The following is a 115343-nucleotide window of genomic DNA, read 5'->3' as shown; positions in this document are numbered from 1 at the left end:
CGTCGAGGCGCTCGCCCTCAGCCTGCGACGGGGTCGTGTATTCGTCGTACTGGCTCATGACCGCCTCCCCGGTCGATACCGTACGTATGCGTACATAAGGAGCCTATCTCTTGCCCAGCCCTTCGGCCTGGACGCAGCCCGGCCACCGGATCCCGTCGCTACCATCGGCGGCGTGAGCGAAGACGCACCGCTGCTCGATGATCTGATGCCCTGGTCCGTGGGCGGCCTGCGCCTGGGCCGGGACTGGGTGGCCGCACCCGATCCGGCAGCCCTGCGCGCCCGCTGGGCCGCCCTGACCGGCTCCGAAGGCGCCGAGCGGGAGCGGTTGTTCCGCCCGAGCCGCAGCCGCAGGCCCGACGCCGGCGCGGCCGCCCTGCCGGGGCAGCGCTCGGCGTCCACGGCCCGTTTCGCCGACGCCCCGGGCCCCTGCCCCGACCCCGTACGGGTCCTCCGCGAGCCCTTCGACGAGCAGTGGCTGCTGCCCGACCAGCGGCTCATCGACACGGCCCGCCCCGAGCTCTGGCGGGTGCGGGACGAGCACCAGCTGTTCCTCGCCCTGACCCCGGATCCGCTGGTCACCGCGCACCTCCCGGTCGGCCGCCTCGGCCGGATCCGCCCCCTGCACCGGCGCCCCGGCGGCGCCGAGCCGAACCTCGCCCCCGGCCTGCTGCCCCTGCTCGGCGCGCACCACGGCGGCCGCGTCGCCCCCGAGGACGTCCTGGGCTGGATCCTCGCGGCGGGCCGCCCGGGCCCGCGCGGGTACGAGGTCCCGCTCGCCGCCGATCCCGAGCACTGGCGGGCCGGGCTGGAGCTGGGGCACCGGCTGCTGGACGTACAGCTGCGCGGCGCGCGCGGCGGCGAACCGCCCCGGCTGCCCGGCGGGCGCCGCCCGTACGTCCGCTCGGCGGTCGCGGGCTGGCCGCGCGAGCTCGCGTACGACGCCGAGAGCGAGACGCTGGGTCTCGGGAACGGGACGGTCTCCCCCGTGCCGGCCGGGGCCTGGGAGTGCGGGGCGCAGGGCGTGCAGGTGCTCCCGGCCTGGTTCGCCGCCCGCACCGCACACCGGGGCCCGGACGCCGACGGCCTGGCCGCGCTGGGGCCGGCCGAGTGGCCGCAGAGCTGGACCTCGGAGCTGCTGGCGCTGGTGACCACGCTGGCGTTGTTGGCCGAACTGGCCCCCGAGCGGGCCGCGTTCGAACCGGGGCCGGGGCTGTCGGTGGAGGCGCTGCGCACGGCCGGGGTGCTGCCGCCGCCGGCCTGGGCCCGGCGCCCGGCTTCGGTGCTGGACCACCAGGAGGAGGGCCCGGGCGGGCAGTTCGCCCTCCTCTGAGCCGGGTCGGTCGAACCTCGGGCCTACGCTCCCCAGGCCCCCAGCAGCCGGGACACCGTGCGGTCAAAGACCTCGGCCATGTCGAGCCCGGCTCCCGGGACCGGGCCGGCGCCGCCGAGGGCCGCCGCCAGCCTCGGGTACTCCCCGGTGGCCAGCCGGGAGCCGAGCCAGGCCGTGCGTACGCGCTGCTCCTCCGCCTCGCCCCAGGGCAACGACCGGGCCCGTTCGGCCAGGGCCAGCTCACTGGCCACGTAGGTCGCGACGGTCCCGTTGACGGCCGCGACGAGCTCCAGCTTCTCGCCGTCCGATACGTCGAGCGGGGCCAGGCAGTCCAGGCTGTACTCCAGGTAGCGCAGGGCATTCGGGCCGAAGCCGTAGACGGGACTCAGCAGGCGCGGCAGCCAGGGATGGCGGTGCATCAGCGCGCGCGTCCCGCGGGCCAGCGCGAGCAGGTCGGCCCGCCAGTCGCCGGTCGGCGCGGGAAACTCGTACTCCCCGCTGACCGCGTCGACCATCAGCTCGTACAGGTCCTCCTTGCGCGGCACGTAGTTGTAGAGGGACATCGTCCCCGCGCCGATCCCGGCCGCCACGCGCCGCATGGAGACGGCCTCGATCCCCTCCTCGTCGGCGATCCGCACCGCCTCGGACGCGATGGACTCGCGGCTGTGCGCGGGCCTGGGGCCGCGGCCGGCCCGCTGGGGGCGGGACCAGATCACTTCGGGTTCAGCGGGTCGCCCGCCGGCTGTCATGGCTCAGATCACCTCGTCGTCTCCCCACCATCTTAGTTACGTACGGCGTACGTAGTGAGGTACGGTGGCACACATGACGACTACGTACGCTGTACTTAGTGAGGGTCTGGAGAAGAGCTACGGGGAGGTCCACGCCCTGCGCGGCCTCGACCTCGCCGTCCCCGAGGGCACGGTCTGCGGCCTCCTCGGCCCTAACGGCGCGGGCAAGACCACCGCCGTCCGGATCCTCACCACGCTCACCGCACCCACCGGCGGCCGCGCCCTCGTCGCCGGTCACGACGTCACCCGGGATCCCGCGGCCGTCCGCCGCGCCATCGGCGTCACCGGCCAGTACGCCTCCGTCGACGGGGACCTGACCGGCCGTGAGAACCTCCGCCTCTTCGCCCGACTGGCCGGACTGCGCGGCCGCGCGGGCCGGGCCCGCGCGGACGAGCTGCTGGAGCGCTTCGGACTCGGCGAGGCCGCCGACCGGATGGCGTCCACCTGGTCCGGCGGCATGAAGCGGCGCCTGGACCTGGCCGCCGGCCTGGTCACCCGCCCCCGGGTGCTGTTCCTCGACGAACCCACCACCGGCCTGGACCCGGCGGCCCGCGAGCAGATCTGGACGGCGGTGCGGGAACTCGTCGAAGAGGGCTCCGGGGGCACCACGGTGCTGCTCACCACCCAGTACCTGGAGGAAGCCGACCGACTGGCGGGCGAGATCGTGGTCGTCGACCGCGGCCGGGTCGCCGCCACCGGCACCCCGGCCCGGCTGAAGGCCCGGATCGGCGCCCGCGCCGAGGTCACGGTCGCGGAGCGCGGGGCGCTCACCCGCGCCGCCGCCGTGCTCGACCAGCTCACCGGCGGTCGGCCCGCCCTCGACGAGGAGCGGCTGACCGTCGGGGTCACCGTCCTCGACGGCGCCCTCACCCTGCCGCGGATCATCCGCGAACTCGACACCGCCGGGGTCCCGGTCACGGACGCGGCCCTGCGCCCGCCCACCCTGGACGAGGTGTTCCTGCGCCTCACCCGGGCCCGCCCCCTCGACGCCGAGGAAGAGGCCGACACCAGCGCGGGCACCCCGGCCGGCACCAGCGCGGGCACCCCGGCCGAGGCCTCCGCCGCCACCGACGCCCCCGCCGCCCCCGCGGCCGATCAGGAGTACGCCGCATGAGCACCCTGCTGTCCGACGGCGGAGCCGTCCTCACCCGCCAGCTCCAAAAGGCCCGGCACGCCCCGGCGCTGCTGGTCCTCACCCAGACCATGCCGATCACCATGCTGCTGTTCTTCGGCTACGTCTTCGGCAGCGCGCTCGCCATGCCGGGCGCGGAGTACCGGGAGTTCCTGGTCCCCGGACTGCTGGCCGCCACCGCCGCGAACGGCCTGATGACCGGCATGTTCACGGCCGCGCAGGACGCCCACCGCGGGGTGATGGACCGGTTCCGGACCCTGCCGATGAGCCGCACCGCCGTACCGCTCGGGCAGACGGCCGCCGACCTGCTGACCACCGGCGCATCGATGGTGCCGCTGATGCTGGTGGGGCTGGCCATGGGCTGGCGCATCGAGAACGGCCTGCCCGGCGCTCTGGGGTCCCTGGGCGTGCTGCTGCTGTTCCGCTTCGCCACGGCATGGGTGGGCACGTACCTCGGCCTGCTGAGCAGCAGCGAGGAGGCGGCCGGCCAGCTCGGCAGCGCCACCTTCGTCCTGCCGATGCTCTCCAGTGCGTACCTGCCGACCGCGGGGTTGCCCGGGTGGCTACGGACGATCGCCGAGTGGAACCCGATCAGCGCGGTCGCCACCGCCGTGCGGGCGCTGTGCGGGAACGCCGGGGGCGAGGCCGCGGCGGGAGCCGCCTGGCCCGCGGCCCATCCCGTGGCCGGGGCGCTGCTGTGGTCGGGGCTGCTGCTCGCGCTGTTCGTGCCGCTGGCGACCCGCAGGTTCGCACGCGGCCGGTGACCACCCGCACGGGCGGCCGCCCCGTGTGATCAATGACGCGCATCGCCGCCGGTGTGGTGACAGCGGCCGTCCGACCCGGTAGGCAGGGCCCATGGCTACCGAACCGCTCCCCCTGGACGGCATCACCGTCGTCGCCGTCGAACAGGCCGTCTCGGCCCCGTTCGCCACCCGTCAGCTCGCCGACCTGGGCGCCAGGGTGATCAAGGTCGAACGCCCCGACGGCGGCGACTTCGCCCGTGCCTACGACACGGCCGCCCACGGCCTCGCCTCGCACTTCGTGTGGGCCAACCGGGGCAAGGAGTCGATCGCGCTCGATCTGAAGGACCCGCGCGGCCGGGAGGTCCTGCACGGGCTGCTGGCCGGGGCCGACGTCTTCGTGCAGAACCTCGCGCAGGGAGCCGCGGCCCGCCTCGGGCTCGACTCGGCCGCGCTGTGCGCGCGTTACCCCCGGTTGGTCGCCGTGGACGTCTCCGGCTACGGCCCCGAGGGCCCGTACGCCCACAAGCGCGCCTACGACATGCTCGTCCAGTGCGAGGCGGGCCTGGTGTCGGTGACCGGCACCCCGGAGCGGCCCGTCAAGGCGGGCATTCCGGCGGCGGACATCGCGGCGGCCATGTACGCCTTTTCAGGGGTCCTGGCCGCCCTGCTGCGCCGCGGGGTCACCGGGCGCGGGGGCAGGGTGGAGGTGTCGATGCTGGACGCGCTCGCCGAGTGGATGGGCCACCCCCTGCACCACACGATGCACGGCGGGGAGCAGCCCGTGCGCACCGGCCTCGCGCACGCGGTGATCGCGCCCTACGACGCCTACGCGACGGCCGACGGGGACCGGGTGCTGCTGTCGGTGCAGAACGACCGCGAGTGGCGCCGGCTGGCCGAACAGGTACTGGAACGGCCCGAGTTGGCAGAGGATCCGACGTACGCGACGAACGCGGCGCGCACCGCGAACCGGGAGAAGACCGACGCGGTGGTGGCGCAGGCGCTGGGCCGGCTCGGCGCGGACGGGGCGATCGGGCGGCTGGAGGCGGCGGGCATCGCGTGCGCGCGACTGAACTCGGTGGCCCAGCTGGCCGGGCATCCGCAACTCGCGGCCCGGGACCGCTGGCGGGAGGTGGGTTCACCGGTCGGTCCGCTGCGGGCCTTGCTGCCGCCGATCGGACTGCCGGGCGGCGCGGCACCGCACATGGGTGCGGTGCCCGCGCTGGGCGAGCACACCGAGTCCCTGCTGCACGCCCTGGGGATGGCGGACGCACAGATCTCGGAACTGCGCCGGGACGGTGTGATCGGGTAGGGCCGGGGAGCCGGTGGCCCGGGGGCCGACGGCTGCGGTAACGGGGAAGGTTACGAGCGGCGGCTGCCGAAGAGCGTGCGACGCAGACGGCGCAGCGGCGCGAAGAGCGAGACGCGCGCACTCCGGCTCCGCAGACGGTGCGTGTGGTCGCGGGAGGTGAGCTCGCGCATCAGCAGCGTCGCCTCGGCGGTCTCCCGGTGCGGGACGGCGGGACCGCCCAGCACGGCGAGGTGGCGGTCGAGGCGCGAGCTGGTCGCACTGCTGCCACAGGTGATGGCAGGCACGCGTGGCGGCCTGCTGCGCATTGCTATCTGTTCCATGATCTCTCCCCACCCGTACGAGGGCACCCGGCCCGGGCAGGTTAACCCTATCGCCCCCGTGTCGCCCCCGGGTATCCCGGTGGTGTGAATTACCCCTGCGGCGACGGGGAGTTGACGATTACTCAACGGAGTCGCCGATTACTCTCCGCACAGACGTCACGCTGCGAAAGGCCTCTGCACGAGTCCCGTCACGACAGGGGCCACACGGCTCGCACTGCGCTAACTTGGAGTGATCGCCCGATGACACGCGGGCGCACGGGAGCACACTCGGGGGCGCGCGTGAGTGACCAATCGAACTCCGATCGTGTCATCTCGGGCCGCTACCGGCTGCTCGAACCGATCGGCCGGGGCGGGATGGGAGTCGTGTGGCGGGCCCGGGACGAGGTGCTCGCCCGCGAGGTCGCCGTCAAGGAGGTACGGGCGCCGGCCGGGCTGGAACCCACCGAACTGGAGCGGCTGTACCGGCGGCTGGAGCGGGAGGCCTGGGCCGCGGCCCGGGTCTCGCACCGCGGGGTCGTCACCGTGTACGACGTGGCGTCCGAGGGCGGGCGCCCCTGGATCGTGATGGAGCTGGTGCGCGGGCTCTCGCTGGCGGACGTGTTGGAGGCCGAGGGGCCGATGACCCCTCAGCGGGCCGCACACATCGGGGAACAGGTGCTCGCCGCGCTGCGCTCCGCGCACGACTCGGGGGTGCTGCACCGCGACGTGAAGCCGGGCAACGTCCTGATCGCCAACGACGGCCGGGTGGTGCTGGGCGACTTCGGGATCGCGACCCTGGAGGGCTCCTCGGCGATCACCATGACGGGCGAGGTGGTCGGCTCGCCCGAATTCCTCGCGCCGGAGCGGGCGTTGGGGCGGGATCCGGGGCCCGCGTCGGACCTGTGGGCGCTCGGGGTCATGCTCTATGTCGCCGTCGAGGGGATCTCGCCCTTCCGGCGGGCCACCGCGCTGGACACGCTGCGGGCCGTGGTGGACGCGGAGTTGCCGCCGCCCCGCCGGGCCGGGGCGCTGGAGCCCGTACTGGAGGGGCTGCTGCGCAAGGACCCGGCCGAGCGGCTGCCCGCGGCGGAGGCGGCCCGGATGCTGCGCGTGGTGGGCGCGGGCGGGACCGTACGGGCCCCCGGCGGACCGGTGTCGGGGCCGGACGCGGCGACGACCACGGCGGCGCACCACGGGCAGGGGGCGGGCGAACCGCACGGGGCACCGCACGCAGCGCCGTACGGGTCACCGAACGGGACACCGCACGCAGCGCCGTACGGAACGCCGTCGCCCCTGCCCGCGTCCGGGCCGGGCGCGCGCGAGGGCCGCGCCGGGCTGGTGCTGACGGTCGGGATCGTGCTGATGCTGTTGGCCCTGGTCGCGGTGGGGTGGCTGCTGCTCAAGGACCGCGAGGACACGGGCGGGACGCGCAGCGGGAGCGGCGGGGCGCCGACCGGCTCGTCGACCACCGCCCGGAGCGTCACCAGGACCCCTTCGACGGCTCCGTCGTCCTCGGCGTCGGTGTCCCCCGGGGCCACGCCGGGGCAACTCGTCTCGGTGTACGTGGACACGGTGCGCTCCTCGTACACGGGCAGCTGCCCGCCGCCCGCCGCGCACGCGCCCGCCTTCACGGCCACCGTCGAGGTGGAGCGCACCCCGGTCGTGCTGGAGTACCGCTGGGTCACGCGGAGCGGGCGGACGTCCGGCCCCGACTGGCGCTCCGTCACGTACGAGGAGGGCGGGCCGAAGAGCCGGCGGCTGGAGCACACGGAGCTCACGCACGAACCGGACGGGGTCTTCGCGGACGCGGTCCGGCTGGAGGTGCGGGGAGCGGCCGAGGTGGCCACCCAGTGGGTGGCCACCTCGGTGACGTGCCGGGAGGAGACCCCGACGAGCGGGGCCCCCTCCCCCGGAGCGAGTCCGTCACCGGCCTCGCCGTCGGCGAGCGCTCCGGCGACTTCGCCCACTCCTGCGGCTCCCGGGACCGGCGAACCGGACCGGGCCGATCAGGCGGCGTTCGTGAGGACCGGCAGGTAGCCGCCGGACTGTCCGGCCGCGGTCGGGTGGTACGACTCGCCGATGTTCAGCCAGTTGACGCTGTGCAGCCACGCGCTGCCGGAGCAGATCTCGTGACCCGTGAAGGTGCCGGCGACCGAGGCGAAGGTGAAGCCGTGGTTGGCGGCGCGTTTGGCGATGGCGGCGTTCAGGTAGTCGGCGGCGCCGTTGATGGCGGCCCGCTCGCCCTCGGTCAGGCCGGTGGTGCAGGTGCCGTTCAGCTTGTAGAAGCGGGGGTAGCCGAGGACGACGACGTGCGCGCCGGGCGAGCGGCTGTCGATGGCGTTGTAGACCTGGTCGAGCTGGCCGGGGAGGGTGGAGTCCACGTAGGCCTTGGCCTGGTTCACGCGGCTGATGCAGGTGGATTCGGACTGGAGGACGCAGGTCGTCATGACGTCGGAGAATCCGGCGTCGTTGCCCCCGATGGTGATGCTGACCAGGTCGGTGCCGGAGTTGAGCGGGGCGAGCTGGCTCGAGAGGACGTCACCCGTACGAGCGCCCGAGCAGGCGGTGAAGGAGAAGGTCCGGGGGGAATGGGCGGCGGCCCACAGGGCCGGGTAGGCGCGGGTGGTGCGCTTGCAGTTGCCGCTCGCGCCGTCGTAGTTGCCGGCGCCGACGCCGGAGGAGTACGAGTCGCCGAGGGCGACGTAGCCGAAGTCGGCCCGGGCGGTGGCGGCCGCCTGGCCCGCGCCGAACAGGGTGGCGCCCGCGGCGAGTAAGAGGGAGGAGGTCAGGGCAGCGAAGCGCGACAGGTTCATGCTCATGTGTGCGGCTCCTTGTGGGGGTTGCTCCTGAGTCCGTGGTACAAGCAGCCGAGGTTGGCTGGAAGTGTCCATGCCAAGAATGTTCGGAGCAGAGTTGGGGCCGGAACCTTCACTCCGAATGCGTTTGAAGAGGGAACTTGGGCACCCGATCCGGCGAAACACGGGTGCACGGGGCCACCGCGTGCCGGATCATGGGCGCCATGTCAGCCAACCCGCAGGACGCGCTGCCGATCCGGCTCAACGTCGACGACAGCGACTCACCGTCGGACGTCGTCGACGCGCTCTTCCTCGGCCGGTTCGCGTCCGGCGAGCAGCCGTACTCGCACAGCGTGTCGATCGAGCGGGTCAAGGCGGAGGCCACCCTCCTGCCCCCGGAGGCCACGGTGTTGCGCTCGGCGCGCGACAGCGACCGCAGCGCCACCCTCGCCGAGGGCGAGGGCTGGACCGTGCTCGTCTCGCGCTGGAGCCGGGGCGCGGACGTCACCGTGACGGCGGTCAGCGACGAACTCGCCGCCGGCGTGCTCGGCAAGGCCACGGAAGGCGTGCAGGACGAGCCCGAACCACAGCCCGAGAACGTCACGATGGGCTTCTGGTACGTCTCCCCGCGCCGCGGCCCGTACCGGACGACCCGCCAGATCGCGGCCGGGACCTGGGCGGAGGTGCGGCCCAACTACACCGCGCCGGTGGCCGGGGCGATGGACCGGCTGATGAAGGTGACCCCGGACGACATCGCGGGCCGGCTGCTGTTGCTGCACGGGCCGCCCGGCACGGGCAAGACCTCCGCGCTGCGCACGCTGGCCCGGTCCTGGCGCGACTGGTGCCAGGTGGACTGCGTCCTGGACCCGGAGCGACTGTTCAACGACGTGGGCTACCTGATGGACATCGCGATCGGCGAGGACGAGGGCACGGCGAAGGGCCGCTGGCGGCTGCTGTTGCTGGAGGACTGCGACGAGCTGATCCGGGGCGAGGCCCGCCACACGGCCGGGCAGGCGCTGTCCCGGCTGCTGAACCTGACGGACGGACTGCTGGGACAGGGCCGCAACGTCCTGGTGGGGGTCACCACCAACGAGGACCTGGAGCGGCTGCACCCGGCGGTGGTCCGCCCGGGGCGCTGCCTGGCCCGCATCGAGGTCGGCCGGCTGACCCACCGTGAGGCGGTGGACTGGCTGGGCACGGACGAGGGCGTCTCCCGCGAGGGCGCCAGCCTGGCGGAGCTGTTCGCCCTGCGCCGCGGCACGGGCCCGGCGGCGATCCTGCCGCCCCAGCCGCACGGCTCGGAGGCGGGGCTGTACCTGTAGCTGCGCTGCTGATGCGGTCTGCGTCACCTGCGGCCGAGCCTCTCGGGGCTCCGCCCCGAACCCCGCGCCCCAAACGCCGGCGGGGCTGAATTCAGCCCCGCCGGCGGACGGGCCCGTGCGGCAGGCCGGGCAGGTTTTTGCCGCGGCCGGGCCGCGGGCCGGCTACTTCGCGGCGTACCTGGCCCGGAGGGCGTCCGTGGCCGCGGCCAGGGCGTCGGTCTGGGTCAGGCCGAGCCGGTGGACGCGGTCCGCGTACGCCTGGGCCGCCGCGGCCGCCTCGCGGGACACCGCGTCCCCGGCAGCCGCGATGAAGGTCCCGTTCCGGCCCCGCGTCTCGATCACCGCATCCGCCTCCAGCGCCCGGTACGCCTTCGCGACCGTGTTGGCGGCCAGCCCCAGCTCCTCCGCGAGGCCCCGTACCGTCGGCAGTTTGAAGCCCGCCGGGAGCTTCCCCGACCGGGCCCGGTCGGCGATCTGCGCGCGCAGCTGTTCGTACGGGGCGGCCGACCCGGCCGAGCCGTCGATGGTGATCTTCAGGTTTGTCGAGGTCACGCGGGTGATTGTCCCCCATCGGCGGTTAATTGGGAGGCGCCCGCCGCGAAGGCGCACGTAGCGTCTGCCCCATGACCGTATCGATCCGCGATCTCCGCCCCGGCGATACCTCGGACGCGGGGTCCGTCGCGCGCGTACGCCGCGCCGTCCTGCCATTCATGATCGTCACTGCCGAGAGCGTGGCCTCCGAGCTCTCCTCGGCCCACCCGGCGAAGCACCACCGGATCCTCGTCGCCGAGACCGCGGACGGCCGGGTCATCGCCACCGCCCAGGTCGGCATCGCGCACGACAGCCCCGAGCCGGGCCAGTCGTACGTCAACGCCTACGTCGATCCCGCCCACCGCGGTCTCGGCGCCGGTGCCCTCCTGCTGCGCACCGCCGAGGAGCACCTCGCCGCGCGGGGGGCGGTGGACGTGTACGCCTGGGTGCTCGACGAGCCCGCCCCGCGCGCCTTCGCCGAGCGGCGCGGGTACCTCCCCAGCCGGTCGGCGCACTTCCTGCGCCTGGACCTGGCGGCGGCCACGCTGCCCGAGCTCCCGCGGGACCTTCCGGCCGGGGTCGAGCTGCGCCCCGGCTCCGCCTTCGCGGCCGACCCGCGGCCGCTGTTCGAGGCCGACGCCGAGACCACCTCCGACGAACCGAGCGATGTCGCGGCGGAGTTCAACGACTACGAGGACTGGCTCGCGCACACCTGGAACAGCCCGACCCTCGACAAGGAGTTGACCACCGTCGCCCTGGTCGACGGCGTCGTGGCCTCCTTCGCCGCGGCGCAGACCGACGGCGCCACCCGCTACGCCTCGGCGATGACCGGCACCCTGCGCGCCTTCCGCGGCCGGGGGCTGGCCAAGCTCGCCAAGACGGCCTCCCTGCACCGGGCCCGCGCGGCCGGGTACACCGAGGCCTTCACCGGCAACGACGCGGGCAACGACCCGATGCTCGCCATCAACGAGTGGTTCGGCTACGAAATCTGCGCGACCGAGACGCGCTACACGAAGAAGCTGGAGACCCCGTGACCGCACAGCTGACCGTCGTCCTGACCAAGGCCGGACGGACCAAGATCCGCTACCCGGCGGCGCAGGTCGCCGACGACGGCGACCGGATCTCCGTGCGCGCCCCCTGGGCGGCGGACGGCGTACGGGACTTCGGCTTCGTGCGCTTCGAGCCGGGCGACGTGTTCGTCGAGCACTTCTGGCGGACCCGCTGGTACGCGGTCAAGGAGGTGTGGACCGCGGGCGGTGTCCTCAAGGGCTGGTACTGCGACGTCACGCGCCCGGCTCTGGTGCAGAGCGGGGAGATCCTCGTGGAGGACCTGGACCTCGACCTGTGGGTCTCGGCGGACGGGAACTCCGTGCTGCGGCTGGACGAGGACGAGTTCGCCGGGAGCGGGCTCGCCGAGAGCGACCCGGAGGCCGCGGCCCAGGCCGTACGGGCCCTCGACGCGCTGGACGACCAGGCCCGGTCCGCGGCCGGCCTTTCCGCGCTCCTCCCGTAGTCCGGTGAGGCGGGAGGCGGGGCGCGCGGCGGCCCTCCCGTGGGGAGCCGGGAGGGCGCCGGGCCCGGGATGGTCCGGGGCCACACCATACGCACGGGCCCCAGCGACCCGATAGGCATATGACAGGGGAGATTCCGGATCCCCGATCCCCTACCCCCCGGCTGCGAGGAGCTGAGCGTGTCCGTCCACACCACCACCCCGCCCGTCGGGGCGATCCCCGTGCCCGAGAGGGTCTGGTACGCCTCCTACGGGTCCAACATGCACATGGACCGCCTCGCCACGTACATCGCCGGCGGGACCCCGCCGGGCGCGGCACGCACGTACCCGGGCTGCCGGGACCACAGGGCGCCCGAACGCTCGATCGCGGTCGAGCTGGAAGGCCGCCTGTACTTCGCCACGGAGTCTCCGGTGTGGACGGGGGGCCGGGCGTTCTACGACCCCACGGCCCCCGGGCGCACGCGCGGACGGGCGCACCTGGTGACGGTGGGCCAGATGTCCGACATCGCCGCCCAGGAGATGTACGCGGAGCCGGGGGCGGACCTGGACCTGACGGCGGCCCTACGGAACGGCCGTGACGAGCTGGGCCCGGGGCGGTACGAGACCCTGATCTGCCCGGGCACGATCGAGGGAATCCCCCTGCTGACCTTCACCGCGCCGTGGAGCCTCCACGACGTCGAGGTGCTCAACCCGTCGGGCGCCTACCTGCGCTACCTGGCCTCCGGCCTCCTGGAGTCCGGCCCTTGGGAGGAGCAGGACATCGCCGGCTACCTCGCGTCCTGCCCCGGCGCCGCCGGCCACTGGACGCCCGCACAGGTGAGAGACCTCCTTTCCTGAGGGGGTGCTTGTCCCTGGCTTAAGGGGGCCGTAACAAGCCTCCCTGGCTCGCCAGAGTGTTGCAGCAGGTCACGGGCGCAGAGGCGCACCCGGCTCGGCCACAGGGAGCCAAACCGGGAGCCACCCGAAAGCGATCATGCGGATTCCGGGCGGTCAGGCACCTCCGTCTGCTCCCCCGAGAAGATCTCGTCCATCGCCTCAGCGCCTTCGGCGATGACCGGCCGCAGCTGCTTCCGGTAGACGCGCTCGGTCGTGTTGCTGCCGCTGTGTCCGACGACGCGCGCGATCACCTCGATGGGAATTCCGTGATCGGAGAGCAACGACACGAAGGTCGTGCGGAGCTCCCTCGTTGTCCACTCATGCGGCCGTTGGATGCCCGCCTCACCCAGTAGGCGCCGGAAGTTCCGCCTCACATCCAGAGCGGTCCGCAACTCGCCGCCCTCCCTGGGGAAGACGAGATCCTCGGTGGACCACACCCGGCCGGCGGCCTTCGCCTCGGCCTGCTGTCGCCTGCGGTGAGCCTCCATCACCTCAGCCACCTGCTTGGGCATGGCCAAAGAACGTCGGCTCTTCGGAGTCTTCGTATCTCCGTGGCTGCGCACGGAACGCCACACGTCGACGTGTGCCTTGCGCCCAACCGCGGGTTCCGTGTGCACATGCTTCCAGGGGAGCGGGCGTGTCTCCTCCGGCCGGGTCCCAACGAGCAACGACAGCACCACGTAGGCATGGATCCAGGTGCCCACCCCAGCCCGCAGGATGGCCTCTCCCTGTTCGAGGGACAACGACTTGCTGGGTCTTCCCGGCTTCCCTTCGGGGGCTTCGACCAGCGCGGCCACGTTCCGCACGGCCTTCCCCCTTCGCTGGGCATGGGTGATCGACCTGCTCAGAATCGAGAGCAGCAGGCGTAGCGACGTGGTGGCCAGTAGGGCCGCCCTGCCATCGAGCCACTCATCAACGTCGTCGGCTTCGAGCTGGCGCAGCTTCGCGGCGCCCAGCTCCGTGTAGATGTGTGTGGTCGCAAGACTGCGATAGGTACCGACGCTCGTGACCGCCTTCCCCTTCAGCCCCTGAGCGAGCCAGTCCTCCACGGCCTGCTTCACCGTGTACTGAGCGGGCGCCTTCGCCTGCTTCTCAAGCTCCTTCCTGAGTTCGCGGAGCTTGCGCCGAACCTCGGTCTTCGTAGTCCCCGAGACCTTCGCCCGATTCCGCTTCCCGGCCGCCGTATAGCCGAGGGAGATCGCTCCGATGTAGCGGCTCTTGGACGCATCCCAGTAGATCGAGTCCTCGCCGTTCGCTGCCTTACGGGCGGGTCCCCGCTCGCTCTCCATCTGGCACCTTTCACACATGAGGGCGGGGCCACACCTATGTGGGTGCGGCCCCGCTGTTGGGTCGAGTACTGCTACGCGGCGGCCTTGGCCTCGCGCTTGAGGAGTTCGACGTACTCGTCGATGTATTCGGTCGGCACGAGTCGGCGGCGACCGACCCGCACAGTCCGGAGCCTGCCGAGGCGGATCTCCTCGTAGGCAGTGGAACGCTTGACGCCGAGGGCGTGGGCCGCGTCCTCTACCCGGTGAAGGCGCTGCGGCAGCTCGCCGCCGGTGACCGGACCGGCCATGTGACGATCTCTCCTTGGCTCGCGGGTGGTTGTGGCTGTCGCGCTGTCCGAGGGGCAGATTTCTGCGTCACCGCGTCGCCTGTGTCATTTACAGGTCTGACCTGCGGTTTTCGGTGACGCGTAGGGTGGTCGTGCGTCACCGGTCTGTGTCACCCGCGTCCCCGGGTGACGGAAGTCGGTGACGCGGGTGACGTGGGGTGACGTAGCCGTGGGCCGTCTGCGTCACCGGTGCAGTCGCAGGTCACGGGCTGTTTGGAGCCTGGTGGTGACGTGGGTGACGCAGCGTCTCTTCTCTTAAGAAAAAGAGAGGGTGGTTTCTGTTGTGGTGGGCGCGTCTTCGAGCGTGAAGAGCGGGGCCGCTGCGCGGCACGTCCTTTGCAGCGGCGGCAAGCCGCCGGAACAGCAAGAGGAGCACGCACCGCCCGGCGGCGGGTGCTCTTCTTGCTTGTGCCCGGACCGGCCGCGGTGGCGCCGGTCAGAATGCGGCCTGCTGCTCGCCGGGCGTGGGGGTGTCGGGTCGGGTCATTTCGATGTAGCGGGCTGTTTTGGTGCGGCCCCAGTCGACGAGGACGCCGCGTGCGGCGAGGGTGGGCTGGAGACGCTTGAGGCGGTCGGAGAAGACCTTCCCGGTGGTGGGCCACCCCTTGGGCAGGGGACGGAAGTCGTCGCCGGTGTAGAGCTGGGTGAGGGTGTGCAGCCACTCGGTGGAGGTCATCCGGACCTCCACGCCCGCTTCGAGGCTGGCGGCGTGCTTGAGGACGGTCTGGGCGAGAAGGTCGCCTTCGATGACGTCGTCGTTGAGGTCGTCAAGGCTGGCCCGGTAGGCATCCAGCGCGCCGAGCCCGTCCGCCGCGTCGAACTGGGCGCAGAGGTGGGCGAAGTCCGCCATCCGCAGGTCGGTTGGAATGTCGGCCTCGGTGGCCCGCACCTTGACGGTGAGGTCGAGGAGTGAGCCGAGGATGACGGGCAGTACCTGCGCGTACTCCGCCCACAGTTCAGCCTCGGTCCGGCGTACTCGGGGCCGCACCAGGCGAAGGGGTAGAAGCCGTTCGGCGAGGTCGGGGCGGATGACGCCGACGTCGATGCCGGTCAGGAGGAGGGGGCGGCGGTAGCGGGAGCGGACGACGTCGCCGTCGGTGAACAGGGCGCGTTTGATGCTTTCGGCGCCGGTGACGATGCAGCACATGAGGTCGGACAGGTCCGGCGGGAGGTGGGAGAGGTTGTCGAGCGCGGTGACCCATCCGGCGGCGACGGCCGTGATCAGGTTCTCCTCGTCCTTCGGGGCCCGCCGCAGGTCACCGGTCATGCCCTCGATGATCCGCACGAGCATCCGGCCGGCAGTGGATTTGCCTGCGCCCTGGGGGCCGGTGAGGAAGGGGGCGGGGACGGGTACGGACGGTTCCAGGCAGCCGATCAGCCACGCGATGGCGAGGCATTCGCTTTCGGCGTTGGCGAAGTTGCAGAGCCTCAGGAGAGCGTCGATTCCTTTGCCGTCGGTGTCTTTCTCGGGGAGGGGGAGTTCGCCGGTGAGTTGGGTGCGGCGCCAGCAGACTTCGCGGGGGTCGGGGGTGAGGATGTCCCAGCCGGTGGGGTGGATGCGGATTGACTGGCCGTCGTTGCGGCCCAGGTCGAGCCAGGTCGCTCCGTCGAATCCGGGGGCGACGCGGATGTGGGTGGCCTGTACGTCCTGGCTGAGCGCGAGTGCTTCGATCAAGTCCAACGCCTCCTTGAGCGCGCTGCCGTTGAAGGAGCCGCGGCCGTCGTTGTAGAGGCCGACCATGAGTTCCTGCCGGTGGCTGCCGGTGGTGCCCTGGGAGCGGATCGGGCGGGCGACGGGGTGGCCGTTCTTCTGCGCGTAGACGGTGCCTTCGGTGGTGCGGAAGTACCGGAATTGCTGCTGGGCGTAGTCGGTGATGATCTGCCGGGCCGGGTTCTTCTCGTCCTCGGGCATCGCTACATCCCCAGCTTGGCCCGGGCGTTGGTCCAGGCGATCTCGCAGTGCCGCAGGGACTCGCCCTTGGTCTGAGCGGCGGTGAACAGCCGGCCGATGTGGTTCTCGGTGAGGCAGCCGCACCAGCCGTGCGCGGACAGCACCGCGAGGAACGTCCGGTACACAGTCCTGTGGATGGCCTCGGACGCCTCTTTGATGCGCTGCTCGGCCATGGCGATACCGCGCTCCAGGTACACGGGCGAGCGGTGGCGACACACCGCGTCGCCGGGCCGCGCGGGCAGTACGACGGTGAACGGTGCCGGCGCGGCCGCGGGGGCTTCCTTCACGGCGAATGCGCGCACGGCATCGGGCAGCAGGGCCATGCGTCCGGTGCCGGGCCCGAGCCAGCGGGCGTAGGACCATGCGGACTTGATGTCCACGCCGGGCCGTACGCCGTTGTGGGAGGTCATGGTGCCGAGGTAGATCCAGTGCTCGCCACGGGTTGTGGTCACGGTCTTGGTGGCGGGGAGGTTCTCGCGGGCCCACGCGACCGCGTCCGTATCGTCGAGATCCACGACGGTGAGCGCGCCGCCGCCGGGGTGGTAGGCGACTCCCGCAGCCTGCCTCCACGCCCTGGCCCACGCGGGCGAGGTGAGGATGTCCGGGTCGGTCGTGGCGGCCGCCCAGCCGTGGCAGGGGGCAGGGCACTCGCACAGGCCGGCGGCCAGCATGTGCGGCCTGTCGCCGCACGCCGAGTCCTTGCAGGTACGGCAGTTCCCGAAGGGCTTCTTGCCCGCCCGCAGCGGCATTGCAGGCAGGCCCAGTTCGACGAGCTGGAGCGCGGTGCCGAGATGGGCGGATAAGGCCGCTTGTGCGGACTCTCTCGGAATGTCGGTGGGGTGGGTCATGCTGAGTTCCTCCAGTGGTAGCTGGATGAGGGCGGCCCCAGACTTTGGCGAGACGGGGCCGCCTTCGTAGCGTCAGTCGCAGGTGCAGTCGGACTTCTCGCTGCTGCCGTCTGCGCCGCAGTCACAGCAGTGCGCGTAGGGGTAGGGCTCGGAGCCGTCCCAGGGGTTGCACAGGTCGCAGTCGCCGCCGTCGTACTCGGGGTCGTCCTCGAACGGCTCGGAGGCGTAGTCGTCGTGCATGTGGTGCTCCTTGCTCAGCGGTTGTTGAGGGTTCCGGTGGCGCGGCCGAAGAGGCCGGTGGCGGTGACGTGCTGGGTGATGTGCTGGACCGGCGCCGCACCCCGGCCGCGCGTGCTGCGGCCGGTGCGGAGGATCAGGGGGAGGGCGGCGCCGGCGGCAATGAGGGCGACGAGGGCCCAGAGGGCTTCGGCCATGGCGATCAGTCCCGGGGCGGCGTAGGAGATTCCGATTCCGGCCGCCCCGATGCCTCCGCCGACGGTCGGGGCGAGGAGCGCGGTGGTCTTGGCCCATCCGGGAACGGTGGCCGGGGGCGCCGGTGCGGGCGCGAGGTCGGTGGGGGTGGGGTGGGTGTAGGCGAGGGTGCGCGTTCCGTCGGGGAGGGTGACCCAGGCGATGCCCGTGCCGGTGGGCAGGACCGATATCGGGGCTGCGGTGGGATGGGCCAGTGCGGGGGGCCGGGTGATCGGGGTGGGGTGGTGGAGGGCCGGTTCGTGGGGCATGAGCATGCCTCCGTGAGGTGGGTCGGGCCCGCGTCATGTGGGTGGCGCGGGCCCGCCGGGTGTGGTGTCAGGGACAGGTGTCAGGTGGTGTCAGGCGGCCGGTGTCACGGGTTCTGACAGTGGGTTTGCCTAGGGGTTTGGGTGTCACGGGCCCTGACGGTGTCAGGTGTCAGGCGGCCATGAGGGAGGGGACGATCCGCCACCGGCCGGTCACCGAGGTCGGCTCCAGGCGGCCGTCGAGGGCGGCTTCCTTGAGACGCTCGGACACCCACGGGCGGGAAAGGTTGTGGCGGTCGCACCAGTCCATGAAGTCCTTCGGGCCGACGACCATCTGTCCTGCCGTCTCGAAGTCGTCCAGCGCCCGGGCGAAGAGTTCGCGGGCCTCGGCCGGCGACGGCTTGTAGCCCGGGGACTCCCACAGCGGGATCTCGTCCCCCTCCTTGACGTCGGGGAGTTCGGCCTCGGGATCGATGCCCGCGTCCTCCGGGTCGGTCAGCAGGCCGTGGGATTCCGCTTCCATGCCGGGCTCCTCGTCGCCAGTGTCCGGTCGCGGTGCCGGGTGGCTGTCGGTGGTGGGGCGGCCGGTGTAGTTCTGTCCGGCGACCGCGCGGGCGGCGCCGGCGGTGACGGGGTCGCCGATGGCGGCGTGGCGCTGGGCCCAGGCGGCGAGGGCTTCCATCGTGGCGATGGCCGCCGGGGTCTGCGGGACCGCAAAGGTGCGGCCCGGGGAGGGGTAGCGGTCCTCGGGGATACCCGGGGAGACGAGGTAGCAGTAGCCGGGGCGGCGGTTACCCCACGCGCCGGGGTGAGCGCCCGACTCGATGACCGAGTCGGGGAGGGAGAAGCCCTCGTCGCGGGGGTCGCAGCCGAGCGAGACCACCGACGGCAAAGACGCCCGGGTGCTGGTGGACATCTGGTCGTAGGAGGGCCGCTGGAGCGAGACGATCAGGGATACGCCGGCGGAGCGTGCTTCCTGGGCGATCCCAGTGAAGGCGTCATCACCCATCAGCCGCAGGGTGTTGGCCGCTTCCTCCATCCACGTGACCAGGAACGGCATGCCGGGGCACCCACACGCCTGCCCGTCGGGCCGGCAGGTGTGATCGGAGCTGGTCTGCCGGTCGGCTGCCGCAGGCAGCCACTGGCGGTAGCCATGGGCTCCGAGCCAGCGGGTGCGGGCGGAGATGACGGCCTTGATGGCCTCCACCATCACCTCGGTGTCCGGTCCGCCCTCGGCAGCCCAGTCCATGCCGGGCAGGAGCGGGCGGAAGTCCTGGAACATCTTCGGGTCGCTGAGCCACAACAGCACGTCACGGCGGGAAAGGATCTCCGTCATGAGGTTCAGGGCGGCATCGCCCTTGCCCGATCCCGACATCCCGGCGATGAGCAGATGCGTGCTGTTGCGTCCCTGCTCCGGGTCGCCGGGCAGCCACAGCATCAGCGGGGCACCGTCGTCGTAGCGGCCGATGACCAGCGGCTCCGCAATCGAGGCACCCAGGTTGGACGGTCCCTCCCACTCGGCGACCTCGGCCAGCATGTCCTCAGGCACGATGACCAGCTCCCCGCGGCGCGCGGAACCAGGGTCGCCCAGGTAGCGGACCGCGGACGTGGGCAGGTCCAGTGCGGACGCGAGCCGAGGCAGGACCTTTGAGACGTCCTCGTTGGTCTGCTCACCGGCCTCCAGGAGCATCTTCGCGGTGACCCGGTTCGGCTCCACCGACGTCGCCCCGATCTGCGCCCGCGCCAACCCCACCTTCTCCAACAGGCCCTTGTCGGTGCTCCCGGCCGGGGTCCCCTCGACGTTGCGGCGTAGAACCATGCGGATGTTCCACGACAGGGCCAGCGCCGGGCCGCCCATCAGGTACAGGTCCGGGAGCGGACCGGCGGCCGGCCCTGCGAGGCAGGCCCCGGTGAGCCAGGCCGACCCGGCCGCGACCGTGATCGCGGAGTGCAGGCGACGCTGCTGCCCGGTCGCCTTCCCCGCCCACCAGGTGACCCCAGTCAGGGCGACGGAAGCCAGGGTCAGGCCAACCCCGGCCGCCGCGCTGCCCTGCCACTGAAGACTTCCCAATGCTCCGGCGAGGCCGAGTCCGCCGGCGGCGAGCCAGGGCGGCAGGTGGGGCTTGGCCCGGTGCAGGACATACGCGGTGACACCGGCACCGTCGGCGGAACCGCGGAGCTGGTCTTCGTACTGCTGCTCAACGCTGTGCTTGTGCTCGCCCATCAGAGGGTTCTCCCTTCTCGTTAGAGCTGGCCCCAGTCCATGCGCGGCTGCGACGGGCGGGCACGGTGGCGGACGCGGTTGATCTCTTCCTCGTACTCCTGCTGGAACAAGGCGTAGGTCGCGGCAGCGTTCTTCGCCGCATCCCGCAAGGCGTCGGCGGCGCGTCGCATCTTCCGAGCGACCTTCGCCGCCCGGATCCGCGAGCCGCCGATCCGGCCGTTCGGGTCGGGGACCTGCACCAACGTGGCCTTGAGGATCTCGGCGCCCATAGCGACCTCGATGGAGAGGGCGACACCGGCGGCGCGGACGCTGTTGCAGTACTGGCGGACCTGCGCCGGAGAGGTGAACTCCGGCGCCGGCAACAGCTGCCGCCCGCCCCCGCCCCCGCCGGAACCGTTGGTGGCGACAAAGCCCCCGCCCCCACCACCGTTACCGCGGCCACCACTGTTGACGGTGATGTTGAAACCCGGGGAGAACGTCTTGCTGTTCACCTTGGTCTGGGAGCCGTTCGCGCCCGCTCGGGGTCCGGTCCGGGGTCGCGGGATGCCGGCGGCGGCCCGGTTCGTGCCCTGGCGATTGGTGGCCATCAACGAGTCTCCTCAGCGGTGGTGGTCAAGCGGCGGGCGATGAGCCAAACAACCTGGGCGGTAAGCGTCAGGAGGGCCCAGACCAGGGCCACGGCCGGGCGGACCGGACCGAACCAGATCGCCACCGGCACCCAGCCCACCCCCGCCGTCACCGCGGCAGCGAGCAGGGCCCGCCACGTCCTGACGGTGCGGGAGGTGGCAGGGCGACGGCGGGCAGTCCACGCCCACACACCGACCGGGGTGAGGGCGAGCGGAGCCAGGACCCACGCGGTGCGGGGCTCGATCAGGTGCGCCAGCCCCGTCACGGCCAGCAGAACTAGGGAGAGGCCGGTGGGGGCCCAGGTGCGGCGGTGCTTCCACAGCCAGCGGCCGGACGCGGCGGCGGCGCGGGCGGTGAGGGACGGCTCCAGCTCGGAGCTCAGGACGACGATGACCGGCTGACCCCTGCGCTGACGCGGGATCCGTAGGGTCGGGGCGGCCGACGGCCGCATGCGGCGAGACACAGCAGAACTCCTTCAGGCAGCAGAGAGGGTTCGGGTGGCGCGCTGTTCAGGGAAGTCGTGGCAGGCCACGCACATGCCGAGCGAGGTCGGGATCACGTACGGGAGGTGATCGAGGCAGACCGGGCACCGGCGGCGGGCGGCATCTGCCTTGGCCAGGGCCGTCCACCGGTTGGGGGTCATCGGCCGGACCGGTTTGGCGAGGTCGGTCCGGTAGAGGTAGGCGATCAGCGGGCCGCGTCGGCGGCGGGGGCGCTCCAGCTGGGCGGCGACGTCCTGGCCGCCGGGCCTAAGGCCGGCGGCGCGGAGCTGCCGGCGGGTGGCCAGACCCTCAGGGGCCAGGCGCCACCGATAGACGGGCAGGGTGCTCATGCGCCGGCCCCGACGGTGAGTGCGTCGCTGGCTTGGCGGTCGTCGTTGAGGCGTTGATAGAGCTTGTGGACGTAGGAGGTGGAACGGGTGGAAAGCCGGGCCGCCTCGGGGAGGTTCTTGCCCTGCACCCAGCACGCACGGATCACGTTCGCGGCCTCTTCGGCCGACAACCGTGCAGGCTCCAGCTCCGCCCGGGGAACCCGGGTGGACGTGAGAGGGAAGGCCGGGTGGAACATTTGCCGGTCACCACAGATGACCAGCGACACCCGGGACTGGGGCGCCAGGACGGGCTCCGTCTGGGCGTTCACCGGGGCTGTGCCGGTGGCCGGGGTGGAGCAGGTCGGGACGGGGGTGGTGTCCACCCCGTCCACCACCGTGTCCACCAGGGCCCGTAGTTCGGTGACTTTCACGAGGATCTGGTGCCGGTAGTGGCTGATGGCCTCGGCGAGGACGATCAGGAGGACCGGGGGGATCGAGTGGAGGACAAGCCCGGCCGGGTCCACCTCACGGGGGATCCCGAAGGAAGAACCGACGGGCCACAACGATGTCCAGCAGTTCATCACCCAGGTGCCGAGCCCCGCGAACCAGCGGAGCACGGACGCCCACCCCGACGGGTAAAGGCCGTACTCAGAGAGGCGGCCGTCGAAAATCAAGACCGTGCCGAGCGCGACGGCGACCATGGGGTCGAGGAGCCAGGCGATCCACGGGGAGACGTGGTGGTCGATGGCGAACATCGTCACGTTCGACGCGGTGAAGACCAGCGCCACCACAGCGACAGCCACCAGGACCCGTGTCAGTTTCGACAGCATCTCCTGAAGTGCTGCGATCTGCTCCAGCGGCGGCCGCGCCGTCACCGGTCATCCCCCGAACGGACACGGCGGACATCGAGCATGCCGAGAAAGCGAACCGGGCCGGTCTCGTCGTCGCCCAGCTCAAGCCACTCCCACCTCGCGCCGTCCACCACCTCGTAGCCGAGGACAGCCAGGGCCGCCGTGCGCTCGCCGAGAGTGGGGACCGACGAGACACGGTCGAAGCTGAACTCCGGCCAGTCTCCCGGCAAGGGGCTGTCGGTGACGATGTAGATCTCCCACTCGCCGCGGCAGGTCTTGGAGATGCGGGCGCTGTGGGTCATGCGGCACCGCCCGGCATCGACGCGGCGGCCTGGTTGGTGAGCGACGTACGGGCCGCAAGGACCCGGTTGCAGGCCCTGCGGATCCGACGGGCGTCGAACTCGGACGCCGGCCGGTCCAGCAACGAGATCAGCGCGTCGAGGAGGTCGACCTCCGCCAGGATCAGCGGCATCTCCCGCTCGATCGCATCCAGCTCCGCGTCCGACGGCTCCAAACCGTCAGACCACGGGGTATCAGCGTCGTGAAGTGCGACGATGTGCTTCATGAGTCGTGTTCTCCCTAGCAGGTGGACGGCTCGAAGCGGCCCCGGTGTTCCAGCACCGGGGCCGCACGTCTTGCAGCGGCTGCTCAAATCCACGAACAGCCACGGCCGCCGACGCCCGGCGCGCAGGGTCGGGCGTCGACGGCCGTGGTCGTTGGTGTGGGTCGGACTTGGCTTCGCACGGCGCCGCTCGATCCGGGGGCGGTCCGATTCCCCGGAGGTCGTGGCAGCCAAATGTCTGGCCGTGCGGATCTTTAGAGCCGATGGCGTGCCACCCCTTCGGGGCGTAGGGACCGGTTGTGACGCGGGCCCGTTCTCAGTCGGCTGGTCTCCACTCGCATCGGCCGGTGCGGTCACGGCCGTCTTGCTGCGGTGGATCACGCTGTGGAGTTATGTGCGGTGCATTTGTGCAGCTCAGAGCAGCCCAAAGAAGGCCCCTCATGAGTGGTTCGTTCGTGACTGCGCCACCGTTGCCGGGGCGCCCCGTCCTGCGACAAGCCTGTCCGTGCGGTGCTCCGGAATCGAATGACGGCTTGTCATATAAGGGCTGCCGCCTGCTCGCTGCCCTACGGAACAACATAGTGCACCTAGTGCACCATGTCGGCAAGTGGCTCGCCCCTCCCCGCAGGGAATGGATGCGAAGAGACTGGTGTACTAGGTACAACACCCCCGACTGAAGGAAGACCCCGATGACCGAGTTCCGAGGGCAGCCGGCATACCTTCAGCTGGCTGATGACCTGCGGGAACGTATTCGCAGCGGCAAGATCCCTGACGGCGTCGCGCTGCCGTCGACGCAGGAGCTGATCGACAGTTCTGGGGCCTCAAGCACTGTGGTGAAGAACGCGGTGTCCCTGCTGCGCGCGGAGGGATACGTGGTCGGCCACCAGGGCAAGGGGGTCTTCGCGCAATTCCCGCCCCGCCTCGCAGACCACTCGCGCGGGGTGGCGGACTGGGCTCTGCCGCTACTGAAGGCAGGCACGGAGCTCGAAGCAGCCCTACGCGATGTGCTGAGCCAGACCGAAACCGCTTCGGCGCACAGCGAAGCGGCCCTTGCGCGCTGGCGGGAGGCGTTCGCCGACCTGCCGGAAAGCGTCAAGGACCGCTTGGCCAAGTCTTAGCGACTGCTGCCGGAGACGACCGACCAGGCATCGGTGACCTGCCGCTCCAGGCTGGAGCACTCCGGCTTCCATCCCAGATCAGTCGTTATCCTGGAGATGTCCGCCACCAGCCGCGGCGGCTCGGGCTGCGGCGGGCGGTGCACAACAAAAACTTCCCGACCCGATACCCGTTCGACCGTAGCCACGATTTCGCGCATGCTCGCCGGGGTCGCACCCACGTTGTAGGCCCGGAAGGGAGCAGAGGCGGGTGCCTCCAGGGCCATCACGTACGCGCGCGCCAGGTCGTCGACGTGCACGAAGTCCCGGACAGCCTCACCGTCGCCGTTCATTTCAAGGTGCGGATGGCGGCCGGCTGCCACCGCCACGGCCTTCGGGATGATGCGGCTCTCATCCGCATCCCCCACTCCGTTAACCGAGCCCGAGATGTTGAAGCACCGCAGACTCACAGCCTCGATTTCGCCCCTCTCTGCCCGCGCCTGAAGCGCCCTGTCGGCGGCCAGCTTCGACGTGCCGTAGGGATTGCCCGGAGCGGGCACGATGTCCTCACCGATAGGCTGCCGCTCGGGTGCCCCGTAGATCGCTGCTGTGGAGCCGAGGACGACTGTCGGGACCTTCGAGCCAGCGCGGGCAGAGGCAAGCGCGTCGAGCAGCGTCACCGTGCCGCCGGCGTTGACCGCCTGGTACTCCTCCGAACGCTCGAAAGACTCGCGAACGCGGGTGAGAGCCGCGAGGTGGCACACGCCCTGGACGCCATCGAGAGCCGCAGTCAGAGCGTTCGGATCGCGGATATCACCACGGAAGACCTCGGATATCGGCAGCTCTGGCAGGGGGACATCGGCCGGCCGATGCGTGAGGACTACGGTGTCGTGGCCTGCTTCGACGAGCCGTCGTACAACCGCGTTGCCCACGAATCCGTAGGCGCCGGTCACAAGTACGCGCACTGATCTGCCTCTCAGCCCAGGATGAGTCCGCGGTGCTGCCACGCCAGGTCGAGGCACGCGGCAGCAGCGGACGCCAAAGGTTCATTGTCCAGCAAGCGCCGGACGTTGGACTCGGTGAACTCAATTCCGGCGCTACTGCTGCCAGGACTACCTGCTACGACGGCGCCTTCCGAGTTCCTGGACACCATGCCGGAGAAGACGGTGTCGTACACGTCGGCGTCGATGACCACGACGCTGAGGATCTCGCCCGCCAATGTGAGCGGGTCCAGACCGATCCCGAAGCAGTACGGGCGCACCTTCCCCTCGCGGCGGGCTTGATTCAGCGTTCGGAACGGCTCAGTCCCGTCGTAGTCGATCGGCTCGCCACTACTCCCGTCCGCCTCGGGGTCCCCGAGGAACTCCTCGGCGTACTCGCGCAGTACGTTGCGCCAGAGGTTGAAGTCATTCGACTGGTCCCAGGGCATGACCGAGGACGGTTGGAACACGCCGGCCGGCATGACGTGGTACGTCCCGCCGGCAAGGGCAACGTTGCTTGCGGACCGGTGGTGAAGCGGGAACGACGCGCCATCGGGACCGAGACGAATGGTCAGGGTGTCGATGGATGGCAGCAACGGCCGGTGCGCGAGGTCGAACGGGTCCCCGACCAGTGATCGGAACGGAAGTTCCGCCCAACTCGGGTCACCGATCCATGCGGGGTCACTGCCAGTCTTCAACCACGCACTCGCCAGCTCGTGAGCCACCCCCTCACAGACGTCGGCCATGTCGAAGTACGTCGTGTACCCGAACGACAGCTTGGGGCGGCCTTCCGTCTGCGCGACATCGAGCAGGCGGAAGCTCGGCCGGTTCACGAAGAGGGAAGGTCGGTCGATCATCCGGATGGCTTGCGTATAGCGATCGAACTTGGCACCGTGCGGCGCGAGCGGCCGAACCCCCTCCGCCTCCTTCTCCCGGCCGCTGACTTCCGGCGGGTTGGTCTGCGTCAGCCAAGCTAGCTCGATGTCCTCGAAGTCAACAGGCTCGGGCCACATCCATGACGCACGGGTGAGCACTGGACTGTTCCCCGCTCGGGACGCGTCCGGGTACAGGCGGGCTGCGGCCTTCGTGAGGTCGGCCCGGTGGCGATTGAGCTCGCGGCGCGTCATGCGCCAGCGCCGCTGGTCGTCCACGGCTGCAAGTGGACTCCGCTCGCCCATTTCGCCAGCAGAGGATCCGACGGTCACGACGGCCTCGGCCGGCGGCAACAAGCCGAGCTCTTCTTCGGGCAAGGCCAAAGCGTGGGCAAGCCTGCGAAGTTCGACCATGTCCCGAATGTTGCGCTTGCCGCGTTCGAGTAAGGATACGTACGACTGGTCGTAGCCAAGCAGGTCGGCGAGATCCTGTTGCTTGAGCTTGTGGAGGGCCCGGTACGCCTTGAGTACGTCGGCCAGGTTCGATCCGTCAGGAGGGGCACTCCGCTCGGTGTGACCAGCGAGCCAGTGGGGCTCGGCGTCGGCCGATACGGCGCGCAAGGGGATGCCCAAGGCTGCGGGACCGGCAGTGCGGCGGCAGGGGCTGCACACAGTGTCGGTGTTGCCTCGACTCAACTTCGTCCCGCACCTGGCGCACAGGGACGGCGTGTGCGGTGCAACGGTCATCAGCTTCTGATCCCTTCAGGGGGACGGGAGTGACTCTAACGGCGCTACTGAGAAACTTGGTTGGGCAGCCTGCTGCCAGACCAGACCCTCCAGACTATGGACTCACGATGAGAAGCTCGGGCGGTTCGAGACCGCCCGAGCCCGCCGGCGAAAGATCCCCCACCTCATCAAGGCGCGCCCCAGAAGCCTGGCCTCTTCGCTCCTGCGGGGTCGACGGCAGACGGGATGACAGCGAGGAGCGCGGTGCTCGCCGTTCCCTATCTGACAGGGATCATCTTTTGGGCTGAAATCGGTACACACCTACCCGGCTTCGATTAAAGTCATCGCCATGCCCAGCAACGATCGCGCGATACCAGAAAGATACACATGGCTGCCCCACAAGGCCGTACGCGCGTGTGAGCGCTTATCTAAGCGGCACGCCAAGTCATTCGAGGTGGCACGCCACTTCATAATTGACGTGGCGGCATTTCTTGCCACCATGGCATACCCGGCGCGCGGTGTGCGTCGAAGCCGACAAGACATTCTCGACGGCTTGACTCTCGTCACCGAGCTGAAGGTGCTTGCAGAAGCATCAGAGGAGCGTCTGCTCCGGGAGGCGCGACGCCGCGGAATCACCTTCCGCGAGATAGCCGATGCCATGGCGATGCGTAGCAGACAGTCTGCCGAGCAGCGATTTATTCGGCTCGTTGGGGGTGGCGGCCCGGCGGAGCAAGTCCACATGAACCGTCGACGCCGCGAACGTTTCGGGTACGAGATTGACGCCCAAGACAGACATGAAGACCACATGCAGAACTTGGGTGTGGCATTTCGAGTCCTGGCCCTTGACTCACTCCTTCCTGAAGAGGTTGCGGAACAGGAGGAGAGTTCCTAACTTCCCCCACCTTTGCGTCGAACATCTGACGGAACAGGAGAAGCGCCCCTGCGGTCGCCGCCATTTGATCTGGCGGCATGAAGCGAGAACACACTAAGAGGATTCCGACCTGCGTGACGGTTCTCACCTTTGCGGCCCGCTCTGGGCTCTTTACGCCCAGCTTGAATTTGCTGCGCACTGCATATCCCCTTCCATCGGAACAGGTTCGAGTGTCGATGCATCAAGAATGCCTGCTCTGAATTCCAGGGCCCGAATCCAGAAAAAATTATCCTGTACCCATGCGGGGCGATTGTCGAGGGGCTTGCAGGTGACGGCCCCAGAGCTCTAGGCGCACGCTGCCAAGACTGTCAACGATTGTTTGACTCCGCGATCGAGCTGGGTCGTCCGGCGGCAGACTGGGGCAACGGGGCGCCATCCCCCGCCCTGCAAACCTGTGGGGAGTGCATGCAGTGGAAGCGCCCCGCCGCCCGAACGTCACAGGTGGCACGCGGGGAGCCAGTCGGGGAGCCACCGGGGGCGACACACGCCGGATCTGCCTGGACTGTCATGGACGGTGGGGAGCCAGGAACCTTGGGGTGTGAGGGTTCCGCGATGCTCGTTCCTGAGGGGGTGCTTGTCCCTGGCTTAAGGGGGCCCTAAGGATCCGCTGCGGCGGGCTCGAGGGGGCAAAAGGCGTGGTCGGGGCGGCTAGCTTGGCCGGGCCAGGACAGGAAGGGCCCGTTGTCGCGCCGCCGGGGGGCGGCGCACCGCGGAGCCCGATTCCGCCGGCACGCCCCTGCCTTGTGCCCGAAGGAGATCACCCATGCCCGCACGCCGCCGCCGCACCGCCGTCACGCTGACGCGTATCGCCTCCGCCGGCCTGGCCCCGCTCGCGCTGGCCGCGTACGCGGCGGCTCCCGCGGTCGCCCACGGCTCGATGACGGACCCGGTCAGCCGGGTGGCCGCGTGCTACGCCGAGGGACCGGAGTCTGCGAAGTCGGCGGCGTGCAAGGCGGCGGTCGCGGCCGCCGGGACGCAGCCGTTCTACGACTGGAACGCGGTGAACATCGCCAACGCTGCCGGCAACCACCGGTCGCTGATCCCGAACGGCCAGCTCTGCTCGGCCGGCAACGACAAGTACCGGGGGCTGGACCTGGCCCGTGCCGACTGGCCGGCCAGCCCGATGGCCGCCGGGGCGCACACCTTCCGCTACAAGGGCACGGCCCCGCACAAGGGCTCCTTCGAGCTGTACGTGACGAAGGACGGCTACGACCCGACCAAGCCCCTGGCCTGGTCCGACCTGGAGCCGGCACCGTTCGCGAAGGTCACCGACCCGGGCATGCAGAACGGCGACTACGTCTTCTCCGGGACCGTCCCGAACAAGTCGGGCCGCCACTTGATCTACAGCATCTGGCAGCGCTCCGACAGCCCGGAGGCCTTCTACACCTGCTCGGACGTGGTCTTCGGCAAGGACAACGGGGGCACGGGCGGCGGGAACGGCGGGAACGGCAACGGCGGCGGCTCCGGTACCGCTCCGACCACCGGCACCGGCACCGGCACGGGTACGGGTACGGGTGCCAAGCCGAGCGGCAAGCCCGGCGACAAGCCGTCCGACAAGCCGGCGGACAAGCCCTCGGCCCCGACCGACCAGCAGATCTCCGACGGCGCCGGCAAGTCCACGGTGGAGCACAACGGCCACGGCGACAACGACCCGAAGACGAACGGCACGAAGGATTCCGCCGCCGTCCCGATCGCGGCCGGCTCCCCCTCGCCGGCCCCGGCCAAGGACAACCTCGCGGAGACGGGCGGCAACAGCGCCACCCCGACGATCGCGATCGCCGGGGCCGCCGCCCTGGCCGTCGGCGCGGCCGCGCTGTTCGCAGCCGCCCGCCGCCGCACCGCGCGTACGACGACGGGCCGCCACGGCCGCTAGGTCCCGTCCGTGCCGACCGCCTGCGCCCCGTCAGTCGAAGACGGAGGCGCAGGTGGTCCGTTCGGCGTTGGCCGGGTCGAGGGCGTTGACCGCCTCGTGCCAGGCGATCCGGTCGGTGAGGCCGATGGCGACGTGCTCCGAGAGGTCCAGGAAGCACAGGTCCTGGAGCACGACGTTGCGTACGTTCGCCCCCTCCAGGAAGCCGCTCCGGTACGGCGTCACCACCTCGTCGTACTTGGTCGCGATCACCGTGTACTTCACCCCGGGCACGGTGTCCCCGCCCGCGTTCAGCTTCTGCAGGAAGGCGGATCCGGCGATCTGGTCGGCGAGGCCCGGGGTCGCGGTGCTGATCAGGTCCTCGGCCCCGGGGAAGTAGGGCAGGAGCTTGGTGAATCCGAGCAGGGTGGTGCCGTGGTTGTCGGGGGCGAGCCCGACCAGCGCGTTGACCTTCTGCGCGCCGCCGAGGAACTTCAGGTAGTAGCGCGGCATCATGCCGCCCTGCGAGTGCCCGATGATGTCGGTCTTGGCGGAGCCGGTGGCGGCGAGGACCCGGTCGACGAAGACGTCGAGCTGGCCGGCGGACTTGTCGATGGGGCCGAGCCCGTTGAAGAGGGGCACGCCGGGCAGCTGACCGTAGTCGAGCGAGTAGACGCAGTACCCGCGGTGCACGAGGTACGGGGCGAGGCCGAGCCAGTTGTCCCAGGAGTTGCCGAAGGTGCCGTGCACGAGCACGACGGGGCGCGGGTGCGCGGCGGACGGCTTGCACGACCAGTTGTTCCAGCCGCTGCTGGGGGCGGCCGCGGCCTGCGCTGCGCCGGTGGGGGCGACGAGTGCGGCGGCGGTGAGGACGAGGACGGCGAGCGGGCGGAGCAGACGTCTCCAGGGCAGCATCGGGTGATCTCCTCGCGGGTCGACTCAGGGGGGATGAGCGTGGGGGTTCGTCCCGTGATCCGGATCACAAGGGGGAGCTGCTGCCGCTAAATTACGGGCGAGTAGCAATACAGGGAAGTTACGCGTCAGTAAAAACTCGCGCGTCGCCCGGGCGACTGCCGGTACGGCGCCGGGCGGACCGTCAGGCCGCCAGCGTGCCGCGGGCGATCGCGTGCGGCCCGAAGCGCGCGCGGACCCGGTCCGTGACGGCCTCCAGGCGGCGGGCCTTCTCGTCCTCGGGATCGAGGCTGAGCTGCCGCGTGGCCCGTTCGGCCGAGGTCAGGTCCTCGGCGCGCAGGGACAGCGCGCGGACCCGGGCCCGCTGGAGGCCGAGGCCCGCGTAGAGGGCGTAGGCCGTGGCGGTCAGGGCGGCCGAGTGCGCGGTGGGCTCGGCCAGGGTGCGCGTGCGGGTGAGCGTGGTGCGGTCGGCACAGCGGACGGTGAGCGAGAGGGTGCGGCAGACCTGCCCCCGACCCCGTTCCTGTGTACGAAGCTTCGCGCCGAGCTCCTCCGTCAGCGAGAGCAGCGCCCGCCGGTGCCGTACGGGATCCAGCTCGTCCAGATCGAAGAGCCGCTCGGCGGCGACGGCGCGGGCGGCAGCGCCCGGCCGGACGGGGGTCCGGTCGATCCCGAGGGCGCGCTCGTGCACCTCGCGGCCGAGCCGGGCGCCGAGGATCCGCCGCAGGGCGGCGGGCGGGGCGGCGGCGACCCGGCCGACGGAATCGAGGCCGTAGGAACACAGGGTGCGGGCGACCTTCGGCCCGACCCCGTCGAGGGCGGTGACGGGCTTGCCCGCCAGGAAGTCCCGTACGGCGGCGGGCTCCCCGGGGATCACCAGGGTCTCCCCGGGCCGGGCCTCGCGGGCCGCCGCCCGGGCCAGCATGGGGTTGCCGGCCACGCCGACGGCGGCGTCCACGCCGTACAGGGCGAGGGCCCGGACCCGGATCACGGCGGCCAGCCGGGTGGCGTCGCAGTCGAAGTACCGCAGGGCGCCCCGCACTTCGGCGAGGACGGTGTCGGGCGCCAGGGCCTGCACGGCCGGTGTGATGCCGCCGAGCAGCGCGAGCACCCCGGCGTACTCCTGCGCCCCGAGCGGGCTCCCGTCGGCGGGGTACGGGCGCAGGCACATCACGACCCGCTCGGCGGCGGGCCCGGCGGTCCCGGCCGGCCCGGCGGTCATCCCGCGCTCCCCGGGCTGGAGTGCCACAGCTTGCGGCCGGTCGCGGGGCCGGTGCCCGGCGGCTGGAGGTCGGCCCAGGGGTTCATCTCGTACCCCGTGGACATGCGGATCTTGCGGCCGGGAGCCTGCGGGCCCTTCGGGCCCTTCGCCGTCGGCTCCCCGTCGGCGCCCGGGGCGGGCGGCCCGGCCGCCGGTTGGGCGAGGCGGGCCGCGACCGCGTCCAGGCCGCCCGCCGCCCGCAGCTCCACCAGCTCCGCCAGGTTCCACGCCGCCGCCCCGACCACGCTCAGGCTCTGCGGGCCCCGCCGCTGCACGACACCGCGCACCAGCAGCAGGAAGGAGTGGAAGACGGTGTGCGCGCAGCGTTCGTGGCTGTCGTCGAAGAAGGCCAGGTCGACCAGGCCCGTCCCGTCGTCCAGCGTCGTGAAGATGACCCGCTTCCCGGAGCGGATCGGCGGGGTCTGGGTGGCCGCCTTGGCCCCTGCGACCAGCACGGTCTGTCCGTGCTCGGTGTCCCGCAGCCGACGCGCCGGGACCACGCCCAGTTCCGCCAGGAAGGCGTGGTGGTCCCCCATCAGGTGCCGCGAGGCGTCCATGCCGAGGACGCCCAGCTCGGCGCTGAGCCGTTCCGCCTCGGTCAGGTCGGGCAGTCCGACGGAGGCCGTGGACCTGCCGCCCCCCAGGGGGAGTTGAGGACCGCGCACGCCTGCGGCCCGCTGTGCGCCGTGCAGTTCGGACACGTGCAGCAGCAGGTCCCGCCGGTTGGCGCCGAAGGCGTCCAACGCCCCGACCTGTGCGAGCCGTTCGGCGACCGGGCGGCCCGGGTGCGCCCGGTCCCAGAAGTCGCGCAGGGAGGCGTACGGCTGCCCCGCCTCGATCCGGTCCGCCTCGGCCCCGCTGATGCCGTGGACGTCCGACAGCCCGAGCCGCAGTCCCCACACCCCTCCGTCATCGGACACCAGTTCGATGCGATGGGCGGCGGCCGACCGGTTCACGTCCAGCGGCAGCACCGGCACGCCCCGCCGCCGCGCGTCCGCCAGCAACAGCCGTTTCGGGTACATCCCCGGGTCGTGGGTGAGCAGCCCGGCGTAGAAGGCCGCCGGGTGGTGCGCCTTCAGCCAGGCCGACTGGTACGTGGGCACCGCGAAGGCCACCGCGTGCGCCTTGCAGAAGCCGTACGACCCGAAGGCCTCCACGATCTCCCAGGTCCGGCCGATCACCTCCACCGGATAGCCGCGCTCGGCCGCCTTCGCCGCGAACCAGACCTTGATCCGCGGCTGCGACTGCGGGTCGGACAGCCCGCGCCGCACCCGGTCCGCCTCGTCCCGCCCGCAACCGGTCATGACGTGCACGATCTCGATGATCTGCTCGTGGAAGACCACCACTCCGTACGTCTCGCGCAGTGCGTCGGCCAGGTCCGGGTGCGGGAAGCGGACCGGGGCCCGCCCGTGCCGGGCCTCGATGAAGGGCCGCACCATGTCGGCGGCCACCGGCCCCGGCCGGAACAGCGAGATGTCGACGACCAGGTCGTGGAAGGTGGCCGGCTGTAGCCGTCCCACCAGGTCCCGCTGGCCCGGCGATTCGATCTGGAAGCAGCCCAGGGTCTCGGCCGAGCGGATCAGCTCGTACGTGGCCCGGTCGCCCGGCGGCACCTGCGCCGGGTCGTCCAGGTCGAGCTCCCGCCCCGTGCCGCGCCGGATCTCCGCGACCGCATGGGCCATCGCGGACTGCATCCGCACGCCCAGCACGTCCAGCTTGAGCAGTCCGAGCTCCTCCACGTCGTCCTTGTCGAACTGGGACATGGGGAAGCCTTCGCCGCTGGTGGGCACCACCGGCGTACGGGCGAGCAGCGAGTCGTCGGAGAGCAGCACCCCGCACGGGTGCATGGCGATCCCGCGCGGCAGCGCGTCCAGCGATTCGACGAGCTCCCACAGCCGCCCGTACGACTCCCCCCGTACGTCACGCAGTTCGGGGAGCTCCTCCAGCGCGGCACGGGCGTCGCGGGCCCTGATGTGCGGGAAGGCCTTGGCGAGCCGGTCGGTGACGGCGGGGTCCATGGACAGGGCGGCGCCGACGTCGCGGATGGCGTGCCGGACCCGGTAGGTCTCGGGCATGGAGACGGTGGCGACGCGCTCGGTACCGAACCGCTCCATGATCCGCCGGTAGACCTCCAGCCGGCGGGCGGACTCCACGTCGATGTCGATGTCGGGCAGGACGCGCCGCCGCTTGGAGAGGAAGCGCTCCATCAGCAGGCCGTGGGCGACGGGGTCGGCGTGCGCGATCCCGAGCAGGTGGTTGACGAGGGAACCCGCGCCGGAGCCGCGGGCGGCCACCCGGATCCCCATCTCCTTCACGTCGCGCACGACTTGAGCGACCGTCAGGAAGTACGAGGCGAAGCCGTGGTAGGCGATGATGTCGAGCTCCTGGTGCATCCGCTCCCAGTAGGCGCGGTCGCCCGCGTAGCCGCGCAGCACCATGCCCGCCGAGGCCCGGGAGGTGAGGACCCGCTGGGCGCTGCGGTGGGCCGCGCCGACGAGCCGGGCCTCGGGGAAGTGCACGGACCCCATGCCGAGGTCGTCCTCGGGGTCCACGGAGCAGGCCTCTGCGGTACGCCGGGTCTCCGCGAGCAGGCGCCTGGCGTCGGCGGGGCGCAGGCCGGCCGCCTGCGCGATCCGGTCGGCGGCCTCGGCCATGGCGGCGGGACCCTTGAGCCAGCGCTCGCCGCTGTCGAGCGGGTACGCGGGGTTGCGGGGGTCGATGGGGACCAGCCGGCGGGCCGCGTCGAGGATGTCGGCGACCGGGCCCTGGCCGGGGTCGGCGTAGCGGACGGCGTTGGTCAGCACGGCCGGGACGCCGTGCTCGGCGGCGAAGCCGACGGTACGGGCGGCCAGCCGGAGCGAGCCGGGCCCGGTGCCGGTGCGGCCGTGGTGGACGGCCTCCAGGCGCAGGGAGTCGCCGTAGATCTCCCGCCAGGGTGCGAGCAGCCGGGCGGCCCGGTCGGGGCGGCCCGCGGCGAGGGCCCGCCCCACCTCGGAGCCGGGCCCGAGCAGGACGAAGACGCCCTCCCCGCGCAGGGCCTCCCAGGGCACCAGCGGGACCTCGACGGCCCCCGCGTGGGCGGCGGTGACCATCCGGCACAGCTCGGCCCAACCGGCGGCCCCGTCCCGGGCCAGGAAGACGGCGCGCGCGGCGGACTCGTCCACGAAGGCCCCGCCCTTGACGGGGGTGCGCCGCCGGTACGAGGCCTCGCCGGGCCCGGTCGGGCCCCCCGACCCGGCCGGGCCCGTCGCGGGCGGGACCGCCATGTCCACTCCGAACAACGGCCGGACGCCCGCCTGCGCACACGCCTTCGCGAACCGGACCGCGCCCGCGAGGGTGTCGCGGTCGGTCAGGGCGAGGGCGTCCATGCCCCGCTCGGCGGCGCGCTCTGCCAGCCGCTGCGGGTGTGCGCCTCCGTAGCGCATGGAGAACCCCGAAACGGTGTGCAGATGCGTAAAACCAGGCACCCGCGGCCTCCTGCTTCGCTCGAATGAACACCTCCCCCGCTCTCCACCATAGAGCAAATCGAATACCCGTGCGATTTACCCTGCGGGCTGCTCGGCGGTGTACGGCCCGCCCGGATCCGTACCGGGCTCCGCCCAGGCCCGCGCCTCAATCGCCGGCGGGGCTCGATGGTGGGGCTGCTCGGCGGTATACGGCGCGGCCGGACCCCCACCGTGCTCCGCCCGGACCCGCGCCTCAAACGCCGGCGGGGCTGAAGATGCAGGACCGCGGCCGAGGGAACGCTCCGCCGAGCCGCCGGTTACGGTCGTCGCATGATCACCACGCTCGCCGTCGAGAACTACCGCTCGCTGCGCAAACTGGTCGTCCCGCTGGGACGGCTCACCGTCGTGACGGGTGCGAACGGAACCGGCAAGTCCAGCCTCTACCGCTCGCTGCGCCTGCTCGCCGATTCCGCCCGGGGCGGGGCGATCGCGGCCCTGGCCCGGGAGGGCGGGCTGCCCTCCACCCTGTGGGCCGGGCCGGAGAAGCTCGCCCGCGCCGTGCGCGAAGGGCAGCAGCCGCTCCAGGGCACGGTCCGCAGCGAGCCGGTCAGCCTGCGCCTGGGCTTCTCGGGCGACGAATTCGGCTACGCGGTGGACTTCGGGCACCCCGTACCGGTGGCGGGCTCCCTCTTCGCCCTGGACCCGGAGATCAAGCGCGAGTGCACCTGGGCCGGGCCGGTGCTGCGCCCGGCGTCCCTGCTGTCCGACCGCGCGGGGCCGGCCGTACGGACCCGCACCGCGGACGGCGGCTGGCACCGCACGCAGAACGCCCTGCGCCCGTACGACTCCATGCTCAGCGAGCTCGCCGACCCCCAGCTGGCCCCCGACCTCCTCGCCCTGCGCGAGCTGATCCGTTCCTGGCGGTTCTACGACCACGTCCGCACCGACGCCGGGGCGCCCGCCCGGACCTCGCGGATCGGCACCCGTACGCCGGTGCTCGCCGCCGACGGCTCCGACCTGCCCGCCGCGCTCCAGACCATCCGCGAGATCGGCGACCACGCGGCACTGGACGAGGCGGTCTCCGCGGCCTTCCCCGGCAGCCGGGTCTCCGTCACCGACCGCGACGGCCGCTTCGAGCTGGAGCTCCACCAGCACGGTCTGCTGCGCCCGCTGGGCGCGGCCGAACTCTCCGACGGCACCCTGCGCTACCTGCTCTGGACGGCGGCCCTGCTGACCCCGCGGCCGCCCGCCCTGATGGTCCTCAACGAGCCGGAGACCAGCCTCCACCCGGACCTGCTGGCCCCGCTCGCGGACCTGATCCTCACGGTGAGCCGGGACACCCAGACGGTGGTGGTCACCCACGCGGACCCCCTCGCCGAGGCCCTGGCGGCCGGGAGCCGCCGGCACCGGGTGGACCTGCGGACGATCACCCTGGTCAAGGAGTTCGGCCGGACGGAGGTCGCGGGCCGCGAGGGCCCCCTGGACGAGCCCCTCTGGTACTGGCCCAAGCGCTAGCCGAGGTCCGCCGGGTCCGGCACCCCCAGCAGGCGGGCCGTGCGGGCCGCTTCGGCGTCGTAGACCTGGAAGTCGATCCGCCGCCCGTCCGGAGCCCGGTACTCCAGCACCCGCATGCCGGGCCGCCAGCTCTCGCGGACGACCGCCCGGCCACCCACGGGCAGCACGACCGCCCGGCGCAGGGGGGCCGCGAAGACCGCACCCGTGCCGTCCGCGCCGGTCCGCAGCTTTCCGTAGCCGAAGAACCGCCGCCGGGCCCCCTGCCGCCAGCGCGCCTGGCAGGGGACGGCGACGGCGACGGCGCCCGCGGCGACGGCCGTCCGGGCCTGCGCCCGGCGGGCGACCGTCCTGCGCATCAGGGTGCCTGCCGCCAGCGCGACGAGCGCCAGGGCCACCATGTCGACGAGTACGTCCATCTCCCCCACACCTCTCAGGGCGAATGCCCCAAGTGGCTTCACGCTAAAGGACGTTCAGCGGGAAGGGAGTAGGGGATCAGGCCACCTGGTGCACCACCTCGCCCGCCACCACGACCGTCTCGGCGACCGTGCCCGGGATCTCGTCCGCCGGGACGGTGAGGATGTCCCGGGACAGGACCACGAAGTCCGCGACCTTGCCCACCGTGAGGGAACCTCGTTCCTGCTCCAGGAAGTTGGCGTGGGCCGAGCCCATGGTGTAGCCGTACACGGCCGTCGCCGCGTCCACCGTCTCCGCCGGCTGCCAGGCCGGTCCGCCGCCGGACAGCGGGCGGCGCGTCACCGCCGTGTAGATGCCGACCATCGGGTCCATCTCCGCCACGTTCCAGTCGCTGGAGAAGGCCAGCACCGCCCCCGCCTCGTGCAGGCTCCGCATCGGCCAGGCCTTGTGCCAGCGGTCCTCGCCCACGTTCTCCGCCCAGTCCTGGCCGGGGCCCGCGATCTCCGGCGCGCAGTGCCTCGGCTGCATGCACGCGATCACGCCGAGCTCCGCGAAGCGCGGTACGTCCGCCGGGTCCAGGCACTCCACGTGGACCACCTGGTGGCGGGCGTCGCGCGGGCCGTTCAGGGTCCGCGCGTGCTCCACCGCGTCCAGGACGGTCCGGATGCCCCGGTCGCCGGTCGCGTGCACGAAGCACTGGAAGCCGCGGGCGTCCAGCTTCGCCAGCAGCTGCGCGAACTCCTCCGCCGGGTAGAAGGTCTCGCCCCGGTGCGCGCCGCATCCGGTGTACGGCTCCAACAGGGCGGCCGTACGCGGTTCCACCACGTCGTCGATGTACAGCTTGAGCGGGCCGACCCGCAGCCGGTCGCCGGCGAACCGCCGGGCCGCGTCGGCGAATTCGTCCAGATCGGCGTCGCCGGTACCGCGCGGGTGGAACAGCGCCGCGACGATCCGTGAGCGCAACCGTCCTTCGGAACGGGCCCGTTCGAAGAGTTCGAGGTCGTCGAGGGAGTTCTGCGGCTCGACCACCGTGGTGATGCCGAAGCCGATGGCGTCGTCGAGGCTCTTGGCGAGCCGCCCGTACTGCCGGTCCGTCGAGGCCCACGGCACGCCCAGTTCGCGCAGGGCCCGGTGGCCGTCGCGGGAGAGCCCCTTGATGGCGAAGTCCTTCACGAATCCGGTGGGTTCGCCGGTCTCCGGGTCCACCGCCGCCGTGCCGAAGGGGAGGTCGGTGCGGTCCCGGGAGACCCCGAGCCGCCGCATGGCCGCCGTGTTCAGCCAGGCCGTGTGCACGTCGTACGAGAGCACGATCGCCGGGGTGTCGCCGGTGACCGGGTCCAGGTCGGCGGCGCACGGCATCCGCCCGCCGGGGATGGCGGAGTAGTCGAAGGCCTCGGCCTCGATCCAGCCGGCGTCCGGGTTGGCCCGCCGCCAGGCCAGGATCCGCTCGTGGATGCCTTCGAGGGTGCGCACCCCGGCGAGCTGGACGCAGTCCGCGTCGGAGCCGAGCCGGACGTGGTTGTGGGCGTCGATGAAGCCGGGCAGGACGAGCTTGCCGCCGGCGTCGATCCGCCGGGTGTCCGGACCGGCCCAGGCGGCGGCTCCCGCGTCCGGGCCGACCCAGACGATGTGTCCGTCGTGGACGGCGAGGGCCTCGGCCTCGGGCAGGTCGGGGTCGACGGTGTGGATCCGGGCTCCGGTGAGCAGCAGGTCGGCGGGGAAGGAGTGGCGTGCCATGTGGGGGTGCTCCCTTGCGTGTGCGGTGTCGTTCAGGCGGCCGGGGCGTACGCCGCGACCCGGCGGCGGGTGAGGGCCCAGTAGGTGAGTCCGGAGACGACCGAGCCGAGCAGGGTGAGGTCGGCGCCGCCGAGCGGGGCGACCAGCGGCCCGGTCCACAGCTCGGAGTCGCAGGTCAGGGCGGCGAAGGTCATTCCGGTGAGCAGGGCGGCGATGCCGGCGGGGTGGTAGCCGGAGCGGTACCAGTAGGCGCCCGCGCTGCCGGCGTGCAGCGCGTCGGCGTCGTAGTGGCAGCGGCGCAGCAGCATGTCGGTGAGGAAGACTCCGCCCCAGGGGGCGAACACGATGATCAGCAGGGAGAGGAAGGACAGGAGGGAGGTGGTGAAGTCGGTGAGGAAGAGCGCGGCGAGCGAGCCGGCGGCGGTGACGGCTGCACTGATGACGATGGCCCGGGCGCGGCTCCACGGGATGCCGAGGACCTGGAGGTTCAGGCTGGAGGAGTAGAGCGTGATGATCGAGTTGGTGACCGAGCCGCCGAGTACGAGGGCCAGGAACAGCGGCTGGAACCAGCCGGGCAGCAGGCTCTCGGCTCCGGCGACCGCGTCGGTCATGTCGGTCTGGGTGGCGGCGGCGACGCCCGCGACGCCGAGGGCCACCGAGGAGAGGAAGCCGCCGAGGGCGCCCGTCCAGGTGATGGACTTCAGCGAGGTGGTCCGGGGCAGGTAGCGGGTGTAGTCGGCGGGCATGGGCAGGTACGAGAAGGGTCCGGCGAGCATGACCACGAAGGCGAGGCTCCAGCCGGAGAGGCCGGGAGCGGCGGCCGGGGCTGCGGTGTCGGTGCCGGGCAGGACGAAGAGGAGCAGGACGCCGAAGCCGGCGGCGAGGACGTAGGCCATCCAGCGTTCGGCGAACTGCACGGTGGCGTGGCCCCACATGGCGACGGCGAAGGTCAGCGCGAGGGTGACCAGGAGGGCGACGGCGCGGCCGGCGGCGGCGCCCTGCCAGCCGATCTCGGCGAAGAAGACTTCCAGCGCGAGGGTGCCCACCACGGTGTTGACGATGGTGTAGCCGATGCTCACCACCCAGTTGAGGACGCCGGCCGGGAAGTTGCCGCGCACCCCGAAGGTGGCGCGGGAGATGACCAGGGTCGCGGTGCCGGTGCGGATGCCGCTGAGTCCGGCGGCGCTGATGGCGAAGAAGGAGAGTCCGCCGATCACGACCACGGCGGTGGCCTGCCAGAAGGAGAGTCCGAAGGCGACGGCGAGGGCGCCGTTGATCACGTAGGTGAAGGTGAGGTTGGAGCCGAACCAGAGCCAGAAGAGGTCCTTGGCGCTGCCGTGGCGTTCGGCGTCCGGAATCGGGTCGATCCCGTGCGTTTCGACCCGGAACACCTCGTCGACGTCGACTGTCTCCTGCTGTCCCATGCGGACCCCTGACCTTGAGCGATCTTGAATGGCGTTCTAATTTCTTGAATGGCATTCAAGATGAGGGGTGGACCTCGACCTCGTCAAGACCCTGTCCGGGATAGGGTCGGACCAGGAAGATCCGGAGGGCGGGAGCGGTGGCGGGAGCAGCACGGCGGCGCGACGGGCAGGTCGCCCAGGAGCGGATGCTGGAAGAGGCCATGGCGGCCATCGCCGAGGACGGACTGGCCGCGCTCACCATGTCCGCGCTGGCCGAACGCCTCGGCACCAGCGGCGGCCACATCCTGTACTACTTCGGCAGCAAGGACCGGCTCCTCCTGGAGGCCCTGCGCTGGAGCGAGGAGCAGCTCACCGGGGAGCGCCGGGCACTGCTGGGCCGCAGGGTGCCGGCGGCGCGCAAGCTGGACCAGTTCCTGGAGCTCTACCTCCCCGAGGGCCCCCGCGACCCGCGCTGGACGCTGTGGATCGAGCTGTGGGCCCGCACCGCCTCCAACCAGCCGCTGAAGGCCGCCCAGGAGGAGATCGACGAGAGCTGGCAGCAGGACCTGGAGGCCCTGCTGACCAAGGGCGTGGACCAGGGCCGCTTCGCACCCATGGACGTGCCCGCGCGAGCCTCGGAGCTGCTCGCCCTGCTGGACGGCCTGAGCACCCGGGTCGTCCTGGGGCAGCGCGGCGCGGACCGCACCCGCGCCCTGGAGCAGGCCCGCTCGGCAGCGGCCCTGCTCGTGCCCCGCACCTGAGACGGAGGCCTGGTCGGCGCCCCTCGCGCCGGCGGGTCGGGAACTCCCCCTTTTCCGTCAATTGGGCGACCAAAAGCGGAAGCCGCTGCACCAAAAAGGCCTTTCGTAGCGACGGGGCATCCGTTCGCGCCTGTTCACGCCCGTTCACTCCCGCAGTACGCCCCCTTGACCAGGGCATATGCAAGAGGAACAAAGGATTTCTCGGGCTCGTGAAGGCATTCACAAGAATTCCGCTGTAAGTGCGCCCTACCGCACTCCTCCCCCAGCGCGCACAATCGCGGTGACGACTCACACCGACCGTGAAGGAGGGAGCGCGTGCGCAATCAGGTGCGCACAGCGGACGGGCGCGCTCTGACCGTGGAGCGCTGGGGCGATCCCGACGGCAAACCCGTCTTTCTGCTGCACGGCATGCCCGGCAGCCGCCTCGGCCCGGCCCCCCGGGGCATGGTCCTCTACCAGCGCCGCATGCAGCTCATCGCCTACGACAGACCCGGCTACGGCGGCTCCGACCGCCATGTGGGCCGCACCGTCGCCGACGTGGCCCAGGACGTGGCCGCCATCGCCGATGCCCTCGGCCTGGACACCTTCGCGGTCGCCGGCCGCTCCGGCGGCGCCGCCGGCGCACTGGCCTGCGCCGCCCTCCTCCCGGACCGGGTCACCCGGACCGCGGGGATGGTCGGCCTCGCCCCCCGGGACGCGGAGGACCTGGACTGGTTCGCCGGGATGGCCGCGTCGAACGTGCGGGAGTACACCACCGCCACCGCCGACCCCGAGGAGCTGGCGGCCCGGCTGATCCCGCGCGCCGACGGCATCCGCAAGGACCCCGGCCGGCTACTGGACGAACTGCGCCGGGAGCTGACCGACAACGACCGCATGATCGTCTCGGACGCCGGCCTGCGGTCGATGCTCCTGCGGAACTACCGTGAGGGGCTGCGCCATTCGGCGTACGGATGGATCGACGACGTCCTCGCCTTCAGCCGCCCCTGGGGCTTCGATCCGGCCGACATCCGCTGTCCGGTACTGATCTGGCACGGCGAGCTCGACGTGTTCTCCCCCGTGGGTCACTCCCGCTGGCTGGCCCGCCGGATCCCCGGAGCCACGACCAACATCGTTCCCGCCGCCGCGCACTTCGCCTCCCTGCGCGCGCTGCCCGACGTACTGAACTGGCTGCTGCGCGACCTCCCGACACCGGATCTGAGCGAACAGCAGCCCGCGTAGCGGTCGTTGACCGGCATCCGCTCCGACCGGGCCCCAATGGACCTCAATAAGTGCCGCGTTACCAAGGGTGACTGTCCTAGTAAAGTCCACGACCGGAAGGGCCTACCCACCACTCGACGGGTGGGCCCCACGAGTCGTGGAGGCTGTCTCATGACCCTGCACATCGACGACGTCGGCCTGCTCATCCTCGCCGTCGGGCTCCTCGTCGGCTACGCCGTCTACAAGCACACCAGGGCCGCCGCCGGGGTCGCGTCCAAGGGGGACGTCGTCGGCGCGATCGGCGCCGCTGCTGCAACGATCACCGCGCTCTTCCTGCTGTTCGGCGGGGGTGGTTCCGCGTCGGCCGAGCCCGCCCCCCGGCCGACGGGACACGCCCTCGCATCACTCCAGGTCAGCGCGGTGCCGCCGGAGTAAGCCCGGTCCGGACGGGGCCGCCGCCGAGACCCGCACCCATGAAAAGGATCTTTCCTTGCGGCAAACGGCCGAATCCGCCCTCTTGAGAAATCCGCCGGGCATTGCATGGAAGTCTTGACCAGGCGTCATGTCTCGTGTTGCCAAGGGGGACTGTCCTAGTAAAGTCCCTGCTTGACAGCAGCATGTGGCCGTTGTCATTCACATGTCCATTCCACATGGCTTCCCCAAGGACGGTGCCGTGAACACTTCAGCATCCCCCGCGACCAGCTCGGTCAAGGCCCACCGGGTCCCGCTCGGCAAGATCGACGTCCACACCGCGTCCGCGGCGACGACGCTCGGTCGTGTACTGCCGGCCGAATCTGCTCGTCCGGTTCAGGCACCGATCTTCAACTCCGCGCTCTGACCCGAACTCTGCGCCCTAGACTGGTGGAATGACCGGCCTGATCGCATTTCGCGAGATCGTCCTAAAAGTTCACAGCAGATGCGATCTTGCATGTGATCATTGCTACGTCTACGAACACGCAGATCAGAGCTGGCGGGCCCGGCCGAAAGTGATCTCCCCCGAGGTTATTTCGCATACCGCGTCCAGGCTCGCCGAACATGCCCGTGACCATGCACTCCCCTCCGTCACGGTGATTCTCCATGGAGGGGAACCCCTGTTGGCGGGCCCGGCCCGACTCCGCCTCGTGTGCGAGGAGTTCACCCGAGCACTCAGCGGGATCGCCGCCCTCGACCTGCGGATCCACACCAACGGGCTCCAACTCAGTACCCGTTACCTCGGCCTCTTCGACGAATACGGCGTCCGGGTCGGCATCTCCCTCGACGGGGACCGCGCCGCCAACGACCGCCACCGCCGCTTCGCCGACGGCCGCACGAGCCACCCGCTGGTCCTGGCCGCCGTGGCACTGCTGCGCTCCGAGCCGTACCGCCACCTCTACCAAGGTCTGCTCTGCACCGTGGACGTGGCCAACGACCCCGTCGCCGTACTGGACGCGCTGGTCGAACTGGAGCCCCCACGGGTCGACTTCCTCCTCCCCCACGCCACCTGGGAGACGCCCCCGGCCCGGCCCGACGGCGCCCCCGACGCCTACGCGCGCTGGCTGCTGCGGGTCTTCGACCACTGGGACCGGCTGGGACGCCCGGTACCCGTACGGCTCTTCGAGTCCCTGCTCTCCACCCTGCGCGGCGGCCCCAGCCTCACCGAGTCGCTCGGTCTGGCACCCACCGACCTCGTCGTCGTCGAGACCGACGGGACCCTGGAGCAGGTGGACTCGCTCAAGAGCGCCTTCGAGGGGGCCGCGGCCACCGGCTTCAACGTCTTCGACCACGCGTTTGACCAGGTCGCGGCCCATCCCGGGGTCCGCGCCCGACAGCTGGGCCTCGCGGGCGTCAGCGACTCGTGCCGCCGGTGCCCCGTCGTACGTTCGTGCGGGGGCGGGCTCTACACCCACCGCTACCGCGACCGGAACGGCTTCGACAACCCCTCCGTCTACTGCACCGACCTGCGCGAGCTCGTGGACGGGGTCGAGGGCCGCACCGCACCGCGGGAGACCGCGCCGCAGCTCACCGACCCGGCCGAACTCGCCCGGTCCCAGGAGGAACTGACCCGGATCCTGCTGGCCCGGCTGCACGCGGACCTCGCCGCCGACCCCGGCTGGGCGCACGCCTGGGAGCTGCTGACCGCCGTGGAGCGGGCCGGGGAAGCGGGCACGGACGCGCTGGACGCCGTACTGGACCACCCCTTCACCCGGACCTGGGTGCTGGCGGCCCTGGACGCCGCCCGCGACGGCCGGCAGGACGCCCCGGAGGCGGCGCGCAGGCTGACCGCGCTGGCCGCCGCGGCCGTGCTCCGCGGCGGGCTGGACCTGCCGGCCGAGGTGGCCTACCGGGACGGCGAGGTGTACCTGCCGACGCTGGGACTGTTGCGGCTCGGGGAACCCGGCACGGAGGGCCGGGCCGCGCTGCACGTCACCGCCGAGGGGTACGCCGTACGGGACGGCCGTGCCGAGCACCGCTTCGGACCCACGGCGGGGGACGCCCGCTGGCAGCCCGTGCGCACCTGGTCGCCCGGGCCGGACGCGGCCCCGGTGGCCCTGGAGGACCTCGACCCGTACCGCAACTGCTTCCCCCGCCCGCCCAGGCTCCGCCTCGGCGCCGGGGAGGCCGAGGAGTGGCGGGGCAGGCTGGACCGGGCGTGGGCGCTGCTGCACAAGGCGCTGCCGGAGTTCGCCCGGGCGGCGGCCACCGGGCTGACCACGCTGACCCCGCTCGCGGGCGGCCCGCGGTCGGGCGGCTGGGGCGAGGCCGGGCGGCACGGGCCGGGGGCGCTCGGGGTGCCGTACGCGGCCGGGGTGCGGGAGACCGCGCTGGCGCTGCTGACCGGGCGGCGGCGGACCAGGCTGCGGGCGCTGACCGAGGTGACCGACCTGTACGCGCTGGACGGTCAGTGGCAGCACCGCTCGCCGTGGCGGGAGCGGCCGGTACCGGTGTCCCGGCTGCTGGCGGACGTGCACGAGCGGGTGGCGGTGGAGGCGTACCGGCGGGCCACGGCGACGCCCGAGCCGGGCGGCTCGGACCGGATCCACCGGGCCCTGGACCGGCTCTCGGAGGCGGCCGAGCTGACCGTCACCGGAAAGAGCCTGGTCGCGGAGCTCCGCTACGAACTGAAGACGGTCGACGCGTGACCGCGCCCGGCAGGCTCCAGCTCGCCGTGCAGGTGCGGCTGGCCGGGGTCCGCCCCGGCATGCGGCTCCTGGTGCACTCCTCCCTCGGTGGGACCGGGATCCGCGCGGAGCTGCTGCGCGACGCCTTGACGGGCGTCCTCGGGCCGCGCGGCACCCTGGTGGTCCCGGCGTTCACCCCGGAGAACTCCAAGACCTCCACCGCCCACCTGGAGCGGATCCGCGGTCTGGACGAGGCCGGGGTGCGGGACTTCCGCGAGCGGATGTCCCCCTTCGACCCGGCGAGCACCCCGAGCCAGGGCATGGGTTCCCTGGCCGAGGCCGTGCGCACCGCGCCGGGCGCCGCGCGCAGCGCCCATCCCCAGACCTCGTTCGCGGCCCTCGGGGCGGACGCGGAGCGGCTGTGCTCGGGTCATCGCCTCGCATGCCATCTGGGGGAGGAGTCACCCCTGGGAAAGCTGTGCTGGGAGGGCGGGCAGGTACTCATGATCAATGTGGGGTTTTCGGTCTGTACCGCTTTCCATCTCGCGGAGTACCGAATTCCGAAGCCCCCCTTGCGCATGTACGAGTGTGTGGTGAAGGTGAACCTTCCGGGGTCGCAAAGACACCGGCAGGAGGGGGAGTGGACCGCATACGAGGACGTCGCGCTGGACGACGGCGATTTCGCGGAGATCGGTGACGCGTTCCCGGATTCACGGGTGCGCAGGGGGCGGGTGGGAGGTGCGTCGACCATGCTCTTCTCCCTCCCGGAGGCCGTCGATCACGCCCTTGACTGGATGACCGAAAACAGACGCTGATTGACTGAACGATGAGGGGATGTGGCGAAGCAGCTCCGGAATGATGTTTCTTCGCTTCGCATCTTCGGGACGGGGGTCGTGTGCCCGCATCAGGGGAGCCGTACTTTTTTCTCAGTTACGCACATACACCGAGGTTCGGGGCCGGGGGCCCCGACCCGGACATGTGGGTCGAGCGCCTTTTCCGTGATCTCTGCGGGCACGTGATGGCGCTGACGGACCTGCGCGCCGGGTACGACGTCGGCTTCATGGACCGGGAGATACGCAGCGGCGAGGGCTGGTCCGAACGGCTCGCCCGGGCACTCGCCAACTGCCGCGTCTTCGTTCCCCTGTTCTCGCCGCGGTACTTCGCCAGCGAGATGTGCGGGAAGGAGTGGTTCGCCTTCGCGCAGCGCGCCGTCCAGCACGGCGCGATGAGCAACAAGCAGGCCGAGGCCATCGTGCCCGCGTTATGGGTGCCGGTGCCGCCGGAGCAACTCCCGGGCCCGGCGGAGCGGTTGCAGTTCAACCACAACACCTTCGGCGAGCGCTACGTCACCGACGGCCTGTACGGGCTGATCAAACTGCGCGGTTACGCCGACCAGTACGAGCAGGCCGTGTACGAGCTCGCCCGGCGCATCGTCCAGGTCGCCGAGACCGCCCACCTGGACCCCATCCGCCCGCTGGACTACCGCAACGTTCCGAGCGCCTTCGGCTCCAGCGGCAGCCCGGCCCGCACCCTGCACGTGACCGTGGCCGCCTCCTCCCGGCACGATCTGCCCGAGGGCCGCACCCCCGAGTACTACGGGGACACCGCCCTGGAGTGGAACCCGTACCACCCGGTCGCCCAGCGACCGATCGCCTACGTCGCCGAGGACCTGGTCAAGAACCTCAACTACCAGACCACCATGTCCTCCTTCGACGACGAGGCCGGGCACCTCGACAGCAAGCAGTTGCCGACCCGGCCGGAGATCCTGATCGTCGACCGGTGGGCGGTGGAGGACGAGCAGCGGCGCCGGCGCCTGGCGGCCTTCGACCGGGAGCCCCGGCCGTGGATCAACGTGGTCGTGCCGTGGAACCGGTACGACCATCAGAGCCGGTCGAAGGAGAACGAGCTGGCCGACCGGCTGGAGACCACCATGCCCAAGACGATGAGCCAGGGCCGGGCCGCCTGCCGGGCCGCCGCGAACGGCGTGGCCAACGTGGAGACCCTCGGCCAGATCCTGCCGCAGGTGGTCGAGGCGGCGGCCCAGCAGTTCCTCAGACACGCACAGCCGTATCCGCCGAAGGGCGACACCTCCATCGAACGGCCCCGGTTGCTGGGGCCGATGGGGATGAACGGGCCGCCAGGGCCGCCATCGCCCCGGGTCCCCTTCCCGCCCGACTCCGACCGGCGCCGGACCGGGCCGGCGGGGGCCGGCCTCCACGACAACGACGACAACGACACCGACCGGGGGGACGCGGATGACAGCGAGCAGTGACAGCAGCGGCGACAGCGACAGCCGTGATGGACGCATCGTCACCTTCTATTCGTACAAGGGCGGCACGGGCCGCACCATGGCGCTGGCCAACACCGCCTGGATCCTGGCGGCCAACGGCAAGCGGGTCCTCGCCGTGGACTGGGACCTGGAGGCGCCCGGCCTGCACCGCTTCTTCCACCCCTTCCTGGACCCCTCCACGCTGGGGGCCACCACCGGGGTCATCGATCTGATCAGCGAGTACGCGTGGGCCGCGACCAGCCCGGTGCAGCGGCCCGACGACTGGCACAAGGACTACGCGCGGATACAGCCGCACGCCGTCTCGCTCACCCCGGAGACCCACGGCTGGGAGTTCCCGGACGGGGGCACCCTGGACTTCGTCTCCGCGGGCCGGCAGAACCGCGAGTACTCGGCGACCGTCTCCACCTTCGACTGGGACAACTTCTACGACCGGCTCGGCGGCGGGCTCTTCTTCGACGCCCTGCGCGCCGACATGAAGCGGAACTACGACTACGTCCTGATCGACAGCCGCACCGGCCTGTCCGACATCGCCGACATCTGCACCGTCCACCTCCCGGACGTCCTCGTCGACTGCTTCACCCTCTCCGACCAGTCCATCGACGGGGCCGCGTCCGTCGCCCGCCAGATCGACGAGCGGTTCAACGACCGCGGCATCAAGATCTACCCGGTCCCGATGCGCATCGACGAGGGCGAGAAGGAGAAGGCCGACGCCGGCAGGGCGCTGGCCCGGATCAAGTTCGACCGCTTCCCGAACGGCCTGGTCGGGGACGAGCTCACCTCCTACTGGGGCGCGGTGGAGATCCCGTACCGCCCCTACTACGCCTACGAGGAGACCCTGGCCACCTTCGGTGACGAGGCCGGGCTCACCAACTCCCTGCTCTCCGCCTTCGAACGGCTCACCGCCGTGGTCACCGAGGGCCACATCACCTCCATGCCGGTCATCGGCGAGGAGGTCCGGCTGCGCATCAGGGACGCCTTCACCCGGCGCCGCCCGGCCCTGCCCGCCGACCTGTTCCTGTCCTACGTCGCCGAGAACCGGATGTGGGCCGACTGGATCGAGTCGGTGCTCACCCGGGCCGGTTTCCGGGTCGTGCCGAAGGACGTCTCGGCCGAGCGGGCACCGGGAGCGGTCACCGGGGACACCCTCGGGGGCGCGGGCATCAGCATCGACACGGCCGCCCGGACCGTGGTGCTGCTCTCCACCGCCTACCTGAAGTCGGCCCGGGCCGTGGACGTGTGGGAGCGCGCGGCCGCCGAGGACCCGACCGGGGGCCGGCGCCAGCTGGTGCCGCTGAGGGTGGGTGACGTACGGCTCTCCACGCCGTACATCGACCGCAACCCGGTGGACCTCTTCCGGCTCGACGAGGTGCACGCGACCGCCGCCCTGCTGCGTGCGGTGGAGCGGCCCATGGCCCTGCCCGACAGCGCGGGCAGTGCCTCGCAGCCCGGTCCCCGCTTCCCGGGGACCGTCCCGAAGATCTGGAACGCGCCGCCCCGCAACCCGGGCTTCACCGGGCGCAGCATCGTGCTGGAGCGGATGCGCGACCAGCTCGGCGGGGGCATGGCCGTGGTGCTCCCGCAGCCGCAGACCCTGTTCGGGCTCGGCGGTGTCGGCAAGACCCAGGTGGCACTGGAGTACGTGCACCGGTTCATGGCCGACTACGACCTGGTGTGGTGGATCTCCTCGGAGCAGACCGACGACGTGGTCGCGGCCCTCGCGGAGCTGGCGGTGCGGCTGGGCGCGCAGACCGGCGAGGACATGGCGGCCGCCTCGCAGGAGGCGATCGACCTGCTGCGGCGCGGGGTTCCCTCCTCCCGCTGGCTGCTGGTCTTCGACAACGCGGACGATCCCGAGACGCTCAAGCGGTTCTTCCCGCCGGGCGGGCCGGGCCACGTCCTGGTGACCTCCCGCAACCAGTCCTGGTCGCAGTACGGTGACGCGCTGCCGGTGGACGTGTTCCTGCGGGAGGAGTCCATCGAGCACCTCCAGCGCCGTGCCCCCGGGCTCAGCAAGGACGACGCCGAGCAGGTGGCGGTGGCGGTGGGCGACCTGCCGCTGGCCGTCGAGCAGGCGGGCGCGTGGATAGCGGAGACGGCGACGCCGGTGTCCGCGTACATCGAGCAGCTGGCCCAGCAGGCCGCCCGCGTCCTGGCCCTGAACCAGCCGCCCGGTTACCCGGAGCCGGTGGCCGCCACCTGGAACATCTCCATCGAGCGGCTGCAGTCCCGGTCCCCGGCGGCCGTCCGGCTGCTCCAGCTCTGCGCCTTCCTCGCGCCCGAGCCGATCTCCGCGAACCTGCTCTACAGCAAGGAGATGATCGACGCCCTCAAGCCCTACGACTCCTCGCTCCAGGAGAAGCTGGTGCTGGGCCGGGTGATCCGGGAGATCGGTCGGTTCGCGCTGGCCAAGGTCGACCAGGTCAGCAACAGCATCCAGGTGCACCGGCTGGTCCAGGCGGTGATCCGGGCCCAGCTGAGCGAGGAGGAGCAGCGCGAGGCGCGGCACGCGGTCCACCGGATCCTGGCGGGGGCCCGACCGGACGACGACGAGCCGATCGACAATCCGGAGACGTGGCCGCGGTTCAACACCATCTGGTCGCACCTGACCCCGTCGGAGGCCCGGTACTGCAAGGAACCGGAGACGCGCAGGCTGCTGATCGACCGGGTGCGCTACCTGTGGAAGCGCGGCGACTTCAAGGCCGCGTACGCCCTCGGCGAGGAACTGCGCGAGGCGTGGAAGGAGATGCTGGGCAACGACGACCTGCAGTACCTGTACCTGCGCTTCCACCTGTCGAACATCCTGCGCTCGCAGGGCCGGTTCGTGGAGGCCAAGGAGCTGGACGAGGTCACGCTGGAGCGGCAGAAGGCGGTGCTCGGCCCCTCGCACCCGCACACGTACATGACCATGAGCGGTCTGGCCAACACGCTGGGCGCGCTGGGTCATTACGGACAGGCGATGGAGCTGGCGACCGACGCGCACGAGGGCTTCAGCCAGATCTTCCACGAGGCGCACCCGCGCACGCTGGCCGCCGCGAACAACCTGGCGCTGAACCTGCGGCTCGTGGGTCAGTACACCAGGGCCCGTGAGATCGACCAGGAGGTGCACGACCTGCGCACCGAGGTGCTGGGGCCGGAGCACCCGTACACCCTGTCCTCGGCGCAGAACCTGGCCCGCGACCTGCGCGAGGTGGGCCGGTACGAGGATTCGGTGCAGCTGCTGAGCCGGACGTACGACACCTACAAGCGGACGCTGGGGCGGGCGTTCCCCGGCACCCTGTCGGCGGCGAAGAACCTGGCGGTGTCGCTGCGCCGGGCCGGCCAGTTGGAGGACGCCCTGCGGCTCACCACGGCCACCCGGGCCCGCTACCGGGCCAAGTACACCTCCGTCAACCCGGACCTGCTGTCCTGCGAGCTCAACCTGGCCTCGGACCTGTTCGCGACCGGGGACCCGGGCGGGGCGCGGGACCTGGCGCAGGAGGTGGTGGACGAGTACATGAAGGTGCCGGGCGAGCGGCACCCGTACACCTTGGCGGCCGTGAACAACCTGGCGGTCTTCCACTGGGGCACGGGCGCCGCGGAGACGGCGGAGGCGATGCTGCGCCAGACGATACGGGGGATGCGGGACGTGCTCGGCGACAACCACCCGCACACCGTCTTCGCCCACCTCAACCTGGCCAACACGCGGGCCGACCTGGGCGATCCGGAAGGCGCTCTGGAGCTGGAGCGGCTCGCGGTGATGCGGCTGCGCGAGGCGCTCGGGGCGCACCATCCGGAGACCCTGGCGAGCAGCTCCAACATGGCGGTCAGCCTGGACTCGATGGGCCGCAAGGAAGAGGCGGCCCGGTTGCGGGCGGAGGCGGTGTCCGAACTGACCCGGTTGCTCGGCGAGGACCACAGCCTGACCCGGTACGCGCGCGACGAGCGGCGGGTCCACCGCGACCTGGAGCCTCTCGCCGTCTGATCCGACGGCGGGCGGCGGGGGCTCCGCGACCGCGGGCCCCCGCCGCCCGCCACCCGACAGCAGGGGGGCGCTGTGACCGACAGCATGACCTTTCGAAACGAGGACCTGCCGGCCCTCTTCCACCACACCGACCAGGCGGCGATCTCCCGGCAGCGGGAGTCGACCCAGGCCACCCGCGCCCAGTTGCTGCTGCTGGTCGCGGCCGCGGCGGCCGCCGCGCTGCCCGCGGGGCCGAAGCTGGGCTCGATGTACCTCTTCGGGCTGCTGAGCGTGCTCGCGTACGTGGGGGTGCTGGGCGTGGGCATGCGGGCGACGCGGCGCCGGGCCCGCCCGCAGTGGCAGCTCAACCGCAGTGCGGCGGAGTTCATCAAGTCCCTGGCCTGGCGGTACGCGGTGCACGGGGCGCCGTTCGGCAGTGAGGTCGCCGCGCCCGAGACGACGTACCGCACCCGGTTGGAGGCGGGTCTGGCCGAGCTGCGGAAGATGGGCTGGGAGGATCCGCGGGCCGCCGGAACGGTGCCGGAGGGCGGGGAGATCACCGGCGCGATGCAGCGGCTGCGCGGGATGGACTACCAGGCACGGCGCGAGACGTACGTCCGGGACCGGCTGATCGAACAGCGCAACTGGTACCGGCGGCGCACGGAGGTGTCCCGGCGGGCGACGAACCTGTGGTCGTGGACGATCGTGCTGCTGACCTGTCTGGCGCTGCTGTTCGCGCTGCTGGGGTCGTTCGGTTCGGGTCCGGGGCCGAGGCTGACCGCGCTGCTGAGTGCGGCGGCGGCCGCCGGGATCGCCTGGAACGAGGTGCGCCGCCACCATCCGCTGATCGAGGCGCACACGCTGATCGAGCAGGACCTGGCGGCGATGATGGTCGTGATGCAGACGACCATCACCGAATCGCAGTGGCCCTCGTCGGTGTACGAGACGGAGCGGTACGTGTCTCCACAGCACACGGACTGGCTGGCCCAGCACAGCAGTTGAGGGTGGAGGGGGCGTGGCCGGACTAGTCCCGGGTCACGCCCTCGCGCCACAGGACGGTGACCGGTTTGCCGAGCGCCCGAGCGTAAGCGACGATCTCGGCGGTGCCGCCGTGCCCGCGGGCGGGCTGCCCGTCCCAGACGGCGACGATCCGGTCGCAGGAGTCGGCTATGTAGGTGCCGGCGGCGTAGTAGGCCTCGTCCGTGGAGCGGGCGAAGTCCATCCGGACCTCCTGGGTGGCCCGGTCCTTCAGGCACCGGTAGCGGGCGAGGGCCTCGGCGCCCTCGAAGGCGTCCTCGTAGTCCCCGCTGGGGATCACCACGGTGAGGTCGGCGCCGTTCTCGAGGGCGATGGCGGCGAACAGCTGGTCGGCTCCCTCGGCGAGGCTGGAGAAGGCCTCCAACGGTCCTTCGTGGCCGCCCAGGACGGCCCGTAGACCGTCCTCCACATGGCCGAGCACCGAGTCGGGAATGGCTCGGTGCCCGGTCACGCCGATGCGTTTCATGCAGAAACCAGCCTCCCCCGTGGACACGGCCGCCCCGAACATCCTCCCAGAAGGCGGGAGGACGTCCAGGGGTGCGACGGGGGCGCGTGAGTCATCGTCAGTAGACGCTGACCCCGTAGGCGCTGAGGGCTTCGACCACGGGCTGGAAGAAGGTCGTCCCGCCCGAGGAACAGTTGCCGCTGCCGCCGGAGGTGAGGCCGACGGCGCGGGTGCCCGAGTAGAGCGGGCCGCCGCTGTCGCCGGGTTCGGCGCACACGTTGGTGCGGATCATGCCGTAGACGATGTCGCCGCCGCCGTAGTTGACGGTGGCGTTGAGCCCGGTGACCCGACCGCTGTGGATACCGGTGGTGGACCCGCGCCTGGTCACCGACATGTTGACGGTGGCGTTCACGGCGCTGGTGATGTCCTGGCTGCCGACGGTGCCGGGGGGCACGGGCGTGTTGCTGGCGTACTTGATGAGGCCGTAGTCATTGGTCGGGAAGCTGGAGCCGACCGTGGAGCCCACGACGGTGGTGCGGGCGGAATTGCTCCACCAGGTGCCCGCACCGTCGGTGCAGTGCCCGGCGGTCAGGGCGTAGTAGTTGCTGCCGCTGCGCACGTTGAAGCCCAGCGAACAGCGCCAGCTCGTCGCGTAGATGGCGTCGCCGCCGGAGACCAGCTTGGTGAGCTTTCCGGGGATGCGTTCGATGCGCAGCGCTCCGACGTCGGCTCCGGCCTCGCGCTTGATTCTCGCGATACCGGCGTCGGAGACGGTGGAGTCGGCGGAGACCACGAGGGTTCCGGTGGCGGGGTCGGTGTGCCAGGCGGTGCCCGCCACGTCGGCGCGCAGGACGGATGCGCCGGCCGAGGCGAGCTGGTCGGCGCTGAATCCGCCGTCCCGCGGGTCCGCGCTCGCAGCCGTGGGGACGGCGAGCGCTGCGGCGGCGGCCAGGCCGGTGGCCACCGCGAGCAGCCTGGTACGGGTCATGCGCTTGATCCTCACTTCTCGTCCTCCTGGAGAGGGTCGGGGGCCCGGCGGTTGTGGGGGTGCCAGAGCCCGTGAGGCGCAGCCGGGGGCACGGCGGGCGCACGAACTTTGGCCGTGCCCCTGACAAGCGCTGTCGGGAGTGTCCTGTCGTCAGATACCGCTAGCAAGAGCGGCTTTCAGCCTCCGCTCGCCCGCCGCCACCTGGAAGGGCAGCGTGTTCCCGGGCGGCGGAAAAGGGCAGATGAAGTGGTCCGCGAAGGCGCAGGGAGGCAGCAGGGAACGGTTGAAGTCCACCGTGATCGCGCCTCGCGCGTCGGGTATGCCGGGCTTCAGGAAGCGGAAGCGGTGGCTGGAGCGCCCGCCGGTGGCATCGCCGAAGACGGCCCAGAGGCTGCCGTCGTCGGCGTCGACGGCGACCTGGAGGGCGTGCTCGGCTCCCCCGAAGGAGAAGACCAGCTCTCCGCCGAGGTCGAGGCCGCGCGCCCGCCCGTCGGCGTTTTCCACCTGGACGCTCCGGTCCTCGGCGTACGGCCGAAATCGCCCCGGCAGTACGAAGGCGGGGTCGTAGGGGGTGGCCTCGACACCGACGTGGGCCCGGCGGGCCTCGGAGTCTGGGTCGTAGACGCGGACGCCCCACTCCCCCTCGCGCCGGATCACCACGATCCGCAGCTCCCCGGAGGAGAGCCGGGAGTGCGCGGGCGGGGCCTCGTCGGCGGTCAGGACCACGTCACCCGTGAAGGGCTCGCCGTCGAGGCGCACGGAGTCCCCGGCGGTGGCGGTCAGCGCCGCGCCGCCCTCCGTCCGGCGCCAGTGCCCCGGAACGGCCGGAATTCGACCTTCCGGGTAATCGGCGAGCCAGAAGGTTCCGGTCAGCGCAAGGGGGCCGTAGGGCGCGGACACGGCCGCCGCCCTGCGCTCGTGCCATTCCCGCCACGCGGCGTGCGGGTCGTCTGCGTCGTCGCTCATCCCGCTCAACCCTTCCACACCGGTCCGGACGGGAATCCCCGCGTACGCCGTCCGGACCTGTGAAATCTGAAAGGGCCTCAGCAGTCGCAGCCGCAGCAGTCACAGCTGCAGCATCCGTCGCCACCACCACCGCCGCTCCCGCCGCTGCCGCCGGAACCACGGGTGCCGTTGCAGCAGTCGCAACAGTCACAGGCGTCGCACCACGGGTCCCGCTTCTTCCGGGACCACGGCCCCTCGTATTCGGTGCAGCACATCCGGCAGGTGCAGAACAGCCCGATGGCGACCGCGCAGCCGGCGAGCAGTCCGCGGCGCGGCCGCTGCGGGGGCGGCGCGCCACCGAATCCGCCCGGGCCCGTGGGCGGCATCCCGGGGCCGCCCGCTCCACCGCCGTACGGAGCCCCGCCGTACTGGTTCTGGCCGTACGGGTTCTGGCCGTACTGGTTCCCGCCCTGGCCACCGTACGGCTGGCCCGCGTACGGGTTGCCGCCCTGGCCGGCGGAGGCCGTCGCCGTGTGGCCGCAGCTTCCGGTGCCGAAGGCCCGGTCCACCGAGGTGCGCAGCTCGTGCACGAGCAGCCGGTGGGCGAGCCCCGCGTCCGTGAACTCGACCTCGCTCAGCGCGAGCTTGATGCCGTGGAGGGCGTCGTCGCAGAGCCTGCGGGCCTCGGTGAGGGAGGTCCCGGTGGCGGTGAGCGGGTTCCAGGCGCCCGCGACGGCGTCGGCGCCCTGGTCCTCCACCGCGTCCAGCAGGTGCGCGAGGCGGCCGAAGTACCGGCCGGCCTCGGCCAGCGCGGCGGCGTTGCCTGGCCGTCCGGCCAGCTGCGCGGTATGTGCGAAGGCGGCGGCCGTCGCGGTCTCCGTCGGCTCGGTCACCACGAGCACGGGGGTGCCGAGGCCGGCGAGCGTCTCGATGCCCGCCTGCCGGTCCACGGCGTCGACGAGCACGGCGGTGTCGAAGCCGAGCGAGGCCCCGGTGCGGGCTCCGGCCCGGTCCCAGCCGCGGGCCACCTTGCGCGCGGCGGCGGCTATGGGAGCGCGGGCCAACAGCCCGTCCCGGTCGGCCACGTGGTCGCGCATCTTGGCGGAGGCGAGCACGAGCGAGACGGCGGCGGCGAGCCGCGCCCCCTCGCCCTGGGCCACCGAGGCGGTGCGCATCCCGCGCAGCGGGCAGGGCCCCGCGGTGCGCCGGGCCCCGGGCGCGGTGCCCGACTGAGCCTCCGTCAGAACGGAGACGAGCAGCCCGTCATAGTTCGTAACGATCCGGGCGAACTGTCCGTGATCTCCCCGAAGTGCCAGGCAGAGCCCGCACAGATGGGCCATCCACTCCGCCTTGAACCGCTCTCCCAGTCGGTGCGTGCAAGGTCTCACGATGCCGAACAAGCTGCTTCCCCCGTGTGTCGTACGCGCGCTTGCCGGGCATCGTATCGACCCGCGCGTTTCACCCGTACGTCCGCGTCGCTCACCCGTAAGGCCCCGGCGGTCGTATTTTCACTCAGTCAGCAGTGGTAGCGACCAGGATCCTTGACCGTGCAACGGATGTTCTGCACCAGTACCGTCACGAAACCCGTGCGCGGCGACTATCCACTTGGCGCGTTGTCAGCATCATGGACGAGCATAGGGGCAGCGGAGAGAAGACAGACTGACCGCGGTGAAAGGAGGCAGTCCATGGGTTCGGTGCGCAAGGCGAGTGCCTGGCTGGGTCTCGTGGAGGACAGCGACGACGATCGCTACTACGACGACGACTACGCGGAGGCCGCCCAGGGTTCGGTGGCCGGCCCCGGCGAGCAGTGGGTCACCGACCCCCGGGTCCGGGTGGCCTCCGAGTCGGCCGTGGAGCACGGCCGTCGCATCGCGACGGTCACCCCGGACGGTTTCCGTGACGCGCGGGGCATCGGCGAGCTGTTCCGCGACGGGGTCCCGGTGATCGTCAACCTGTCGTCGATGGACCCGGGTGACGCGAAGCGCGTCGTCGACTTCGCGGCCGGACTGACCTTCGGGCTGCGCGGTTCGATCGAGCGGGTGGCGACCAGGGTCTTCCTCCTGACCCCGGCCGACACCCAGATCGTCAGCGGCGAAGCGGGCGGCCGCTCACGCGACTTCTTCAACCAGAGCTGAGCCTGGGGGCACCTCTGGGGGTCCCTCCCGGACGGAGTCTGGGGGAGGTGGCTGGGGGATCCTCACCGGAAGGCGTCCAGACCGGTGAGCGCCTTGCCCAGCACCAGCTGGTGCATCTCGACGGTGCCCTCGTAGGTGAGCACCGATTCGAGGTTGGTGGCGTGCCGCATGACGGGGTACTCGAGGGAGATCCCGTTGGCGCCGAGGATGGTCCGCGCGGTGCGGCAGATCTCGATGGCCTCGCGGACGTTGTTGAGCTTGCCGAAGCTGATCTGCTCCGGCCGCAGGGTGCCCGCGTCCATGCGCCGGCCCAGGTGGTGGGCGAGCAGGATGCCCTTGTGGAGCTCCAGGGCCATGTCCGCCAGCTTGGCCTGGGTGAGCTGGAAACCACCGATCGGCTTGCCGAACTGCTCGCGCGTCCTCGCGTAGTCGAGCGCGGACTCGAAACTGGCCCGCGCCGCGCCCATGGATCCCCAGATGATCCCGTAGCGCGCGTGGCTGAGGCAGCCGAGCGGCCCCTTGAGCCCGGTGACCAGCGGCAGCACCGCGTCGGCGGGCAGCCGTACGTCGTCCATCACCAGCTCGCTCGTGACGCTGGCCCGCAGCGACCACTTGTGCTTGATCTCCGGCGCGGAGAACCCGGGCGTGTCGGTGGGCACCGCGAAACCGCGGATCCCCTCGTCGGTCTGCGCCCACACCACGGCGACCGCCGCGACGGAACCGTTGGTGATCCACATCTTGCGGCCGTTCAGCACCCAGTCGGTGCCGTCGCGCTTGGCGTAGGTCCGCATCGCCGCCGGGTCTGACCCCACGTCGGGCTCGGTCAACCCGAAGCAGCCGATCAGCTCGCCCGCGGCCATTCCGGGCAGCCAGCGCTGCTTCTGCTCCTCGGAGCCGTACTTCCAGATCGCGTACATGGCGAGCGACCCCTGCACCGACACGAGCGAGCGGATCCCGGAGTCGGCGGCCTCCAGCTCCAGGCAGGCGAGCCCGTACTGCACGGCGCTGGCACCGGCACACCCGTAGCCCTGGAGGGACATCCCGAGCGCTCCGATGCCACCGAGCTCCCGGGCCAGCTCGCGGATCCCGGGCAGCTCGCCGCTCTCGTACCACTGCGCGATGTTCGGCAGCACCCGGTCGGCGGCCCAGGCGCGGACGGTGTCCCGGACGGCGAGGTCCTCGGGTCCGAGGAGCTCGTCGAGCCCGAGCGGATCATGGGGCAGGAACGCGGACACTGGGCCTCCCGGCGGCCTGAGACAGAACCTAGCAGCGCAAGTTTTGCGCTCGCCCGAAGCTATTCGCCCGCGCCGGGCAAATCCAGCCCCCACCATTGCAGCCCCGCCGGGACGCGCTCTGTTCAGCCCCGCCGGCGCTTGAGGCGCTCTGTTCAGCCCCGCCGGCGTTTGAGGCGCGGGGGTCCGGGGGCAGCGCCCCCGGCAACGGCGCCGCACCCGGCGGCACCGGACAGCGGCACCGGACGGCGTCAGCCCGCCTGCTCGACCGGGGTCGGCCGCACGTCCCCCTTCGCCTGCGCGGGCAACCGCACCTCCGCCGCCCCTTCCTCCGCCGCCCCGCACTCCATCGCCCGCGGCAGCTTCAACGCCATCACCGCACCCGCGAACAGCAGCACCGCGCTCACCAGCAACGTCACGTGCAGTCCGTGCACGAACGCCTGCCGCGCCGCCGCGTGCAGCGACGCCCCCGCCGGCCCCCCGAGGTGCGCGGCGATCTGGTAGGCCTCGCCCAGAGAGTTCGCCGCGCCCGCCGAATCCGCCGCCGACACCCCCGGCACGTCCATGAGCCCCGGCCGGTACGCCGCGTTCATCACGCTGCCCAGCAGCGCGATGCCCATGCCCGCGCCCAGCTGGTACGAGGTCTCGCCGATCGAGGCCGCGCCGCCCGCGGTGGCCGCCGGGGCCTCGCTCAGCATCGACTCGTACGCGGCGAACAGCGTGGTCTGCAGCCCGAAGCCGAGCAGGATGAAGCCGATGTTCAACAGCAGCGGCCGGTCCTGCTGGCCCATGAAGGTCAGCAGCAGCACGGCACAGGCGGTCAGGACGAAGCCCAGCGACACCATCAAGCGGGGCCCGACCCGGCCCAGGGTGTACGAGCCGGTGGCTCCCGCGGCCATGGCGGCGAAGGTCAGCGGCAGCAGTCGTAGGCCGGTCTCCAGCGGGCTGAGGTGCAGCACCAGCTGGAGGTACTGGACGGCGATCAGCTCGAGGCCGACCAGGGCCAGCATGGCGAGGACGATGCAGGCGACCGATGTGGAGAAGGCGGCGCGCGAGAACATCCGCATGTCGATCAGCGGGTGCTCGCGCCGCTTCTGCCGCCGCACGAAGAAGACGAGCAGCACCACGCCGATCAGCAGCGGGAGCAGCGCCTCGGCGTCGAGGAGCCGTCGTTCGGCGCCCAGCCGCTTGATCCCGAGCACCGTGCCCAGTACACCTGCGGCGGCCATCAGTGCGCCGAGCACGTCCCACGGCCCGTCGGCGGAGCCGCGGGACTCCGGCAGCAGCCAGCGGCCGAGCGGCAGGATCAGTGCCATCAGCGGGATGTTGATGAGGAAGACCGAGCCCCACCAGAAGTGCTGGACGAGGAAGCCGCCGAGCACCGGGCCGCTGGCCGCGCCGATGGCGGCGACGGCGGTCCAGATGCCGATGGCGAGCGCCCGCTCGCGCCGGTCGGGGAAGACCTGCCGCAGGATCGACAGGGTGGCGGGCATGATCATCGCGCCGCCGATGCCGAGCAGGGCGCGCGCGGCGATGAGGACCTGGGCGTTGTCGGCGAGGGCCGCTATCGCGGAGGCCACGCCGAAGAGTCCGTAGCCGAGGAGCAGGATGCGGCGGCGGCCCACCCGGTCACCGAGGGTGCCGAAGAGGATCAGCAGCGAGGCGCAGACCAGGGGGTACGCGTCGACGATCCACAGGAGCTCGATCGAGCCGGGGCGCAGGTCCTCGGTGACGGAGGGGACGGCGACGTGCAGGATCGTCGCGTCGAGCGCGACGAGGACCAGGCTGACGCAGAGCACCGCCAGGACGACCCAGCGGTTGGTCCCACCGGAAGCGGCGCTCAGCCGCTGCCAGGGGGAAGGGGTCCGGACCCCGGCCGCGTTCGTCCCCGACATGCATGTACCTCCCAGGTGATCCCTCGGGCTCGGCGGACCAGCGTCTTGTGGAGCCACGGGGGGTGGTGCGCTGTGCGGCGTCCAACGGGGTCCGGCATCGACACGCGAGTGAACGGTCAGCGTACGCGAGTTCGTCTGGCCCACACGTGGTCAAGCTCTCATCCCGGCGACGGCCCCCGTGTGGCGTATGCCACTCCCCTCGCCGTCATCCTTCCCCCGTGTACACGCGCGCTCACGGCCCGTGGTTTCTCCGCCACCGTGCTTCCCGCCCCGGCTCCGGCCCTCGAGGGGCGTACGGCCGCCGCCACCGATAATCATGCCTGTGGAAGATCTTGGATTTCGCCGGGCCGCGCCCGCGCTGGCCGCCTTCGCGGCGGTGCGGCTGCTGGGGCTGACCGTGCTCGCGGTGTGGGGCGCGGCGGTCGGCAGCAGCCCGCACACGCTGCTGTCGGCCCGCTGGGACTCGCTCTGGTACGCCCGCATCGCCGCGGAGGGGTACGGGTACGAGGTGCTCCTCCCGAACGGGGACGTCCACTCGAACCTGGCGTTCTTCCCGCTGCTGCCGTGGCTGGAACGGCTGGTGTCCGCCGCGACCGGGCTCTCGTACGGCTCTTCGGGTCTGGTGGTGTCGGTGGTCGCGGGGCTCGCCGCGGCCTGGGGGATCTTCGCGGTGGCCGATCTGGTCCACGGCCGCCGGGCCGGGGTGTTCGCGGTCGCGGTCTGGGCGGCGCTGCCGGTCGGGATCGTGCAGTCCATGGCGTACAGCGAGTCGCTGTTCACGGCCCTGGCCGCCTGGGCGCTCTACGGGGCCCTGCGCGGACGGTGGCTGACGGCGGGGCTGCTCGCGGCCGGCGCCGGACTGACCCGCCCGGTCGGGGCGGCGGTGGTCGCGGCGGTGTGGGTGGCCGCCGCGATGGCCTGGCGGCGCGGGGAGCGGTCCTGGCGGACGGTCGCGGGGGCGGTGCTGGCTCCGGCGGGCGCGGCGGCGTACGTGCTGTGGGTCGGCGCCCGCACCGGGGGCGGCCTGCTGGGCTACCTGGACGTGCAGGGCGGCTGGGGCAACGGCTTCGACGGCGGCTGGGCGTTCGCGAGGTTCATCGGGGCGAAGCTGGCCTCGTCCGCGTTCCTCGCCGGGGTGGGTCTGATCGCGGGGGTCGTGCTGGTGCTCTGGCTGTACGGGAAGTGCGTCCGGCAGCGGCAGCCGGTGCCGCTGCTCGTGTACTGCGGGATCGTCGTGGCGCTGGCGCTGTGCGCGTCCGGGTACTTCGGCTCCAAGCCGCGGCTGTTGCTGCCGGCCTTCCCGTTGATGCTGCCGCCGGCGGTGGCGCTGGCGCGGTGGCGGACCGGGCGGGCGGCCGCGGCGGTGGGCGCGCTGGCGCTGGCCTCGGCGGTCTACGGGGCGTTCTGGCTGAACGGCTCGGGTCCTCCATAGGACCCCCACATCACGGAATGGGTCATTCCGGTCCATCTTTCAGCAAAAGAAATGGCCCACACGGCAATAAAGTCCGGATAAGTGACCGTAACAATTCACCGAGGTAGTGGATCAAGAGGCGGCCAACCGCTGTCGAAATAGCGGGAATTAAGTCTCGCGTGAGACCAACTCCACATCACATGGTCATCACAAACCCCGCGATTCGCCCGGGCCGACCAGCGGCGGGCGGTAACGTCGATTGAGTGCGTACCGACCAAATCCTGACCCGTCTGGAGCGGGTGTTCGCCCGGCTGGACCGGGAACCAGAGCGACCGGCTCATCTGCAAACCCCGCAGATGAGCCGGCACCGCGTCGTACTCCTGGGATCGACCCTCGCCTTCTATCTCGCAATCGTGGTCGCGGTACTGACCACTTCCTGGCTGGTCCGCCTGGACTGGCAGATCATGTTCTTCCGGCCCTACGAGCAGTGGCCGCAGCTGCACGCCTTCCTCGACTACCTGGTCGTCCTGGGCCAGCGCGGACCCACCGCGGTCATGGTCGCCGCCTGGCTCGGCTGGCGCTCCTGGCGGCAGCACACCCTCCGCCCGCTGATCACCCTCGGCGTGGCACTGCTGCTGCTCAACATCACCGTCGGGTCCGTCAAGCTCGGCCTCGGCCGGCTCGGTCCGCACTACGCCACGGAGATCGGATCCGCCGAACTCTTCGCCGGGGGCGATATATTCCCTTCCGGTCACACCGCCAACGCCGTGGTGACCTGGGGGATCCTGGCGTACCTGGCCTCCACCGGGGTCACCCGTCGGGTGTTGTCCGTGGTGTCCGCGGTCGTCTCGCTGAGCGTCGGCGCCACCACCGTGTACCTCGGCACTCACTGGGTCAGCGACGTCCTGCTCGGATGGTCCGCGGGCCTGCTGATCCTGCTGGCCCTCCCCTGGTTCGAGCCGCTCATCGCCCGGACCGAGGCCTACGTCTTCGACGTGCGCGAGCTGCTGCGCCGCCGCGCCGAGACCGGACGGATGCCCGCGCCGGTCGTCTCCGTGCTCACCCCGCTGCTCTCGGCGGGCGGCAAGTGGCAGTTGCGGAGCCCCGCCGAGGCCGCCACCGCCGAGGAGCCGGTTCCGCAGCCCGTCACGACCACCGCGGCCGCGGCGACCACCGCCACGGCGCACTCCCCCACCGCCCGGCCCGCCGTGCACCCGGCCGGCCGCCCGCACGTGATCCGCTCCGAGCGGACCCCGGTCACGCCGAACGGCAGCCGCCGCCCGGCGCACACCGAACGGGCCGCAGCCCGGGGGGCCGCGGCCCGTCCGGTCGCGGGCGGCTGACCGTCCCGCCGCGGGGGCGGTACGCACCACCTCTCCCCGCGACGCACGAAGGCGGGCCGGGTCCTCGGACCCGGCCCGCCTTCGCCGTTCGTCAGCGCCACGCCCGGACGTTCGTCCGTCCCGGGTCACGCTTGTGTCACAGAATATCAACAGCCGCAAATTGTTTACCGGTCCGCGACACGCCCGGGGTTCAGACGGTTTGGAATTTGCGCGGAACACGGCCGAATTCCTGTCCGGGATTGCCATGATCCGCTTGGACCAGACCAGTTGAATCCCCCTCAGCTCCCCTACATTCCCTTCACTTCTCCGGCCTCCACGGCCCTACCCAAGAGATCCCGCGCGGCCCTGATCCGATCCGTCAGCTCCGGCGGCTCGACCACTTCGAACTCACAACCGAGCAGCATCACGTGAATCACCAGAACGTCCAGGTTCACCGCCCCGGTGCGCAGCAGACAGCTCTGCCCGTCGACCGGTTCCAGGACCCCGTCGCTCGGCCCGACGATCCGTGCCGCGTCCTGCGCCGAAACCTTCAGCCGCACCACCGCGCGGGCCGCGTACACCCGCTGCGACACGCCCTCGGAGACGTACGCGGCGAGGTCCTCGGCGGGTGCCGGCCGCGGGGTGAACCGCGGTCCGTGCGGAGGCCTGGGCTCGATCCGGTCCGCGCGGAAGGTCCGCCACGCCTCCCGGTCCAGGTCCCAGGCGACCAGGTACCAGCGCCGCTCGGTGCACACCAGCCGGTGCGGTTCGACGGTGCGGCGGCTGACGTTCCCCTCGTGGTCGCGGTACCCGAAGCGCAGCCGCTCGCCGTCCCGGCAGACCGAGGCCAGCTCGGTCAGCACCGAGGGGTCCACGGTGGACCGCTGGGCGCCGCGCATCATGGGCACGGTGAACTCGTTGAGCGCGGACACCCTGCGGCGCAGCCGAGACGGCAGCACCTGCTCCAGCTTCGCGAGGGCGCGTACGGAGGCCTCCCCGATGCCCTCGACCCCGTTCCCGGCGGCGGTCCGCAGGCCCACGGCGACGGCCACGGCCTCCTCGTCGTCCAACAGCAGCGGCGGCAGCTCGGCCCCCGCGCCCAACTGGTAGCCGCCGCCGGTCCCGGGAGTGGCGTTCACCGGATACCCGAGCTCCCGCAACCGGTCCACGTCGCGCCGGACCGTCCGCGCGGTGACCCCGAGGCGGTCCGCGAGATCGGCCCCGGTCCATTCGCGGTGGGCCTGCAGCAGGGACAGCAGGCGCAGCAGTCGTGCGGAGGTATCGAGCATCCCCAGAGTCTGCCAGCGCTCCGCGACCGGGCCGGACCTCAGCAGAGCAGCGGCGGCGCCTCGGCGCCGCTGAGCTCGACGAGCGCGCAGAGGGTCTTCAGGGAGACCTTCCAGACCCCGTCCTCGAACACCACGGTCCCCTTGCTGTCGGGCAGGACCGTCTCGTCGCCGACCTTCAGGTCGTAGGTCACCTCGGCCCCGGTGGGCGAGGTGAAGGTGACGTCGGTGACCTTGACGGAGGTCTTGGCCGCTTCGGCACCGGCCGAGAAGCCGTCCAGCAGCACCTTGAGCAGGTCGCCGTGCTGTAGCAGCTCGGCCTTCTCGTCGGTCGGGGTCTTCGGGTCGAAGAACGCGGTCCAGTTCTTCTCGATCTGCGCCTTGGCCGCCTCGGGGTCCGCGGGCCCGTCAACGGCCGGCAGGAGCAGGACCGCGGCGAACGGTGGGCCCGGGACCCCCGCCGCCCCTGCGGGCGAGGACCATCCCACGGCCGCCGGTAGGGCCAGCAGGACCGCGGCCGCCGTGCACGCCGCGGCACGTGCGGGTGCGGGTGCGCGCGGGTGGGCGCGGGGGCGTCTGCTCAGGACCATCTGGCTCACCACCGGTGTCCGAGCCGTTCGGCTCGTCGTTTCCAGGGTCAGCGCCCTCAGGGCATCGCGCAACGCGCGGGCGGCCCGGACGCCCCGGTCAGGGGCGCCGGGCCGGTGGCGGGGCGGCCGGAGCGGTGACCGGCCCCGGAGCGGTGACCGGCCCCGACACGGGCTCGGGCACGGGCACGGGCGCCGGTACCGGCACGGGCGGGACCGGTGGCGGGGCGGCGGGCTCGGCCGCGGGGACGACCAGCAGCATGCCCGCCACGAGGGCCTGCGGCTCCGGCCCGATCCGCTCCCGGTTCGCCTCGTACACGGCCCGCCACCCGCCCCGGACCCGGTGCTTGCGGGCGATCGACACCAGCGTGTCGCCCTCGCGCACCGCGTGCATCCGCCCGGCCAGCCCGTACCGCTTGGAGCACACCGGCCACGCGTTCCAGCCCTGCGAGCCGAGGACCTCCTCCGCGACCCGGATCTGCTGCACGCGGCTGGCCAGATCGGCCCGTTGCGCGAACGCCAGCCCGCCGTACGCCTCCCACGTCGGCTGCCGGAACTGCAGCCCGCCGTAGAAGCCGTTGCCGGTGTTCACCGCCCAACGCCCGCCGCTCTCGCAGTCGGCCACGCAGTCCCAGGGCCACTCCCCGCCCGGTCCGCAGTCCCCCGGCCCGTCCCCGATCACGCCGGGCGAGCCGGGGTGCGCCGCCCCGGCCGGCCCGGGCGCCGGTGGCGGCGGAGCCGCGGCCGCGGCCGCGCGGGGCAGTACGAGCGCCAGCACGGCGGCGAGCGCGACGGCGCCGCCGGCGGCGGTCCGACAGGTCCGGTGAGGGGGCATCGGGTCACGCTATGCAGCCGCCCGCGGCCCCCTTCGGCCCGCCGCGCGGCAGGTCACCGCACCCCACCCGGTCGGCCGACCGCCACCACCGCCCCAAACGGCCACACCTGGGCACCAACTGAGCACAACCAAAGAACAGTTGAAATGAAAGCGAAGCAAAGGTCGGACGGTTCACCCTTCCGGGGGCCAGGTTCGAATCCGTTCCCTCAAATGGCGTGACCCCGGCCGCCGCTCGGCCGTTGAGCCCGGCGAGCCGGGAGCCTCCCGGACCCGCACCTATGCCGAGGAGCCACCCCGTGCCGCGCATGCTCGACGTCAGTGATGAGGTACGTGCCGAGATCGGTGACGAAGAAGCCGACAGGCTGCTCGTCGGCGAAGACGCGCCGCGCAGTTACGACTGCACCTCCTGCCGCACCCCCGGCGACCCCGAGAACGACCGCACCAGCACGGTGCTGTTCGTCGGCGAGGAGACCGCCGTCCTCGCCTTCGCCCACGCCACCTGCATCCCCTCGCAGGTGGTCTCGGTCTCCGAGGAGCAGCTCCAGGGCGCCGTCCGCAGCATCACCGGCGACAGCCCGGCCTCCGCCGGCGGCCCCGGCGCCGCCCCGCAGAACGTGCCCGGCGGCCAGGCCGTCCTCGGCATCACCAGTGGCCTGATCCTCATCGCCGGGGAGCTGCACCCCGCCCTGGTCGTCGAGCCGACCGCGCCGATCGCCCGCCCCGGCAGCGACGGCCCCGGCGACGACTTCCTGCCGCTCCTGATCGAGCAGGGGTTCATCCCGGTCACCGACACCTCCGAGGTCCCCACCCTCCTCGGCGGCTGGTCGGTCCTGCTCGCCGCGGGCCAGCTGCACGCCGTCCTGCAGCCGGGCAACGACGGCGCCGGCCAGGTCGCCTGGTGGCAGGCGCACCAGGCGCTGTCGGTCACCGACGGCTGGCGGGCCGCCGTCAACAAGACCCAGCGCGTGCTCATCTACGCCGCCCCGGTCGGCTCGATCGGCCAGCAGCCCCGTGAGGACCTGCTGCGCGACGCGCTGGACAAGGCCGCCGCCGCGGGCAAGCTCGTGGCCGCCGCGATGCCGCTGGCGGGTACGCCCGGCGCCTGATCCCGCCGGTACGAGAACGGCCGCCCGGCCCCCCTGCCGTGGGGGCCGGGCGGCGTGCGCCGGGGGTGTGCGGTCCGTCCCGCACACCCCCGGCGATCTGTGTTTCCTCCCCTGTCACCCCGCATCCGCAACGCGCCGGTTTCGTTGGCTGATACGTGCATGCATACGACTCCTCCCGCGCCCCGTCCTATCCGAGCACCGTCCCCGCGATGCGTCCCGCACGGGACCGGGACACCCCTCCGGCCGTCTCGCACACCCCGATCTACGACACGCTGTATTCGGAGTACCTGCGCGCCTTCCGGGCGCTGCCGGGCGACCGTACGGGCGAGGAGGACCACGGGTTCACGGCCTTCGCCTACGGGGGCTCGTACACGAGCGGCACCTCGTACGGCAGCGGTTGGAACGGCTCCGCGTGGCAGCGCGTCGACGGCTGGCAGCCCTCGTACACCCCGCAGCCGCTGCCGGCGTACTCGTACGCGGGCAGCCCCGGATACGCCGACGGGCGGCAGCACCATACCGGGATGGCACACATCCCGGCGGCCCTGCCGCCCGCTCCGCGCCGGGGCTACTGACCCCGCTGAGTCCGCCGGAGTCCCCGCCCGGTCCTACTTCTTCTTCTTGTACTGGGCGCCGCGCTTCTCGCGCACCCGCACCGAGATGTGGATCGGGGTGCCTTCGAAGCCGAACTCCTCGCGCAGGCGGCGCTCGATGAAGCGCCGGTAGCCGTGCTCCAGGAAGCCGGAGGCGAAGAGGACGAACCGCGGCGGCTTGCTGCCCGCCTGGGTACCGAACAGGATGCGGGGCTGCTTGCCGCCGCGGATCGGGTGCGGGTGGGCGGCGACGACCTCACCGAGGAAGGCGTTCAGCCGGCCGGTGGGGACGCGCGTCTCCCAGCCCGCCAGCGCCGTCTCGATCGCCGGGACCAGCTTCTCCATGTGGCGGCCGGTGAGCGCCGAGACGTTCACCCGGGGCGCCCAGGCGACCTGCTGCATCTCGGTCTCGATCTCGCGCTCGAGGTAGTAGCGGCGCTCCTCGTCGAGCTCGTCCCACTTGTTGTACGCGATCACGATCGCGCGGCCCGCCTCGACGGCCATCGTGATGATGCGCTGGTCCTGGACGCTGATGGTCTCGGTGGTGTCGATCAGGATCACCGCGACCTCCGCCTTCTCGACGGCGGCGGCCGTGCGCAGGGAGGCGTAGTAGTCGGCACCCTGCTGCAGGTGGACCTTCTTGCGGATACCGGCGGTGTCGACGAACTTCCAGGTGATGCCACCGAGTTCGATCAGCTCGTCGACCGGGTCGCGGGTGGTGCCGGCCAGCTCGTTGACGACGACGCGGTCCTCCTTCGCCACCTTGTTGAGCAGCGAGGACTTGCCGACGTTCGGGCGACCGATCAGCGCGATGCGGCGCGGGCCGCCGGGGGCGGCGCCGCCGAAGGTCTGCTCGGGGGCCTCGGGCAGGGCCTCCAGGACGGCGTCGAGCATGTCACCGGTGCCGCGGCCGTGCAGCGAGGAGACCGGGTGCGGCATGCCGAGGCCGAGCGACCACAGGGAGGCCGCGTCGGACTCGCCGCTCTGGCCGTCGACCTTGTTGGCGCAGAGCACGACGGGCTTGCCCGCCTTGCGCAGCAGCCGGACGACGGCCTCGTCGGTGTCGGTGGCGCCGACCTTGGCGTCGACGACGAAGACGACCGCGTCGGCGGCCTCGATGGCGTACTCGGCCTGGGCGGCGACGGAGGCGTCGATGCCGAGGACGTCCTGCTCCCAGCCGCCGGTGTCGACGACCTTGAAGCGGCGGCCGGCCCATTCGGCCTCGTACGTGACGCGGTCGCGGGTGACGCCGGGCTTGTCCTCGACGACCGCCTCGCGGCGGCCGATGATCCGGTTCACCAGGGTCGACTTGCCGACGTTCGGGCGGCCGACGACGGCGAGGACGGGGAGCGGGCCGTGACCGGCCTCCTCGATCGCGCCTTCGACCTCTTCGAGGTCGAAGCCCTCTTCCGCGGCGAGCTCCATGAACTCCGCGTACTCGGCATCGCCAAGTGCTCCGTGGTCGTGCTGGTCGTTCATGAAGTCCGTTCCTCGTCGTTCGTGGTGATCGGTGGTACCCGCGCAGCGCGGTTCCACTACTGGTTTCAAGTCTCGCTCAGCGCCCGGTGAGGCGCTTGGCGTCGGCCAGGTGGGCGGTCAGCCGGTCCTGGATGCGTACGGTGGCCTCGTCCAGCGCGGTACGGGTACGGCGGCCACTGCCGTCACCCGCGTCGAAGGCCGAGCCGAAGACGACGTCGACCCGGCTCCCCAGGGCCGGCAGGCCCTTGACGACCCGCCCCGGGGTGTCTCCGCTGCCCAGGACGGCCACGGGGACGATGGGGGCGCCGCTGCGGACCGCGAAGTACGCGAGGCCCGCGCGCAGCGAGGCGAAGTCGCCCTCGCCCCGGGTGCCCTCGGGAAATATCCCCAGGGCCCCTCCATTGTCGAGCACGCCGAAAGCGCGGCCTATCGCCGTCCGGTCGGGGCCGCCGCGGTCGACCTTGACCTGCCCGATCCCTTCGAGGAAGGGGCCGAGCGGGCCCACGTACGCTTCCTTCTTGATCAGGAAGTGCAGCGGTCTGGGCGCGGTGCCCATGACCATGGGGCCGTCGATGTTGTGCGAGTGGTTCACGGCGAGGATGACGGGGCCCGAGGCGGGCACCTTCCAGGCCCCCAGTACGCGCGGCTTCCAGAGCCCGTACATGAGCCCGATGCCGATGCGCCTGCCGACCGCCGCACCCTTGAGGGAGGGCGCTTGGCTCACTTGCGGCCCGCCCGCTTCTCTTCCACCAGCGTCACGACGCACTCGATCACCTGGTCGAGCGTGAGTTCGGTGGTGTCCACCTCGACGGCGTCGTCGGCCTTGGCCAGCGGGGAGGTCTTGCGACCGGAGTCGGCCGCGTCGCGCTTGATCAGCGCTTCCTTGGTGGCCGCGAGGTCGGTGGCCTCCTTGCCGCGGAGCTCGCCGCTGCGCCGGGCGGCGCGCGCCTCGGCGGAAGCGGTCAGGAAGATCTTCAGGTCGGCGTCGGGCAGGACGGTGGTGCCGATGTCCCGGCCCTCGACGACGATCCCGTCGGCCTCCTGGGCCGCCTCGGCGGCGATGGAGCGCTGCAGGTCGGTGATCAGGGTGCGCACCTCGGGGACGGCGCTGACGGCGCTGACCTTCGAGGTGACCTCCTGGGTCCGGATGGGACCGGCTGCGTCGAGGCCGTCCACCGTGATGGTGGGGGCGGCCGGGTCGGTGCCGGACACGATGGTGGGCTTGCCGGCGGCGATCGCGATGGCCTGCGGGTCGTCGGTGTCGACGCCGTTGGTGATCATCCACCAGGTGATGGCCCGGTACTGGGCGCCGGTGTCCAGGTAGCGCAGCCCGAGCTTGGCGGCCACGGCCTTGGAGGTGCTGGACTTGCCCGTGCCGGAGGGACCGTCGATGGCGACGATCACGGCGGACGGAGCTGCGGTTTCCACGGTGCGGGCACCTTCCTGGTTGCGCGTACGTGTCCGGGCGCGGCAAAGCGCCCCTGCCCAAGGTTACCGGCCCCGGGCGGCCCCCGTCCCCGCCGTATCGTCCGGGGGCCGGCGGGCCCCGTGGGGCACGCCCCCGCCCGCCGCCCGGCCGCCCCGCTACTGCTGCCGCAGCGCCCAGCCCCGCTCGCGCAGCTCGGCGGTCAGGCCGGCCACCGCCCGCGGCTCCACCATGAGCTGGACGAGGCCGGCCTGCTGACCCGTCGCGTGCTCGATCCGTACGTCCTCGATGTTGACCCCGGCCCGCCCGGCGTCGGCGAAGATCCGTGCCAGCTCGCCGGGCTGGTCGCTGATGAGCACGGCCACCGTCTCGTAGACCGTGGGCGCCGCGCCGTGCTTGCCCGGCACCCGGACCCGGCCCGCGTTCCCGCGGCGCAGCACGTCCTCGATGCCCGCGGCGCCGCCGCGCCGCTTCTCCACGTCGGCGGACTGCAGGCCCCGCAGTGCCTCCACGGTCTCCTCCAGGTCGGCGGCGATCCCGGCGAGGACGTCGGCCACCGGTCCCGGGTTGGCCGACAGGATCTCCACCCACATCCGCGGGTCGGAGGCCGCGATCCGGGTCACGTCGCGGATGCCCTGCCCGCACAGCCGGACTGCGGTCTCGTCGGCCTCCTCCAGCCGGGCCGCGACCATGCTGGAGACCAGCTGGGGGGTGTGCGAGACGAGCGCCACCGCGCGGTCGTGGGCGTCGGCGTCCATCACCACCGGTACGGCCCGGGACAGGGCCACCAGCTCCAGCGCGAGGTTGAGCACCTCGTGGTCGGTGTCCCGGGTGGGGGTCAGCACCCACGGGCGGCCCTCGAAGAGGTCCGCGGTGGCGGCGAGCGGCCCCGACTGCTCCTTGCCGGCCATCGGGTGCGTCCCGATGTACGCGGTGACGTCCACGCCGAGCGCGGCCAGCTCCCGCCGCGGTCCGCCCTTGACGCTGGCCACGTCCACGTAGGCGCGCGCGACCCCGCGCCCGATCAGGTCGGCCAGGGTCGCGGCCACGTGGGCCGGCGGTACGGCGACGATCGCGAGGTCGACCTGCTCCTTCGGGGCCTCGTCGGTGCCGGCCCCGAGGGCGGCCGCCGTACGGGCCCGGTCCGGGTCGTGGTCGGCGAGGTGGACGGTGATCCCCCGGGCGGACAGGGCGAGCGCCGCGGAGGTGCCGATCAGTCCGGTTCCGATGACGACGGCGGTTCTCACGAGGTACTCCCGGGGGACGAAAAGACGAGCTGACGGACTGTCCGGCCAGGGTATCCAGCACCTGCGGTACGAGGGCCCGACCGCCCATCCCGTGGGACGGCGGCCGGGCCCTCGTACGGCGCTCGCGGTGGGTCAGAATTTCTGCGCCCGGATGATCTCCTCCAGCGAACCGGTCGGAAGCTGTCCTTCCGGGCTCAGCTTGTCGACGGCCGTCGGCAGCGCCTGCGCGATCTGGTCGGCGGCCTACTGCGGGCTGACGCCGGCCTGCGCGGCCGCCTTCTGGAGGGCCTCGTCGGGCAGCGCCTCGGCGATCTGGGCGCCGCTGACCGACTGGTTGTCGCCGGTGCCGATCCAGGACTGGGCCTGGTCGGCGAGGCCCGACTTGGTCAGCATGTCCAGCAGTCCGCCGAGCGGGTTGCTCCCGCCGGCCTGGGAACCGCCGGCCCCGCCCATGAGGGCGCCGAGCAGCGCACCGAGGACGTTGCGGGGGCGCCGCCGGCGCCCCCGCCGGCGCTCCCGCCTTGACCGCCGCTCCCGCCCAGGAGACCGCCGAGAAGGGAGCCGAGGTCGTTACCCGCCATCGTCATGCCTTTCGCAGAGGGACCGGGGCGCGCGGACAGCGGCGCACCCGGCTTCGAGACACGGACAATGTCACCGATGGCGGACCATGCCGCCACCTGGCGCACACGTCCGCGCCCCCTGCGGTAGAACCATCCGCATGATCTTCCACATCGTCCCGCTCGCCGACTGGGCCGCCTCCCCCGAGCTCCCGTACGCCCCGCCCTCGCTGGAGGCCGAGGGGTTCGTCCACTGTTCCGCGGACCGCCCCACGGCACTCGCGATCGTCGACGCGCACTACCGGTCGGTACCCGGGATCCTGCTCGCGGTGGAGCTCGACGAGGGCGTGCTGACCGCCGAGGTCCGCCGGGAGAGTGATTCCGGCGGCCGATACCCGCATGTTCACGGCCCGCTGAACCGGGAAGCCGTGATCCACGTGTGGGAGGTCGTACGCACACCCGGCAGCCCTGCCTCACTGGCCCCATGGGAACCGGGCCGATGAACCGGCGCGGCAGGCTTCACCCGAGGCCCGCCGCAGGCCAGGATGCTGACGCCATCCGGCCACGAAGCGAGGAGAGACTCATGAGCGACCTCACGCACACCGCCCGGCGCACGGTACTGACGATCGGCGCGGCCGCCCTGGCCGGCGGCGCGATCACCGCCTGTGGCAGCAGCGGCGGTGAAAAGGCCTCCCCGGGGGAACCGAACGAGGTGCCCGCCCAGCCCGCGGAGCCCGCCGCCCCGGCTCCCGCCACCTCGGCGGACACGGGCGCCGCGGCCGACAAGGCCCTCACCAAGAAGGCGGACATTCCGGTGGGCGGCGGCAAGGTCTTCAAGGAGGAGAAGGTCGTGGTCACCCAGCCCAAGGCCGGCACCTTCAAATGCTTCACGGCGGTCTGCCCCCACCAGGGCTGCCTGGTCAACAAGGTGGCGGACGGCAGCATCGACTGCCCGTGCCACAACAGCAAGTTCGCGGTCGCCGACGGCGCGGTGACCAAGGGCCCGGCCACCAAGGGGCTGGCGGAGAAGAAGATCAAGGTCGCGGCGGACGGCAATATCTCGCTCGCATAGCGGCAGGTCAGACGCCTAAGCTCCCCAGATGGACGATCTGACGCTGGTACGGGACCACACCGTCTACCGATGTGTGATGGGCTCCCGGGCGTTCGGACTGGCGACGGGGGCGAGCGACACCGACCTGCGCGGTGTCTACCTCGCCCCGACGCCGCTGTTCTGGCGGTTCGAGAAGCCCCCCACCCACGTGGAGGGCCCGCGGGACGAGGAGTTCTCCTGGGAGCTGGAGCGCTTCTGCGAACTAGCCCTGCGGGCCAACCCGAACATCCTGGAGTGCCTGCACTCCCCCCTGGTGGAAGAGGTCACCCCGGTCGGCGAGGAACTGCTCTCCCTCCGCGGGGCCTTCCTCTCCCGCCGGGCCCACACCAGCTTCAGCCGGTACGCGGCCTCCCAGCGCGGCAAGCTCCTCGCCGACGTCAGGGTCCACGGCGCCCCACGCTGGAAGCACGCCATGCACCTGCTGCGCCTGCTGCTGTCCTGCCGTGACCTGCTGCGCACCGGCCGGCTGACCATCGACGCCGGCCCGCACCGCGACCGCCTGCTCGCGGTCCGCCGCGGCGAGCTCACCTGGGAGGAGCTCGACGCCTGGATGACCCGCCTCCAGGAGGAGACGGAGAGCGCCCTGGCCTCGACCGTGCTGCCGGCGGAGCCGGACCACGCCCGGGTGCAGGACTTCCTGGTCCGCACCCGCCGCGCGTCAGCCGCGTAGCACGCGCCGCCGCACGACGAACGCGTCGAGCGCGTCGAACGCCGTCGCCTGCTCGGGCAGCGCGGAAGCGGCCTGCGCCGCGTCCAGCACGGTGTGCAGCGCCTCGAAGTCCTCGCGCACGCCGCCAACCGGCGGGCCCTCGTAGCCCCCGTGCTCGGCGGCCACCTTGGCCTCGATGAGGGCGGCGAGGTACGGGGGCGCCTCCGGCACCTCGGCCAGCAGGGTCGGCAGGTGCGCCTGCACCTCGGCCGACCGCATGAGGTGGATGCCGGTGAGCAGCGCCCGGAACGCGTAGAGCAGCGGTTTGAGTTCGACGGACTTCTCGAAGAGCCGCCACTGGGTGCCCGCGAACCCCCGGTAGTGGTGGGCGTGGTGGGAGGTCAGCACGCCCGGGGCCAGTGCGATCAGTTCGTCGTGCGCCGCCGTCGTGTGGACCACGAGCGGGGAGAGCAGCTGCTCCAGGACGTAGCCGTTGCGGTTCAGCATCAGGCGGACGAACTTGCGTAGGTCGTGCGTGACGAGGTCCATCTCCACGTCGTCCCGGTCCCACATGCGGGTCCGGGTCTCCTCCGGCTCGCGCAGGCCCAGCAGGGCCTGCGCCGGGAGCAGGTGGGCGCCGCGCAGGTCGATGTCGGAGTCCCGGGACGGGAAGCCGTACAGGTGCGCGCCGGAGACCGTGGCGAAGAGCAGCGGGTCGGGCTGCTCCGCCACGACGGGGGTCAGGTCGATGCTCAGTGCGTCCAACATGGATCAAGCGTCCCAGAGGGTGCCGAAGGCCAGGAGTTCGTCCCGGTACTCGATGCGGCCCTCCCACTCGCGGGGCCAGACGTCCGCGCCGAGGTGGGCTCCGGCGAAGGCGCCCGCGAGGCAGGCGATGGAGTCGGAGTCGCCGCGCGTGCAGGCGGCCCGGCGCAGCGCGGTCAGCGGCTCGTCGGGGAAGAGCAGGAAGCAGTGCAGGGCGGTGGCGAGGGCCTCCTCGGCTATCCAGCCGTCGCCCGTGGCCAGGCACGGGTCGGTCTCCGGGGACGGGGACCGCAGGGCGGCCGCGAGCCGGTCCAGCACGGCCAGGCACTCGTCCCAGCCCCGGGCGATGAAGGACTCCGGGGAGGCGTCGGAAGCGGTCCGCATCCACAGGTCGCCCAGCCAGCGCTCGTGGTAGCGGGTGCGGTTCTCCAGGGCGTACGAGCGCAGCCGCCCGACGAGCCCGGTCACCTCGGTGCCCTCGGCCAGCAGGTACACGGCCCGGGCGGTCAGGTCGGAGGCGGCGAGCGCCGTCGGGTGCCCGTGGGTGAGGGCCGACTGGAGCTGCGCGGCGCCCGCCCGCTCCTCCTCGGTCCAGTCGGGCACCAGCCCGACCGGGACCACCCGCATGTTGGCGCCGCAGCCCTTGGAGCCGATCTGGCTGGCGTCGCGCCAGTCCCGGTCCGGGGCGTCCAGCAGCCGGCAGGCCGTCATGCAGGTGCGGCCCGGGGCCCGGTTGTTCTCCGGGGAGTGGTACCAGTCGACGAACTCCTCGCGGACCGGCCGGGTCAGGCGCAGCGGGCCCACCGGGCCGCGCTCGGCGGCCGTGCGCATGCCGCGGGCCAGGGCGAGGGTCATCTGGGTGTCGTCCGTGACGATCGCCGGGCGCGGCAGGCCCATCTCGCGCCAGGGGCCCGTCTTGGCCAGGATCGAGGGCACGTCGTTGAACTCGGTCGGGAAGCCGAGGGCGTCGCCCAGAGCCAGGCCGATCATGGCGCCGGTCGCGGCTCGCTTGGTCATCGGGTGGATCCTTCCGGTCGCAGCAGCGGAGGGTGGAGGGTGGTCGCCGGACCGGGCCGGTAGAGGGCGGCCGGTTTGCCGCGGCCGCCGGTCAGCCGGGCGGCGCCCGGTACGGCCTCGACGAATCCCGGCGTCGCCAGGACCTTGCGGCGGAAGTTGGGGCGGTCGAGGTGGGTGTTCCAGACGGTTTCGTAGACGGACTGGAGCTCGCCGAGGGTGAATTCGGGCGGGCAGAAGCCGGTGGCCAGGCAGGTGTACTCCAGCTTGGCACCGATCCGCTCGCGTGCGTCCGCCAGGATCACCGCGTGGTCGAAGGCCAGTTCCGAGACCTCGTGCAGCGCGGTCCAGCGGGCGTGCGCCGCATCCCCGCCGCCCTCGGCCGCCGGCTCCGGCAGGTCCGGGACGAGGGCGGTGAAGGCCACCGAGACCACCCGCATCCGGGGGTCGCGGTCCGGTTCGCTGTACGTGCGCAGCTGCTCCAGGTGGAGTTCGGCCACGAGCGTCTCCGGCAGGCCGGTCTCCTCGGCCAGTTCGCGCCGGGCGGCGGTCTCGGCGGACTCCCGCGGCAGGACGAACCCGCCGGGCAGCGCCCAGGCCCCGGCGTACGGTTCCTGACCACGCCGGATCAGCAGGACGTGCAGGGCTCCGCCGCGCACGGTGAAGACGGCCAGGTCGACGGTCACCGCGAACGGCTCGAAGGCGTACGGGTCATAGCCGGCGGTCATCGGTTCTCCGGAAGGGGGTCGGTGAAGTGCCAGCCCTCGGCCAGCAGCGCGTCCACGGCGCGGACGGCCGCCTCCAGCCGGGCCGCCCGGTCCCCGCGCACGACGAGGAAACGTCTCCCGGTGCGCTCCAGTTCCGCCCGGAACCGCTCGGTCATCCAGGGCCGCAGGTGCTCCCCGTCCCGCAGTCCGTCGTCCTCGAAGGGCACGTCGGCGTGGTCGGTGAGCAGGTACAGGTCCCGCCGGGTGAGGTCGGCGATCCGCTCGACCTCCGCGTTGCGGCCGCCCATGTACCGCTCGTGCCAGATCCCGGTCGCGAAGGAGTCGGTGTCGCAGAACAGCACCGGGGAGCCGAGCCGGGCCGCGTGCTCCTCGTCCGCGTCCTGGTGGCGCGCGATGACCGGGAACTCCTGCGAGGTGAAGGAGACGTCCGCCCAGGAGGCGGCCGGGTCGGCGGCGCGGGCCGCCGCCAGCTTCTCCTCGCTGTACCGGCGCCCGTACTCGGGGACCCAGCCCGTCTTGGCCCATACCCCGCCGCGCCGCCGGTAGTGGTCCGCCAGGGCCCGCGACAGCGTGGTGGTCCCGGTGGACTCCGCGCCGAGCACGACGACCCGCCGGGTCAGGGCGGCCCGGACGGCCGGCCCGAGGAACTCCCAGGAGCCGGCCGGGTCCCTGCGCACCGCCGTTCCGGACACCGGGAAGAGCGTCCGTTCCCGGTCCACGAGGACCTCCTCGGCGCCGAACCGCCGGGCGAGCTCGCTCCCGTACTCCTCCGAGGTGAACACGGCGTCCACCCGCCCGGGGACCGCGCCGCGGAAGACGGCCATGTGCGCCTCCCAGATCTCCGGGTCGTGGAGGTCGACCGGGATGTCGTCCACCGCGCCGACGACCTCGGCCCCGGGGTGCGCCTCGCGCATCCAGGCGACCCGGTCGGCGAGCGGGACCGACTCCACCGAGGCCGCGCACACCAGCACGGTCAGCCGCTCGCACTGGTCCTGGGCGGTGCGCACGAGGTGGTGGTGCCCGGCGTGCGGCGGGTAGAACTTGCCGAGGACCAGGCCGTGCCCGTGGCGCCTCATGCCGTCGCCTCCGCCGCCGTACGGGCCTGCCGCACGGGCAGGGTGCGCCGCCAGCCGAGGAGTCCGACCACGCACAGGGCGAGGAAGCCCGCGTAGAGCGCGGAGGTCAGGTAGAGGCCCTTGTGGGCGTAGAGCGGGATGTAGACGAGGTCGGCGGCGATCCACAGCCACCAGGACTCCACGAGCTTGCGGCACTGCCCGTACGTGGCGACGAGCGAGAGCCCGGTGGTCAGCGCGTCCCAGAAGGGGACGGTGGAGTCGGTGGCCCGGCCCAGCAGCAGGGTGAGCGCGAGCACCCCCACCGCCCCCGCCGCGGCGAGCCCGACCCATTCGGTGCGCGTGGTGCGGCGCACCGGCAGGGCCTCGGCGGATCTTGGTCCACCCCCGTGGGTCCAGGACCACCAGCCGTAGGCGGCGAGGGCGATGAAGACGATCTGGAGCCCGGCGTCGGCGTAGAGGCCGGCCTGGGCGAAGAGCACGATGAAGAAGACGTTGTTGGCGATCCCGATCGGCCAGTTGGCCACGTGCTGCCGGGCGACCAGCCAGACGCACAGGGCGCCGGTGGCGAAACCGAGCACCTCGGTCCAGCTCATGCTCCAACTCATGACGACCCCCTCCGACTACTTAATGGTCAGACTGACTATAAACAGTGACGCGGGTCCCCGACAAGCAGAAAACCCGCGGCGCCCTGGGGCACCGCGGGTTTTCTGCGATCGGGCCGGCCGCCTGCGCGGCGACCAGCCTGCGTGCTAGAGACCGACCTCGCGCATCAGCATGCCGACCTCGGTGTTGGTCAGGCGGCGCAGCCAGCCGGACTTCTGGTCGCCCAGCTCGATCGGACCGAAGGAGGTCCGGACGAGCTTCTCGACCGGGAAGCCGGCCTCCGCCATCATGCGGCGGACGATGTGCTTGCGGCCCTCGTGGAGGGTGACCTCGACCAGGTAGTTCTTGCCGACCTGGTCGACGACGCGGAAGTGGTCGGCGCGGGCGTAGCCGTCCTCCAGCTCGATGCCGTCCTTGAGCCGCTTGCCGATCTCGCGCGGCAGCGGGCCGGTGATGGCCGCCACGTACGTCTTCTTCACGCCGTACTTCGGGTGCGTGAGGCGGTGGGCCAGCTCACCGTGGTTGGTGAGCAGGATGATGCCCTCGGTCTCGGTGTCGAGCCGGCCGACGTGGAAGAGACGGGTCTCGCGGTTGGTGACGTAGTCACCGAGGCACTGACGGCCGTCCGGGTCCTCCATGGTGGAGACGACACCGGCGGGCTTGTTCAGCGCGAAGAACAGGTACGACTGGGTGGCGACCGTCAGGCCGTCCACCTTGATCTCGTCCTTCGGCAGGACGCGCTTGCCCTGCTCCAGCACGATCTCGCCGTTGACCTCGACGCGGGCCTGCTCGATGAGCTCCTCGCAGGCGCGGCGCGAACCCATGCCGGCGCGGGCGAGCACCTTCTGCAGGCGCTCACCCTCCGCCTCGGCGCCCGGGAAGGTCTTCGGGGTCTTGATCACGGGCTTGTCGGCGTACCGGTCGCGCACGCGCTCCTCGATCCGCGCGTCCAGCTCGCGCGGGCGGGACTGGCCGCTCCGGCTGCCGGGGCCGCTGCGCGGGCCGCCGGCGCCGCCGATGCCGGGGGTCTTGGAGGTCCGGGGACCGCCCTTGGCGCCGCCGCGCGCCGAAGCGCCGCGGGCACCGCCGCCGCCCGCGTTGGGGCCGCTGCGTCCGCTGCGCTCGCCCTCGGGGCCGACGTCGTAGCGGCGCTCCTCGGGACGCGGGTTGCGGATGCGGGGGGCCGGCTGGTCGCGGTCGCGCGAGTCGGAGCCGCCCTGGTAACCGCCACCGCCCTGGTAGCCGCCGCCCGAGCTGCCGCCGCGGGAGCCACCGCCCTGGTAGCCGCCGCGGGAGCCGCCGGAGCTGCCGCCCCGGTAGCCGCCGCCGGAGCTGCCGCCACGGGAGCCGCCGGAGCCGCTGCCGCCGCCGGAGCCGCTCCCGCGGTAACCTCCGCCGCCGCTGGAGGAGCCGCCGCGGGAGTTACCGCGCCCGCCGCCGCCTCCGCCGCCGCTGTTCCTGTTGCCGCCACCGTTGCCGTTGCCGCTGCTTCGCATCAAAGTTCCGTCGTCTTGTCGTCTTCATCGGTGTCCGGTGCGTCCGGATCGAACGACGGCACACCTTCTTGCGTCTCGGCTTCGATCGCGTCCGCCTCGGGGAGGAAGGGCGCGAGCTCCGGGAGCTCGTCCAGGCCGCGCAGGCCCATCCGCTCCAGAAAGTAGTTCGTCGTCCTGTACAGGATCGCACCTGTTTCGGGTTCCGTCCCCGCCTCCTCCACCAGACCGCGCTGGAGGAGGGTCCGCATGACCCCGTCGCAGTTGACTCCGCGGACCGCGGAGACCCGCGATCGGCTCACCGGCTGCCGGTACGCGACGACCGCCAGGGTCTCCAGGGCCGCCTGGGTGAGCCGGGCCTGCTGGCCGTCCAGTACGAAGCCCTCCACGGCCGGCGCGTACGCGGCCCGGGTGTAGAACCGCCAGCCGCCGGCGACCAGCCGCAGCTCGAAGCCCCGGCGCGCGGCCGTGTACTCGTCGGCGAGCTCCCGCAGCGCCTGCCCGACCTCGCGCGGGGTGCGTTCCAGCACCTTGGCCAGGTGGGCCTCGGTGGCCGGCTCGTCCACGACCATGAGCACGGCCTCGAGGGCCGGCTTGAGCTCCAGCGCGGCCACCGCGCTCACGTCGCCGTTCACTCCTTCGCCTCCACGATCTGGTCGAACTCGTCGGTCACGGTCGGCATGCCGTCGCCGTCCCCGCCGCTCCAGCGCACGGTGAGGGTCGCCAGCGCCTCCTCCTGGTCGAGGACGACCGCCTTCTCCCGGTAGAGCTCCAGCAGGGCCAGGAAGCGCGCGACGACGGTGAGGGTGTCCCCGGCGTCCTCGGTGAGCTCCTGGAAGGTGGCCTCCCCGCGCGCCTTCAGCATCCGCACCACCAGCCCGGCCTGCTCGCGCACGCTGACCAGGGGGGCGTGGATGTGGTCCACGTACACCTGGGGCTTGGCCCGGGGCTGCATGGCCTTCACGGCCAGCCGGGCGAACCCCTCCGGCCCGATGCTGATGACGACCTCGGGCAGCAGGTCCGCGTGGTGCGGCTCCAGCCCGACCGTCCGCGGGTACCGCCTGCCCTCGGCCTCCGCGCGCCGCTCGAAGATCTCGGCGATCTGCTTGTACGCGCGGTACTGGAGCAGGCGCGCGAAGAGCAGGTCCCGGGCCTCCAGCAGGGCGAGGTCGGCCTCGTCCTCGACCTCGGCGACCGGCAGCAGCCGGGCGGCCTTCAGGTCGAGGAGGGTGGCGGCGACGACGAGGAACTCGGTGGTCTGGTCGAGGTCCCAGTCGGGCCCCATGGCGCGGATGTGCGCCATGAACTCGTCGGTGACCTTGGACAGCGCGACCTCGGTGACGTCGAGCTTGTGCCGCGAGATCAGCTGGAGCAGCAGGTCGAAGGGGCCCTCGAAGTTGGCGAGCCGCAGGGTGAACCGGCCGTCGCCACCCGCGGGGGGCGCGGTGTCCGGGCCGACGGCCGCCCCGGCGTCCGGGGCCGGGTGGGACCCAGGCGGCTGCTGCTGCCCGTCTGCCGGCCCGGGGGAACGTTCCGGCTCGGTACCGCCCGCCGTCGGCGCGGGGCGCGCAGCGGGCGCCTCAGGGGCTTCGGGCCCCGCTCCTGCGTCGTGCCCGTCCGGTTGCCGGGCCGCGTCGGGGGCACCGGGGCCGCGCCCCAGGACGCGCCGGGTCGGTCGGCCGGATTCGGCGGGGAGGGGCATCGATGTCCAGGAGGTGCATGGGGGCGGCGTGGAGGGCCGGGCGCCGTGGCCGCGGCCACCAGCAGCCTACGGGCTCCCCCGCGCTCCCCGGCGGATCACCGCCCGGCACGGCGCCGCACCGCCGGACCGGCGCTCCCCGCCCGTACGGAGCCCCGTGCGGACGGCTTCCCCGCGACGGGGCGGGGTTCCCGGGGACCGGGTCGCGGATCGTCCGGAGGCCGGTCACCGGGCGGACGGCCGCCGGGCCCGGCTCCGGGACGGCGCACCGCGGGCCGAGCGGCGACGCGCCGGCGGTCCGGACGGCACCGGGGCGCCAGCAGAGCGGGCCCGCGGGGCGGTCAGCGGCCGCGCAGGCGCCGTACGAGGATGCTCGCGTCGCCGCGGGACTCCAGGTCGGCGAGGACGACCGCGACCGCCTCGCGGACGATGCGGCCCCGGTCCACCGCCAGCCCGTGCTCCCCGCGCAGCACCAGCCGCGCGTGTTCCAGGTCCATGAGCTCCTCGGCGGAGACGTAGACCGTGATCTTCTCGTCGTGGCGCTCGCGGCCGCTGGGGCGCCGGTTCGCGCCCCGGCCCTGCCCCTTGCCCCGGCGGCCCGCACCGGCCGGGGCGGACCCCACGGCGCCGGCCGGTCCGACAGAACCTTCCTGCGGTCGCCTGGGCTGCCCCACGACGGGCCCGCCGGTGTCCGCGGCCTCCCGGCCACGGCCCTCGCTCGCCGTGCCCTCGGCCGAAGCGGCCGAGTGTTCTGCGGCGGGCGTCTCCTCGCCCCCGCGCCGCGGCGAGGACGGCTGGAGCGCCATCCCCCCGGTCGTACGGAACAGTTCGTCGGCTCCGGGCAGACTCACTCGGCGTGACACCGGGCGAGCACCTCCCTGGCCAGCTGGCGGTAGGCGGCGGCGCCGACGGAGTTGGACGCGTACGTCGTGATCGGCTCACCGGCGACCGTGGTCTCCGGGAAGCGCACCGTGCGGCCGATGACCGTGTGGTAGACGTGGTCGTCGAAGGCCTCGACGACGCGCGCCAGCACCTCACGGCTGTGCACCGTACGGGAGTCGTACATCGTGGCGAGGATGCCGTCGAGCTCCAGCTCGGGGTTGAGCCGCTCCTGCACCTTCTCGATGGTCTCGGTCAGCAGTGCCACGCCGCGCAGCGCGAAGAACTCGCACTCCAGCGGGACGATGACCTTGTGAGCCGCCGTCAGGGCGTTCACGGTCAGCAGACCGAGCGAGGGCTGACAGTCGATCACGATGTAGTCGTAGTCGGCCATCAGGGGCTTCAGGGCCCGCTGCAAGGTCGACTCGCGCGCGACCTCGCTGACCAACTGCACCTCGGCAGCGGACAGGTCGATGTTGCTCGGCAGCAGGTCCATGTTGGGGACCGCCGTCTTGAGCAGCACCTCGTCGGCCGACATGCCCCGCTCCATGAGCAGGTTGTAGACCGTCAGGTCGAGTTCCATCGGGTTCACGCCGAGGCCCACGGACAGCGCGCCCTGCGGGTCGAAGTCGACGAGCAGCACGCGGCGCCCGTACTCGGCGAGCGCGGCACCCAGGTTGATGGTCGACGTGGTCTTGCCCACGCCGCCCTTCTGGTTGCACATCGCGATGATCTTCGCCGGACCGTGGTCGGTCAGCGGACCCGGGATCGGGAAGTACGGGAGCGGGCGTCCGGTCGGGCCGATCCGCTCACGGCGCTGACGGGCAGCGTCGGGGGCGAGGGTGGCCGCGTACTCGGGGTCCGGTTCGTACTCCGCGTCGGGGTCGTAGAAGTGCCCCTCGGGCACATTGTCGTAGTCGGCGAAACCCACGGGCTTTTCGCCGCTCAGGTCGCCGGCCCTGGAGTTCACGTCTAGGCCGTCCATGCTCTTTTGGGGCGTCGTCATGTGCTGGTGGTTTGCGAAGGTGCGTACTGCGACGGAGCCGACGGCTTCGAGCCCGGTAGGGCCCTGGCCCCGCTCAGGCATCCCTGCTCGACCACCCCCAGGAGCAAATGTCGACTCATTCACAAGTCGTCTTACCTCCTCGGACGTGACCAGGACACTTATCGATAGGTCAGCGTGGCACCATGCCGACGGTTGGCGACTCTATGGCGTGTCACCGCCCAGCGGCAACACAATCCGCCGGACCCGGCACGATGTGTCGGCAACCGAACACCGCTCTGTCAAGGGCGCACGAGCTGTCGCTGCGAAGTTTCGCGGGTGTGCGAAAGGGTTAAAGGGTTACGTTCGAGGCGAGTTGAGCGGGGTCTTGGGGCACCGCGCAAACGCGGCCGGCCGGACCTTGCGGGCAAGGTCCGGCCGGATACGTGAGATTGACGTCAGTCGTTGACGTGTCAGCCGAGCAGCGTGCTCAGCTCGAGGGTCTCGAGGCCGTGGGCCTCGGCGACGGGACCGTAAACGACCTGGCCGTCATGGGTGTTGAGGCCCAGCGCGAGCGCGGGGTCACGACGCAGCGCCTCGACCCAGCCGAGGTTCGCGAGCTGCACGATGTAGGGCAGCGTGGCGTTCGTCAGCGCGTAGGTGGAGGTGTTCGGCACCGCGCCCGGCATGTTGGCGACGCAGTAGAAGACCGAGTTGTGGACCTGGAAGGTCGGCTCGGCGTGAGTGGTCGGACGGGAGTCCTCGAAGCAGCCGCCCTGGTCGATCGCAATGTCGACAAGGACACTTCCGGGCTTCATCTTGGCGACGAGCTCGTTGGTGACCAGCTTCGGGGCCTTCGCACCCGGGATCAGTACCGCGCCGATGACGAGGTCGGCCTCGACGACGGCCTTCTCCAGCTCGTAGGCGTTGGAGACGATCGTCTTGATCTTCGTACCGAAGATCTTGTCGGCCTCGCGGAGCTTGTTGATGTCGCGGTCCAACAGGGTCACGTGGAAGCCCATGCCGATGGCGATCTGCGCGGCGTTCCAGCCGGAGACGCCGCCGCCGATGACGACGCACTCGCCGGCGTGGGTGCCGGGGACGCCGCCCGGGAGGACGCCGCGGCCGCCGGCCGAGCGCATCAGGTGGTAGGCGCCGACCTGCGGGGCCAGCCGGCCCGCGACCTCGGACATCGGGGCGAGCAGCGGCAGCGCGCGGTTGGCGAGCTCGACCGTCTCGTACGCGATGGCGGTGGTGCCGGACTCCAGCAGGGCGTCCGTGCACTCGCGGGAGGCCGCCAGGTGCAGGTAGGTAAAGAGCGTCTGGTCCTTGCGGAGGCGGTGGTACTCCTCCGCGATGGGCTCCTTGACCTTGAGCAGCAGGTCGGCGGTGGCCCAGACCTCGTCGGCGGTGCCGAGGATCTCGGCGCCGGCCGAGACGTACTCGGCGTCCGTGATCGAGGAGCCCACACCGGCGTTCTGCTCGATGAAGACCTGGTGGCCGCCTCGGACCAGCTCATGCACGCCGGCGGGCGTGATGGCGACCCGGAACTCGTTGTTCTTGACCTCGCGGGGGATGCCGACCTTCATCGTCGATCACGGTCCTTGGCTCAGGGGATATTACGGGGCACTTCCATACATACCCGCCCACAAGAACGCGCAACGGGATGCACCACGGGATGCCGCGGTGAACCCAGTCTAATGAAGGATGAGTCGCTGTCTAGCCTTGCAAACCAATAATCTTAGTCGGAAGCACTACGGATTTCGCAGGCTGCGGGGTCATCTCCCAGCAATCTGTCGGCTGCGGAGCGGTGCAGCCTGGCAGCTGCGGGGTCCCCCAGTCTGTCCAGCGTGTCGGCCAGTCGGACCTGTAGTGCGGCCTGAAGTCGCTGGTCGCCCGCCCTGCGGGCCAGCTCCACCGCCTCTCGGCAGGTGTGCAGCGATTCCTCGGGCCGACCGGCGTACTCCTGGACCCGCGCCATCTCGCTCAACGCCTTTGCCTGACCGGGCACATCGGCCAGCTTCCGGTAGCCCGCGGCGGCCGCCCGCCAGCTGCGCAGCGCGTCCCCGTACCGCCCCGCGTAGGTGTGGACGTTCCCGAGCCGCCCGTACAGCCGGGCCTCGTCCGCGCGCTCGCCCCGTGCGAGGGCCTGCGAGAGCGCCCGGCCGAACCAGTCGGAGGCCCGGTGCCAGTCCGCCAGTTCCTGGTAGGCGCCCCCTACGGATTCCATCGCGCGGCCCGTCGCGTACGGATCGTTCGCCGCCCGTCCGGCGTCCAGCGCGGCCCGGTAGCGCTCCAGGGCCTCCTGGGTACGGCCGGTCGATGCGTCCAGGTCGGCCAGGTTCAGCAGCGCGGCGGCCTGCTCCCGGTGCAGGCCGCGGCGCTCGGCCACGTCCAGGACCAGCTGGTGCAGCCCGTACAGCTCGGGGGCGGCCCCGGCCGTGCCCCGGTGGTCCGCCAGCGCCCGTACGAGGGCCGCGACCAGTCGGCGGGCCAGGGTGTCCAGCCCTCCGTCGGCCACGGCCAGGGAGGCGGCCGCGGTGAGCGCGGGCAGCCGGGTGTCCAGCCAGGTGGCGGCGGCCCGCCGGTCGGGGAACCGCAGGGCGCGCGGCAGGCCGTCCAGCAGCTCGCGGAGGTCGTCGTCGACGGCGGCGTCCACCCCGGGCTCCTCGGCCTCGGCCATGGCCCGGCAGGAGTGCAGCAGCCGTACGGTGCGCTCCAGCATCCGGGCCCGGGCCAGCTGGACCTCGGCGGGGCGTTCCTTGGCCTCCAGCAGGGCCTGGAGCAGCGGCGCGAGGCAGCCGGGCAGCAGGAAGAGGCCGTCGCGGGAGGGGCGGACGAGGCCCAGTCCGGCGAAGTCGTCCAGGGTGGACTGGGCGGCGGCCACGGAGCAGCCGGCGAGGGCGGAGGCGGTGTGCGAGTCGACGATGCCGGCCGGGGCGAGCGGCAGCAGCCGCAGGGTCCGCTGGGCGGGCTGCGGCAGGGAGTCGTAGACCAGCCGGAAGCCGCGGGCGAGCGGGCCGCCGGTGGTGGCGGGCATGTCGTGGAGCTGCTTGGCCACGTCGGCGACGGCGGCCTTGGGGTGGGCGGCGAGCCACCCGCCGATGAGGACGAGCGCGGCGGGCTGGCCCCCGCACTCCTCGGCGAGGGCCTCGGCGGCCCGGGGGTCGGCGGTGACCCGGGTGTCGCCGATGCGTTGGACGAGCAGTTCCACGGCGGAGGGGGTGTCGAGTCCGCCGAGGGTGCAGGGCCGGACGTCGGGGATCCCGGTGAGCGGCCCCTCGGCGGTGACCACGACGAGGCACTCGGGGGTGTCCGGCAGCAGGGCGTCCACCTGCTGCGGATCGGCGGCGTCGTCGACCAGGATGATCGCCCGGCGGCCTTCGAGGGCGGTGCGCAGCGCGGAGCTCAGCTCGTCCTCACCGGCCCCGGGCGGGGTGGGCAGCCCCAGTCCTTCCAGCAGGCTCCGGACGGCCCGCTCGGTGGCCACGGTCTCCCCGCCGGGGGCGGTGAGCCGGGTGCGGAGCACTCCGTCGGGATACTCCTCGGCGACCTCGTGCACGAAGGCCTCGGCGAGGGCCGTGCGCCCGGAGCCCGGCCGCCCGGCGACCAGCAGGACCCGGGCCCGGGGCGCCTTGGCCTTGCGGCCGGAGAGGGTGTCGAGCCCGGTCCGCGCGATGTCCTCGCGCAGCTCCTTGAGCTCACGCCGCCGCCCGACGAAATCCGCCACGGATCCGCTCCTCTCCCTGCCACCGGATTGCGAGCGTAGTTCACGCAGAGCGACGACCCGGGTGGAGCGTGGCGGACAAATCCCCCGATCGGATCAGCAGATGGACCTATTTTTCACGCGCCGCTCGCGCGGCGCGCGCGGCCGGGACCCCGCGGGGCCCGGCCTGATCGGCAAGACACCCTCTACGCCTCGTAGGGGCGGGCCGGCCAGGGGGCGAGGGCCGGGCGCAGGGCCTCGATGCCGCCCTCGGAGGCGAGGGCCGCCGCGAGGGCCAGTACCCCGGTCACCAGCCCCGGGTTGTGCAGTTCGCCCGCCAGGACCCCGCGGACCAGGTCCGCGAGCGGGACCCGGGCGATCTCCATGTCCGCTTCCTCCTCGGAGACCGCGTACCGCTCCCCCTCGGCCTCTGCCAGGTCCCGGGCGAGGAAGATCCGGACGGCCTCGTCGGATCCGCCGGGCGAGGTGAAGAAGTCGGCCAGCACCCGCCACTCGCCCGCCTTGGCGTGCGCCTCCTCGTACAGCTCCCGCTGGGCCGCGTGCAGCGGGTTCTCGCCGGGTACGTCCAGCAGTCCGGCCGGGAGCTCCCACAGCCGGTGCCGCACCGGGTGGCGGAACTGCTTGAGGACCAGCACCCGCTGCTCCTCGTCGAGGGCGAGGACGCACACCGAGCCCGGGTGCACCTGGTAGTCGCGGCGCACCACCGAGCTGTCGGGCATCCGCACCTGGTCCGACTTCACGGCCGTCTTCGCGCCCTCGAACGGGGTCCGTGAGGCGACGACCTCCCACGACTCCGGTGTGTCCACGATGTCGTTGCCCATGGCCATGGCCGATACCTTCCCCGAGAACGCGACAGCCGGGGCACGATCCGTGCCCCGGCTGCCTACGTTATGCGGTCAGGCCCTCACTTCGCGGACTGCTGCCGCTCCACGGCCGCCTTCACCAGGCCGGCGAACAGCGGGTGCGGACGCGTCGGGCGCGAGCGCAGCTCCGGGTGGGCCTGGGTGGCCACCAGGTAGGGGTGCACCTCGCGCGGGTACTCGACGTACTCGACGAGCTTGTTGTCCGGGGAGGTGCCGGAGAAGACGAGGCCCGCCTTCTTCTCCAGCTCGCCGCGGTAGGCGTTGTTGACCTCGTAGCGGTGGCGGTGGCGCTCGTCCACGTAGGCCTCGTCGCCGTAGACCTCGCGCACGATGGAGCCCTCGGCGAGCTTGGCCGGGTACATGCCCAGGCGCATCGTTCCGCCCAGGTCGCCCGCGCCCTCGACGAAGGCCAGCTGCTCCTCCATGGTCGAGATGACCGGGTGCGGGGTGGAGGCGTCGAACTCGGTGGAGTTGGCGTCCTCGATGCCCGCGAGGTTGCGCGCGGCCTCGATGACCACGCACTGCAGACCCAGGCACAGGCCGAGCAGCGGGATCTTGTTCTCGCGGGCGTAGGTGATCGCGCCGACCTTGCCGTTGACGCCGCGGTCGCCGAAGCCGCCGGGCACGCAGATCGCGTCCACGTCGCCGAGCACGGCCGCGGCACCGGCCGGGGTCTTGCAGTCGTCGGAGGTGACCCACTTGATCTGGACCCGGGCCTTGTTGGCGAAACCGCCGGCGCGCAGTGCCTCGGTCACCGACAGGTAGGCGTCGGGCAGGTCGATGTACTTGCCGACGAGCGCGACCTTGACCTCGTGGTCGGGGTTGTGGACCCGGTCGAGCAGGTCCTCCCACACCGTCCAGTCGACGTCACGGAACGGCAGGTCGAGCTTGCGCACGACGTACGCGTCCAGGCCCTCGGTGTGCAGCACCTTCGGGATGTCGTAGATCGACTTGGCGTCGATCGCCGCGACCACGGCCGCCTCGTCCACGTCGCACATCAGCGAGATCTTGCGCTTGATGGAGGTGGGGACGTCGCGGTCGGCGCGCAGCACGATGGCGTCGGGCTGGATGCCGATGTTGCGCAGGGCCGCGACCGAGTGCTGGGTCGGCTTGGTCTTGAGCTCACCGGAGGGGCCGATGTAGGGGAGCAGCGAGATGTGCACGACGAAGACGTTGTCGCGGCCGACCTCGTGGCGGACCTGGCGGACGGTCTCCAGGAACGGCAGCGACTCGATGTCGCCGACGGTGCCGCCGACCTCGGTGATGACGACGTCGACGTCGTCGGTCGCCATGCGCCGGATGCGGTGCTTGATCTCGTTGGTGATGTGCGGGATGACCTGCACGGTGTCACCGAGGTACTCGCCGCGGCGCTCCTTGGCGATGACCGTGTTGTAGACCTGGCCGGTGGTGACGTTGGCCGAGCCGTCGAGGTCGACGTCGAGGAAGCGCTCGTAGTGGCCGATGTCCAGGTCGGTCTCGGCGCCGTCGTTGGTGACGAACACCTCGCCGTGCTGGAACGGGTTCATCGTGCCGGGGTCGACGTTCAGGTACGGGTCGAGCTTCTGCATCGTGACCCGCAGACCGCGCGCCTTGAGCAGCGCACCCAGGCTGGAGGCCGTCAGGCCCTTGCCGAGGGAGGAAGCGACACCCCCGGTGACGAAGATGTGCTTGGTCGTCATGGCTGTGCTGTTTCGAAAAGCAGCGGGCGGCATCGCCAAGAGGGGGCTCCCGTGGTCGCGAAGTGAGGTGCGTCCGGCACTGGCCGCCGTCGATCCGGAAGGGTCTCAGGGGGCGCCGAAGCTGCGGTTTCGGGGCTCCTGATTCGCACAGGCAGACCACCGGTCCACGGGGTACCAGCCTATCAGCGCCCGGAGCGGTCCGCCTCCGGGCACGCGGCGCACGCGCCCGGCACGGCGGTGCCGGAGTGCGCCGGGGCGGCATCGCCGCTGCTCACCCGTTCGGCCCAACCGCATTCTCCACAGCATCACGGAGATCACTAGGGTGCCGTCATATCCTGCTCGGATATTGCACACATCACCGCCGGGCAGTCCGTCAGACGGCCTAACCGAGCCGATATACGGAATCATGGGCTCACGCGGAGATCCCTGCACACAGGAGACCGCGCAACCGCGCAATGCAAGCGCCCTTCGGGGCGGACGTGGCCGTTCGACTGGAGATGCACGTGTCCGGGCGCATCGAGGATTACGCACTGATCGGGGACATGCAGACCGCAGCACTGGTCTGCCGGGACGGAGCCGTGGACTGGCTGTGCCTGCCACGCTTCGACTCGCATGCCGTGTTCGCGAGCATTCTCGGCACCGAGGATCACGGGTTCTGGCGGATCGGCCCGTCGTTCCCGGCGGGCACCGAGGCTCCGCGTGCGACCCGCCGCCGCTACCGCGGTGACTCGCTGGTGCTGGAATCGGAATGGGACACCCCGCGCGGCAAGGTCCGCGTGATCGACTTCATGCCACCCCGAGAGGATCACGCGCCACAGCTGATCCGCATCGTGGAGGGCATCAGCGGGCGCGTGCCGATGCGCTCGGCACTGCGGATGCGCTTCAGCTACGGGCGGGTCGTGCCGTGGGTGCACCGGGTCGACGGGCGCACCGTGGCCGTGGCCGGCCCCGACTCCGTCTGGCTGGACGCCGACGCGCAGACCTACGGCGAGGACCTGACGACGTACTCCGACTTCACCGTCGGCCCCGGCGACCGGAAGGCCTTCAGCATCAGCTGGCAGGCCTCGCACCGCGACGCGCCCGAGACCCCCGACGCCGAGGCGGCCCTGGAGTCGACCACCGACTTCTGGCGCGAGTGGGTCGACCAGTGCACCTACCACGGGCCCTACCGGGAGGCCGTGATCCGCTCGCTGATCACCCTCAAGGCCCTCACGTACGGCCCCACGGGCGGGATCGTCGCCGCGCCCACCACCTCCCTGCCCGAGGAGATCGGCGGGGTCCGGAACTGGGACTACCGCTACACCTGGCTGCGGGACGCGGCCATCACCCTCTCCTCGCTGCTGCGCACCGGATACCGCGAGGAGGCCCGCGCCTGGCGCGAGTGGCTGCTGCGCGCGGTCGCCGGCGACCCGGAGAACCTGCAGATCATGTACGGGATCGCGGGCGAACGGGAGCTCGGCGAGACCGAGCTGGACTGGCTGCCCGGTTACGAGGGCTCCCGCCCGGTCCGCGTCGGCAACGGCGCCGCGGGCCAGCTCCAACTCGACGTGTACGGCGAGGTCACCGAGGCCCTGCACCTGGGCCACATGACCGGGCTCGCCCGCAGCGACTACGCCTCGCTGCTCCAGCTCAAGCTGATCCGCTACCTGGAGACCCACTGGGACCAGCCGGACGAGGGCATCTGGGAGGTGCGCGGCCCGCGCCGCCACTTCGTGCACTCGAAGGTGATGGCCTGGGTGGCCGTGGACCGCACGATCAAGCTGATCGAGAGCGGGGACGCGGACGGCCCGCTGGAGCGGTGGCGCGAGCTGCGCGACGAGATCCACCAGGACGTGTGCGAGAAGGGCTACGACAAGGAGCGCAACACCTTCACCCAGTCCTACGGGTCGAAGGAACTGGACGCCTCCCTGCTGCTGATCCCGCAGATGGGCTTCCTGCCGCCGGACGACAAGCGGGTCATCGGCACCATCGAGGCGATCCAGCGCGAGCTGTCCACGCCCGACGGTTTCATCCTGCGCTACCCGACGGCGGGCGAGGAGGCCGGCGTGGACGGCCTGGAGGGCGACGAGGGGGCCTTCCTGGCCTGCTCGTTCTGGATGGCCGACGACCTGGCGATGATCGGCCGGGTGGACGAGGCGCGGCGGCTGTTCGAACGGCTGCTGTCGCTCCGCAACGACCTGGGCCTGCTCGCGGAGGAGTGGGACCCCCGGCTCCAGCGGCAGGTCGGGAACTTCCCACAGGCCTTCAGCCACGTTCCGCTGATCGACACGGCCCTGCGGCTGACGGCCAGCGGGGCGTACGGCGGCTGATCCCGGTCGACCCGCCGGGGCCGCGGACCATCTCGCCGCGCCCCGGTGATCGTCCGCGCCTACGCTGGAAGTGTCCTATGCCCTCCCTCCGGTGGAAGGGGGCAGCCATGGCTCCCCTGTCGAAGGCGGGCGCGGCCCTGACCGCGCTCCGCGAGGATCTGTCCGGCGAGGTCTTCGCTCCGGAGGATCCGGGGTACGACGAGGCCCGGACGCTCTTCAACGCGATGATCGACCGCAGACCGGCCGTCATCGCCCAGTGCGAGAGCACGGCGGACGTGGTGACCGCAGTGCGGTTCGCGAGGGAACTGGACCTGAACATCGCCGTGCGCGGGGGCGGACACAGCGTGGCCGGGATGTCCCTCAACGACGGCGGCCTCGTCGTGGACCTGCGGCGGATGCACGAGGTGACGGTCCATCCGGCGGCCGGGGCGGCGCACGTCGGGGGCGGGGCCACCATGAGCCACCTGGACCGGGCCTGCCAGCCCTACGGGCTGGCGACGACCGGCGGCCGTGCCTCCACCACCGGCGTCGGCGGCTACGTGCTGGGCGGCGGCAGCGGCTGGCTCGACCGGAAGTTCGGCCTGGCCGTGGACAACCTGCTGGGCGCGGAGCTGGTCACCGCCGACGGCGAGCTCGTCCACGCGACCGCCGAGGAGCACCCGGAGCTGTTCTGGGGGTTGCACGGCGGCGGCGGCAACTTCGGCATCGCCACCTCGCTGACCCTGCGGCTGTACGAACTGCCCGCCATGTCGATCGCGTTCCTGCTGTACCTGCCGGAGCGCGGGCCCGAGGTGGTCCGTACGTACCGGGACGTCATCGAGGCCGCGCCGCCCGAGGCCTCGGGCGCCGCCCTCTACCTCACCGGCCCGCCCGAAGAGTTCGTCCCGCAGCACCTGGTCGGGCGGCTGCTGGCCGGGGCGCTGCTGACGTACGCGGGCCCCGAGGACGAGATGCGGGGGCTGGCCGAGCCGCTGCTGGCGATCCCCCACGAGTCGGAGATCGTCACGGCCATCCCGTACGCCGACCTCCAGTGCATGATCGACGACCCGCCGGGCATGCGGAACTACTGGTCGGCCGAGTACCTCACCGGCTGCCCCGACGCGTTCGTGGACGTCTTCTGCGCCCGCGCCGAGGCCATGCCGGTACCGACCGGCACCCAGCACCTGGTCTTCCCGCAGGGCGGCGCCGTGGCCTCCGGCCCGGCCGACTACCCGGTGCCGTACCGCGACTCGCCGTGGGTGGTGCACCCGTTCGGGATCTGGGAGGACGCGGCCGACGACGAGCGCTGCCGGCAGTGGGTCAAGGACGTCCGCGCCGACGCCCGGCCGTGGAGCACCGGCGCGGTCTACCTCAACTTCACCGGGGACGAGGGCGTGGAGCGGGTGGTCTCGGGCCTCGGCGCCGAGAACATGCAGCGACTGGGCGCGCTCAAGCGCCAGTACGACCCCGACAACATCTTCCGCTTCAACCACAACATCCAGCCCGCCTGACGATGGAGACGGGTCTGCCGGTAGCGTCCCGCGCTATGGAGAACCAGGGCGGGATCACGGTTCAGCGGGCACTGGAACTGCCGGGGCTGCGCGGCGGACTGCCGGAGGTGGTGGCCTGCGCCGACCGCCTGGGCCGGACCGTCCGCTGGGTGCACGCGGGCGAGGTGCCGAACATCGCCTCCCTGCTCAAGGGCGGTGAGCTGCTGCTGACCACGGGCCTGGGCCTCGGCACCCGGCCGGCCGAGCAGCGGGCCTTCGTCCGCCGCCTCGCGGACCGCGGGATCGCCGCGCTCGTGGTCGAACTGGGCCCGCGCTTCACCCGGCTGCCGGCGACCTTGGTGGAGACCGCGCGGTCGGCGGGGCTGCCCCTGGTCCAGCTCCACCGGGAGGTCCCCTTCGTGGCGGTCACGGAGGAGGTCCACACCGAGATCGTCAACCACCACTACGCCCTGCTCCAGCGGGCCGAGGAGGTCCACCGGCGCTGTACGGAGGCCCTGCTGGGCGGTGGGGGCATCCCCCAGGTCCTGCGGATCCTGGCCGACTTCACGGGGAACCCCGTCTTCCTGGAGACCCCGGACGGTCAACTCCTGTACGCGGCCGGCAGCACGGCCGGGGACGCGGGCGCGGACCCGCTCCAGGTGTGGGAGGGCCTCCGGGGCCAGCGCGAGGCCGAACCCGCCACGAACACGGTGGTGGTCGACGTACCGGGCGGTGGCCACGGCACCGGCTCGGTCCGGGCCCGGCTCGTCCTGGTCGGCGTCTCGACCCCGCTGCTCCCGGTGCACCGGATGGCGGCCGAACGCACGGCGGGCGTCCTGGCCGTCGTCCTGATGCAGGCGCGGCAGGAGGAGGAGCTGGCGGCGCGCGGCCGCGGCGACTTCCTGACGGACCTGGCGGAGGGCCGCATCTCGGCGGAGGACGCACCGGGACAGGCCCGCGTCCTGGGCTTCAAGCCGGGCGGCGGTCCGCTGCTGCCGGTGGTGATGCGGCTGGCCTCGGACCTCGGACCGTCCGGGAACTGGGCCGTGCTGGCCCGCGCGGTGCTGGAGGAGCTGTCGTCCGTCGGGGTCCCGGTCCTGCTGGGCGTCCGCCCGGTCGAGGGCCGGGTGCCGCTGCTGGTCTCCCTGCGCGCGGAATCGGAGCGCACGGCGGTGGCGGACCGGGTCTCGGCCGCGCTGCGGGCGGGCGTCGAACGCGCGGGCCTGGACCGGGCCGACGCCCCGCCGGCCGTGGTCGTCGGCGTGGCGGGCGGTTGGGCGGCGGCCTCGGCCGGCCTGCGCCACGCCGCGGAGACCGCGACGGCGGCCCACGGCCTGCCGGCGCGCCCCTGGTACGACGCGCGCCGCCTGGACATCGACCTGCTGCTGTGGCGGCTGCGCGAACACCCCGACCTGGCCGCCTTCGTGGACCGGGCGATCGGGCCGCTCCGCACGCACGACACGACCTCGCGCCCGCCGCTCCTGCCCACGTTGGAGACGTACCTGGCGCACGCGGGCCGCAAGGCGGAGACGGCGCGCGAGCTCCATCTGAACCGGCAGACGCTGTACAACCGGCTGGCCCGCATCTCGGAACTCCTGGGCACGGACCTGGACGACCCCGAGACGGTCCTCTCCCTGAGCCTGGCCCTCCGCGCCCGCCGCCACACGCCTTCCTGACGCCGCCTTCGCGCCAATCGGCCCCAGGGGGCCTCCTGGGCTTCGGTCGGCTGCGCCGGACTCCGTCCGTCGGCGCCCGGGCGGGGGACCGGTGCCCTGCGGGGCTGTCCCCTACCCGCCCTTCCACCGTTCCCCGGGCTGCCCGGACCCGCGCCTCAATCGCCGGCGATTGAGGCGGAAACGCAGCTGCACCCGACGACGCACGGCGGCCACATCGAGCCCCGCCGGCGATTGAGGCGTCCCCGGCGGGTGGGCCGCAGGGGGAATCCGTCACCCCGCCGGGAGGCTAGCGGCGGGTACGTTCCATCAGTTCGTCGTAGACGGACAGGACCTGTGCGACGGTGTCGTCCTCCGACGGCCACGTCGCGGCCTGGACGCGCCCCGCGAGCACCAGCGCGGCCCGGCGGTCCGGGTCGGCCAGCAGGCCGGTCACGGCCGAGGCGAGCGGCCCCGCCTCCCCCGGCGGGACCAGTACCGCACCGTCCCCCACCAGCTCCGCAACACCGCCCACCGCCGTGGCCACCAGCGGCACGCCCACCCGCAGCGCCTCCTGCGCCAGCAGCGCCCGCGCCTCCCACCGGCTCGGCAGGACCGCCAGGTCCGCCGCCGCCAGCAGCTGCGCCGCGTCCCGGCGGCGCCCCAGCAGCCGTACCGGGAGCCCCTCCGCCTCGATCCGCCGGGCGAGCTCCGCCCGGAGCGGCCCCTCCCCCGCGATCACCAGGAGGGGCGCCGGGTCCAGGCCGCGCCACTCCCGTGCCGCGTCGAGCAGTACGGAGTACCCGCGGTGCGGCACCAGGCTGCCGACGGCGATCAGCAGCGGCCGTTCCACCGCGCCCAGTTCCGCCCGCACCTTGCCCGGGTCGGCCGCCGCCTCCGGACCCGCCGGGCCCACCGGCAGGGCCACCGGGGCCAGCCGCGCGTCCCTGGCGCCCCGCAGCCGCGCGGCGTCCACCTGGTCCGAGGAGGCCCCGAGCACCACCGCCGCGGCCCGCGCCACGTGCCGTTCCAGCATCCGGCCCAGCCGCCCGAGCGCACCGGCCGCCGCGGGGCCCTCGCCGTGCCAGGTCACCACGAGCGGCACCCGGCGCCCCCGTATGGCCAGGGCGGCGCGCATTCCGGCGCGCACGCCGTGCGCGTGCACGAGGTCCGCCCCGGCGCAGGCGGCCCGCAACACGCTGACCGCGTCGGGCGCGAACTGCGCCCCGGCGCCGGTGAAGTCGTACTCCCCCTCCGCCTGGACGGGCGCGCACACCGTGACCCGTACCCCGCGCGCGGCGAGGCCGGTCGCGAGCGAGCGTACGTGCGCGCTGCTGCTCGCGCCCGCACCGCCGCCCAGTACTTGCACGGTGCGCAGCGGCGGCCAGCCGTAGGGCTGGGCCGGGAAGGAGGTGGAGACCGGGGAGCTGCTCACGGGCCGAAGCTCCAGGGTGAGGGAGTCAGAGACGTCGCCAAGGATGCCAGTCCGCACGCGCGTTCCGGGACCATACGGGTGCGGATCCCGTACGAGATGGTGCAGGACGCCCTTCAGCCTCACCCACACGGGCTATCTCCGGGCCGGCGCGGGCGCGGCGGAGGACCGGAACGCCGTGCGTTCCGGTCCTCCGCCGGGGCGGCTCACGCGTCCGCGCGCGCCGCCGCCAGCAGTTCCTCGGCGTGCGCCCGGGCCGAGACCGAGTCCTCGTGGCCGGCCAGCATGCGCGACAGCTCGCGGATCCGGTCCTCGCCCTCCAGGACGGTGACGCCGCTCCGGGTGACCGATCCGTCGTTGGTCTTCTCCACGAGCAGCTGTCGGTCCGCGAAGGCCGCCACCTGCGGCAGGTGCGTGACGACCACGACCTGCGCCGACTTGGCCAGCTTCGCCAGCCGCCGGCCGACCTCGACCGCCGCCTTGCCGCCGACGCCCGCGTCGACCTCGTCGAAGAGGTAGGTGGGCACCGGGTCGGAGCCCGCGAAGACGACCTCGACGGCCAGCATCACCCGGGACAGCTCACCGCCCGAGGCGCCCTTGGCGATCGGCCGCGGCTGGGCGCCGGGGTGCGGGGCCAGCAGCAGCTCGACCTCGTCCGCGCCCGAAGGGCCGTAGGCGACCGGGCGGCCGTCCACGTCCACGCCGTCGGGGTCCTCGGCCTGCCGGACGTCGATGGTCACGCGGGCGTGCGGCATCGCCAGCGAGGCCAGCTCCGCCGTCACCGCGGAGGCGAAGCGCGTCGCGGCCTCCACCCGGGCGTCCGTCAACGCCTGCGCCAGCAGCGACAGTTCGCCGCGCAGTCCATCGCGCTCGGCGGTCAGCTCGGTGATCCGCTCGTCGTCGCCGTCCAGTTCCAGCAGCCGCGCCGCGCCCTGTTCGGCCCACTCCAGCACGGCGTCCACGGTGCCCTCGGTGCCGTACTTGCGGGTGAGCTGCGTCAGGGCGGCCCGCCGCTCCTCCACCGCGGCCAGCCGCAGCGGATCGGCGTCCAGGTCGTCGGCGTAGCCCGCCAGTTCCCCCGCCACGTCGGACAGCAGGATGCCGAGCTCCCCGATCCGCTCGGCGAGCGCGCCGAGGGCCGGGTCGTGGGACCGTACGGATTCCAGGGCCCGGTGGGCGCCCGCGACGAGCATGTTCGCGTCGATGGCCTCCGGGTCCTCGGGGTTGCCCGCGAGCGCGGCGTGCGCCAGCTGCGCCGCCGAGGACAGCGATTCGGCGTGCCCGAGCCGCTCCGCCTCGGCCGCGAGTTCGGCGTCCTCGCCGGCCACCGGTTCCACGGCCGCGATCTCGTCCAGCCCGAAGCGCAGCAGGTCCGCCTCCTGGGCCCGTTCCCGGGCCCGGGTGGTGATCTCCTCCAGCTCGACGGCGACGGCACGGAGCCTGCGGTAGGCCGAGCCGTACTTCTCCAGTGGGACGGTGACGGCGTCCCCGGCGTACCGGTCGAGGGCCTGCCGCTGTCGGGCGGGGCGCAGCAGCCCCTGCTGGTCGGTCTGCCCGTGCACGGCGACCAGGTCGTCGGCGAGCTCGGCGAGCAGGCCGACGGGCACGGAGCGGCCGCCGACGTGGGCGCGCGAGCGCCCCTCGGCGGACACGGTCCGGCTGATCAGCAGGGCTCCGTCGTCGAGCTCGGCCCCGGCCTCCTCGGCGCGTACGGCCGCGGGGGCGTCGGGGCGCATGACGATGCGGCCCTCGACCACCGCGGCCTTGGCCCCGATCCGCACCAGGGCCGGGTCGGCGCGACCGCCGAGCAGCAGCCCGAGGCTGGTGACGACCATCGTCTTGCCCGCGCCGGTCTCGCCGGTCACCGCGGTGAATCCGGGCGACAGCTCGACCACCGCGTCGTCGATGACCCCGAGCGACCGTATCCGCATCTCCTCAAGCACGGGACGACGATACCGAGGTTTCATGGGTGCCATGTGACGTCACCCGCCCCGAGTTCTCCGAACGCATGTGCTATTAATGCTCTCCCGGCCGAACTCCCCCTCGCACTACGGGGATAGGCGCCCGGAACCGCTTCGGACTCGATTCGGCTTGCGGGCGACGAGTGCGGCATTCGCGCCCGCCGCGTCCAGCGGCAGGACCGCAACCGGCCCGAATCCGGCGTCGGCCAGCCAGCCGCGGTACTCGGCGTAGGTGTAGTTGTGCCCGGACCGGGTCTCGACCAGCATGTTGAGGCCCATCAGGGCCGCCGGGGCGGGACCGCGCTCGTCGTCGTCGAGGACCAGCTCGCAGATGATCACGGCGCCGCCCGGGGGCAGCGCGGCGAAGCACTTGTCCAGCAGCCTCCGCCCGGTCCCCTCGTCCCAGTCGTGCAGGATCATGCTCAGCAGGATGACGTCGTGTCCGTCGGGCAGCCGCTCGTCGCGCAGGAAGTCGCCGTCGCGCGCCTCGATCACCTCCGAGAGCCCGAGGCCGGCCACCTTCTCCCGGGCCATCGCGGCGACGCGGGGCAGGTCGAGGACCGTGGCGCGCAGATGGGGGTGGCGGCGGCACAGGCCGACGGGAAAGGCTCCGGTGCCCCCGCCGACGTCGAGCAGCCGCCGGTGGGCGGTGAAGTCGTACGCCTCCCCGAGCTCGGCGGCAGTGAAGGACGAGAGGGTGAACATCGCCTCCCAGAAGCCCTCCAGGATGCCGGGATCGGCCGTGACGAAGGCCGACTCCTGGGTGTCCGGGTCCCAGGTCGTGGGGCGGTTGGTGTGCAGGGCCTCGCCCAGCCGGTGCCAGGCGGGGTAGGCGTAGCGGTCCGAGTAGCGCACGAACCCGCCGAAGTAGTGCGGGCGCCCCTCGACGAGGAACTCCTGCGCCGTCGGCGCGTTGCGGTAGCGGCCGTCGTCCCCGCGGTCGAGCAGGCCGAGGGCCGCGCAGCAGGCGAGCAACATCCGGACGGGGCGCGGGTGCAGACCCAGTTCGGCGCCGATCCGCCGCGCGTCGGCCGCGTCCAGCCGCGCCAGCACGGTGAACAGGCCGAGTTCCACGGCGGCGGCCAGCACCTTGAACCGCCAGAAACCGGTGGTCAGTTCCATCAGCGGCACGGGGGTGGGCGGCGCGCCCGGCCCCCGGTCCGGCTCCGGCCGCCCGTCCCCGGGCCGCCCTTCCGTCTCCACTTCGACGGTCCGTGCCATCGCACCGCTCCTCACTTCGAGATCACCGACTGACCGAGCCACCCCTCTTAACACGTATGGTAGTTATTCAAGTGCATAGAGTTAACGCATGTGACTCAGGAGGTCTTTGTGACGAACGCCGTCGGCCTGGACGGCCCGGCCGTGCTGCTCCCCGCCGAGCTGCCGGGCTCCCCGGCCCCCGTGGGGGCCCGGCTGGCCGGCCTGATCGCGGAGTTGGGGGGCGCCGGGTACACCGCCGCCATGGGCTCCGACGCCGACGCCGCCGCGGCCCGGGCGGAGCTGCTCGCCCGGCTCGCCGCCCTGCCTGACAAAACCATTCCGCTCGCGGGCGAACCACCGGCCGGAAGCTGTGTGCACGACGCCTTCTTCGAGGTCCGGCGGGGACTGGGCGACAGTGCGGCCCTGCTCGCCAAGGCCGTCCTGGTGAGCGACGTACTGGTCCGCGAGGACCTCGCGGCCAGCGGCAGCACCCTGGAGGAGGACCCGGACAACCTGCTGCTGGGCGTGACCGGCTTCCTCACCGACACCCTGCTGCCGGCCGTCAAGGCCGGGCCCTGGCGGCCCGCCCGACCCGTCGAGGCGGCCAACCGGCGCTGGCTCGTCGGACACCAGCGGTTCTTCGTGATGCTCCAGCTCCTGACCGTCGCCCTGCGCCGGCTCGACCGTCCCGGCGCCACCGCCGCGCAGGAGGAGGCCGCTGTGCGCTCCTTCGGCTGGCTGTGCCGCAGCACGGCGGTCTCCATGCGCTACGCCGCGGACTTCCCGCCCGAGCTGTACGCGCAGGTGCGCGAGACGATGGCCCCGCCCGCGGTCAACGCCGGCTTCAGCGGACTCCAGACCCGCGACCACCAGGAACTGGTCAACTGGATGCGGCGGTTGAAGCGCGGCGGCGGCCTGGACCGGCTGGCCCCGGCCTCCGCGACCGCCGTGCACGCCGCCGTCCAACACCTCTACGACGCGCACGTGTGGGTGTGCGACCGCTTCGGCGGCTCCGCCGAGCCCAGTCTGCTGATGGCCCAGGCCGCGCAGGCCGCCGGGGAGCGGGCGGAGAGCGGGGTGGCCGCGGCCGAGCGGCTCGCCCGCCAGAGGCTCCGGTACCTCACCCCTTCCGGCACCGCCTGACCGACGGCGGTTCGTCCGTCCGGGGGACAGCGGAATCGCTTCTCCACCACGTTGTCCCGGCCCCCGTCGCCCGTCCCCTCCCCGCGCCCCGCCCGCCCCACATCGCTGCCCAGGAGGCACCAGGATGACCACCCCGCGTACGGACGCCCCGGCCGCCTCCGCGTCCCCGCCGGAGGCGGGCCGGTTCCGCCCCCGCCGGCTGGCCGGGCTGCTGCGTCCCCGCACCGTCGAGGAGGTGGTGGGCCACGTACGGGCGGCGGCCCGGGCGGCCCGGCCCTCCTCCGACGGCGGCGGATCCGCCCCGGTCCCGCTCCACCCCGTCAGCACCGGCCGCAACTGGGGCCTGGGCTCTGCCCTTCCGGTCCGGGACGGCGCCGCCGTCCTGGACCTCTCCGGCCTCGACCGCATCCGCGAGATCGACGCCCTGCGCGGCTACGCGGTCGTCGAGCCGGGCGTCACCCAGGACCTGCTCGCGCAGCGGCTGACCGGAACCGACCGCGTACTCAACCTCACCGGCGCCTCACGCCACACCAGCATCATCGGCAACCTCCTTGAGCGGGGCGTCGGACTGCACCGGACGCGCGCCGAGGACCTCGCCGGCCTGGAACTCGTCCTCGCCGACGGGCAGTGCGTGCGGACCGGCTGGTGGCCGGTGCCCGACGGGCCGGCCGTCGTCCATCCGCACGGCTCCGGCCCCTCCCTCAACCACCTGTTCACACAAGCGTCCTGGGCCGCCGTGACGGCCGCCGTGGTCCGCCTGCGGCCCCGCCCCCGGACGGTGGCCGTCCTGCCCCTGACCTTCCCGCCGGACCGGCTGACGGCCGCCGTCGACGTCCTGCGGGAATGGACGGCCGGGCACCTCGTCCCGGCCACCACGAAGATCTACGACCCGGTCGCGGCCCGCACCTACGGCGTACGGGACCGCTACCTGGCGCACGTCTGCCTCACCGGCGACCCCGAGGTCACCGACGCCCTGGCCCGTGTCGTCGGCGACCGGGTGCGCGCCCCCGGGTCCCCCTTCGAGCACGCTCCCCCGGAGGCCGCCGACGCGGACGTGCACGCCGCCTACGCCGGGTGGCCCGACCCGGCCGACACCCTGTTCCGCCGCAAGACCGGCGGCTGCTGCGCCCGCTGCCTGGACCGCGAGCGCGGCCTGCTGATGTTCCTGCCCCTGGTGCCGTTCCGCGGTACGGCGGTGGCGGAGGCGGCCGGGCTGGTGCGGGGCGCGACGGCGGACGCCGCCGCGCCCGGCATCACGATGAACGTGCTGGACGCGGACACCGTCGACCACGTGGTGACCATCGGCTTCGCCCCGGGTGACCCGGTCGCCGCCCGGCGGGCCCACCGCACCCTGGACGGGCTGCACACGGCCTTCGCCGCGCGGGGCTGGCTGCCGTACCGGCCGGACGTCGACCATCCCCTGCCCGCCCCGCACACCGTCTTGCACCGGCGGCTGCGCGACGCCCTCGACCCGCACGGCGTGTTCGCCCGGGGCCGCTTCGAAGGGCCGCGGCCACCCGCCGCCCCCTGATCCCGTCAGTGCGGCGCGCCGCGCCACCCCGACACCGGCAGCGCGAACTTGGCGACGAGCCGGTCCGTGAAGGACGCGTGGTGCAGCCGGGCGAGCCGCACCGGCACCGCACCGCGCCGCACCTCGACCCGTGCCCCGGCGGGCAGCTCCACCGTGCGCCGCCCGTCGCACCACAGCACGCCGTGCGGAGTGCCGTTCTGCACCTCCACCGCCAGCACCGAGGTCGGCGAGGTCACCAGCGGCTTCGCGAACAGCGCGTGCGCGCTGATCGGCACCATGAGCAGCGCCTCGACCTCCGGCCAGACCACCGGCCCGCCCGCCGAGAAGGCGTAGGCCGTGGAGCCCGTCGGAGTCGCGCAGACGATCCCGTCGCAGCCGAAACCGGTCACCGGACGCCCGTCGATCTCCAGGACCACCTCCAGCATCCGCTCCGGGGACACCTTCTGGACCGCGGCCTCGTTCAGCGCCCAGTCCCGGTGGACCACGTCGCCGTTCGTCCGCACGATCACGTCGAGGGTCATCCGCTCCTCGACCTCGTACGAGCGCGTCACCACCCGGTCCACGACCTTGTCCAGGTCGTCGCGCTCGGCCTCGGCGAGGAACCCCACCCGGCCCAGGTTGACGCCCAGCATCGGCACCCCCGATGCGCGGGCGAACTCCGCGCCCCGCAGCAGGGTCCCGTCCCCGCCGAGGACGATGAGCAGCTCACACCCGTCGAGCACCCCAGGGGTGGACTCGGTGACCAGCTCCACCTCGGGGGGCAGCGGCAGGTCCACCGCCTCGTGCTCCATGACGCGTACGCCCAGTCCGCACCTCAGCAGACCCTGCACGACCAGCTCGGCGCTGCGGATGGCCGCAGGCCGCCCGGTGTGCGCGAGCAGGAAGACCGTCCGCCCTTCCCCTGAAATACGTGAACCCGCTGTACCCGCCGAACCCGCTGAATCTGTCACTGCGGCCCCTCCGCTACTGCACGGTCAACATCCGTGGGGTCGAGTGCCGGTGCCCCCGCCCGCAGCCACAGAAAGTACTCGACGTTCCCCGACGGGCCCGGCAGCGGGCTCGCCGTCACCCCGAGGACGCCCAGCCCCAGCTTCGCGGCCTGCGCCGCGACGTCGCGTACGGCCTCGGCCCGCAACTCCGGGCTGCGCACCACGCCGCCGCTGCCCAGCCGGTCCTTGCCGACCTCGAACTGCGGCTTGACCATCAGCACCAGGTCCGCGTCCGGCGCGCAGCAGCGCACGAGCGCCGGCAGCACCAGACCGATGGAAATGAACGAGAGGTCACCGACGACCAGGTCGACCGGGACCCCGTCGAGCTGCTCCACCGTCAGCTCGCGCACGTTCGTACGGTCCTTGACCGTGACCCGGTCGTCGCTCTGCAGCGACCAGGCCAGCTGCCCGTAGCCGACGTCCACGGCCATCACGTGGGCCACGCCCGAGCGCAGCAGCACGTCCGTGAACCCGCCGGTGGAGGCGCCGGCGTCCAGCGCGCGGCGGCCCTCGACGGCCAACCCCTGCGGCTGGAAGGCCGCCAGCGCGCCGGCCAGCTTGTGGCCGCCCCGCGAGACGTAGTCGGGGTCGCTGTCGTCCTTGCGGACCACCAGGGCCGCGCTGGTCTCCACCTGGGTGGCCGCCTTGGTCGCGGTGGTGCCGCCCACGGTCACCCGGCCCGCGGCGATCAGCTGTGCGGCGTGCTCGCGCGAGCGGGCCATGCTGCGGCGTACCAGTTCGGCGTCCAGGCGGCGGCGTGCCACTCCTGCCACGTTCGGTTCAGCTCCTGTTTTCGTACGGTCCGGGGACGGGCGGTGCGTCCAGCGCGGTCAGCGCCTCGCGCAGCCCCCGGTGGACATCCTCGTACACCTCGACGTGTCCGTCCGCCTCGAGGTGGTCCGCGTCCGCCAGCCGCGCCAGGTGCGCGTCCACGCCGGCGTGGCCGGTGGGCGTGCGTACGATGCCCAGCGCCACGGGCCCGGCGGGCCCGGCGTGCTGTGCGGCGGCATCGACTCGCGGGTCGGCGGCTTCGTCGGTCATGCCCCGACGCTACCTCGAAGCGCCCCGCGACCACGCATGGCTCTGCGGTACGGTCGTGATCACGATGGCTACGATCCAGGAGTGCCGCGAAGCACTCGACAACCTCTCCGGCAATCTCGCACGGGCCGACGGCGGCGTGCGCGGCGCGGCCGCGTTCGACCGCTCCCTGAGCTGCCACATCACCGACCTGGACCAGACGTTCACGGGCCGCCTCGACGCGGGCCGGATCCGGGTGGACGCGGTCGCCCCGGGCCCGCCCGCGTCGAAGGCCGAGATCAGGCTCGCGATGACCGGCGACGACCTCGTGGCCCTGGTCGCGGGCCAGCTGAAGTTCGCGAAGGCCTGGGCCTCGGGCCGCGTCAGACTGGAGGCCGGCTTCCGCGACCTACTCCGCCTCAAAGCGATGCTCTAGCCCCACCCGCCGACACCCCCGCCCCACCAGCCCCGCCGGCGTTTGAGGCGCGGGGGTCCGGGGGCAGCGCCCCCGGCAACCGGCCCGCACCCGAAACCGCCCACCCGGCCGGAGGCTACTCGGCCCGGGCCCCCACACGGGCCTTGCGCGCCGCCGGAACCACCAGCGGCGTCCCCGTCTCCGGATCCGGGATCACCTGGCAGCGCAGCCCGAACACCTTCTCCACGAGCTCCGCCGTCACCACCTCGGCCGGCGGCCCCTCCGCGACGACCTTCCCGCCCCGCATCGCGATCAGGTGCGTGGCGTACCGGGCCGCGTGGTTCAGATCGTGCAGCACCGCCACCAGCGTCCGCCCCTGCGTCTCGTGCAGCTCCGCGCACAGGTCCAGCACGTCGATCTGGTGCTGGATGTCCAGGTACGTCGTCGGCTCGTCGAGCAACAGCAACGGCGTCTGCTGGGCCAGCGCCATCGCGATCCACACCCGCTGCCGCTGCCCGCCCGACAGCTCGTCCACGGCCCGGTCGGCGAGTTCGGCGACCCCGGTCGAGGCCATCGACTCGTTCACGACCCGCTCGTCCTCGGCCGACCACTGCCGCAGCAGCCCCTGGTGCGGGTACCGGCCGCGCGAAACCAGGTCGGCCACCGTGATGCCGTCGGGCGCGATCGAGGACTGCGGGAGCAGGCCCAGGGTCTTGGCGACCTTCTTCGCGGGCATCGACCCGATGGCCTGCCCGTCCAGCAGCACCCGCCCGGTGGACGGCTTCAGCATCCGCGACAGGGCCCGCAGCAGCGTGGACTTGCCACAGGCGTTGGGACCGACGATCACCGTGAAGGAGTTGTCGGGGATCTCCACCGACAGGTTCTCGGCGATGACCCGCTGGTCGTAGCCGAGGGTCACGTTCTCCGCGGTCAGCCGCTGCACTTGGGTACTCCTCATCAGGTTCATATACGTCCCGCCTTGCGCTCGGTGACGAGCAGCCAGAGCAGGTAGACACCGCCGACGAGGCCGGTCACCACGCCCACCGGCAGTTGGTCGGCGCCGAAGGCCCGCTGCGAGGCCCAGTCGGACACCATCAGCAGCACCGAGCCCATCAGGGCGGCGTTCACCAGGTTCCCGCCGGGCGAGCGGGTCAGCCGCCGGGCCAGCTGCGGCGCGGCCAGCGCGACGAAGCTGATCGGCCCGGCCGCAGCGCTCGCCGCGGTGGTGAGCAGGACCGCCGCGAGCATCAGCAGCATCCGCGTCCGCTCCACCCGCACCCCGAGCGCGTACGCGGCGTCGTCGCCCATCTCCATCATCCGCAGGGCCCGGCCCTGCCCGAGGACCAGCGGGAAGAGCACCGCGCACACCGCGAGCAGCGGCCACACCTGAGCCCAGTCCCGGCCGGCCAGCGAGCCGGTCAGCCAGACCATGGCACGGGTGGCCTCGATCAGCTGGGCCTTCGTGATCAGGTACTGGATCACGGCGATCAGGACGGCGGAGGCGCCGATGCCGACCAGCACCAGCCGGTAGCCCTGGATGCCCTGCTTGTAGGCGAGCACGTAGACGAGGACTCCGGCCAGCAGACCGCCGACCAGCGCGCCGACGGCCACTTCGGTGGCGCCGCCCTTGAACAGGATGATGACGACGAGCGCGCCGACCGCCGAGCCGTAGCCGAAGCCGAGCATGTCCGGGGAGCCCAGCGGGTTGCGGGAGACGGACTGGAAGACGGCTCCGGAGACGCCGAGCGCCGCGCCGACGAGCAGCGCGACCAGGGCCCGCGGCAGCCGCAGGTCGTTGACGATGAAGTCGGTGGCGGGGGTGCCGTTGCCGAGCAGGGTCTGTACGACGTCCCACGGCGCGATCTCGAAGTCGCCGGTGCCGATGAGCACGACGGCCATCGCGAGCGCCGTGACGGTCAGCAGCACCCCGACGGCCAGGGCGCGCCGCTCGACGCGCAACGAGAGCCCGCCGGGCAGGCGCAGCGGACGGGGGCCGGACCGACGGCCCTTGCGGGGGGTGTCGGGCGCGGTCACGGTCGTGGGCGCGGTCGCGGTCACAGCTGGGCCATCCTCTTGCGCCGAACCAGGTAGATGAAGACCGGGCCGCCGATCAGCGCGGTCACGACGCCGACCTGCAGTTCGGCGGGCCGGGTGACGACGCGGCCGATGATGTCGGAGCCGAGCAGCAGGGCCGGCGACAGGACGGCCGAGTACGCGAGCACCCAGCGCATGTCGGGGCCGGTGAAGGCCCGCACGAGGTGCGGGACCATCAGCCCGATGAACACGATGGGACCGCAGGCGGCGGTCGCCGCACCGCACAGCAGGGTGATGGCGACCATGGCGCCGATCCGGGTCCGCGTCAGGTGGGCGCCGAGCGCCCGCGCCGTGTCGTCGCCCATCGCCATCGCGTTGAGCGGCCGGCCCAGCACCAGCGCGAGCACCGCGCCGACGAGCAGGAAGGGGGCCACCTGCCGGACGGTGTCCATGTTGGCCGAGGCCAGCGAACCCACCGTCCAGAAGCGCAGCTTGTCCAGCGCCTTGCTGTCCATCAGCTGCACGGCGTTGATGTAGCCGACGAGCGCCGCGCTGGCCGCCGTACCGGCGAGCGCGAGGCGCACCGGGGTCGCGCTGCGGCTGCCGCCGAGCACGTACACGAGGACCGAGACGAAGGCGGCTCCGAGGAAGGCCCACCACACGAACTCGTTCAGCGAACTCGCGCCGAAGAAGCTGATCGCGGAGACCACGGCGGCCGCGGCACCCGCGTTGACGCCGAGGATGCCGGGCTCGGCCAGCGGGTTCCGGGTCAGCGCCTGCATCACGGCACCGGACAGGCCGAGTCCGAGCCCGACCATCAGCCCGAGCAGGGTGCGCGGGATCCGCAGATCCCGCACCACCACGTCGGAGGGCGTACCCGCGTAGGCGAACAGGCCGTGCCAGACCTCGTCCAGGGACATCTGCTTGGCGCCCACGGCGATGCTCACGACGGCGATCAGTGCCAGCACCGCAAGAGCGGCGAGCAGACCGGCGGCGCGCGCGGCATGGCGCGGGCGGGCTACGGCGGCGTCGGCGCCCTCGTCGGGCGCCGCGCTCCGTTCGGGTTCAGGGGGACTCTCGACCAACACGCAGGTTAGGCTAACCTACCCTCCGCACGGGCGGATCCCCCGGACGGCCCTTAAAGACCCAGCCTGGCCAGGGCCTTCGCCGCATCGAGGGTGCAAACCCCGTCCCCGGCCACCGTCCAGGCCGCCGCGCACAGCGCCCGCAGCCCGTCGAGCGGATCCCCGGCCTCCCCGGCTGCCCAACCCGCTCCGGTCTCTCCGGCCTCTCCGGCCTCGCGCAGCTCCAGCACGCCGCCGTTCGTCGCGACCGCCGTCCAGCCGCCGCAACGGAACCCCTCCGCGAACGGCTCCACCTCCGGCTGCCCGGCCAGCAACCCCCGCAGGTCCCGGTCCACATAGGTCGGACGGTGCCTGGGCTCGGCCCGCAGCAGCTGCTCCGCGTCCGTGACCCCGGTCAGCACCAGCAGCGAGTCCACCTCCCCGTTGAAGGCGCCCTCGATGTCGGTGTCCAGCCGGTCCCCCACCACCAACGGCCGCTCCGCCCCGGTCCGCAACACCGTCTCCCGGTGCATCGGGGGCAGCGGCTTGCCCGCCACCTGCGGCTCCGCACCCGTGGCGATCCGTACGACCTCCACCGCGGCCCCGTTGCCCGGCGCGATCCCCCGCGCGCCGGGAATCGTCAGGTCGGTGTTCGACGCGAACCACGGCACCCCGCGGTTGATCGCGTACGAGGCCTCGGCGAACCGCCCCCACGGCAGGTCGGGACCCCCGTACCCCTGGACGACCGCCGCGAGCCCTTCCTCCTCGGCCGACTCCACCGGCACCAGACCCCGCTCGCGCAGCGCGACCCGCAGCCCGTCCCCGCCGATCACCAGCACCTTCGACCCCGGCTCCACCTGCTCCGCGATCAGCCGGGCCACCGCCTGCGCCGAGGTGATCACCTCGGCCGCCTCCGTCGGAATGCCCAGCTCGCCCAGGTGCTCCGCGACCGCGTCCGGCGTCCGCAGCGCGTTGTTCGTGACGTACGCGAGGTGCATCCCGTCCGCCCGGGCCGTGGCGAGGGACTCCACCGCGTACGCGATGGCCGCGCCCCCCGCGTACACCACCCCGTCCAGATCCAGCAGGGCGGTGTCGTACGCCTGGTGCAGGCTCTGCTCACTCGCCGCGGGACTGGTCCTGCTCTGCCGGGTCATCCTGTCCGCTCCTCTCGGGGCCACTCCCAGCGGTAGCTGGGGGGAGATCGACCTTGTCCGATTCCGTACTGCCCCGATCATCCCGCATGGCAAGACGCGTTTTACCATGCACCAATGACCACATCTGGTACTGCGGAGCACGGGCTGCGCCTGATCCCGTTCCACGGCCTGCGCTACGTCCCCGAGCGTGTCGGCAGCCTCGCCGCCGTCACCTCTCCGCCGTACGACGTGGTCGTGCGTCCCGACGGAGTCGACCACCTCGAATCCGCCGACCCGCACAACATCGTCCGCCTGATCCTCCCGCAGGCGGGCACCCCGGCCGCGCGCAACGAGCAGGCCGCGCGCACCCTGCACGACTGGCTCGCCCAGGGCATCCTCAGCGCCGACCCCGAGCCCGCGCTCTACGTGTACGAGCAGCGCCGGGCCGGCCTGCTCCAGCGCGGCCTCATCGGCGCCCTCGCCCTGTCCACCGCCGACGCCGGCATCGTCCTGCCGCACGAGGACGTCATGCCGGACGTGGTCACCGACCGGGCCGGCCTGATGCGGGCCACCTCCGCCAACCTCGAACCCCTCCTGCTCACCTACCGGGGCGACGACCCCGGCACGGGAGCGGCCGCGGTCGTCGAACGGACCGCCCGGCTCGCCCCGCTCCTGTCGACCACCACCGAGGACGGCTTCCAGCACCGTCTGTGGGCCATCACGGATCCGGCCGAACTCGCCACCGTCATGGCGGACCTCAGCCACCGGCAGGCCCTGATCGCAGACGGCCACCACCGCTGGGCGACGTACCTGCGCCTCCAGGAGGAGCACGACTCCCCCACCGCCTGGGACTTCGGCCTGGTCCTCCTCGTGGACACCGCCCGCTATCCGCTACAGGTCCGCGCCATCCACCGGATGCTGCGCCGACTCCCGGTGGCGGACGCCCTCGCCGCCCTCGACGGCCACTTCCGCGTCCGCCCGGTCGCCGGACCGCTGCCGCTGGCCCTGGACACCCTCGCGGACGCCTCGGAACGCGGCAACGCCTTCCTGATCGCCGGCGACGGCGCCTTCCACCTGGTCACCGACCCCGACCTGGCGCTCCTCGACACCACGGTCCGCCACGACCGCCCCGAGGCCTGGCGCCGGCTGGACGCCACCGTCCTGCACGCGACCCTGCTCGACGCCCTCTGGCACGTCCCGGACGCGCCGGACCAGATCACGTACATCCACGACGCCGCGTCCACGGTGGCCATGGCCGAGCGGCACGGCGGCACGGCGGTCCTGCTGCATCCCGTACGCGAGGAAGTCGTACGGGACCTGGCCCGCCAGGGCGTCACCATGCCCCGCAAGTCCACGTCCTTCGGCCCGAAACCGGCCACCGGCCTGGTCCTGCGCGGCCTGGGCTGACCACTTCCGGACATGAAGAAGGGCGGTACCCCGGTCGGGGTACCGCCCTTCTTCACGTCACCGTGCCTCAGGCCTTGTCGCCCTCGACATCGGCGTCGGCGTCGGCCTCGGACTGCTCCAGCGGCTCGTACTCCTCGTCGTCCTCGTCGTAGTACTCGGCGACGTCGGAGGCGCGCTCGGCCGCGGCGATCTCCGCCGCGTCCTCGTCGTCCTCATCGTCGTCGTCCTCGTCCCCGGCGAGGTCGGACAGGTCGATCGAGGCGTCGACGAACTCGACGCCGTCGAGCTCGGCGAGACGGTCGGAGGCGTCGGTGGCCCCGTCCTTGTCCGCTTCGAGGGTCTTGCCGAACCACTCGCGCGCCTCGTCCTCACGACCGGCCGCCAGCAGGGCGTCGGCGTAGGCGTACCGCAGGCGTGCTGTCCAGGGCTGGACCGAGTTGGAGGCCAGCTCCGGGCTCTGCAGGGTCACGATGGCCGCTTCGAGCTGCCCCTGGTCCCGCCGGGCACCGGCCGCGACCAGACGCATCTCGACCTGACCGGCCTTGTCCAGCTTCTGCACCTCGGGCTCGCCGGCCATGGCCAGCGCCCGCTCCGGACGGCCGAGGCCGCGCTCGCAGTCGGCCATGACGGGCCACAGCTCGACCGAGCCGGTCATGCGCTTGGCGGCGCGGAACTCGGCGAGGGCCTCGCTGTACTTCTGCGTGGCGTACGCGGCGAAGCCGGCGGCCTCACGGACGGCGGCGACGCGGGAGGCCAGCCGCAGGGCGATGCGCGAGTACGCGTACGCCTGCTCGGGCTCCTCGTCGATCAGCCGCGCGACCATGACGAGGTTCTTGGAAACCTCTTCGGCCAGGCCCTTGGGCAGGCTCAGCAGCTCCTGACGCACATCGGCGTCGATCTCGAGGCCGGTGACGTCCTCGTCGATCGGAAGCCGCTTGACCGGGTCCCGGTCACGGTCCGCGCGGAAGTCGCGGTCGCCGCCGCGGTCATCGCGACCACGGTAGCCACCACGGTCACCACCGCGATCGTCACGGCCACCACGGTAGCCGCCACGGTCGCCACCGCGGTCGTCGCGACGGGGGTAGGACGGGCGGTCGCCGCCACGGTCGTCACGACCGCCACGGAACCCACCACGGTCATCGTCACGGCGCGGGTACGACGGACGGTCGCCGCCACGGTCATCGCGGCGGAAACCGCCGCCACCACCGGAGGGACGCCCACCACGGTCGTCATCACGACGCGGGTACGAGGGACGGTCGCCGCCACGGTCATCACGACCGCCACGGAACCCACCACGGTCATCGTCACGACGCGGGTACGACGGACGGTCTCCACCACGGTCATCGCGACGCGGGTACGACGGGCGGTCGCCGCCACGGTCGTCACGACGGAAACCGCCGCCACCACCGGAGGGACGCCCACCACGGTCGTCATCACGACGCGGGTACGAGGGACGGTCGCCGCCACGGTCATCACGACCGCCACGGAACCCACCACGCTCATCGTCACGACGCGGGTACGACGGACGGTCCCCACCACGGTCATCACGACGCGGGTACGACGGACGGTCGCCACCGCGGTCGTCACGACCGCCACGGAACCCACCACGGTCATCGTCACGACGCGGGTACGAGGGACGGTCCCCGCCACGGTCGTCACGACGGGGGTACGACGGGCGGTCGCCACCACGGTCGTCACGACGGAAACCGCCGCCACCACCGGAGGGACGCCCACCACGGTCGTCATCACGACGCGGGTACGAGGGACGGTCACCACCACGGTCATCGCGACGGGGGTACGACGGGCGGTCGCCGCCACGGTCGTCACGGCGGAAGCCGCCGCCACCACCGGAGGGACGGCCACCACGGTCGTCATCACGGCGCGGGTACGACGGACGGTCGCCACCACGGTCATCGCGACGGGGGTAGGACGGGCGGTCGCCGCCACGGTCGTCACGACCGCCACGGAACCCACCACGCTCATCGTCACGACGCGGGTACGACGGACGGTCCCCACCACGGTCATCACGACGCGGGAAGCTGGGGCGGTCGCCACCGCGGTCATCGCGGCGGAAACCGCCGCCACCACCGGAGGGACGCCCACCACGGTCGTCATCACGACGCGGGTAGGACGGACGGTCGCCGCCACGGTCGTCACGGCGGAAGCCACCGCCACCACCGGAGGGACGGCCACCACGGTCATCGCGACGGAAGCCGCCACCGCTGCTGGACGGCCGGCCACTGGCACCACGGTCGTCGCGACGGAACGGGGGACGGTCGCCGCCACGGTCGTCACGGCCCCCGCGGTAGCCGCCCCTGTCACCGCCGTCGTTGCGCCGAGGCTCGCGCTCCGGACGATCGTCGGGAGAGTTGGACATGGGTGTGACTCCTGTCTTCGGGGTACCGCTAGTCATTCTCGCGCAACCAACCCATGGCCGCGCTTCGGCGTAAAGAGGTAAAAACAAAAAAGGACCCTTGGTCCAGCGTTGAACGCTGGACCAAGGGTCCTTTGAAAGATTGTTCGGCGGCGTCCTACTCTCCCACAGGGTCCCCCCTGCAGTACCATCGGCGCTGAAAGGCTTAGCTTCCGGGTTCGGAATGTAACCGGGCGTTTCCCTAACGCTATGACCACCGAAACCCTATCGGTTTCGAGCGAACAAGCACACTTTGTAGTTATGTTCTAGCTCTAGAAACCAGCAACTGTTCGTTGCTTCAGAACTAACACAGTGGACGCGAGCAACTGAGGACAAGCCCTCGGCCTATTAGTACCAGTCAGCTTCACCCGTTACCGGGCTTCCACATCTGGCCTATCAACCCAGTCGTCTACTGGGAGCCTTACCCTCTCAAGGAGGTGGGAATACTCATCTTGAAGCAGGCTTCCCGCTTAGATGCTTTCAGCGGTTATCCCTCCCGAACGTAGCCAACCAGCCATGCCCTTGGCAGGACAACTGGCACACCAGAGGTTCGTCCGTCCCGGTCCTCTCGTACTAGGGACAGCCCTTCTCAATATTCCTACGCGCACAGCGGATAGGGACCGAACTGTCTCACGACGTTCTAAACCCAGCTCGCGTACCGCTTTAATGGGCGAACAGCCCAACCCTTGGGACCGACTCCAGCCCCAGGATGCGACGAGCCGACATCGAGGTGCCAAACCATCCCGTCGATATGGACTCTTGGGGAAGATCAGCCTGTTATCCCCGGGGTACCTTTTATCCGTTGAGCGACGGCGCTTCCACAAGCCACCGCCGGATCACTAGTCCCGACTTTCGTCCCTGCTCGACCCGTCGGTCTCACAGTCAAGCTCCCTTGTGCACTTACACTCAACACCTGATTGCCAACCAGGCTGAGGGAACCTTTGGGCGCCTCCGTTACCCTTTGGGAGGCAACCGCCCCAGTTAAACTACCCATCAGACACTGTCCCTGATCCGGATCACGGACCGAGGTTAGACATCCAGCACGACCAGAGTGGTATTTCAACGGCGACTCCACAACCACTGGCGTGGCTGCTTCAAAGTCTCCCACCTATCCTACACAAGCCGAACCGAACACCAATATCAAACTGTAGTAAAGGTCCCGGGGTCTTTCCGTCCTGCTGCGCGAAACGAGCATCTTTACTCGTAGTGCAATTTCACCGGGCCTATGGTTGAGACAGTCGAGAAGTCGTTACGCCATTCGTGCAGGTCGGAACTTACCCGACAAGGAATTTCGCTACCTTAGGATGGTTATAGTTACCACCGCCGTTTACTGGCGCTTAAGTTCTCAGCTTCGCAACCCCGAAAGGTCACTAACCGGTCCCCTTAACGTTCCAGCACCGGGCAGGCGTCAGTCCGTATACATCGCCTTACGGCTTCGCACGGACCTGTGTTTTTAGTAAACAGTCGCTTCTCGCTGGTCTCTGCGGCCACCCCCAGCTCAAGCAGCAAGTGCTATCACCAGTGATGGCCCCCCTTCTCCCGAAGTTACGGGGGCATTTTGCCGAGTTCCTTAACCATAGTTCACCCGAACGCCTCGGTATTCTCTACCTGACCACCTGAGTCGGTTTAGGGTACGGGCCGCCATGAAACTCGCTAGAGGCTTTTCTCGACAGCATAGGATCATCCACTTCACCACAATCGGCTCGGCATCAGGTCTCAGCCTTAATGAGGGACGGATTTGCCTACCCCTCGGCCTACACCCTTACCCCGGGACTACCACCGCCCGGGCTGGACTACCTTCCTGCGTCACCCCATCGCTTACCTACTACAAGTCTGGTTCGTCGGCTCCACCACTTTCCTTTCCCCGAAGGGTCCGGAACGGCTTCACGGACTTAGCATCGCCTGATTCGATATTGGGCGTTTCAAAGCGGGTACCGGAATATCAACCGGTTGTCCATCGACTACGCCTGTCGGCCTCGCCTTAGGTCCCGACTTACCCTGGGCAGATCAGCTTGACCCAGGAACCCTTAGTCAATCGGCGCACACGTTTCTCACGTGTGTATCGCTACTCATGCCTGCATTCTCACTCGTGAACCGTCCACAACTAGCTTCCGCTGCTGCTTCACCCGGCACACGACGCTCCCCTACCCATCACAGCGGGCGTTGGCCCTATTGCTGCAATGACACGACTTCGGCGGTACGCTTGAGCCCCGCTACATTGTCGGCGCGGAATCACTTGACCAGTGAGCTATTACGCACTCTTTCAAGGGTGGCTGCTTCTAAGCCAACCTCCTGGTTGTCTCTGCGACTCCACATCCTTTCCCACTTAGCGTACGCTTAGGGGCCTTAGTCGATGCTCTGGGCTGTTTCCCTCTCGACCATGGAGCTTATCCCCCACAGTCTCACTGCCGTGCTCTCACTTACCGGCATTCGGAGTTTGGCTAAGGTCAGTAACCCGGTAGGGCCCATCGCCTATCCAGTGCTCTACCTCCGGCAAGAAACACACGACGCTGCACCTAAATGCATTTCGGGGAGAACCAGCTATCACGGAGTTTGATTGGCCTTTCACCCCTAACCACAGGTCATCCCCCAGGTTTTCAACCCTGGTGGGTTCGGTCCTCCACGAAGTCTTACCTCCGCTTCAACCTGCCCATGGCTAGATCACTCCGCTTCGGGTCTAGAGCGTGCAACTCAATCGCCCTATTCGGACTCGCTTTCGCTACGGCTTCCCCACACGGGTTAACCTCGCTACACACCGCTAACTCGCAGGCTCATTCTTCAAAAGGCACGCAGTCACGACCCATTGGGTAAACCCAATGAGCGACGCTCCCACGGCTTGTAGGCACACGGTTTCAGGTACTATTTCACTCCGCTCCCGCGGTACTTTTCACCATTCCCTCACGGTACTATCCGCTATCGGTCACCAGGGAATATTTAGGCTTAGCGGGTGGTCCCGCCAGATTCACACGGGATTTCTCGGGCCCCGTGCTACTTGGGAGATGAGCAAGCAAGCCGCTGATGTTTCGTCTACGGGGGTCTTACCCTCTACGCCGGACCTTTCGCATGTCCTTCGACTACATCAACGGTTTCTGACT

General features: G+C 71.9%; 101 protein-coding genes, 2 rRNA genes and 2 pseudogenes (2 of these 105 running past the window's edge). 37 read left to right on the top strand and 68 right to left on the bottom strand.

Annotated features, from left to right (window positions below; genetic code table 11):
* Positions 1-58 carry the 5' end (the start) of a hypothetical protein gene (locus OG594_RS12875; RefSeq protein ID WP_266598284.1) on the bottom strand. Its footprint begins 104 nt before the window's first position, so the window shows 58 of its 162 coding nt (coding positions 1-58); its start codon is at positions 56-58; its stop codon lies off the left edge, out of view.
* 147 nt (positions 59-205) lie between these two features.
* On the opposite strand from OG594_RS12875, the gene OG594_RS12870 reads away from it, so the two are divergent.
* Positions 206-1330: a type ISP restriction/modification enzyme gene (locus tag OG594_RS12870; RefSeq protein WP_266602875.1), complete on the top strand. Its 1125-nt coding sequence runs from the start codon at positions 206-208 to the stop codon at positions 1328-1330.
* A gap of 23 nt (positions 1331-1353) precedes the next feature.
* On the opposite strand, the gene OG594_RS12865 is transcribed toward OG594_RS12870, so the two are convergent.
* Complete coding sequence (locus OG594_RS12865) at positions 1354-2079, bottom strand: TetR/AcrR family transcriptional regulator (RefSeq protein WP_266598282.1); 726 nt, start codon at positions 2077-2079, stop codon at positions 1354-1356.
* Between the two features lie 73 nt (positions 2080-2152).
* On the opposite strand from OG594_RS12865, the gene OG594_RS12860 reads away from it, so the two are divergent.
* The 3 genes from OG594_RS12860 (at position 2153) to OG594_RS12850 (ending at position 5302) form a co-directional block, all read left to right on the top strand.
* Complete coding sequence (locus OG594_RS12860) at positions 2153-3232, top strand: ATP-binding cassette domain-containing protein (RefSeq protein ID WP_266598280.1); 1080 nt, start codon at positions 2153-2155, stop codon at positions 3230-3232.
* Positions 3229-4014, top strand: coding sequence for an ABC transporter permease (locus OG594_RS12855; protein WP_266598260.1), 786 nt, complete (start codon positions 3229-3231; stop codon positions 4012-4014). Before OG594_RS12860 ends, OG594_RS12855 begins: the two co-directional genes overlap by 4 nt.
* Positions 4015-4105: 91 nt before the next feature.
* Positions 4106-5302 carry a CaiB/BaiF CoA-transferase family protein gene (locus OG594_RS12850; RefSeq protein ID WP_266598259.1) on the top strand — a complete coding sequence of 399 codons (1197 nt, stop codon included), beginning with the start codon at positions 4106-4108 and terminating at the stop codon, positions 5300-5302.
* Positions 5303-5352: 50 nt separating this feature from the next.
* Here the strand turns inward: OG594_RS12850 and OG594_RS12845 are convergent, their stop codons facing one another.
* Positions 5353-5622, bottom strand: a complete 270-nt coding sequence (locus tag OG594_RS12845; RefSeq protein WP_076046471.1) for a hypothetical protein — start codon at positions 5620-5622, stop codon at positions 5353-5355.
* A 279-nt stretch (positions 5623-5901) separates the two neighbouring features.
* On the opposite strand from OG594_RS12845, the gene OG594_RS12840 reads away from it, so the two are divergent.
* Complete coding sequence (locus tag OG594_RS12840; protein ID WP_266598258.1) at positions 5902-7638, top strand: serine/threonine-protein kinase; 1737 nt, start codon at positions 5902-5904, stop codon at positions 7636-7638.
* On the opposite strand, the gene OG594_RS12835 is transcribed toward OG594_RS12840, so the two are convergent.
* The gene (locus tag OG594_RS12835) at positions 7608-8414 is read right to left on the bottom strand and encodes an SGNH/GDSL hydrolase family protein (RefSeq protein ID WP_266602873.1); all 807 of its coding nucleotides are present in this window, start codon (positions 8412-8414) and stop codon (positions 7608-7610) included. The genes OG594_RS12840 and OG594_RS12835 overlap by 31 nt on opposite strands.
* A gap of 206 nt (positions 8415-8620) precedes the next feature.
* Here OG594_RS12835 and OG594_RS12830 point away from each other — a divergent pair, with 206 nt between their 5' ends.
* A complete protein-coding gene (locus tag OG594_RS12830) occupies positions 8621-9718 on the top strand; it encodes a DUF5925 domain-containing protein (protein ID WP_266598257.1) in 1098 nt (365 codons plus the stop codon).
* A 162-nt stretch (positions 9719-9880) separates the two neighbouring features.
* Here the strand turns inward: OG594_RS12830 and OG594_RS12825 are convergent, their stop codons facing one another.
* Complete coding sequence (locus OG594_RS12825; RefSeq protein ID WP_266598256.1) at positions 9881-10270, bottom strand: GntR family transcriptional regulator; 390 nt, start codon at positions 10268-10270, stop codon at positions 9881-9883.
* A 71-nt stretch (positions 10271-10341) separates the two neighbouring features.
* Between OG594_RS12825 and OG594_RS12820 the strand changes: the two genes are divergently transcribed.
* From OG594_RS12820 to OG594_RS12810, 3 genes are all read left to right on the top strand, one after another.
* Positions 10342-11283 (top strand): GNAT family N-acetyltransferase, encoded by a 942-nt coding sequence (locus tag OG594_RS12820; protein ID WP_266598255.1) that lies wholly within the window; start codon positions 10342-10344, stop codon positions 11281-11283.
* Positions 11280-11762: a DUF402 domain-containing protein gene (locus tag OG594_RS12815; protein WP_266598254.1), complete on the top strand. Its 483-nt coding sequence runs from the start codon at positions 11280-11282 to the stop codon at positions 11760-11762. The genes OG594_RS12820 and OG594_RS12815 overlap by 4 nt, the downstream gene beginning before the upstream one ends.
* A gap of 258 nt (positions 11763-12020) precedes the next feature.
* Positions 12021-12596: a histone deacetylase gene (locus tag OG594_RS12810; protein WP_266602871.1), complete on the top strand. Its 576-nt coding sequence runs from the start codon at positions 12021-12023 to the stop codon at positions 12594-12596.
* Between the two features lie 134 nt (positions 12597-12730).
* Here the strand turns inward: OG594_RS12810 and xerC are convergent, their stop codons facing one another.
* The 13 genes from xerC to OG594_RS12745 form a co-directional block, all read right to left on the bottom strand.
* Complete coding sequence (gene xerC, locus OG594_RS12805) at positions 12731-13924, bottom strand: tyrosine recombinase XerC (RefSeq protein WP_266598253.1); 1194 nt, start codon at positions 13922-13924, stop codon at positions 12731-12733.
* Positions 13925-13995: 71 nt separating this feature from the next.
* Complete coding sequence (locus tag OG594_RS12800) at positions 13996-14211, bottom strand: helix-turn-helix domain-containing protein (protein ID WP_266598252.1); 216 nt, start codon at positions 14209-14211, stop codon at positions 13996-13998.
* 475 nt (positions 14212-14686) lie between these two features.
* Positions 14687-16162 (bottom strand): ATP-binding protein, encoded by a 1476-nt coding sequence (locus tag OG594_RS12795; protein WP_266598251.1) that lies wholly within the window; start codon positions 16160-16162, stop codon positions 14687-14689.
* 2 nt (positions 16163-16164) lie between these two features.
* The gene (locus tag OG594_RS12790) at positions 16165-17049 is read right to left on the bottom strand and encodes a bifunctional DNA primase/polymerase (protein ID WP_266598250.1); all 885 of its coding nucleotides are present in this window, start codon (positions 17047-17049) and stop codon (positions 16165-16167) included.
* A 72-nt stretch (positions 17050-17121) separates the two neighbouring features.
* Positions 17122-17289 carry a hypothetical protein gene (locus tag OG594_RS12785; protein ID WP_266598249.1) on the bottom strand — a complete coding sequence of 56 codons (168 nt, stop codon included), beginning with the start codon at positions 17287-17289 and terminating at the stop codon, positions 17122-17124.
* Between the two features lie 14 nt (positions 17290-17303).
* Positions 17304-17789, bottom strand: coding sequence for a hypothetical protein (locus OG594_RS12780; RefSeq protein WP_266598248.1), 486 nt, complete (start codon positions 17787-17789; stop codon positions 17304-17306).
* A gap of 169 nt (positions 17790-17958) precedes the next feature.
* Complete coding sequence (gene traB, locus OG594_RS12775; protein ID WP_266598247.1) at positions 17959-20010, bottom strand: plasmid transfer protein TraB; 2052 nt, start codon at positions 20008-20010, stop codon at positions 17959-17961.
* Positions 20011-20030: 20 nt separating this feature from the next.
* The gene (traA, locus tag OG594_RS12770; protein WP_266598246.1) at positions 20031-20597 is read right to left on the bottom strand and encodes a plasmid transfer protein TraA; all 567 of its coding nucleotides are present in this window, start codon (positions 20595-20597) and stop codon (positions 20031-20033) included.
* Positions 20597-21100, bottom strand: a complete 504-nt coding sequence (locus tag OG594_RS12765; RefSeq protein ID WP_266598245.1) for a hypothetical protein — start codon at positions 21098-21100, stop codon at positions 20597-20599. Before OG594_RS12765 ends, traA begins: the two co-directional genes overlap by 1 nt.
* 12 nt (positions 21101-21112) lie before the next feature.
* Positions 21113-21469, bottom strand: a complete 357-nt coding sequence (locus OG594_RS12760) for an RRQRL motif-containing zinc-binding protein (RefSeq protein ID WP_266598244.1) — start codon at positions 21467-21469, stop codon at positions 21113-21115.
* A complete protein-coding gene (locus OG594_RS12755; protein ID WP_266598243.1) occupies positions 21466-22323 on the bottom strand; it encodes a hypothetical protein in 858 nt (285 codons plus the stop codon). The genes OG594_RS12760 and OG594_RS12755 overlap by 4 nt, the downstream gene beginning before the upstream one ends.
* Positions 22320-22601 (bottom strand): DUF6303 family protein, encoded by a 282-nt coding sequence (locus tag OG594_RS12750; RefSeq protein ID WP_266598242.1) that lies wholly within the window; start codon positions 22599-22601, stop codon positions 22320-22322. The genes OG594_RS12755 and OG594_RS12750 overlap by 4 nt, the downstream gene beginning before the upstream one ends.
* Positions 22598-22864 (bottom strand): DUF6284 family protein, encoded by a 267-nt coding sequence (locus OG594_RS12745; RefSeq protein ID WP_266598241.1) that lies wholly within the window; start codon positions 22862-22864, stop codon positions 22598-22600. The genes OG594_RS12750 and OG594_RS12745 overlap by 4 nt, the downstream gene beginning before the upstream one ends.
* 686 nt (positions 22865-23550) lie before the next feature.
* Between OG594_RS12745 and OG594_RS12740 the strand changes: the two genes are divergently transcribed.
* Positions 23551-23979: a GntR family transcriptional regulator gene (locus tag OG594_RS12740; protein ID WP_266598239.1), complete on the top strand. Its 429-nt coding sequence runs from the start codon at positions 23551-23553 to the stop codon at positions 23977-23979.
* Here the strand turns inward: OG594_RS12740 and OG594_RS12735 are convergent.
* Together OG594_RS12735 and OG594_RS12730 are read right to left on the bottom strand one after the other, a co-directional pair.
* The gene (locus OG594_RS12735; protein ID WP_266598237.1) at positions 23976-24920 is read right to left on the bottom strand and encodes an NAD-dependent epimerase/dehydratase family protein; all 945 of its coding nucleotides are present in this window, start codon (positions 24918-24920) and stop codon (positions 23976-23978) included. The genes OG594_RS12740 and OG594_RS12735 overlap by 4 nt on opposite strands.
* An 11-nt stretch (positions 24921-24931) precedes the next feature.
* Positions 24932-26440: a helix-turn-helix transcriptional regulator gene (locus OG594_RS12730; RefSeq protein ID WP_266598235.1), complete on the bottom strand. Its 1509-nt coding sequence runs from the start codon at positions 26438-26440 to the stop codon at positions 24932-24934.
* A gap of 442 nt (positions 26441-26882) precedes the next feature.
* Between OG594_RS12730 and OG594_RS12725 the strand changes: the two genes are divergently transcribed.
* Together OG594_RS12725 and OG594_RS12720 are read left to right on the top strand one after the other, a co-directional pair.
* Positions 26883-27425: a hypothetical protein gene (locus tag OG594_RS12725; protein ID WP_266598233.1), complete on the top strand. Its 543-nt coding sequence runs from the start codon at positions 26883-26885 to the stop codon at positions 27423-27425.
* Positions 27426-28227: 802 nt separating this feature from the next.
* Positions 28228-29337 (top strand): lytic polysaccharide monooxygenase, encoded by a 1110-nt coding sequence (locus OG594_RS12720; protein WP_266598231.1) that lies wholly within the window; start codon positions 28228-28230, stop codon positions 29335-29337.
* A 30-nt stretch (positions 29338-29367) separates the two neighbouring features.
* On the opposite strand, the gene OG594_RS12715 is transcribed toward OG594_RS12720, so the two are convergent.
* From OG594_RS12715 to OG594_RS12705, 3 genes are all read right to left on the bottom strand, one after another.
* The gene (locus OG594_RS12715) at positions 29368-30228 is read right to left on the bottom strand and encodes a triacylglycerol lipase (RefSeq protein WP_266598229.1); all 861 of its coding nucleotides are present in this window, start codon (positions 30226-30228) and stop codon (positions 29368-29370) included.
* A 181-nt stretch (positions 30229-30409) separates the two neighbouring features.
* The gene (locus OG594_RS12710; RefSeq protein ID WP_266602869.1) at positions 30410-31396 is read right to left on the bottom strand and encodes a hypothetical protein; all 987 of its coding nucleotides are present in this window, start codon (positions 31394-31396) and stop codon (positions 30410-30412) included.
* 47 nt (positions 31397-31443) lie between these two features.
* Positions 31444-34953, bottom strand: coding sequence for a DNA polymerase III subunit alpha (locus OG594_RS12705; protein WP_266598227.1), 3510 nt, complete (start codon positions 34951-34953; stop codon positions 31444-31446).
* Between the two features lie 309 nt (positions 34954-35262).
* Between OG594_RS12705 and OG594_RS12700 the strand changes: the two genes are divergently transcribed.
* Positions 35263-36447: an AAA family ATPase gene (locus OG594_RS12700; protein WP_266598225.1), complete on the top strand. Its 1185-nt coding sequence runs from the start codon at positions 35263-35265 to the stop codon at positions 36445-36447.
* On the opposite strand, the gene OG594_RS12695 is transcribed toward OG594_RS12700, so the two are convergent.
* From OG594_RS12695 to OG594_RS12685, 3 genes are all read right to left on the bottom strand, one after another.
* Positions 36444-36863, bottom strand: coding sequence for a hypothetical protein (locus tag OG594_RS12695; RefSeq protein ID WP_266598223.1), 420 nt, complete (start codon positions 36861-36863; stop codon positions 36444-36446). The genes OG594_RS12700 and OG594_RS12695 overlap by 4 nt on opposite strands.
* A 76-nt stretch (positions 36864-36939) precedes the next feature.
* Positions 36940-38598 (bottom strand): amidohydrolase, encoded by a 1659-nt coding sequence (locus OG594_RS12690; protein ID WP_266598221.1) that lies wholly within the window; start codon positions 38596-38598, stop codon positions 36940-36942.
* 32 nt (positions 38599-38630) lie between these two features.
* Complete coding sequence (locus OG594_RS12685) at positions 38631-40022, bottom strand: cytosine permease (RefSeq protein ID WP_266598219.1); 1392 nt, start codon at positions 40020-40022, stop codon at positions 38631-38633.
* Positions 40023-40159: 137 nt separating this feature from the next.
* Here OG594_RS12685 and OG594_RS12680 point away from each other — a divergent pair, with 137 nt between their 5' ends.
* The 9 genes from OG594_RS12680 to OG594_RS12640 all read left to right on the top strand — a co-directional run bounded on the left by OG594_RS12680 (position 40160) and on the right by OG594_RS12640 (position 52289).
* On the top strand, positions 40160-40762 hold the full coding sequence (locus OG594_RS12680) for a TetR/AcrR family transcriptional regulator (protein WP_266598217.1): 603 nt from the start codon (positions 40160-40162) through the stop codon (positions 40760-40762).
* Between the two features lie 315 nt (positions 40763-41077).
* A complete protein-coding gene (locus tag OG594_RS12675; protein ID WP_266598215.1) occupies positions 41078-41980 on the top strand; it encodes an alpha/beta fold hydrolase in 903 nt (300 codons plus the stop codon).
* Between the two features lie 150 nt (positions 41981-42130).
* Positions 42131-42394 (top strand): hypothetical protein, encoded by a 264-nt coding sequence (locus OG594_RS12670; protein ID WP_266598213.1) that lies wholly within the window; start codon positions 42131-42133, stop codon positions 42392-42394.
* A gap of 238 nt (positions 42395-42632) precedes the next feature.
* Positions 42633-42797, top strand: a complete 165-nt coding sequence (gene fxsA / locus OG594_RS12665; protein WP_094744751.1) for an FxSxx-COOH cyclophane-containing RiPP peptide — start codon at positions 42633-42635, stop codon at positions 42795-42797.
* A 28-nt stretch (positions 42798-42825) separates the two neighbouring features.
* A complete protein-coding gene (gene fxsB, locus OG594_RS12660) occupies positions 42826-45078 on the top strand; it encodes a radical SAM/SPASM protein FxsB, inactivated metallohydrolase extension form (RefSeq protein WP_266598211.1) in 2253 nt (750 codons plus the stop codon).
* Positions 45079-45137: 59 nt separating this feature from the next.
* A complete protein-coding gene (locus OG594_RS12655) occupies positions 45138-45872 on the top strand; it encodes an aminoglycoside N(3)-acetyltransferase (RefSeq protein ID WP_266602867.1) in 735 nt (244 codons plus the stop codon).
* Positions 45873-45952: 80 nt separating this feature from the next.
* Positions 45953-47329 (top strand): TIR-like protein FxsC, encoded by a 1377-nt coding sequence (locus tag OG594_RS12650; RefSeq protein WP_266598209.1) that lies wholly within the window; start codon positions 45953-45955, stop codon positions 47327-47329.
* Complete coding sequence (gene fxsT / locus OG594_RS12645; protein ID WP_266598207.1) at positions 47313-51308, top strand: FxSxx-COOH system tetratricopeptide repeat protein; 3996 nt, start codon at positions 47313-47315, stop codon at positions 51306-51308. The genes OG594_RS12650 and fxsT overlap by 17 nt, the downstream gene beginning before the upstream one ends.
* An 84-nt stretch (positions 51309-51392) precedes the next feature.
* The gene (locus tag OG594_RS12640; RefSeq protein WP_266598205.1) at positions 51393-52289 is read left to right on the top strand and encodes a DUF4231 domain-containing protein; all 897 of its coding nucleotides are present in this window, start codon (positions 51393-51395) and stop codon (positions 52287-52289) included.
* 22 nt (positions 52290-52311) lie between these two features.
* On the opposite strand, the gene OG594_RS12635 is transcribed toward OG594_RS12640, so the two are convergent.
* From OG594_RS12635 to OG594_RS12620, 4 genes are all read right to left on the bottom strand, one after another.
* Complete coding sequence (locus OG594_RS12635) at positions 52312-52791, bottom strand: hypothetical protein (RefSeq protein ID WP_266598203.1); 480 nt, start codon at positions 52789-52791, stop codon at positions 52312-52314.
* 97 nt (positions 52792-52888) lie between these two features.
* The gene (locus OG594_RS12630; protein ID WP_266598201.1) at positions 52889-53758 is read right to left on the bottom strand and encodes a S1 family peptidase; all 870 of its coding nucleotides are present in this window, start codon (positions 53756-53758) and stop codon (positions 52889-52891) included.
* Between the two features lie 150 nt (positions 53759-53908).
* Positions 53909-54724: a DUF1684 domain-containing protein gene (locus OG594_RS12625; protein WP_266598199.1), complete on the bottom strand. Its 816-nt coding sequence runs from the start codon at positions 54722-54724 to the stop codon at positions 53909-53911.
* Positions 54725-54801: 77 nt separating this feature from the next.
* On the bottom strand, positions 54802-56103 hold the full coding sequence (locus OG594_RS12620; protein WP_266598197.1) for a DUF5685 family protein: 1302 nt from the start codon (positions 56101-56103) through the stop codon (positions 54802-54804).
* 285 nt (positions 56104-56388) lie between these two features.
* On the opposite strand from OG594_RS12620, the gene OG594_RS12615 reads away from it, so the two are divergent.
* Positions 56389-56838: a cell division protein SepF gene (locus OG594_RS12615; protein ID WP_030012752.1), complete on the top strand. Its 450-nt coding sequence runs from the start codon at positions 56389-56391 to the stop codon at positions 56836-56838.
* A gap of 62 nt (positions 56839-56900) precedes the next feature.
* On the opposite strand, the gene OG594_RS12610 is transcribed toward OG594_RS12615, so the two are convergent.
* Complete coding sequence (locus OG594_RS12610) at positions 56901-58073, bottom strand: acyl-CoA dehydrogenase family protein (protein WP_189739730.1); 1173 nt, start codon at positions 58071-58073, stop codon at positions 56901-56903.
* Positions 58074-58321: 248 nt separating this feature from the next.
* A complete protein-coding gene (locus OG594_RS12605) occupies positions 58322-59965 on the bottom strand; it encodes an MFS transporter (protein ID WP_266598194.1) in 1644 nt (547 codons plus the stop codon).
* 322 nt (positions 59966-60287) lie between these two features.
* Between OG594_RS12605 and OG594_RS12600 the strand changes: the two genes are divergently transcribed.
* On the top strand, positions 60288-61397 hold the full coding sequence (locus OG594_RS12600; RefSeq protein WP_266598192.1) for a hypothetical protein: 1110 nt from the start codon (positions 60288-60290) through the stop codon (positions 61395-61397).
* Positions 61398-61639: 242 nt separating this feature from the next.
* The gene (locus tag OG594_RS12595) at positions 61640-62719 is read left to right on the top strand and encodes a phosphatase PAP2 family protein (protein WP_266598190.1); all 1080 of its coding nucleotides are present in this window, start codon (positions 61640-61642) and stop codon (positions 62717-62719) included.
* 287 nt (positions 62720-63006) lie between these two features.
* Here OG594_RS12595 and OG594_RS12590 read toward each other — a convergent pair whose 3' ends face one another.
* The 3 genes from OG594_RS12590 to OG594_RS12580 form a co-directional block, all read right to left on the bottom strand.
* Entirely contained in the window at positions 63007-63987 is a 981-nt protein-coding gene (locus tag OG594_RS12590) for a YafY family protein (RefSeq protein WP_266598189.1), read from the bottom strand.
* Between the two features lie 38 nt (positions 63988-64025).
* Complete coding sequence (locus OG594_RS12585; RefSeq protein WP_266598187.1) at positions 64026-64574, bottom strand: hypothetical protein; 549 nt, start codon at positions 64572-64574, stop codon at positions 64026-64028.
* 97 nt (positions 64575-64671) lie between these two features.
* Complete coding sequence (locus tag OG594_RS12580) at positions 64672-65406, bottom strand: transglycosylase family protein (RefSeq protein WP_323185205.1); 735 nt, start codon at positions 65404-65406, stop codon at positions 64672-64674.
* A gap of 296 nt (positions 65407-65702) precedes the next feature.
* Here OG594_RS12580 and OG594_RS12575 point away from each other — a divergent pair, with 296 nt between their 5' ends.
* Together OG594_RS12575 and OG594_RS12570 are read left to right on the top strand one after the other, a co-directional pair.
* The gene (locus OG594_RS12575; protein WP_266598185.1) at positions 65703-66512 is read left to right on the top strand and encodes a hypothetical protein; all 810 of its coding nucleotides are present in this window, start codon (positions 65703-65705) and stop codon (positions 66510-66512) included.
* Positions 66513-66721: 209 nt separating this feature from the next.
* Entirely contained in the window at positions 66722-67084 is a 363-nt protein-coding gene (locus tag OG594_RS12570) for a hypothetical protein (protein ID WP_323185204.1), read from the top strand.
* A gap of 33 nt (positions 67085-67117) precedes the next feature.
* Here the strand turns inward: OG594_RS12570 and der are convergent, their stop codons facing one another.
* The 5 genes from der to OG594_RS12545 form a co-directional block, all read right to left on the bottom strand.
* Complete coding sequence (der, locus tag OG594_RS12565) at positions 67118-68581, bottom strand: ribosome biogenesis GTPase Der (RefSeq protein ID WP_266598181.1); 1464 nt, start codon at positions 68579-68581, stop codon at positions 67118-67120.
* Positions 68582-68657: 76 nt separating this feature from the next.
* Positions 68658-69305 (bottom strand): 1-acyl-sn-glycerol-3-phosphate acyltransferase, encoded by a 648-nt coding sequence (locus tag OG594_RS12560; protein WP_266598179.1) that lies wholly within the window; start codon positions 69303-69305, stop codon positions 68658-68660.
* Positions 69302-70009 carry a (d)CMP kinase gene (gene cmk / locus OG594_RS12555; RefSeq protein ID WP_266598177.1) on the bottom strand — a complete coding sequence of 236 codons (708 nt, stop codon included), beginning with the start codon at positions 70007-70009 and terminating at the stop codon, positions 69302-69304. The genes OG594_RS12560 and cmk overlap by 4 nt, the downstream gene beginning before the upstream one ends.
* 156 nt (positions 70010-70165) lie before the next feature.
* Positions 70166-71254 (bottom strand): prephenate dehydrogenase, encoded by a 1089-nt coding sequence (locus OG594_RS12550; RefSeq protein WP_266598175.1) that lies wholly within the window; start codon positions 71252-71254, stop codon positions 70166-70168.
* A 243-nt stretch (positions 71255-71497) separates the two neighbouring features.
* Positions 71498-71707: a YidB family protein gene (locus tag OG594_RS12545; RefSeq protein WP_266598173.1), complete on the bottom strand. Its 210-nt coding sequence runs from the start codon at positions 71705-71707 to the stop codon at positions 71498-71500.
* A gap of 265 nt (positions 71708-71972) precedes the next feature.
* Between OG594_RS12545 and OG594_RS12540 the strand changes: the two genes are divergently transcribed.
* The 3 genes from OG594_RS12540 (at position 71973) to OG594_RS12530 (ending at position 73592) form a co-directional block, all read left to right on the top strand.
* Positions 71973-72314, top strand: coding sequence for a DUF952 domain-containing protein (locus OG594_RS12540; RefSeq protein WP_266598171.1), 342 nt, complete (start codon positions 71973-71975; stop codon positions 72312-72314).
* Positions 72315-72394: 80 nt separating this feature from the next.
* On the top strand, positions 72395-72883 hold the full coding sequence (locus OG594_RS12535; RefSeq protein ID WP_266598169.1) for a Rieske (2Fe-2S) protein: 489 nt from the start codon (positions 72395-72397) through the stop codon (positions 72881-72883).
* Positions 72884-72911: 28 nt separating this feature from the next.
* Positions 72912-73592, top strand: coding sequence for a nucleotidyltransferase domain-containing protein (locus tag OG594_RS12530; RefSeq protein WP_266598167.1), 681 nt, complete (start codon positions 72912-72914; stop codon positions 73590-73592).
* Here OG594_RS12530 and OG594_RS12525 read toward each other — a convergent pair.
* The 14 genes and pseudogenes from OG594_RS12525 to OG594_RS12460 all read right to left on the bottom strand — a co-directional run bounded on the left by OG594_RS12525 (position 73581) and on the right by OG594_RS12460 (position 89112).
* Positions 73581-74339, bottom strand: a complete 759-nt coding sequence (locus OG594_RS12525; RefSeq protein WP_266598165.1) for a nucleotidyltransferase domain-containing protein — start codon at positions 74337-74339, stop codon at positions 73581-73583. The two genes, OG594_RS12530 and OG594_RS12525, sit on opposite strands and share 12 nt — an antisense overlap.
* Before the next feature lie 3 nt (positions 74340-74342).
* Positions 74343-75353 (bottom strand): ADP-ribosylglycohydrolase family protein, encoded by a 1011-nt coding sequence (locus OG594_RS12520; RefSeq protein WP_266598163.1) that lies wholly within the window; start codon positions 75351-75353, stop codon positions 74343-74345.
* Positions 75350-76078 carry an NUDIX domain-containing protein gene (locus OG594_RS12515; protein ID WP_266598161.1) on the bottom strand — a complete coding sequence of 243 codons (729 nt, stop codon included), beginning with the start codon at positions 76076-76078 and terminating at the stop codon, positions 75350-75352. The genes OG594_RS12520 and OG594_RS12515 overlap by 4 nt, the downstream gene beginning before the upstream one ends.
* The gene (locus OG594_RS12510) at positions 76075-77154 is read right to left on the bottom strand and encodes an AAA family ATPase (protein WP_266598159.1); all 1080 of its coding nucleotides are present in this window, start codon (positions 77152-77154) and stop codon (positions 76075-76077) included. The genes OG594_RS12515 and OG594_RS12510 overlap by 4 nt, the downstream gene beginning before the upstream one ends.
* A pseudogene (gene pnuC / locus OG594_RS12505) lies at positions 77151-77747 on the bottom strand (nicotinamide riboside transporter PnuC); the annotation flags it as partial. The gene OG594_RS12510 and the pseudogene pnuC, both read right to left, overlap by 4 nt.
* Positions 77748-77903: 156 nt before the next feature.
* Entirely contained in the window at positions 77904-79253 is a 1350-nt protein-coding gene (locus tag OG594_RS12500; protein WP_266598151.1) for a pseudouridine synthase, read from the bottom strand.
* Positions 79253-79885, bottom strand: a complete 633-nt coding sequence (scpB, locus tag OG594_RS12495; RefSeq protein ID WP_266598149.1) for an SMC-Scp complex subunit ScpB — start codon at positions 79883-79885, stop codon at positions 79253-79255. Before scpB ends, OG594_RS12500 begins: the two co-directional genes overlap by 1 nt.
* On the bottom strand, positions 79882-80952 hold the full coding sequence (locus tag OG594_RS12490; RefSeq protein ID WP_266598147.1) for a ScpA family protein: 1071 nt from the start codon (positions 80950-80952) through the stop codon (positions 79882-79884). The genes scpB and OG594_RS12490 overlap by 4 nt, the downstream gene beginning before the upstream one ends.
* A gap of 338 nt (positions 80953-81290) precedes the next feature.
* On the bottom strand, positions 81291-81812 hold the full coding sequence (locus tag OG594_RS12485; RefSeq protein ID WP_266598145.1) for a hypothetical protein: 522 nt from the start codon (positions 81810-81812) through the stop codon (positions 81291-81293).
* Complete coding sequence (locus OG594_RS12480; RefSeq protein ID WP_078626630.1) at positions 81797-82915, bottom strand: ParA family protein; 1119 nt, start codon at positions 82913-82915, stop codon at positions 81797-81799. Before OG594_RS12480 ends, OG594_RS12485 begins: the two co-directional genes overlap by 16 nt.
* A 368-nt stretch (positions 82916-83283) precedes the next feature.
* Entirely contained in the window at positions 83284-84399 is a 1116-nt protein-coding gene (gene ald, locus OG594_RS12475) for an alanine dehydrogenase (protein WP_266598142.1), read from the bottom strand.
* Between the two features lie 152 nt (positions 84400-84551).
* Positions 84552-86540, bottom strand: a complete 1989-nt coding sequence (locus OG594_RS12470) for a tetratricopeptide repeat protein (RefSeq protein WP_266598140.1) — start codon at positions 86538-86540, stop codon at positions 84552-84554.
* A gap of 182 nt (positions 86541-86722) precedes the next feature.
* The gene (locus tag OG594_RS12465) at positions 86723-87358 is read right to left on the bottom strand and encodes an NUDIX hydrolase (RefSeq protein ID WP_266602863.1); all 636 of its coding nucleotides are present in this window, start codon (positions 87356-87358) and stop codon (positions 86723-86725) included.
* A gap of 83 nt (positions 87359-87441) precedes the next feature.
* Complete coding sequence (locus tag OG594_RS12460; protein ID WP_266602861.1) at positions 87442-89112, bottom strand: CTP synthase; 1671 nt, start codon at positions 89110-89112, stop codon at positions 87442-87444.
* Positions 89113-89558: 446 nt separating this feature from the next.
* On the opposite strand from OG594_RS12460, the gene OG594_RS12455 reads away from it, so the two are divergent.
* From OG594_RS12455 to OG594_RS12445, 3 genes are all read left to right on the top strand, one after another.
* On the top strand, positions 89559-91388 hold the full coding sequence (locus OG594_RS12455) for a glycoside hydrolase family 15 protein (RefSeq protein ID WP_266598138.1): 1830 nt from the start codon (positions 89559-89561) through the stop codon (positions 91386-91388).
* A gap of 107 nt (positions 91389-91495) precedes the next feature.
* Complete coding sequence (locus tag OG594_RS12450) at positions 91496-92878, top strand: FAD-binding oxidoreductase (RefSeq protein ID WP_266598136.1); 1383 nt, start codon at positions 91496-91498, stop codon at positions 92876-92878.
* 35 nt (positions 92879-92913) lie between these two features.
* A complete protein-coding gene (locus tag OG594_RS12445) occupies positions 92914-94533 on the top strand; it encodes a PucR family transcriptional regulator (protein WP_266598134.1) in 1620 nt (539 codons plus the stop codon).
* A 286-nt stretch (positions 94534-94819) separates the two neighbouring features.
* Here OG594_RS12445 and OG594_RS12440 read toward each other — a convergent pair whose 3' ends face one another.
* From OG594_RS12440 to OG594_RS12430, 3 genes are all read right to left on the bottom strand, one after another.
* The gene (locus tag OG594_RS12440; RefSeq protein ID WP_266598132.1) at positions 94820-95944 is read right to left on the bottom strand and encodes a glycosyltransferase family 4 protein; all 1125 of its coding nucleotides are present in this window, start codon (positions 95942-95944) and stop codon (positions 94820-94822) included.
* 203 nt (positions 95945-96147) lie between these two features.
* A complete protein-coding gene (recN, locus tag OG594_RS12435; RefSeq protein WP_266602859.1) occupies positions 96148-97872 on the bottom strand; it encodes a DNA repair protein RecN in 1725 nt (574 codons plus the stop codon).
* 117 nt (positions 97873-97989) lie between these two features.
* Positions 97990-99123, bottom strand: coding sequence for a methyltransferase (locus OG594_RS12430; RefSeq protein ID WP_266598130.1), 1134 nt, complete (start codon positions 99121-99123; stop codon positions 97990-97992).
* Between the two features lie 108 nt (positions 99124-99231).
* On the opposite strand from OG594_RS12430, the gene OG594_RS12425 reads away from it, so the two are divergent.
* Complete coding sequence (locus OG594_RS12425; RefSeq protein WP_266598128.1) at positions 99232-100245, top strand: hypothetical protein; 1014 nt, start codon at positions 99232-99234, stop codon at positions 100243-100245.
* 124 nt (positions 100246-100369) lie between these two features.
* Positions 100370-101776 carry an FAD-binding oxidoreductase gene (locus tag OG594_RS12420; RefSeq protein WP_266598126.1) on the top strand — a complete coding sequence of 469 codons (1407 nt, stop codon included), beginning with the start codon at positions 100370-100372 and terminating at the stop codon, positions 101774-101776.
* 5 nt (positions 101777-101781) lie between these two features.
* Here the strand turns inward: OG594_RS12420 and OG594_RS12415 are convergent, their stop codons facing one another.
* Genes OG594_RS12415 through OG594_RS12405 form a run of 3 tightly spaced genes read right to left on the bottom strand, consistent with a single transcriptional unit; the run spans position 101782 to position 103806 of the window.
* On the bottom strand, positions 101782-102726 hold the full coding sequence (locus OG594_RS12415) for an NAD kinase (RefSeq protein WP_266598124.1): 945 nt from the start codon (positions 102724-102726) through the stop codon (positions 101782-101784).
* A complete protein-coding gene (locus OG594_RS12410) occupies positions 102723-103538 on the bottom strand; it encodes a TlyA family RNA methyltransferase (RefSeq protein ID WP_266598122.1) in 816 nt (271 codons plus the stop codon). The genes OG594_RS12415 and OG594_RS12410 overlap by 4 nt, the downstream gene beginning before the upstream one ends.
* A gap of 7 nt (positions 103539-103545) precedes the next feature.
* Positions 103546-103806: a hypothetical protein gene (locus OG594_RS12405; RefSeq protein ID WP_266598120.1), complete on the bottom strand. Its 261-nt coding sequence runs from the start codon at positions 103804-103806 to the stop codon at positions 103546-103548.
* A gap of 64 nt (positions 103807-103870) precedes the next feature.
* Between OG594_RS12405 and OG594_RS12400 the strand changes: the two genes are divergently transcribed.
* On the top strand, positions 103871-104218 hold the full coding sequence (locus OG594_RS12400; protein WP_266598118.1) for an SCP2 sterol-binding domain-containing protein: 348 nt from the start codon (positions 103871-103873) through the stop codon (positions 104216-104218).
* Between the two features lie 115 nt (positions 104219-104333).
* Here the strand turns inward: OG594_RS12400 and OG594_RS12395 are convergent, their stop codons facing one another.
* From OG594_RS12395 to OG594_RS12380, 4 genes are read right to left on the bottom strand one after another with little or no spacing between them, the layout of a single operon-like run.
* Positions 104334-105155, bottom strand: a complete 822-nt coding sequence (locus tag OG594_RS12395) for an ABC transporter ATP-binding protein (protein ID WP_266598116.1) — start codon at positions 105153-105155, stop codon at positions 104334-104336.
* 5 nt (positions 105156-105160) lie between these two features.
* Positions 105161-106231: an iron chelate uptake ABC transporter family permease subunit gene (locus OG594_RS12390; protein WP_266602857.1), complete on the bottom strand. Its 1071-nt coding sequence runs from the start codon at positions 106229-106231 to the stop codon at positions 105161-105163.
* Between the two features lie 20 nt (positions 106232-106251).
* Positions 106252-107319 carry an iron ABC transporter permease gene (locus OG594_RS12385; RefSeq protein WP_266598114.1) on the bottom strand — a complete coding sequence of 356 codons (1068 nt, stop codon included), beginning with the start codon at positions 107317-107319 and terminating at the stop codon, positions 106252-106254.
* A 50-nt stretch (positions 107320-107369) separates the two neighbouring features.
* Positions 107370-108449, bottom strand: a complete 1080-nt coding sequence (locus OG594_RS12380) for an HAD hydrolase-like protein (RefSeq protein ID WP_266598112.1) — start codon at positions 108447-108449, stop codon at positions 107370-107372.
* Positions 108450-108563: 114 nt separating this feature from the next.
* Here OG594_RS12380 and OG594_RS12375 point away from each other — a divergent pair, with 114 nt between their 5' ends.
* On the top strand, positions 108564-109835 hold the full coding sequence (locus OG594_RS12375) for a DUF1015 domain-containing protein (protein ID WP_266598110.1): 1272 nt from the start codon (positions 108564-108566) through the stop codon (positions 109833-109835).
* 67 nt (positions 109836-109902) lie between these two features.
* Here OG594_RS12375 and OG594_RS12370 read toward each other — a convergent pair whose 3' ends face one another.
* The 4 genes and pseudogenes from OG594_RS12370 to OG594_RS12355 all read right to left on the bottom strand — a co-directional run.
* Positions 109903-110721 (bottom strand): tetratricopeptide repeat protein, encoded by an 819-nt coding sequence (locus OG594_RS12370; RefSeq protein ID WP_266602855.1) that lies wholly within the window; start codon positions 110719-110721, stop codon positions 109903-109905.
* A gap of 714 nt (positions 110722-111435) precedes the next feature.
* Positions 111436-112170, bottom strand: a pseudogene (locus OG594_RS47060) (tetratricopeptide repeat protein); the annotation flags it as partial.
* A 183-nt stretch (positions 112171-112353) separates the two neighbouring features.
* Positions 112354-112470 (bottom strand): 5S ribosomal RNA (rrf, locus tag OG594_RS12360).
* 106 nt (positions 112471-112576) lie between these two features.
* A 23S ribosomal RNA gene (locus tag OG594_RS12355) occupies positions 112577-115343 on the bottom strand; it runs 356 nt beyond the window's last position.

Origin of the sequence: Streptomyces sp. NBC_01214 (genome assembly GCF_026340975.1) — a bacterium.
GTDB lineage: Bacteria > Actinomycetota > Actinomycetes > Streptomycetales > Streptomycetaceae > Streptomyces.
This window is presented reverse-complemented; position numbering and strand designations above follow the sequence as displayed.

Bases quoted from the DNA above. Each gene is read 5' to 3' on its own strand.
- OG594_RS12870 (WP_266602875.1), top strand. From the start codon at position 206: ATGCCCTGGTCCGTGGGCGGCCTGCGCCTGGGCCGGGACTGGGTGGCC.
- OG594_RS12865 (WP_266598282.1), bottom strand. From the start codon at position 2,079: ATGACAGCCGGCGGGCGACCCGCTGAACCCGAAGTGATCTGGTCCCGC.
- OG594_RS12860 (WP_266598280.1), top strand. From the start codon at position 2,153: ATGACGACTACGTACGCTGTACTTAGTGAGGGTCTGGAGAAGAGCTAC.
- OG594_RS12855 (WP_266598260.1), top strand. From the start codon at position 3,229: ATGAGCACCCTGCTGTCCGACGGCGGAGCCGTCCTCACCCGCCAGCTC.
- OG594_RS12850 (WP_266598259.1), top strand. From the start codon at position 4,106: ATGGCTACCGAACCGCTCCCCCTGGACGGCATCACCGTCGTCGCCGTC.
- OG594_RS12845 (WP_076046471.1), bottom strand. From the start codon at position 5,622: ATGGAACAGATAGCAATGCGCAGCAGGCCGCCACGCGTGCCTGCCATC.
- OG594_RS12835 (WP_266602873.1), bottom strand. From the start codon at position 8,414: ATGAACCTGTCGCGCTTCGCTGCCCTGACCTCCTCCCTCTTACTCGCC.
- OG594_RS12830 (WP_266598257.1), top strand. From the start codon at position 8,621: ATGTCAGCCAACCCGCAGGACGCGCTGCCGATCCGGCTCAACGTCGAC.
- OG594_RS12820 (WP_266598255.1), top strand. From the start codon at position 10,342: ATGACCGTATCGATCCGCGATCTCCGCCCCGGCGATACCTCGGACGCG.
- OG594_RS12810 (WP_266602871.1), top strand. From the start codon at position 12,021: ATGCACATGGACCGCCTCGCCACGTACATCGCCGGCGGGACCCCGCCG.
- xerC (WP_266598253.1), bottom strand. From the start codon at position 13,924: ATGGAGAGCGAGCGGGGACCCGCCCGTAAGGCAGCGAACGGCGAGGAC.
- OG594_RS12800 (WP_266598252.1), bottom strand. From the start codon at position 14,211: ATGGCCGGTCCGGTCACCGGCGGCGAGCTGCCGCAGCGCCTTCACCGG.
- OG594_RS12795 (WP_266598251.1), bottom strand. From the start codon at position 16,162: ATGCCCGAGGACGAGAAGAACCCGGCCCGGCAGATCATCACCGACTAC.
- OG594_RS12790 (WP_266598250.1), bottom strand. From the start codon at position 17,049: ATGACCCACCCCACCGACATTCCGAGAGAGTCCGCACAAGCGGCCTTA.
- OG594_RS12785 (WP_266598249.1), bottom strand. From the start codon at position 17,289: ATGCACGACGACTACGCCTCCGAGCCGTTCGAGGACGACCCCGAGTAC.
- OG594_RS12780 (WP_266598248.1), bottom strand. From the start codon at position 17,789: ATGCCCCACGAACCGGCCCTCCACCACCCCACCCCGATCACCCGGCCC.
- traB (WP_266598247.1), bottom strand. From the start codon at position 20,010: ATGGGCGAGCACAAGCACAGCGTTGAGCAGCAGTACGAAGACCAGCTC.
- traA (WP_266598246.1), bottom strand. From the start codon at position 20,597: ATGGCCACCAATCGCCAGGGCACGAACCGGGCCGCCGCCGGCATCCCG.
- OG594_RS12760 (WP_266598244.1), bottom strand. From the start codon at position 21,469: ATGAGCACCCTGCCCGTCTATCGGTGGCGCCTGGCCCCTGAGGGTCTG.
- OG594_RS12750 (WP_266598242.1), bottom strand. From the start codon at position 22,601: ATGACCCACAGCGCCCGCATCTCCAAGACCTGCCGCGGCGAGTGGGAG.
- OG594_RS12745 (WP_266598241.1), bottom strand. From the start codon at position 22,864: ATGAAGCACATCGTCGCACTTCACGACGCTGATACCCCGTGGTCTGAC.
- OG594_RS12740 (WP_266598239.1), top strand. From the start codon at position 23,551: ATGACCGAGTTCCGAGGGCAGCCGGCATACCTTCAGCTGGCTGATGAC.
- OG594_RS12725 (WP_266598233.1), top strand. From the start codon at position 26,883: ATGCCCAGCAACGATCGCGCGATACCAGAAAGATACACATGGCTGCCC.
- OG594_RS12720 (WP_266598231.1), top strand. From the start codon at position 28,228: ATGCCCGCACGCCGCCGCCGCACCGCCGTCACGCTGACGCGTATCGCC.
- OG594_RS12715 (WP_266598229.1), bottom strand. From the start codon at position 30,228: ATGCTGCCCTGGAGACGTCTGCTCCGCCCGCTCGCCGTCCTCGTCCTC.
- OG594_RS12710 (WP_266602869.1), bottom strand. From the start codon at position 31,396: ATGTGCCTGCGCCCGTACCCCGCCGACGGGAGCCCGCTCGGGGCGCAG.
- OG594_RS12700 (WP_266598225.1), top strand. From the start codon at position 35,263: ATGATCACCACGCTCGCCGTCGAGAACTACCGCTCGCTGCGCAAACTG.
- OG594_RS12695 (WP_266598223.1), bottom strand. From the start codon at position 36,863: ATGGACGTACTCGTCGACATGGTGGCCCTGGCGCTCGTCGCGCTGGCG.
- OG594_RS12690 (WP_266598221.1), bottom strand. From the start codon at position 38,598: ATGGCACGCCACTCCTTCCCCGCCGACCTGCTGCTCACCGGAGCCCGG.
- OG594_RS12685 (WP_266598219.1), bottom strand. From the start codon at position 40,022: ATGGGACAGCAGGAGACAGTCGACGTCGACGAGGTGTTCCGGGTCGAA.
- OG594_RS12670 (WP_266598213.1), top strand. From the start codon at position 42,131: ATGACCCTGCACATCGACGACGTCGGCCTGCTCATCCTCGCCGTCGGG.
- fxsB (WP_266598211.1), top strand. From the start codon at position 42,826: ATGACCGGCCTGATCGCATTTCGCGAGATCGTCCTAAAAGTTCACAGC.
- OG594_RS12655 (WP_266602867.1), top strand. From the start codon at position 45,138: ATGCGGCTCCTGGTGCACTCCTCCCTCGGTGGGACCGGGATCCGCGCG.
- fxsT (WP_266598207.1), top strand. From the start codon at position 47,313: ATGACAGCGAGCAGTGACAGCAGCGGCGACAGCGACAGCCGTGATGGA.
- OG594_RS12640 (WP_266598205.1), top strand. From the start codon at position 51,393: ATGACCTTTCGAAACGAGGACCTGCCGGCCCTCTTCCACCACACCGAC.
- OG594_RS12635 (WP_266598203.1), bottom strand. From the start codon at position 52,791: ATGAAACGCATCGGCGTGACCGGGCACCGAGCCATTCCCGACTCGGTG.
- OG594_RS12630 (WP_266598201.1), bottom strand. From the start codon at position 53,758: ATGACCCGTACCAGGCTGCTCGCGGTGGCCACCGGCCTGGCCGCCGCC.
- OG594_RS12625 (WP_266598199.1), bottom strand. From the start codon at position 54,724: ATGAGCGACGACGCAGACGACCCGCACGCCGCGTGGCGGGAATGGCAC.
- OG594_RS12615 (WP_030012752.1), top strand. From the start codon at position 56,389: ATGGGTTCGGTGCGCAAGGCGAGTGCCTGGCTGGGTCTCGTGGAGGAC.
- OG594_RS12605 (WP_266598194.1), bottom strand. From the start codon at position 59,965: ATGTCGGGGACGAACGCGGCCGGGGTCCGGACCCCTTCCCCCTGGCAG.
- OG594_RS12590 (WP_266598189.1), bottom strand. From the start codon at position 63,987: ATGCTCGATACCTCCGCACGACTGCTGCGCCTGCTGTCCCTGCTGCAG.
- OG594_RS12585 (WP_266598187.1), bottom strand. From the start codon at position 64,574: ATGGTCCTGAGCAGACGCCCCCGCGCCCACCCGCGCGCACCCGCACCC.
- OG594_RS12580 (WP_323185205.1), bottom strand. From the start codon at position 65,406: ATGCCCCCTCACCGGACCTGTCGGACCGCCGCCGGCGGCGCCGTCGCG.
- OG594_RS12570 (WP_323185204.1), top strand. From the start codon at position 66,722: ATGCGTCCCGCACGGGACCGGGACACCCCTCCGGCCGTCTCGCACACC.
- der (WP_266598181.1), bottom strand. From the start codon at position 68,581: ATGAACGACCAGCACGACCACGGAGCACTTGGCGATGCCGAGTACGCG.
- OG594_RS12545 (WP_266598173.1), bottom strand. From the start codon at position 71,707: ATGGGCGGGGCCGGCGGTTCCCAGGCCGGCGGGAGCAACCCGCTCGGC.
- OG594_RS12540 (WP_266598171.1), top strand. From the start codon at position 71,973: ATGATCTTCCACATCGTCCCGCTCGCCGACTGGGCCGCCTCCCCCGAG.
- OG594_RS12535 (WP_266598169.1), top strand. From the start codon at position 72,395: ATGAGCGACCTCACGCACACCGCCCGGCGCACGGTACTGACGATCGGC.
- OG594_RS12530 (WP_266598167.1), top strand. From the start codon at position 72,912: ATGGACGATCTGACGCTGGTACGGGACCACACCGTCTACCGATGTGTG.
- OG594_RS12525 (WP_266598165.1), bottom strand. From the start codon at position 74,339: ATGTTGGACGCACTGAGCATCGACCTGACCCCCGTCGTGGCGGAGCAG.
- OG594_RS12520 (WP_266598163.1), bottom strand. From the start codon at position 75,353: ATGACCAAGCGAGCCGCGACCGGCGCCATGATCGGCCTGGCTCTGGGC.
- OG594_RS12515 (WP_266598161.1), bottom strand. From the start codon at position 76,078: ATGACCGCCGGCTATGACCCGTACGCCTTCGAGCCGTTCGCGGTGACC.
- OG594_RS12510 (WP_266598159.1), bottom strand. From the start codon at position 77,154: ATGAGGCGCCACGGGCACGGCCTGGTCCTCGGCAAGTTCTACCCGCCG.
- OG594_RS12500 (WP_266598151.1), bottom strand. From the start codon at position 79,253: ATGCGAAGCAGCGGCAACGGCAACGGTGGCGGCAACAGGAACAGCGGC.
- OG594_RS12490 (WP_266598147.1), bottom strand. From the start codon at position 80,952: ATGCCCCTCCCCGCCGAATCCGGCCGACCGACCCGGCGCGTCCTGGGG.
- OG594_RS12480 (WP_078626630.1), bottom strand. From the start codon at position 82,915: ATGCCTGAGCGGGGCCAGGGCCCTACCGGGCTCGAAGCCGTCGGCTCC.
- ald (WP_266598142.1), bottom strand. From the start codon at position 84,399: ATGAAGGTCGGCATCCCCCGCGAGGTCAAGAACAACGAGTTCCGGGTC.
- OG594_RS12465 (WP_266602863.1), bottom strand. From the start codon at position 87,358: ATGGGCAACGACATCGTGGACACACCGGAGTCGTGGGAGGTCGTCGCC.
- OG594_RS12460 (WP_266602861.1), bottom strand. From the start codon at position 89,112: ATGCCGCCCGCTGCTTTTCGAAACAGCACAGCCATGACGACCAAGCAC.
- OG594_RS12450 (WP_266598136.1), top strand. From the start codon at position 91,496: ATGGCTCCCCTGTCGAAGGCGGGCGCGGCCCTGACCGCGCTCCGCGAG.
- OG594_RS12445 (WP_266598134.1), top strand. From the start codon at position 92,914: ATGGAGAACCAGGGCGGGATCACGGTTCAGCGGGCACTGGAACTGCCG.
- recN (WP_266602859.1), bottom strand. From the start codon at position 97,872: ATGCGGATACGGTCGCTCGGGGTCATCGACGACGCGGTGGTCGAGCTG.
- OG594_RS12430 (WP_266598130.1), bottom strand. From the start codon at position 99,123: ATGGCACGGACCGTCGAAGTGGAGACGGAAGGGCGGCCCGGGGACGGG.
- OG594_RS12420 (WP_266598126.1), top strand. From the start codon at position 100,370: ATGACCACCCCGCGTACGGACGCCCCGGCCGCCTCCGCGTCCCCGCCG.
- OG594_RS12405 (WP_266598120.1), bottom strand. From the start codon at position 103,806: ATGACCGACGAAGCCGCCGACCCGCGAGTCGATGCCGCCGCACAGCAC.
- OG594_RS12400 (WP_266598118.1), top strand. From the start codon at position 103,871: ATGGCTACGATCCAGGAGTGCCGCGAAGCACTCGACAACCTCTCCGGC.
- OG594_RS12395 (WP_266598116.1), bottom strand. From the start codon at position 105,155: ATGAGGAGTACCCAAGTGCAGCGGCTGACCGCGGAGAACGTGACCCTC.
- OG594_RS12380 (WP_266598112.1), bottom strand. From the start codon at position 108,449: ATGACCCGGCAGAGCAGGACCAGTCCCGCGGCGAGTGAGCAGAGCCTG.
- OG594_RS12375 (WP_266598110.1), top strand. From the start codon at position 108,564: ATGACCACATCTGGTACTGCGGAGCACGGGCTGCGCCTGATCCCGTTC.